The 115,343-nt window shown below is 47.7% G+C and carries 105 protein-coding genes and 3 tRNA genes (2 of these 108 running past the window's edge); 77 read left to right on the plus strand and 31 right to left on the minus strand.

Annotation, left to right across the window (positions count from 1 at the left end; translation table 11 throughout):
* The 6 genes from H7F15_RS03670 to H7F15_RS03695 form a co-directional block, all read left to right on the plus strand.
* On the plus strand, positions 1-238 hold the final stretch of the coding sequence (locus H7F15_RS03670; protein WP_185195607.1) for a tetratricopeptide repeat protein. The gene continues 875 nt to the left of window position 1, outside the view; the window shows 238 of its 1,113 coding nt (coding positions 876-1,113); its start codon lies off the left edge, out of view; its stop codon occupies positions 236-238.
* 31 nt (positions 239-269) lie between these two features.
* Positions 270-2,207, plus strand: coding sequence for a threonine--tRNA ligase (thrS, locus tag H7F15_RS03675; RefSeq protein WP_185195608.1), 1,938 nt, complete (start codon positions 270-272; stop codon positions 2,205-2,207).
* A gap of 116 nt (positions 2,208-2,323) precedes the next feature.
* Positions 2,324-2,848 (plus strand): translation initiation factor IF-3, encoded by a 525-nt coding sequence (infC, locus tag H7F15_RS03680; RefSeq protein WP_185195609.1) that lies wholly within the window; start codon positions 2,324-2,326, stop codon positions 2,846-2,848.
* A 23-nt stretch (positions 2,849-2,871) separates the two neighbouring features.
* The gene (rpmI, locus tag H7F15_RS03685; RefSeq protein WP_076666337.1) at positions 2,872-3,066 is read left to right on the plus strand and encodes a 50S ribosomal protein L35; all 195 of its coding nucleotides are present in this window, start codon (positions 2,872-2,874) and stop codon (positions 3,064-3,066) included.
* 95 nt (positions 3,067-3,161) lie between these two features.
* A complete protein-coding gene (gene rplT, locus H7F15_RS03690) occupies positions 3,162-3,506 on the plus strand; it encodes a 50S ribosomal protein L20 (RefSeq protein ID WP_185195610.1) in 345 nt (114 codons plus the stop codon).
* 209 nt (positions 3,507-3,715) lie between these two features.
* On the plus strand, positions 3,716-4,234 hold the full coding sequence (locus H7F15_RS03695) for a hypothetical protein (protein ID WP_185195611.1): 519 nt from the start codon (positions 3,716-3,718) through the stop codon (positions 4,232-4,234).
* Between the two features lie 81 nt (positions 4,235-4,315).
* On the opposite strand, the gene H7F15_RS03700 is transcribed toward H7F15_RS03695, so the two are convergent.
* Both H7F15_RS03700 and H7F15_RS03705 read right to left on the minus strand, forming a co-directional pair.
* The gene (locus tag H7F15_RS03700; protein ID WP_185195612.1) at positions 4,316-4,834 is read right to left on the minus strand and encodes a GreA/GreB family elongation factor; all 519 of its coding nucleotides are present in this window, start codon (positions 4,832-4,834) and stop codon (positions 4,316-4,318) included.
* 54 nt (positions 4,835-4,888) lie between these two features.
* Positions 4,889-6,031 carry a putative sensor domain DACNV-containing protein gene (locus tag H7F15_RS03705; RefSeq protein WP_185195613.1) on the minus strand — a complete coding sequence of 381 codons (1,143 nt, stop codon included), beginning with the start codon at positions 6,029-6,031 and terminating at the stop codon, positions 4,889-4,891.
* 290 nt (positions 6,032-6,321) lie between these two features.
* Between H7F15_RS03705 and H7F15_RS03710 the strand changes: the two genes are divergently transcribed.
* A complete protein-coding gene (locus tag H7F15_RS03710) occupies positions 6,322-6,780 on the plus strand; it encodes a glycine zipper domain-containing protein (protein WP_255481068.1) in 459 nt (152 codons plus the stop codon).
* A gap of 107 nt (positions 6,781-6,887) precedes the next feature.
* Positions 6,888-7,343 carry a DUF4440 domain-containing protein gene (locus H7F15_RS03715; protein ID WP_185195615.1) on the plus strand — a complete coding sequence of 152 codons (456 nt, stop codon included), beginning with the start codon at positions 6,888-6,890 and terminating at the stop codon, positions 7,341-7,343.
* A 193-nt stretch (positions 7,344-7,536) separates the two neighbouring features.
* On the opposite strand, the gene H7F15_RS03720 is transcribed toward H7F15_RS03715, so the two are convergent.
* Positions 7,537-7,610, minus strand: a tRNA-Met gene (locus H7F15_RS03720).
* A gap of 136 nt (positions 7,611-7,746) precedes the next feature.
* Here H7F15_RS03720 and H7F15_RS03725 point away from each other — a divergent pair.
* From H7F15_RS03725 to bshB1, 8 genes are all read left to right on the plus strand, one after another.
* A complete protein-coding gene (locus H7F15_RS03725) occupies positions 7,747-8,151 on the plus strand; it encodes an START-like domain-containing protein (protein WP_221626983.1) in 405 nt (134 codons plus the stop codon).
* 103 nt (positions 8,152-8,254) lie between these two features.
* Positions 8,255-9,670 carry an LptF/LptG family permease gene (locus tag H7F15_RS03730; RefSeq protein ID WP_185195616.1) on the plus strand — a complete coding sequence of 472 codons (1,416 nt, stop codon included), beginning with the start codon at positions 8,255-8,257 and terminating at the stop codon, positions 9,668-9,670.
* A gap of 111 nt (positions 9,671-9,781) precedes the next feature.
* On the plus strand, positions 9,782-10,057 hold the full coding sequence (rpsO, locus tag H7F15_RS03735) for a 30S ribosomal protein S15 (protein ID WP_185195617.1): 276 nt from the start codon (positions 9,782-9,784) through the stop codon (positions 10,055-10,057).
* Positions 10,058-10,194: 137 nt separating this feature from the next.
* Positions 10,195-12,336 carry a polyribonucleotide nucleotidyltransferase gene (gene pnp, locus H7F15_RS03740; RefSeq protein WP_185195618.1) on the plus strand — a complete coding sequence of 714 codons (2,142 nt, stop codon included), beginning with the start codon at positions 10,195-10,197 and terminating at the stop codon, positions 12,334-12,336.
* A gap of 186 nt (positions 12,337-12,522) precedes the next feature.
* Positions 12,523-13,386 carry an RNA polymerase sigma factor RpoD/SigA gene (locus tag H7F15_RS03745; RefSeq protein WP_025605096.1) on the plus strand — a complete coding sequence of 288 codons (864 nt, stop codon included), beginning with the start codon at positions 12,523-12,525 and terminating at the stop codon, positions 13,384-13,386.
* A gap of 150 nt (positions 13,387-13,536) precedes the next feature.
* On the plus strand, positions 13,537-14,475 hold the full coding sequence (gene trxB / locus H7F15_RS03750) for a thioredoxin-disulfide reductase (protein WP_185195619.1): 939 nt from the start codon (positions 13,537-13,539) through the stop codon (positions 14,473-14,475).
* Positions 14,476-14,612: 137 nt separating this feature from the next.
* Positions 14,613-15,659, plus strand: coding sequence for a M23 family metallopeptidase (locus H7F15_RS03755; RefSeq protein ID WP_185195620.1), 1,047 nt, complete (start codon positions 14,613-14,615; stop codon positions 15,657-15,659).
* 12 nt (positions 15,660-15,671) lie between these two features.
* The gene (gene bshB1, locus H7F15_RS03760; protein WP_185195621.1) at positions 15,672-16,391 is read left to right on the plus strand and encodes a bacillithiol biosynthesis deacetylase BshB1; all 720 of its coding nucleotides are present in this window, start codon (positions 15,672-15,674) and stop codon (positions 16,389-16,391) included.
* A 122-nt stretch (positions 16,392-16,513) separates the two neighbouring features.
* On the opposite strand, the gene accC is transcribed toward bshB1, so the two are convergent.
* Positions 16,514-18,013 carry an acetyl-CoA carboxylase biotin carboxylase subunit gene (gene accC / locus H7F15_RS03765; protein ID WP_185195622.1) on the minus strand — a complete coding sequence of 500 codons (1,500 nt, stop codon included), beginning with the start codon at positions 18,011-18,013 and terminating at the stop codon, positions 16,514-16,516.
* Between the two features lie 209 nt (positions 18,014-18,222).
* Between accC and H7F15_RS03770 the strand changes: the two genes are divergently transcribed.
* Both H7F15_RS03770 and H7F15_RS03775 read left to right on the plus strand, forming a co-directional pair.
* Complete coding sequence (locus tag H7F15_RS03770; RefSeq protein WP_185195623.1) at positions 18,223-19,461, plus strand: aminotransferase class I/II-fold pyridoxal phosphate-dependent enzyme; 1,239 nt, start codon at positions 18,223-18,225, stop codon at positions 19,459-19,461.
* Positions 19,462-19,567: 106 nt separating this feature from the next.
* A complete protein-coding gene (locus H7F15_RS03775; protein ID WP_185195624.1) occupies positions 19,568-19,759 on the plus strand; it encodes a histone H1 in 192 nt (63 codons plus the stop codon).
* Positions 19,760-19,836: 77 nt separating this feature from the next.
* Here H7F15_RS03775 and tyrS read toward each other — a convergent pair whose 3' ends face one another.
* Positions 19,837-21,141: a tyrosine--tRNA ligase gene (tyrS, locus tag H7F15_RS03780; RefSeq protein ID WP_185195625.1), complete on the minus strand. Its 1,305-nt coding sequence runs from the start codon at positions 21,139-21,141 to the stop codon at positions 19,837-19,839.
* 225 nt (positions 21,142-21,366) lie between these two features.
* Here tyrS and H7F15_RS03785 point away from each other — a divergent pair, with 225 nt between their 5' ends.
* The 10 genes from H7F15_RS03785 (at position 21,367) to trmB (ending at position 34,383) form a co-directional block, all read left to right on the plus strand.
* Positions 21,367-23,064 carry a hypothetical protein gene (locus H7F15_RS03785; protein ID WP_185195626.1) on the plus strand — a complete coding sequence of 566 codons (1,698 nt, stop codon included), beginning with the start codon at positions 21,367-21,369 and terminating at the stop codon, positions 23,062-23,064.
* A 177-nt stretch (positions 23,065-23,241) separates the two neighbouring features.
* Positions 23,242-24,288, plus strand: coding sequence for a DNA polymerase III subunit delta (gene holA, locus H7F15_RS03790; protein WP_185195627.1), 1,047 nt, complete (start codon positions 23,242-23,244; stop codon positions 24,286-24,288).
* Positions 24,289-24,504: 216 nt separating this feature from the next.
* The gene (locus H7F15_RS03795; RefSeq protein ID WP_185195628.1) at positions 24,505-27,552 is read left to right on the plus strand and encodes a tetratricopeptide repeat protein; all 3,048 of its coding nucleotides are present in this window, start codon (positions 24,505-24,507) and stop codon (positions 27,550-27,552) included.
* A 30-nt stretch (positions 27,553-27,582) separates the two neighbouring features.
* Entirely contained in the window at positions 27,583-29,271 is a 1,689-nt protein-coding gene (locus tag H7F15_RS03800; protein ID WP_185195629.1) for a hypothetical protein, read from the plus strand.
* 7 nt (positions 29,272-29,278) lie between these two features.
* On the plus strand, positions 29,279-30,409 hold the full coding sequence (locus tag H7F15_RS03805; protein ID WP_185195630.1) for an SPOR domain-containing protein: 1,131 nt from the start codon (positions 29,279-29,281) through the stop codon (positions 30,407-30,409).
* A 1-nt stretch (position 30,410) separates the two neighbouring features.
* Positions 30,411-31,121, plus strand: coding sequence for a MotA/TolQ/ExbB proton channel family protein (locus H7F15_RS03810; RefSeq protein ID WP_255481070.1), 711 nt, complete (start codon positions 30,411-30,413; stop codon positions 31,119-31,121).
* 2 nt (positions 31,122-31,123) lie between these two features.
* Positions 31,124-31,522 carry a biopolymer transporter ExbD gene (locus tag H7F15_RS03815; RefSeq protein WP_185195631.1) on the plus strand — a complete coding sequence of 133 codons (399 nt, stop codon included), beginning with the start codon at positions 31,124-31,126 and terminating at the stop codon, positions 31,520-31,522.
* A gap of 15 nt (positions 31,523-31,537) precedes the next feature.
* Positions 31,538-32,413, plus strand: a complete 876-nt coding sequence (locus H7F15_RS03820; protein ID WP_185195632.1) for a hypothetical protein — start codon at positions 31,538-31,540, stop codon at positions 32,411-32,413.
* A gap of 53 nt (positions 32,414-32,466) precedes the next feature.
* Positions 32,467-33,714 carry a folylpolyglutamate synthase/dihydrofolate synthase family protein gene (locus H7F15_RS03825; protein WP_255481072.1) on the plus strand — a complete coding sequence of 416 codons (1,248 nt, stop codon included), beginning with the start codon at positions 32,467-32,469 and terminating at the stop codon, positions 33,712-33,714.
* Between the two features lie 3 nt (positions 33,715-33,717).
* A complete protein-coding gene (trmB, locus tag H7F15_RS03830) occupies positions 33,718-34,383 on the plus strand; it encodes a tRNA (guanosine(46)-N7)-methyltransferase TrmB (protein WP_185195634.1) in 666 nt (221 codons plus the stop codon).
* A gap of 204 nt (positions 34,384-34,587) precedes the next feature.
* Here trmB and H7F15_RS03835 read toward each other — a convergent pair whose 3' ends face one another.
* Positions 34,588-35,208, minus strand: coding sequence for a hypothetical protein (locus H7F15_RS03835; protein WP_185195635.1), 621 nt, complete (start codon positions 35,206-35,208; stop codon positions 34,588-34,590).
* Between the two features lie 230 nt (positions 35,209-35,438).
* On the opposite strand from H7F15_RS03835, the gene mnmA reads away from it, so the two are divergent.
* From mnmA to H7F15_RS03860, 5 genes are all read left to right on the plus strand, one after another.
* Positions 35,439-36,569, plus strand: a complete 1,131-nt coding sequence (gene mnmA, locus H7F15_RS03840; protein ID WP_185195636.1) for a tRNA 2-thiouridine(34) synthase MnmA — start codon at positions 35,439-35,441, stop codon at positions 36,567-36,569.
* Entirely contained in the window at positions 36,566-37,288 is a 723-nt protein-coding gene (locus H7F15_RS03845) for a hypothetical protein (protein WP_185195637.1), read from the plus strand. Before mnmA ends, H7F15_RS03845 begins: the two co-directional genes overlap by 4 nt.
* Positions 37,289-37,294: 6 nt before the next feature.
* Positions 37,295-38,941: a S8 family serine peptidase gene (locus H7F15_RS03850; protein ID WP_185195638.1), complete on the plus strand. Its 1,647-nt coding sequence runs from the start codon at positions 37,295-37,297 to the stop codon at positions 38,939-38,941.
* A gap of 67 nt (positions 38,942-39,008) precedes the next feature.
* Positions 39,009-39,665 (plus strand): ribulose-phosphate 3-epimerase, encoded by a 657-nt coding sequence (gene rpe / locus H7F15_RS03855; RefSeq protein ID WP_185195639.1) that lies wholly within the window; start codon positions 39,009-39,011, stop codon positions 39,663-39,665.
* A 14-nt stretch (positions 39,666-39,679) separates the two neighbouring features.
* The gene (locus H7F15_RS03860) at positions 39,680-42,112 is read left to right on the plus strand and encodes a TonB-dependent receptor (RefSeq protein WP_185195640.1); all 2,433 of its coding nucleotides are present in this window, start codon (positions 39,680-39,682) and stop codon (positions 42,110-42,112) included.
* A gap of 60 nt (positions 42,113-42,172) precedes the next feature.
* On the opposite strand, the gene H7F15_RS03865 is transcribed toward H7F15_RS03860, so the two are convergent.
* On the minus strand, positions 42,173-43,042 hold the full coding sequence (locus H7F15_RS03865; RefSeq protein ID WP_185195641.1) for a DUF2911 domain-containing protein: 870 nt from the start codon (positions 43,040-43,042) through the stop codon (positions 42,173-42,175).
* A 560-nt stretch (positions 43,043-43,602) separates the two neighbouring features.
* Positions 43,603-43,863, minus strand: a complete 261-nt coding sequence (locus H7F15_RS03870) for a hypothetical protein (RefSeq protein ID WP_185195642.1) — start codon at positions 43,861-43,863, stop codon at positions 43,603-43,605.
* Positions 43,864-44,325: 462 nt separating this feature from the next.
* On the opposite strand from H7F15_RS03870, the gene H7F15_RS03875 reads away from it, so the two are divergent.
* The 13 genes from H7F15_RS03875 (at position 44,326) to H7F15_RS03935 (ending at position 62,078) form a co-directional block, all read left to right on the plus strand.
* The gene (locus H7F15_RS03875) at positions 44,326-49,368 is read left to right on the plus strand and encodes an MBG domain-containing protein (protein WP_185195643.1); all 5,043 of its coding nucleotides are present in this window, start codon (positions 44,326-44,328) and stop codon (positions 49,366-49,368) included.
* 344 nt (positions 49,369-49,712) lie between these two features.
* Entirely contained in the window at positions 49,713-50,564 is an 852-nt protein-coding gene (gene hisG, locus H7F15_RS03880) for an ATP phosphoribosyltransferase (protein ID WP_185195644.1), read from the plus strand.
* A complete protein-coding gene (hisD, locus tag H7F15_RS03885) occupies positions 50,564-51,844 on the plus strand; it encodes a histidinol dehydrogenase (RefSeq protein ID WP_185195645.1) in 1,281 nt (426 codons plus the stop codon). Before hisG ends, hisD begins: the two co-directional genes overlap by 1 nt.
* The gene (gene hisC / locus H7F15_RS03890) at positions 51,845-52,894 is read left to right on the plus strand and encodes a histidinol-phosphate transaminase (RefSeq protein ID WP_185195646.1); all 1,050 of its coding nucleotides are present in this window, start codon (positions 51,845-51,847) and stop codon (positions 52,892-52,894) included.
* A gap of 88 nt (positions 52,895-52,982) precedes the next feature.
* Positions 52,983-54,077 (plus strand): bifunctional histidinol-phosphatase/imidazoleglycerol-phosphate dehydratase HisB, encoded by a 1,095-nt coding sequence (hisB, locus tag H7F15_RS03895; RefSeq protein WP_185195647.1) that lies wholly within the window; start codon positions 52,983-52,985, stop codon positions 54,075-54,077.
* A gap of 322 nt (positions 54,078-54,399) precedes the next feature.
* Positions 54,400-55,806 (plus strand): anthranilate synthase component I family protein, encoded by a 1,407-nt coding sequence (locus H7F15_RS03900; RefSeq protein ID WP_185195648.1) that lies wholly within the window; start codon positions 54,400-54,402, stop codon positions 55,804-55,806.
* Between the two features lies 1 nt (position 55,807).
* Positions 55,808-56,371: an aminodeoxychorismate/anthranilate synthase component II gene (locus tag H7F15_RS03905; RefSeq protein ID WP_185195649.1), complete on the plus strand. Its 564-nt coding sequence runs from the start codon at positions 55,808-55,810 to the stop codon at positions 56,369-56,371.
* A 94-nt stretch (positions 56,372-56,465) separates the two neighbouring features.
* Entirely contained in the window at positions 56,466-57,476 is a 1,011-nt protein-coding gene (trpD, locus tag H7F15_RS03910; RefSeq protein ID WP_185195650.1) for an anthranilate phosphoribosyltransferase, read from the plus strand.
* A gap of 44 nt (positions 57,477-57,520) precedes the next feature.
* Positions 57,521-58,336, plus strand: coding sequence for an indole-3-glycerol phosphate synthase TrpC (gene trpC, locus H7F15_RS03915; RefSeq protein WP_185195651.1), 816 nt, complete (start codon positions 57,521-57,523; stop codon positions 58,334-58,336).
* A complete protein-coding gene (locus H7F15_RS03920; protein WP_221626984.1) occupies positions 58,333-58,959 on the plus strand; it encodes a phosphoribosylanthranilate isomerase in 627 nt (208 codons plus the stop codon). The genes trpC and H7F15_RS03920 overlap by 4 nt, the downstream gene beginning before the upstream one ends.
* A gap of 149 nt (positions 58,960-59,108) precedes the next feature.
* Positions 59,109-60,299 carry a tryptophan synthase subunit beta gene (gene trpB, locus H7F15_RS03925; protein ID WP_185195652.1) on the plus strand — a complete coding sequence of 397 codons (1,191 nt, stop codon included), beginning with the start codon at positions 59,109-59,111 and terminating at the stop codon, positions 60,297-60,299.
* The gene (trpA, locus tag H7F15_RS03930; RefSeq protein WP_185195653.1) at positions 60,289-61,071 is read left to right on the plus strand and encodes a tryptophan synthase subunit alpha; all 783 of its coding nucleotides are present in this window, start codon (positions 60,289-60,291) and stop codon (positions 61,069-61,071) included. The genes trpB and trpA overlap by 11 nt, the downstream gene beginning before the upstream one ends.
* Positions 61,068-62,078, plus strand: coding sequence for a bifunctional 3-deoxy-7-phosphoheptulonate synthase/chorismate mutase (locus H7F15_RS03935; RefSeq protein WP_185195654.1), 1,011 nt, complete (start codon positions 61,068-61,070; stop codon positions 62,076-62,078). Before trpA ends, H7F15_RS03935 begins: the two co-directional genes overlap by 4 nt.
* Positions 62,079-62,297: 219 nt before the next feature.
* Here the strand turns inward: H7F15_RS03935 and H7F15_RS03940 are convergent, their stop codons facing one another.
* Positions 62,298-64,343: a S9 family peptidase gene (locus H7F15_RS03940; RefSeq protein WP_185195655.1), complete on the minus strand. Its 2,046-nt coding sequence runs from the start codon at positions 64,341-64,343 to the stop codon at positions 62,298-62,300.
* A gap of 324 nt (positions 64,344-64,667) precedes the next feature.
* Here H7F15_RS03940 and hisH point away from each other — a divergent pair, with 324 nt between their 5' ends.
* The 4 genes from hisH to hisIE all read left to right on the plus strand — a co-directional run bounded on the left by hisH (position 64,668) and on the right by hisIE (position 67,469).
* Positions 64,668-65,249: an imidazole glycerol phosphate synthase subunit HisH gene (gene hisH / locus H7F15_RS03945; RefSeq protein ID WP_185195656.1), complete on the plus strand. Its 582-nt coding sequence runs from the start codon at positions 64,668-64,670 to the stop codon at positions 65,247-65,249.
* On the plus strand, positions 65,246-65,968 hold the full coding sequence (hisA, locus tag H7F15_RS03950) for a 1-(5-phosphoribosyl)-5-[(5-phosphoribosylamino)methylideneamino]imidazole-4-carboxamide isomerase (protein WP_185195657.1): 723 nt from the start codon (positions 65,246-65,248) through the stop codon (positions 65,966-65,968). Before hisH ends, hisA begins: the two co-directional genes overlap by 4 nt.
* A complete protein-coding gene (hisF, locus tag H7F15_RS03955; RefSeq protein ID WP_185195658.1) occupies positions 65,962-66,720 on the plus strand; it encodes an imidazole glycerol phosphate synthase subunit HisF in 759 nt (252 codons plus the stop codon). Before hisA ends, hisF begins: the two co-directional genes overlap by 7 nt.
* Before the next feature lie 140 nt (positions 66,721-66,860).
* Entirely contained in the window at positions 66,861-67,469 is a 609-nt protein-coding gene (gene hisIE / locus H7F15_RS03960; protein WP_185195659.1) for a bifunctional phosphoribosyl-AMP cyclohydrolase/phosphoribosyl-ATP diphosphatase HisIE, read from the plus strand.
* A 114-nt stretch (positions 67,470-67,583) separates the two neighbouring features.
* Here hisIE and H7F15_RS03965 read toward each other — a convergent pair whose 3' ends face one another.
* Both H7F15_RS03965 and H7F15_RS03970 read right to left on the minus strand, forming a co-directional pair.
* A complete protein-coding gene (locus H7F15_RS03965) occupies positions 67,584-68,111 on the minus strand; it encodes a hypothetical protein (RefSeq protein ID WP_185195660.1) in 528 nt (175 codons plus the stop codon).
* A 48-nt stretch (positions 68,112-68,159) separates the two neighbouring features.
* Entirely contained in the window at positions 68,160-69,026 is an 867-nt protein-coding gene (locus H7F15_RS03970) for an alpha/beta fold hydrolase (protein WP_185195661.1), read from the minus strand.
* Between the two features lie 120 nt (positions 69,027-69,146).
* Between H7F15_RS03970 and H7F15_RS03975 the strand changes: the two genes are divergently transcribed.
* Complete coding sequence (locus tag H7F15_RS03975; RefSeq protein WP_185195662.1) at positions 69,147-70,811, plus strand: hypothetical protein; 1,665 nt, start codon at positions 69,147-69,149, stop codon at positions 70,809-70,811.
* A 1-nt stretch (position 70,812) separates the two neighbouring features.
* On the opposite strand, the gene alr is transcribed toward H7F15_RS03975, so the two are convergent.
* The 3 genes from alr to H7F15_RS03990 form a co-directional block, all read right to left on the minus strand.
* Entirely contained in the window at positions 70,813-71,964 is a 1,152-nt protein-coding gene (gene alr / locus H7F15_RS03980; protein WP_185195663.1) for an alanine racemase, read from the minus strand.
* Positions 71,965-71,970: 6 nt separating this feature from the next.
* On the minus strand, positions 71,971-73,134 hold the full coding sequence (locus tag H7F15_RS03985) for an amidohydrolase (protein WP_185195664.1): 1,164 nt from the start codon (positions 73,132-73,134) through the stop codon (positions 71,971-71,973).
* A 107-nt stretch (positions 73,135-73,241) separates the two neighbouring features.
* The gene (locus tag H7F15_RS03990; RefSeq protein WP_185195665.1) at positions 73,242-75,020 is read right to left on the minus strand and encodes a chloride channel protein; all 1,779 of its coding nucleotides are present in this window, start codon (positions 75,018-75,020) and stop codon (positions 73,242-73,244) included.
* 160 nt (positions 75,021-75,180) lie between these two features.
* Between H7F15_RS03990 and H7F15_RS03995 the strand changes: the two genes are divergently transcribed.
* Complete coding sequence (locus tag H7F15_RS03995) at positions 75,181-75,990, plus strand: metallophosphoesterase (RefSeq protein WP_185195666.1); 810 nt, start codon at positions 75,181-75,183, stop codon at positions 75,988-75,990.
* 18 nt (positions 75,991-76,008) lie between these two features.
* Here the strand turns inward: H7F15_RS03995 and H7F15_RS04000 are convergent, their stop codons facing one another.
* The 3 genes from H7F15_RS04000 to H7F15_RS04010 all read right to left on the minus strand — a co-directional run bounded on the left by H7F15_RS04000 (position 76,009) and on the right by H7F15_RS04010 (position 78,248).
* Positions 76,009-76,635, minus strand: a complete 627-nt coding sequence (locus H7F15_RS04000) for a carbonic anhydrase (protein WP_185195667.1) — start codon at positions 76,633-76,635, stop codon at positions 76,009-76,011.
* 90 nt (positions 76,636-76,725) lie between these two features.
* A complete protein-coding gene (locus H7F15_RS04005) occupies positions 76,726-77,793 on the minus strand; it encodes an alanine racemase (RefSeq protein ID WP_185195668.1) in 1,068 nt (355 codons plus the stop codon).
* A gap of 2 nt (positions 77,794-77,795) precedes the next feature.
* Positions 77,796-78,248, minus strand: coding sequence for a GNAT family N-acetyltransferase (locus tag H7F15_RS04010; RefSeq protein ID WP_185195669.1), 453 nt, complete (start codon positions 78,246-78,248; stop codon positions 77,796-77,798).
* Between the two features lie 634 nt (positions 78,249-78,882).
* Here H7F15_RS04010 and H7F15_RS04015 point away from each other — a divergent pair.
* Positions 78,883-80,082: an aspartyl protease family protein gene (locus tag H7F15_RS04015; protein ID WP_255481074.1), complete on the plus strand. Its 1,200-nt coding sequence runs from the start codon at positions 78,883-78,885 to the stop codon at positions 80,080-80,082.
* Between the two features lie 2 nt (positions 80,083-80,084).
* Here H7F15_RS04015 and H7F15_RS04020 read toward each other — a convergent pair whose 3' ends face one another.
* Positions 80,085-80,366 (minus strand): hypothetical protein, encoded by a 282-nt coding sequence (locus tag H7F15_RS04020; protein ID WP_185195671.1) that lies wholly within the window; start codon positions 80,364-80,366, stop codon positions 80,085-80,087.
* Positions 80,367-80,880: 514 nt separating this feature from the next.
* Here H7F15_RS04020 and H7F15_RS04025 point away from each other — a divergent pair.
* The 15 genes from H7F15_RS04025 to H7F15_RS04095 all read left to right on the plus strand — a co-directional run bounded on the left by H7F15_RS04025 (position 80,881) and on the right by H7F15_RS04095 (position 96,273).
* Entirely contained in the window at positions 80,881-81,579 is a 699-nt protein-coding gene (locus H7F15_RS04025) for a GNAT family N-acetyltransferase (protein WP_185195672.1), read from the plus strand.
* 24 nt (positions 81,580-81,603) lie between these two features.
* Positions 81,604-82,815: an argininosuccinate synthase gene (gene argG / locus H7F15_RS04030; protein WP_185195673.1), complete on the plus strand. Its 1,212-nt coding sequence runs from the start codon at positions 81,604-81,606 to the stop codon at positions 82,813-82,815.
* Positions 82,797-83,807: an N-acetyl-gamma-glutamyl-phosphate reductase gene (gene argC / locus H7F15_RS04035; protein WP_185195674.1), complete on the plus strand. Its 1,011-nt coding sequence runs from the start codon at positions 82,797-82,799 to the stop codon at positions 83,805-83,807. Before argG ends, argC begins: the two co-directional genes overlap by 19 nt.
* Before the next feature lie 229 nt (positions 83,808-84,036).
* Complete coding sequence (locus H7F15_RS04040) at positions 84,037-85,185, plus strand: aspartate aminotransferase family protein (RefSeq protein ID WP_185195675.1); 1,149 nt, start codon at positions 84,037-84,039, stop codon at positions 85,183-85,185.
* Positions 85,186-85,187: 2 nt separating this feature from the next.
* Entirely contained in the window at positions 85,188-86,138 is a 951-nt protein-coding gene (locus H7F15_RS04045) for an acetylornithine carbamoyltransferase (RefSeq protein WP_185195676.1), read from the plus strand.
* 98 nt (positions 86,139-86,236) lie between these two features.
* Complete coding sequence (argB, locus tag H7F15_RS04050) at positions 86,237-87,031, plus strand: acetylglutamate kinase (protein WP_185195677.1); 795 nt, start codon at positions 86,237-86,239, stop codon at positions 87,029-87,031.
* Position 87,032: 1 nt separating this feature from the next.
* Entirely contained in the window at positions 87,033-88,097 is a 1,065-nt protein-coding gene (locus H7F15_RS04055) for a M20 family metallo-hydrolase (RefSeq protein WP_185195678.1), read from the plus strand.
* Positions 88,098-88,179: 82 nt separating this feature from the next.
* Positions 88,180-89,511: an argininosuccinate lyase gene (argH, locus tag H7F15_RS04060; RefSeq protein WP_185195679.1), complete on the plus strand. Its 1,332-nt coding sequence runs from the start codon at positions 88,180-88,182 to the stop codon at positions 89,509-89,511.
* 143 nt (positions 89,512-89,654) lie between these two features.
* The gene (locus tag H7F15_RS04065; protein WP_221626985.1) at positions 89,655-90,428 is read left to right on the plus strand and encodes a C39 family peptidase; all 774 of its coding nucleotides are present in this window, start codon (positions 89,655-89,657) and stop codon (positions 90,426-90,428) included.
* Between the two features lie 8 nt (positions 90,429-90,436).
* Complete coding sequence (locus tag H7F15_RS04070; RefSeq protein WP_185195680.1) at positions 90,437-91,909, plus strand: RimK family protein; 1,473 nt, start codon at positions 90,437-90,439, stop codon at positions 91,907-91,909.
* Positions 91,902-93,161 carry a glutamate-cysteine ligase family protein gene (locus H7F15_RS04075; protein WP_185195681.1) on the plus strand — a complete coding sequence of 420 codons (1,260 nt, stop codon included), beginning with the start codon at positions 91,902-91,904 and terminating at the stop codon, positions 93,159-93,161. Before H7F15_RS04070 ends, H7F15_RS04075 begins: the two co-directional genes overlap by 8 nt.
* On the plus strand, positions 93,155-93,883 hold the full coding sequence (locus tag H7F15_RS04080; protein ID WP_185195682.1) for an N-formylglutamate amidohydrolase: 729 nt from the start codon (positions 93,155-93,157) through the stop codon (positions 93,881-93,883). The genes H7F15_RS04075 and H7F15_RS04080 overlap by 7 nt, the downstream gene beginning before the upstream one ends.
* A gap of 267 nt (positions 93,884-94,150) precedes the next feature.
* Positions 94,151-94,744, plus strand: coding sequence for a YqaE/Pmp3 family membrane protein (locus H7F15_RS19440; protein ID WP_255481075.1), 594 nt, complete (start codon positions 94,151-94,153; stop codon positions 94,742-94,744).
* Between the two features lie 186 nt (positions 94,745-94,930).
* On the plus strand, positions 94,931-95,887 hold the full coding sequence (locus H7F15_RS04090) for a DnaJ C-terminal domain-containing protein (protein WP_185195683.1): 957 nt from the start codon (positions 94,931-94,933) through the stop codon (positions 95,885-95,887).
* 29 nt (positions 95,888-95,916) lie between these two features.
* A complete protein-coding gene (locus H7F15_RS04095; protein WP_185195684.1) occupies positions 95,917-96,273 on the plus strand; it encodes a hypothetical protein in 357 nt (118 codons plus the stop codon).
* On the opposite strand, the gene H7F15_RS04100 is transcribed toward H7F15_RS04095, so the two are convergent.
* Positions 96,248-97,018 (minus strand): pseudouridine synthase, encoded by a 771-nt coding sequence (locus tag H7F15_RS04100; RefSeq protein ID WP_185195685.1) that lies wholly within the window; start codon positions 97,016-97,018, stop codon positions 96,248-96,250. The genes H7F15_RS04095 and H7F15_RS04100 overlap by 26 nt on opposite strands.
* Before the next feature lie 149 nt (positions 97,019-97,167).
* Here H7F15_RS04100 and H7F15_RS04105 point away from each other — a divergent pair, with 149 nt between their 5' ends.
* Positions 97,168-97,368, plus strand: coding sequence for a hypothetical protein (locus H7F15_RS04105; RefSeq protein WP_185195686.1), 201 nt, complete (start codon positions 97,168-97,170; stop codon positions 97,366-97,368).
* A gap of 4 nt (positions 97,369-97,372) precedes the next feature.
* On the opposite strand, the gene H7F15_RS04110 is transcribed toward H7F15_RS04105, so the two are convergent.
* Positions 97,373-97,633, minus strand: coding sequence for a hypothetical protein (locus H7F15_RS04110; RefSeq protein ID WP_185195687.1), 261 nt, complete (start codon positions 97,631-97,633; stop codon positions 97,373-97,375).
* A gap of 162 nt (positions 97,634-97,795) precedes the next feature.
* Between H7F15_RS04110 and H7F15_RS04115 the strand changes: the two genes are divergently transcribed.
* The 4 genes from H7F15_RS04115 (at position 97,796) to H7F15_RS04130 (ending at position 100,531) form a co-directional block, all read left to right on the plus strand.
* Positions 97,796-98,077, plus strand: coding sequence for an excinuclease ABC subunit C (locus tag H7F15_RS04115; protein WP_185195688.1), 282 nt, complete (start codon positions 97,796-97,798; stop codon positions 98,075-98,077).
* 108 nt (positions 98,078-98,185) lie between these two features.
* Positions 98,186-99,181, plus strand: a complete 996-nt coding sequence (locus H7F15_RS04120; RefSeq protein WP_185195689.1) for a cation diffusion facilitator family transporter — start codon at positions 98,186-98,188, stop codon at positions 99,179-99,181.
* A 200-nt stretch (positions 99,182-99,381) separates the two neighbouring features.
* Positions 99,382-100,053: a peptide-methionine (S)-S-oxide reductase MsrA gene (msrA, locus tag H7F15_RS04125; protein ID WP_185195690.1), complete on the plus strand. Its 672-nt coding sequence runs from the start codon at positions 99,382-99,384 to the stop codon at positions 100,051-100,053.
* A gap of 73 nt (positions 100,054-100,126) precedes the next feature.
* Positions 100,127-100,531, plus strand: coding sequence for a phage holin family protein (locus H7F15_RS04130; protein ID WP_185195691.1), 405 nt, complete (start codon positions 100,127-100,129; stop codon positions 100,529-100,531).
* A 69-nt stretch (positions 100,532-100,600) separates the two neighbouring features.
* Here H7F15_RS04130 and H7F15_RS04135 read toward each other — a convergent pair whose 3' ends face one another.
* From H7F15_RS04135 to H7F15_RS04185, 11 genes are all read right to left on the minus strand, one after another.
* A complete protein-coding gene (locus tag H7F15_RS04135; protein ID WP_185195692.1) occupies positions 100,601-100,861 on the minus strand; it encodes a zf-TFIIB domain-containing protein in 261 nt (86 codons plus the stop codon).
* A 380-nt stretch (positions 100,862-101,241) separates the two neighbouring features.
* Entirely contained in the window at positions 101,242-102,372 is a 1,131-nt protein-coding gene (locus H7F15_RS04140; RefSeq protein ID WP_185195693.1) for a lipopolysaccharide assembly protein LapB, read from the minus strand.
* A gap of 51 nt (positions 102,373-102,423) precedes the next feature.
* Positions 102,424-104,973, minus strand: coding sequence for a DNA gyrase subunit A (gene gyrA / locus H7F15_RS04145; protein WP_185195694.1), 2,550 nt, complete (start codon positions 104,971-104,973; stop codon positions 102,424-102,426).
* 81 nt (positions 104,974-105,054) lie between these two features.
* Positions 105,055-105,297 (minus strand): hypothetical protein, encoded by a 243-nt coding sequence (locus H7F15_RS04150; RefSeq protein ID WP_185195695.1) that lies wholly within the window; start codon positions 105,295-105,297, stop codon positions 105,055-105,057.
* A gap of 133 nt (positions 105,298-105,430) precedes the next feature.
* Complete coding sequence (locus H7F15_RS04155) at positions 105,431-106,204, minus strand: SDR family oxidoreductase (RefSeq protein WP_185195696.1); 774 nt, start codon at positions 106,202-106,204, stop codon at positions 105,431-105,433.
* 13 nt (positions 106,205-106,217) lie between these two features.
* Positions 106,218-107,231, minus strand: coding sequence for a metal-dependent hydrolase (locus tag H7F15_RS04160; protein ID WP_185195697.1), 1,014 nt, complete (start codon positions 107,229-107,231; stop codon positions 106,218-106,220).
* A gap of 300 nt (positions 107,232-107,531) precedes the next feature.
* Positions 107,532-108,716: a hypothetical protein gene (locus tag H7F15_RS04165; RefSeq protein ID WP_185195698.1), complete on the minus strand. Its 1,185-nt coding sequence runs from the start codon at positions 108,714-108,716 to the stop codon at positions 107,532-107,534.
* 122 nt (positions 108,717-108,838) lie between these two features.
* Positions 108,839-108,911, minus strand: a tRNA-Thr gene (locus H7F15_RS04170).
* A gap of 58 nt (positions 108,912-108,969) precedes the next feature.
* A tRNA-Thr gene (locus H7F15_RS04175) sits at positions 108,970-109,042 on the minus strand.
* A 125-nt stretch (positions 109,043-109,167) separates the two neighbouring features.
* Positions 109,168-111,297: a DUF349 domain-containing protein gene (locus H7F15_RS04180; protein WP_185195699.1), complete on the minus strand. Its 2,130-nt coding sequence runs from the start codon at positions 111,295-111,297 to the stop codon at positions 109,168-109,170.
* Positions 111,298-111,326: 29 nt separating this feature from the next.
* Positions 111,327-111,896, minus strand: coding sequence for a YqgE/AlgH family protein (locus tag H7F15_RS04185; protein ID WP_185195700.1), 570 nt, complete (start codon positions 111,894-111,896; stop codon positions 111,327-111,329).
* Positions 111,897-112,096: 200 nt separating this feature from the next.
* On the opposite strand from H7F15_RS04185, the gene pdxH reads away from it, so the two are divergent.
* The 4 genes from pdxH to H7F15_RS04205 form a co-directional block, all read left to right on the plus strand.
* The gene (pdxH, locus tag H7F15_RS04190; RefSeq protein WP_185195701.1) at positions 112,097-112,747 is read left to right on the plus strand and encodes a pyridoxamine 5'-phosphate oxidase; all 651 of its coding nucleotides are present in this window, start codon (positions 112,097-112,099) and stop codon (positions 112,745-112,747) included.
* Between the two features lie 50 nt (positions 112,748-112,797).
* Positions 112,798-114,096, plus strand: a complete 1,299-nt coding sequence (locus H7F15_RS04195) for a DUF1015 domain-containing protein (RefSeq protein WP_185195702.1) — start codon at positions 112,798-112,800, stop codon at positions 114,094-114,096.
* Positions 114,062-114,649, plus strand: a complete 588-nt coding sequence (locus H7F15_RS04200; protein ID WP_185195703.1) for a Maf family nucleotide pyrophosphatase — start codon at positions 114,062-114,064, stop codon at positions 114,647-114,649. The genes H7F15_RS04195 and H7F15_RS04200 overlap by 35 nt, the downstream gene beginning before the upstream one ends.
* 127 nt (positions 114,650-114,776) lie before the next feature.
* Positions 114,777-115,343, plus strand: partial view of a class I SAM-dependent rRNA methyltransferase gene (locus H7F15_RS04205; protein WP_185195704.1) — the 5' portion only. It continues 618 nt past the right edge of the window; the window shows 567 of its 1,185 coding nt (coding positions 1-567); the start codon lies at positions 114,777-114,779; its stop codon lies beyond the right edge, outside the window.

Below are 115,343 nucleotides of genomic sequence, written 5' to 3' on the forward strand. Positions count from 1 at the left end.
TCTGCATTTTGAGAAAGCAGCACGGGACAACAACCATAATATTAAGTATATTTCGGCGCTGGCAAATGCCTATGAACGAACTGGCCAGAACATTAATGCGTTAGAGCAATATCAGCGGCTGGCAGCTTTGCAGCCGGGTTATGGCGTAGCCAACTATAGCATTGCAAGGCTGAAGGCAAAGCTTACCAGACCAGCGCCTGTTGTTTCGCAACCCGATACAACAACTATAACTGAGTAAAGAATTACAACACGAGTCAATAAAACGATACATGATCAACATCACACTACCAGATGGCTCTGTTCGCCAATATCCGAAAGGGGTGACGAGCTACGAGATTGCACTAAGCATTAGCGAAGGTCTGGCGCGCAACGTGCTGGCCGCAAAAGTTAACGACACCGTTTGGGATGCCACGCGTCCGATAACGGAGGATGCTACCGTGCAACTGCTCACCTGGAACGATGACTTAGGTAAGAATGCTTTCTGGCACTCGTCGGCACACTTGCTGGCCGAGGCCCTGGAAGAACTATATCCGGGTGTTAAATTCGGAATAGGACCTCCTGTAGAGAACGGCTTCTATTACGATGTGGATCTTGGGGAGCGTACCTTTTCACAGGATGATTTTGCCAAAGTAGAGCAGAAAATGCTGGAGCTGGCGCGCAACAAAGAAGAATTCAAACGTCGTGAAGTTTCTAAGGCAGAAGCTATAGAATACTTTACCCGGAAAGGCGATGAGTATAAACTGGACCTGATCAAAGACCTGGAAGACGGAACGATCACGTTTTACGAGCAGGGGAACTTCACAGACCTTTGCCGCGGACCACACATCCCGAACACAGGTTTTATAAAGGCTGCCAAGCTGATGAACGTGGCCGGTGCCTACTGGCGCGGCGACGAAAGCAAAAAGCAGCTGACCCGTATCTATGGTATCACCTTCCCGAAACAAAAGGAACTGACTGAGTACCTGGAGCGACTGGAAGAAGCCAAAAAACGCGACCACCGCAAACTGGGCAAAGAACTGGAACTGTTCGCTTTCTCCGAGAAAGTAGGTATGGGCTTACCATTGTGGTTGCCGAAAGGTACACTGCTGCGTGAGCGCTTGGAACAATTCATGCGCAAGGCGCAGGTGAAAGCCGGTTACCAGCCCGTAGTTACGCCGCATATAGGCAGCAAGGAACTATACGTTACCTCAGGCCACTACGAGAAATATGGTGCTGACTCTTTCCAGCCGATCAGAACGCCGAATGAAGGAGAGGAGTTCTTCCTGAAGCCGATGAACTGTCCGCATCACTGCGAGATCTATAAAACCCGTCCGCGTTCTTACAAGGAGCTGCCGGTGCGCCTGGCTGAGTTTGGTACCGTTTACCGTTACGAACAAAGTGGCGAGCTGCATGGCCTTACAAGGGTGCGTGGCTTTACACAGGACGATGCGCACATCTTCTGCCGACCGGACCAGGTGAAAGAGGAATTCATGAAAGTGATCGACCTGGTGCTTTACGTGTTCAGCGCGCTTGGTTTCGAAGACTATACTGCCCAGATCTCATTGCGAGATCCGGAGAATAAAGCTAAATATATTGGTTCCGATGAACTATGGGAGAAAGCAGAGAGCGCTATTATAGAGGCTGCTGCCGAGAAAGGCCTGCGCACTGTAACCGAACTGGGCGAGGCTGCGTTTTACGGACCTAAGCTCGACTTTATGGTGCGTGATGCCCTGGGCCGTAAGTGGCAGTTGGGAACTATTCAGGTAGATTATAACTTACCAGAAAGATTCCAGCTGGAGTACATTGGTGCTGATAACCAGAAGCATCGCCCGGTGATGATCCACCGTGCACCGTTTGGGTCGCTGGAGCGTTTCGTGGCTGTTCTGATAGAGCACTGTGGCGGTAATTTCCCGCTTTGGTTAAGCCCGGAGCAGTTTGCCATACTTCCGATTTCGGAGAAATACCAGGATTTTGCTCAGCAGGTGTATGACCGCCTGGCAGAGCAGGACATCCGTGGTTTTGTAGATAACCGCGACGAGAAGATAGGTCGTAAGATACGTGACGCGGAAGTGCGCAAAGTGCCTTACATGCTGATAGTGGGAGAGAAAGAGCAGGAAGAAAATGCAGTTTCTGTGCGCAGACACGGCGAAGGCGACCTGGGCTCGATGAATGTAGACGACTTCGTGACCTTGTTTCAGAGCAAAATAGCCGAAATGGTTAACAATTAAGAAAAGAATTTTCTTTTTGATAGATTAATTGCGATATTCGCACCCTGATTATTAAAATAAATTAAGGAGGTAAAACTATAGCTACGCAAAACAAGCGCTTTATCCCACGCGGAAAGGTGGAAGAGCCATACAAAGTCAATGATAAGATTACTGCCCGAGAGGTAAGACTCGTTGGAGACAATGTAGAGCAGGGGGTATACCAGACAAGGGATGCCCAGAAAATTGCAAATGAGCAGAATCTTGATCTGGTTGAGATTTCTCCTACTGCCAACCCACCCGTATGCCGTATCATCGACTACTCGAAATTTAAGTACGAGCAGAAGAAGAAAACCCGTGAGATGAAGGCGAAGGCGCAGAAGGTAGTGGTGAAGGAGATCCGTTTCGGTCCTAACACAGACGACCACGATTTTGAGTTCAAGCTGAAGCATGCCCGGTCATTCCTGGAAAGCGGATTTAAGATCAAGTCTTATGTACACTTCGTTGGTAGAACCATCGTATTTAAGGAACGTGGCGAGATTCTGTTACTGAAGTTTGCGCAGGCGCTGGAGGATGTAGCTAAAGTAGAGCAACTGCCTAAACTGGAAGGAAAGAGAATGTTCCTGATGCTGGCGCCGAAAGTTGCAGCTCCTGCTAAAAAGTAATTTGTTTAATCAATTATATACCCATGCCAAAAGTTAAAACTAAATCTGGTGCAAAGAAGCGTTTTTCTTTGACAGGTACTGGCAAAATTAAGCGTAAGCACGCTTATAAGAGCCACATCCTGACCAAGAAAACGACAAAGCAGAAGCGTAATTTAACACATACTGGCCTTGTTAGCACTGCTGATATGGACAGAGTGAAGTTAATGCTTCAAATCTAATTCAAGGAATTAGAAGGTTAATTAATTAGTATAAACCCAGTGTCTGGTTTTTTGAAGATTAAAGTTTAATCACCAGCCGCTAAAACTGTAAAAAAATGCCTAGATCGGTAAACGTCGTTGCAGCACGACACAGAAGAAAGAAAATGATGAAAATGGCCAAAGGTTACTTTGGCCGTCGTAAGAACGTTTGGACAGTAGCGAAAAACGCTGTTGAAAAAGGTTTAACTTACGCATACCGCGACAGAAAGCAGAAGAAAAGAGATTTCCGCGCCCTTTGGATCCAGCGTATCAACGCAGGTGCACGTGAGCACGGTCTTTCTTACTCAGCTTTAATGGGTGCCCTTAAAAAGGCAAACATCGACCTGAACCGCAAAGTACTTGCTGACCTGGCGATGAACCACCCGGAAGCTTTCAAGAGCATTGTTGATAAAGTAAAGTAATTTACTTCGTTATATAGTATTTAAAAGGCTTGGCTTCGGCTGAGCCTTTTTTATTTGGCTATAGTTTCTTGTCATCACTTTAAGGTATAGCCGGCAGTGCCTTTCAAACTATAGTTTAACAGACCTACGTCTTAAACAATAATTCTTTAATTTTGCCCGTTGCTTTTGGCAATATTGCTCCCAATATCTTTTACAACAAAATAAAACCAATGAAAAACCTGATTCTTACCCTGGCACTGCTATGTGCTGTCTTCAGTGCGCGCGCCCAGCAGTCTGCACCGCAAAAACCATCCAAAGAGTTAGTCCAGTTCTTTTCCGGGAAGTGGACCGGCGAAGGCAAATTTGCCAGCGGCAAAGTTATAGCAGCTACCCTGAATTTTAGCACAGCGCTCGATGGCGGCTGGCTCACCCACGACCACACAGATATTGCGCCCAATACCTATAAAGCAACCTCGTGGTGGGGCACCGATCCGCAATCGGGCAGGTTTGTAGCGTATATCTTCGATAACAATAGTGGCCATCGCCTGTTCGAGAGTGAGGGCTGGCAGGATGGAAGACTGGTGCTTACCACGCAGCAGGCACATCCGAAAGGCGGCATCATGTGGCAACACTTTATTTATGAGAAGCTATCCGATACATCCTTTAAAATGACCTTTGAGGTTAGTAAGGACGGTGCGGAATGGCGAATGATAGATTACCTGGTATTTAATAAAGCACCTGAACTATAGTTGAGTTATAGTTTAAATAATAAGCCCTGACCGTTTTGTTCTGAGAACTTTAACGGTCAGGGCTTATTGCTGTTGGGATGGTCAGTTATACGAAATTTCGGTAACTTTTACTGTTTCTTCTTCGCGGCCAAGTTTTAAAACCAGTTCCTGATTCTTTTTAGCACCTGTCACGGTACGGGCAATGGGGGCAACAAACGCAATTCTGCCTTCCTCTACAGAAGCCTCGTCCACACCCACAATTGTAAAGGTCCTTTCAAGACCCGGCTTTTTACCTTTTATAGTTTTGAGTGTAACCGTTGCACCAAATCTTACCTGGTCTGCAGGCTGGTCTTTGGCGTCGATCACTCTTGCTGATGCTATTCTGCCATTGAGGGCTGCAATTCGCCCGTTCAGTATAGTTAACTGGCGGGTGCGTTCGGCTTCGTTTTCCCGGTTGGCTTCGGCCTGACTGCGTTCTGCCTCCAGTTCCGTCAGTTCCTGGCGTAGCAGTTCCAGTCCACGCGGGGTTACATAGTTGGTTACACCCGCTGGCAAGGCGGCACGCGGCGGAATAATGGGTGCTTCGCCGGAGTCGTCTTCTTTTACAAATGCTCTGCTCATGTGTGTCCTTAACGGTATCTGGTGGCAGGTGTTACAGGGCCTATAGTTGTTTTGTTACAGTAGTAGCGCATCTATAAGGTGGGCGTTCACCATCTGGTGTTCCTGCGACCAGGAGAAGACTGTGAATTTTCCATCCTGCGAGGCCACAAGGCCTAACGTATCCGGTTGGTCGTAAATGAACTGGGCAACCGATAAATGCCTGGTGCCGCCATTCTGGGCCGGGTGCATCTCTTTGGCTGTGCTACCTATAATAGGCTCGGTTACTATAAGTTTTTCTACGGGCACACTATTTACTGGACGGCCCAGTTTTGTTCCGAAGGCCAATAGTTCGTAGTTGTTGTTCATGATAGTGGCGCCATCTATAGCCGTCAGGCCGGCAATGGCATCAATTTCCCGGCGTATTTCATCCTGTTTCAGTTGGTTGTCGGCAAGGGGCTCTTCAGTTTGCAGCAGGAGGGTAGCTAAACCCGTAAAAGATGGCTGTAAACTATAGAGCACCGGTTTCACCAGTGAGTTTTGCCAGTTGGTCGTGTCAGCAGGTACAATGAGGAGCGAACCGCCGCGTTTGTGTGCCCGCATCGAAACAGCTATTAAAACCAATATGGTAGCCTCCAATTGAGCCAGTGCCGGTATCTTCTCTATAATAGTGCTCAGGTAGCCCAGCTGGTTACCGGTTCCGTTGCTTTTTTCTTCTACCAACTGCACCTGGTCACCTTTAAGTACGGCCACGTTCGCAAATTTTCCAAATCCATCCAGTCTTCGTGTTTTAACCACCAGCAGCCCCGGCTCCGAAACATCCACCACAAAGCACAAGCTCGGAATTACGCGTGTGCTTCCCCAGATGTATAATCCGTTCTCGTCTACCCAAACGCCTACATGTATGCCGGGGCGGTCTACGCCGGGTGCCAGTTTGGTAAGTACGGCAGGGGTGAGGGGCAATAACTGCGAGAAAAGAATAGGCTGCCCTGCCTGTTCCGGCGAAACAAAAGCAAGCGATATTTTAACAGACCGCCCTTCTTCGTGTCGTAAGCTTGCCCAGAAGGCGGTATCAACTATAGCTTCTACCTGTTGTGCGGTTGGCGGAGTTGCCAGCGGCGTATAACTGTTCTGACGGGCAGCTGTTATCTGGTGTAAAAAGTGCTGCTCTATAGTTGGTGCTACAGCGGTTGCGGCCTGGTAGGTGCTGTTCCTGCTCATGTAGGTAGTGCGTTTATAGTTGTTGTAACTGTTCCGGGCGGGTAAAGTTTTATGGTTGCGCGTAGTTGCTACTTATCAGGCTTAAAAAAAATGCTGCTTAATTAGCTTTAAAAAAGAAACTATAGCTATTACTAAAGAAAATCAGAAACCTGAACATAAAAGTGGCACGGCAATTGTAACTACCCTTATCAGTTGCGTATAACGTTTTAACTTAAAAAATTGAAGTTATGAAAAAGGTAATCAGTTTAGCTCTAAGCCTTGTATTGATAGTGGCTGTTGCATTTAGCTCAATGGCTCAGACCAACGAAAGAAAAGGATGGAGCCCACAGGCAAAAGGTGCTGTAATTGGTGGTGCTACAGGTGCTGCCGCAGGTGCCATTATTCATAAGCGTAACCGCGTGGTTGGTGGTGCTGTAGGTGCCGTAGTTGGCGCAGGTGCCGGTTACGGTGTTGGTAAGATCATCGATAACAAGCAGAAGAAAAAAGAAGCCGAGCGTATTGCAGCCGCTAACAGAGCTGCAGCTGCCAACCGTGCAGCCAACGCACGTTTAGCTTCTTCCAGCAGAAAAGCAACAGCTCCTGCTGCAGCCAAAGCTCCTGCTACTGCACTGGTAGCCGCACAGCCGGAAATGGCTTACAATGCTAATTCTATGGCCTACCTGGCAAGCAACGGTTTCCTGCCAAACCCTGACTTTGGCGATACCGACAAACCATATCACACTTCTGAGTACAGAAGAAAAAGCTGGTAATTAAACCTAAACTATAAAAAAGACCAGGCTGTATTGTCTGGTTTTTTTTATATCCGTATAAGCCGGAAAAACTATATGTATGTATAACTATACTAAAGACTGAACCTATGAGATCCTTGATAGCAATGCTGGCTATGGCGCTTTTGTTCGTATCCTGCAAACAGACCGAAGATGTTAAAGTGGTAGAAGACCTGAATAAACAATTTATAGATGCCTGGAACGATGACGACGAAAATAAGCTGGAAGGAATGATGGCTGACGACGTTGATTTTGTGCAGGGCGAAATTCACTTCAGCGGTAAATCCGAAGTTATGGATAAATGGGTGAACGAAACGATCGAAACAATTGATGACCTGCGCCTGCGAAAAATAAGCTCCGGTATTTCGGGCGATATTGCCTACGAAGCCGGCACCTTTACAGTAGATGTGCTGCCGGATGCACCAGGCCAGCCGGGCGGTGAGGGCGAAGGAAACTACATGCTGCTCTGGAAGAAAATGGAAGACGGCACCTGGAAATTAAGCTACGCCCAGCTGGAAGACCTGCCCGTTGAAGCAAAACTATAGTCCTTTAAACGATGATTTATAAAACAAGGGCCGCCGGATCAGTACCGGCGGCTCTTGTTTTATATAATACCTTGGACCTGATTAACTATAGTATGCTATTAGTACTGAGCTATTTAGTGCTATTATGTGCCCCTGTAACTATAGTCTGGTAAAACAAAAAAGCCTGCTGGAGTTAACCAGCAGGCTTTTGTTGTAGCGGGGAGCAGAATCGAACTGCCGACCTCAGGGTTATGAATCCTGCGCTCTAACCATCTGAGCTACCCCGCCGAATTGTGATGCAAAAGTAGGCAAAAGATTTTATTCTGCACAATACCTTTGCCAGAAAAAAAATATTTTATTTTCGGTATATTAAAAGAATCAAAAAATAACACTATACTTACTCAATCACTTACTATTGTTCACGATGATTAAGTCTACCAAAACAAAATTTGTTGCAGAATACCCGATCAATGCTTCCGCCAGATTACTTTATCCGTACCTGAGCACTGCCAGCGGACTGGCACAGTGGTTTTGCGACGATGTAAAAGTAGAAGAGAATAAAGTATACAATTTTGTATGGGATGGTGCCAGCCATTACGCAGAACTTACCGGCTATCGTCCTAACCGCTCTGTCCGTTTCCTTTTCCTTGATGACAGCCGCAGCCATGTGCAGGACCCGTCCTATATCGATTTCTCTATCGAATCCAGCGAGCTTACCCAGGAGCAGTTCCTGAAAGTGGTGGACTACTCAGACGAAGACGACCAGGAAGAACTGGCCGAACTATGGGATAACCTGATGCAAAACCTGAGAGAAATAGTAGGAGGGTAGCGCGCCGTCTTGTTCCACTGCGTATCTTTGCACGTTTTTTGGGGTGTATGCGTTACACTATAGGCCATAGCCCCGGCAAAGCCGTCGTGGTTTAATCGCTCGCATGAAGAAATTAGATAAGCTTATTATAAGGTCGTTCATCGGCCCGTTCATATTAACTTTTGCTGTCGTTGAGTTTATCCTGCTGACGCAGTATATGCTCAAGTACCTCGACGAACTGGTTGGGAAAGACCTGGGTGCTGGGGTGTTCGGTGAGTTGTTGTTTTACTTCAGCCTGAACATGGCACCTGTAGCTCTGCCGCTGGCCGTACTGCTTTCGTCCCTCATGACCTTTGGTACGCTTGGCGAACACCACGAACTTACCGCTATTAAAACTTCCGGCATCGCGCTGCCGCGCATCTTACGGCCGGTGTTCATTTTTGCCACCGTCCTATCCATCAGCGCTTTTTTCTTTAACAACAACGTGGTGCCGCGGGCTAACCTGAAAGCCTATAGTTTGCTCTGGGATATCAGGCAGACCAAGCCGACCATGAACTTTAAGGAAGGCGCATTTTATAACGGGCTGCCCGGCTATAGTATCAAGATTAATGAAAAACTGGGCGATGGTGGCATAGTGCGCGATGTTATGATTTACGATCATACACAGGGCGGCAATAACACCCGCGTGATACTTGCCGACTCGGGCCGGATGTATACCGAGCACAACGACTCGTACCTGGTACTGGAGCTGTTTAAAGGGAATATTTATGTGAACCAGAACAGTTCTGCTTTCCAGGGATCTAACGAGCAGTTTGTGCGGCAGAAGTTCGATGAAAGCAAGATCATGTTCAGCCTTTCGTCTTTTGATCTGAACCGTACCCGCGAAGAGTATTTTGCGGATAACAAAATGATGAAGAACATTGCGGAACTTGATGTGGTAACCGACTCGTTGCACCGACAGGCGAACAAAGAGTACAAGACCTTTAAAGCAAACGTGGATCCTTTTTACATGTACCTGAGCGTAGATACGACCAAGGCCAAGTACAGCGGCAGGGCACGGATTAACGAAGAGTTAGATAAGGAACTGCCTGACCCAAATGCAACCATGCTGGTAATGGCGAAGAACAAAGCCCGTAATATCAAAAACTTTACCTCCGGCTACATCGAGCGCATGAACAGCACTATCCGAGAGGCAAATAACTTCGAGATCGAGATCTGGAAGAAATACACGCAGTCGGCCAGTATCCTGATCATGTTCCTGATCGGCGCGCCACTGGGCGCCATTATTAAAAAGGGGGGGCTTGGCGTACCGGTGATCATATCCATCATTTTCTTTATTGTGATGTATGTGCTCTCTATATTGGGCGAGAAGTGGGCGCGCGAGGGGCTTGTGCCGGTGCCAGTTGGTATGTGGGCTTCCAACGCTATTCTGCTTCCGATCGGCTTGTTCTTTTTGTACCAGGCGCGGAACGACTCGAGCTTGCTGGAGTTTGATTTCTGGCGGAAAATTATGGCAAGACTGCGCCGCAGCAAAATATAGCACTGCTGCAAATAAGAGCAGTAAAATAGTTTTTATTAAATTAAATTTTTATATCTTTGCGGCTTATACGGCAATCTATATAAGATAAAAACAGATTGATATTTTATACAAATGAAATTAACTACTGAAGCGAAACAAGAAATTTTCGAAAAACACGGCATAGCAAAGTCTAAGACCGATACTGGTTCAGCTGAGTCTCAGATCGCGCTTTTCACAGCTCGTATCACCGACCTGACTGAGCACCTGAAAACGCATAAAAAGGATTTCAGCACTCGTCTGGGCCTTCTGAAACTGGTAGGTAAAAGAAGAAGATTGCTTAACTACCTTCAGAAAAACGATATCGAAAGATACAGAGCTATCATCAGCGAGCTGGGTATCCGTAAATAAAAAATATTTTTTTGATCAGGGAATTCACGCAAGGGATTCCCTAATCTTTTTTATAACACCCCCTTCCTTCTTACCAGTACCCTTAACAGCGGCCGCAAACGGCAGCCCTGTTTTTTTGATGCTAAAAATTATTGAAGATGTCTGTAAACGCGATTAACAAAACAATCATTCTTCCGGATGGCCGGGAGATCCAAATTGAAACTGGTAAATTAGCCAAACAAGCCGATGGCTCTGTTGTGGTAAAGATGGGAAACACTATGCTGCTTGCTGCAGTAGTTTCCAACAAAGACGCCCGCGAAGGCGTAGATTTCCTGCCACTTTCTGTAGACTATCAGGAGAAGTTCGCTTCGTCTGGTAAAATTCCTGGCGGTTTCCTGAAAAGAGAAGCCCGCCTTTCTGACTACGAGATCCTGGTTTCGCGCCTGGTTGACCGTGTACTGCGCCCGCTGTTCCCGGATGATTACCATGCCGAAACACAAATGACGATACATATGATCTCTGCTGATACGGAGATTATGCCGGATGCCCTGGCTGCTTTAGCTGCCTCTGCTGCACTTGCTGTATCGGATATTCCTTTTAACGGTCCTATCTCTGAAGTGCGCGTAGCACGTATTGATGGCCAGTTAGTAATCAACCCTACTGTTTCTGACCTGCAGCGTGCCGACATCGATATGATGGTAGGTGCCTCTATGGACAGTGTTGTGATGGTAGAAGGGGAGATGAACGAGGTTTCTGAAGCAGAAATGCTGGAAGCTATCAAATTTGCACACGAAGCTATTAAAGTGCAGTGCCAGGCCCAGCTTGACCTTGCCGAAATGGTAGGTAAACTACAGAAGCGTGAGTACTCGCACGAGACGCACGACGAGGAACTGCGTCAGAAAGTATACGATGCAACGTATGCCAAAGCATATGAAGTAGCAAAACGTGGCAGAGCTAACAAATCGGAGCGCAAAGAAGGCTTCGCGGCTGTGCTGGAAGAGTTCATGGCATCGCTTGGTGAAGAGCATGGCTACGATACAACGCTTATCAAAACTTACTACCACGATGTAGAGAAGGAAGCGGTTCGTAACATGATCCTGGATGAGCGCGTTCGGCTGGATGGCCGTAGACTGGATGAGATCCGTCCGATCTGGTCTGAAGTGAACTACCTGCCGGCTACACACGGTTCTGCGATCTTTACGCGTGGCGAAACGCAGTCTCTGACAACTGTAACACTTGGTACCAAACTGGACGAGCAGATGATCGACAGCGCGATGGTATCTGGTTATAATAAATTCTTACTGCACTATAACTTCCCGGCATTCTCTACCGGCGAAGTGAAGCCAAACAGAGGTCCTGGCCGTCGTGAGATTGGTCACGGTAACTTAGCGCTGCGTGCGCTGAAAAAAGTGTTGCCACCGGATGCTGAAAACCCATACACTATCCGTGTTGTTTCTGATATTCTGGAATCCAACGGATCGTCTTCTATGGCTACCGTTTGTGCGGGCTCGCTTGCACTGATGGATGCTGGTGTACCGGTTAAAGGCGGTGTTTCTGGTATTGCCATGGGACTTATCACAGATGAGAAGACCGGTAAATTTGCTGTTCTTTCTGACATTCTTGGTGATGAAGACCACTTGGGTGATATGGACTTTAAAGTAGCTGGTACCAAAGATGGTATTACTGCTTGCCAGATGGACATCAAAGTTCAGGGCTTATCATACGATGTACTTGGCCAGGCGCTGGAGCAGGCAAGAGGCGGTCGTCTGCATATCCTAGGCGAGATGAACAAGACCATTGCTTCTGCTAACCCGGATTACAAACCACACACTCCTCGTTCATTCAACATGGTGATCGATAAAGAATTTATCGGTGCGGTGATCGGACCAGGTGGTAAAGTGATCCAGCAGATTCAGAAAGATACCGGGGCTACGATCATCATCGAAGAGAAGAACGAGAAAGGCCACGTTAACATCTTCGCCAGCGATCAGGATTCTATGAGCAGTGCAGTTAGCAAGATCAAAGCTATAGTTGCTCAGCCGGAGATAGGTGAAGTATACATTGGTAAAGTGAAGTCTATTCAGCCTTACGGCGCATTTGTTGAATTCATGCCGGGCAAAGATGGTCTGCTTCATATTTCTGAGATCAAACACGAGCGCGTTGAAACAATGGATGGCGTGCTGGAAGTTGGTGAAGAAGTGAAAGTGAAACTGATCGATGTAGATAAGAAGACAGGTAAATTTAAACTGTCTCGTAAGGCTATCCTTCCAAAACCGGAAGCTCCTAAACAAAATCAGTAATATATTGTAAGGCTCCTGATGCTGCCTGGTAAAGCCATGGTTGCATCGGGAGTTTTTATTTTTTGGGTTTCGCGTACAGGTTCTTGATTTTATTCGTAATATGTAAGAACTTTGCGCGATTTTCTGATGTTACCACTCCGAGCCCGAATTGAAAATTTCACATTTTTGCATTAATAATATACTCTGATGAGACAACTCAAGATAAGCAAACAGATCACGAACCGCGAAAGCCAGTCGCTTGATAAGTATTTACAGGAGATTGGTAAAGTCGATTTGCTTACACCGGATGAGGAAGTGTCGTTAGCACAGAGAATCAAAGAGGGAGATCAGTTTGCACTTGAGAAGCTGACAAAAGCCAACCTTCGTTTCGTGGTGTCTGTTGCCAAACAGTACCAGAACCAGGGCTTGTCTTTGGGCGACCTTATTAACGAAGGTAACCTTGGCCTGATTAAAGCTGCAAAGCGTTTCGACGAAACAAGAGGTTTTAAATTTATCTCTTACGCCGTTTGGTGGATCCGTCAGTCTATTCTGCAGGCTTTGGCCGAGCAGTCAAGAATTGTTCGTTTGCCACTGAACCGTGTTGGTTCGTTGAACAAGATCTCAAAGTCGTTCTCAGAACTGGAGCAGAAATTCGAACGTGAGCCATCACCGGAAGAGATTGCCGAAGTACTGGAACTGACCACTGCTGAAGTAGTAGATACTCTTAAAATTTCAGGACGCCACGTATCTGTGGATGCTCCGTTTGTGCAGGGCGAAGAAAACCGTCTGCTGGACGTACTGGAAAACGAAGATGAAGAATCACCGGACATGGGTCTGATGAACGACTCGCTTCGTAAGGAAGTACAGCGTGCGCTTTCTACGCTAACTAAACGCGAAGCCGATGTAATTACCCTTTACTTTGGCCTGAATGGTGAGCACTCGCTGACGCTGGAAGAAATAGGGGAGAAATTTAACCTGACCCGTGAGCGTGTACGCCAGATCAAAGAAAAAGCGATCCGTAGACTACGCCATACATCCAGAAGCAAGGCACTGAAGCCTTATTTAGGATAAGCATTAAGATTTATGTTGCAAAAGCCTTGGTTAAAAGCCAGGGCTTTTGTCGTTTTTAACCGGCTGTCTGCCTATTTCAGTTTGCTCAATGCGGGCAAAGGAGCAGAATTTTTAGTATACTTGCATCCAAAATAAATTGCACCCGATTTCATGGAAATAGAACGAGTAAAATGCCTTATCATCGGTTCCGGCCCTGCTGGTTATACCGCAGCTATATATGCTTCCAGAGCCGGACTTAAACCTGTACTGTACCAGGGCCTGCAGCCGGGCGGTCAGCTGACTATAACAAATGATGTAGAGAATTACCCAGGCTACCCGGACGGAGTGAAAGGTCCGGAAATGATGGAAGACTTTAAGAAGCAGGCCGAGCGCTTTGGTACCGATGTACGTTATGGTATCGCCACAGCTGTAGATTTTTCCGGCCAGCCGCATAAAGTAACGATTGACGACCAGAAAGTAATTGAAGCTGATACAGTGATCATTTCGACCGGCGCCTCCGCAAAATGGCTGGGTCTGGAGTCGGAAGCGAAACTGAATGGTAACGGTGTGAGCGCCTGCGCCGTGTGCGATGGCTTTTTCTACCGTGGGCAGGATGTGGCTATAGTTGGTGCCGGCGATACGGCTGCCGAGGAAGCAACTTACCTGGCAAACCTGTGCAAAAAAGTATACATGATCGTACGCCGCGAGGAAATGCGTGCCTCTATTATTATGCAGGAGCGGGTAAAGAAGACTCCGAACATCGAGATACTATGGAACTCTGTAACTGATGAGATCCTGGGTGATGATGTGGTGAACGGTGTGCGCGTAAAGAATGTGCTGACAAACGAAACAAGAGAGATTCCGGTAAGCGGTTTCTTCGTAGCGATCGGGCACAAGCCAAACTCCGACATCTTTGCTGATTACCTGAACTTAGATGAGAACGGTTATATCCGTACCATTCCGGGTACATCCAAAACAAATATAGATGGCGTGTTTGCCTGCGGCGACGTGCAGGATTATACCTATCGACAGGCTGTTACGGCAGCAGGTTCAGGGTGTATGGCAGCGCTGGATGCAGAGCGTTACCTGGCAGCCAACAATTTGCATTAATTTCTGACCTGTAGCACCGGCGCTTTGCACTTTATTTTAAGTAGTAGTGTTGAGGTGTTTACAATAAAATTGACTTTGCTATAGTTAGAGTAAGCGGAATACGCCCTTACAAACAATACAAAGCCTACGTTTAAACGATGCCAAAGTTAAAAAGCCCCTTAGCAGTTGTGCTTTTCTTTTTATGTTACTTGTGTTTTTCGCAGGGAGCAATTGCACAAAAGAAAGGTAAAGACCTGTTTAAGGTAAAGTCGCCCAAAATACAGTACGTTCGCCCTGACACCACCATACTTATCCAGTACGATGAGTTTGATGACGAAAATTCGGATGCTGGTAAGTCTATCAATTTCAGCCCGAAAAAGGAACTGTCTATCGTTAGCGAAGACACAACAGAGCTGGACCTGGGCGAGCAGCATATTGTGGAAGTATCAGATGAGGTACTGATCGATTCTTCGTGGATCAAAATAGCAGGGTATTATGCCATCTGGGATACGCGTAATATAAATCCGTACCGCATGGATGGGCGTCAACTGAAAGATTCGGTGAATGTGCAGTTGTACGACCCGAAAGCTGACCGCAACTATAAGATGCCCCTGGAGAAAACTCCTGTAACCAGCCGCTTTGGCGGAAGATGGGGAAGACTGCATGCCGGTACTGATATTGACCTGGATACCGGCGATAGTATTTACGCTGCTTTTGATGGGGTGGTGCGTATTAATAAATGGGACGGCAGTGGGTATGGTAACTACATTGTATTGCGCCACTATAACGGACTCGAAACCCTTTATGGCCACATGAGCAAAGCCATCGCACCGGTCGGTAAGTTTGTGAAAGCGGGCGAAGTAATTGGTTTAGGAGGAAGCACAGGCCGTAGCTCCGGGCCACACCTGCATTACGAGGTTCGTTACCAGGGCAACCCGCTTAACCCTGAACATTTTTATGACTTTCCGGATTACCTGTTGAAAGGCCAGAACTTCGTCATTACCTCAGCGCTCTTTAATTATTATAATAACTATAAGTCCAGCTCGTCCCGCGGACGCAGCTCTTATTACCATACTGTTCGTAAGGGCGACACACTTTCAGGCATTGCCAAAAGATATGGCGTAACTGCCACCCAGATTGCAAAGCTGAATGGGATGAGCACCCGAACCACACTTAGAGTTGGACGTAAGTTACGAGTTAAATAACCTGATCAACCTATGAAATTAGATATACTTGCTTTTGCTTCGCACCCCGATGATGCTGAACTTGGCTGTGCCGGAACTATAGTTGCGCACATTGCCGCCGGTAAAAAAGCAGGTATAGTTGACCTGACAAGAGGCGAACTTGGCACCCGCGGAACACCGGAAACACGCGCTGCCGAAGCAGCAGCCGCATCCGAAATTCTGGGTTTAAGTATTCGTGAGAACCTTGGTTTTGCTGATGGCTTTTTTGTGAACGATAAAGCACATCAACTAAAAGTAGTAGAGAAGATCCGACAGTATAAGCCTGAACTGGTGCTGATGAACGCGATCCATGACCGCCATCCGGACCATGGCAAAGGGTCGCAGCTGGTGTCGGAAGCCTGCTTTCTGGCTGGCCTTAAGATGATCGAAACCTTTGGCCCGGAAGGAGAGCAGCAGGAAGCCTGGCGACCAAAGGCCGTTTACCATTTTATTCAGGACCGTTACATAAAGCCGGATGTGGTTGTAGATATTACGCCGTACTGGGAGAAGAAACTGGAAAGCATACGCGCTTTTAAATCGCAGTTCTACAACCCCGAGGATACATCACAAAATACTTACATCTCCTCGCCCGAATTTATGGAGTTTATTGAAGCCCGCGCCAAAGAATATGGCCATGCCATTGGGGTAACGTACGGCGAAGGTTTTACAGTGGAACGCCTGATCGGTGTAAAGAATCTTTTTGATCTCCTATAGTTTGCAGGATAATTATTAAAGTATAAAGGCCAAACTATAGCAATAGGGCATAATACATACTTAACTATAAAAAAGAAGGGCGCCACAACTGTAGCGCCCTTCTTTTTTCAGTTTCTTTATAGTTAGGTTCTGTTCTTTCGCCAGTTAGATTGCGGTACAGTTGCAGTAGCAGTTCCGGCTTCAGCTATAGTTGGTTTTTGCTTCTGCAGCAGCATGGCAGCCAAGGCTACAGCTATAGTTTCTTCTGCTTCCGATGATGCTGGCTTCAGAGCTTCCGGGGTGAAGTAACGCTCGATGAATTTGGTATCGAAGTTACCGCTCACAAACGCTTCGTGTTGCAGCACGTAGGCACCGAAAGGCAGTGTTGTCTCGATTCCGGTTATCTGGTATTCAGCTATGGCGCGCAGCATCTTTTCAATGGCTTCCTGTCGGTCTTTGCCAAAGGTAACCAGTTTGGCAATCATCGGGTCGTAATAGATCGGAATGTCCATGCCCTGCTCAAAACCATCGTCTACCCGTACACCCAATCCCTGCGGACGCTTGTAAGTTTCCAGTTTTCCGATGTCTGGCAGGAAATTGTTGGCCGGGTCTTCGGCATACACGCGTAGTTCCAGGGCATGCCCGTTTATAGTTAAGTCCTCCTGACGGAAACTTAATGCCTTACCTTCTGCAATCTGTATCTGCTCGCGTACCAGGTCCAGGCCTGTGATCTGTTCTGTTACCGGGTGCTCTACCTGCAGACGGGTGTTCATTTCCAGGAAGTAAAAGTTCAGGTTCTCATCCACCAGAAATTCTACCGTACCAGCCCCAACGTAATCACAGGCTTTGGCTACATTTACGGCGCAACGTCCCATTTCTTCACGCAGTCCGGGCGTAAGCACTGCCGATGGCGCTTCTTCGATCACTTTCTGATGACGGCGCTGGATAGAGCACTCCCTTTCAAATAAGTGAACAATGTTGCCATGCGTATCACCTAATACCTGTATCTCGATGTGGCGTGGTGAGCCAATGTATTTCTCAATAAAAACGGAGCCATCGCCAAAAGCTGATGTAGCCTCGCTTACAGCTAACTGCATCTGCTCTTCGAAAACCTCCACGCTATCCACTACACGCATACCCTTACCGCCGCCGCCAGCGCTGGCCTTGATCAGGATAGGGAAACCGATGTTCTGGGCAATCTTTTTCGCTTCTTCTACATCGGTAATGGCGTACTCGGTGCCGGGCACCATCGGGATGTTATAGTTGGCAACTGCTGCTTTGGCGGCCAGTTTGCTTCCCATCAGTTCAATGGCTGCCGGGGATGGGCCGATAAAAATAATTCCAGCCTCTTCCACCGCTTTGGCAAAACCGGCATTCTCAGACAGGAAACCATAACCCGGGTGTATCGCATCTACATTCAGTTTTTTGCAGACATCAATAATTACATCGCCGCGCAAGTACGATTCGTTAGATTTTGGCCCGCCTACGCAAACAGCTTCGTCGGCAAAACGTACATGCAGTGCGTTTCGGTCTGCTTCGCTGTAAACAGCTACGGTTTTAATGCCCATTTCTTTAGCTGTCCGCATTACGCGCAGGGCAATTTCGCCACGGTTGGCAACTAATAGCTTATTTATTTTTCTCATGCCGGAGCTTTACTTTTTCAGAGTTCAAAGAAACGGCTTTGGCACCAAACATAAAAGCTGAATATAGAAAAAAGACTTTGCCAGCAAAGGATTAGATTGTAATTGACAGCTTAAAAAGTTAAATTTGCGCAACTTTATGCAAGAATTCGTATGAATGCATATTAAGTGCTTTAAGACAGAAATATCCCGATAACTTAATTATTACGAAAGTGGATTTATTTGAAAAACTGAAGACCAACAGAGGTCCGTTAGGTAGCCACTCACATTATGCGCATGGTTACTTTACTTTTCCTAAACTGGAAGGGGAGATTGCTCCACGCATGAAGTTCAGGGGCAAAGAGGTACTTACCTGGAGCCTGAATAACTACCTGGGCCTGGCAAACCACCCGGAAGTTCGCAAAGCTGATGCTGAGGCGGCTGCAGAGTGGGGCATGGCTTACCCGATGGGTGCCCGTATTATGTCGGGTAACTCCAACTACCACGAGAAACTGGAAGCAGAACTGGCTGAGTTTGTTCAGAAGCCGGATGCCCTGCTTTTAAACTTCGGTTATCAGGGTGTTGTGTCTATTATTGATGCACTGGTCGACCGCCACGACGTTATCGTTTATGATGCTGAGTCGCATGCCTGCATTATTGATGGCCTGCGTCTGCACCAGGGCAAGCGCTTTGTGTATGCCCACAACGACATGGTTAGCCTGGAGAAACAGTTAGAGCGTGCCACACGCTGGGCTGAGAACACAGGCGGCGCTATCCTGGTGATCACGGAAGGTGTATTCGGGATGTCTGGTAACCTGGGTAGCCTGGATAAAGTGGTAGCCCTGAAAGAGAAATTCAACTTCCGCCTGTTTGTAGACGATGCACATGGCTTCGGAACAATGGGTAAAACAGGTGCCGGTACAGGCGAGCATTTAGGCTGCCAGGATGGTATTGATGTTTACTTCTCTACGTTTGCCAAATCTATGGCCAGCATTGGTGCGTTTGTAGCCGCCGATGAGCAGGTGGTAGAATACCTGCGCTACAACATGCGTTCACAGATCTTCGCCAAATCGTTGCCAATGCCACTGGTAATTGGTGCCCTGAAGCGTTTGGAATTGCTGCGCACAAAGCCAGAACTGAAAGAGCAACTATGGACAGTAGTAGATGCCCTGCAGGCTGGTCTGCGTGAAAAAGGCTTCAACATCGGTACAACTACGTCGCCGGTAACGCCTGTATTCCTGAACGGGCAGATTCCGGATGCGACACAGCTTACACTGGACCTGCGCGAGAACTATAACATCTTCTGCTCTATAGTTGTGTATCCGGTAGTACCGAAAGATGTGATCATGTTACGTCTTATCCCTACTGCTGCGCACACGCTGGAGGATGTGAAAGAGACGATCGACGCGTTTGAGAAAATTGCACAAAAATTGGACAAAGGCTTGTACTCCAAGTCTCCGGTTACTGCGTAGTTTGCTCTAAAGGCATATATTAAATTTCTCTAATTTTTGCATCTTATTACTAAATGTGTATATTAGAGCTATCAAACCAAATGTTTCACTATAACAAATAGCTCTAATGAACAACAACTTTAGCAAACTGAGAGACCTGGTTATGTCGCTGGAAGCTGACTTCGAGAAGTTCTACGACAAAAACAACGCAGCTGCAGGTACACGTGTACGTAAAGGCATGCAGGATCTTAAAAACATGGCGCAGGACATCCGTAAGGAAGTTCAGGACATGAAAAACAGCACTGCTGATAAAAAATAGTAATCAGACAGCAACTGAAAATAAAAAAGGTGACCTGAAAAGGTCACCTTTTTTATTTGTAACTACTTAAACTATAGTTACTTAACTATAACCAGGTAGTAGTTCTTTTTGCCTTTCTGCACAACCAGGTATTTATCCTGCAACAGGTCATAGTTCAGCGCCTCATCAGGGTTCTGTACCTTCTGGCGGTTTATGCTTACGCCACCGTTCTTGATCATACGCTTCGCCTCACCCTTCGACTCGAATACCTGGCCACCTGTCAGGTCGGAGAGCAGCTCGCTTACGCTGGCAGCTTCTGCGTAGGCAGCGCTGCTAACTTCTATCTGCGGCACACCTTCGAACACAGACAGCAATATTTGCTCTTTCAGGCCTTTCAGGGTCTCTAAATCACCTTTCCCAAATAAAATTTCTGAGGCATCTACAGCAGCAATATAGTCTTCTTCGGAATGCACACGAATTGTAACATCCTTAGCTAAGGCTTTCTGTAAAACGCGCAGGTGCGGAGCCTGTTTGTGCTCTTCTGTCAATCGTTCAATTTCATCTTGAGGGAGCAATGTATACACCTTTATCAGCTTCTCCGCTTCTTCATCCGACAGGTTAAGCCAGAACTGGTAGAACTTGTATGGCGATGTAAAGTTAGGATCCAGCCAGATGTTGCCACCTTCGGATTTGCCGAATTTAGTACCATCGGATTTGGTAACCAGCTTGCCAACCAGTGCAAAGGCTTTGCCACCATCCATACGGCGGATCAGCTCAGTACCGGTCGTGATGTTACCCCACTGATCGGAAGCACCCATCTGCAGCTTTACACCTTTGTTTTTATATAAATGATAGAAGTCGTAGCCCTGGATCAGCTGGTAGGCAAACTCGGTGTAGGAGAGACCTTCGGCGCGGTCGCCTTCTTCATCGGCGCTGATACGCTTCTTCACCGAATCCTTGCTCATCATGTAGTTTACCGTCAGGTGTTTGCCTACTTCACGCAGAAAACCCAGGAAGCTGAACTCCTTGAACCAGTCGTAGTTGTTAACGATCTCGGCAGAGTTGACACCACTGTTAAAGTCAAGGAATTTTTCTAACTGTTTCCGGATGCCCTCCTGGTTGGCGCGCAGGGTTGCTTCGTCCAGCAGGTTTCGCTCCGCTGATTTTCCGGATGGGTCGCCGATCATGCCGGTGGCGCCACCAACAAGCGCTACAGGTTTGTGGCCTGCACGCTGCAGGTGCACCAGCAACATAATAGTGGCCAGGTTACCAATGTGCAGCGAGGAAGCGGTCGGGTCGAAGCCAATATAGCCGGTGGTCATGCCGCTGGCCAGTTGTTCTTCGGTACCGGGCATGAAATCGTGGAGCATGCCTCTCCATCTCAGTTCTTCTATCAGATTCATCTATATCGTCATCTTCAGTTTGCGGCAAATATAAAAAAGAGTTGGCAGTAAATTGCCTGTATAGTTGCCATAGTTGCAGCCCGGCACCTGGCCCGCTGTAAAATACACAGTTTCGGGTATGGGTTCTGAATAGGGTAAATACTATATTTGTATCATCTAATATTCTGAGTAGTAATTAGTAGAGGCTGGCTTTGGCCGCATCATTCATTCTTTAATCTATAGTTTATGGCATTTAACATGAAAACAGTGCTGGCCCCGGCAGTAGCCCTGCTGCTGTGCGCACAGGTCAGCTTCGCCCAGACAGAGGATCTGCGCAAAGTAAGCACCGACCTGAAAGGGAAAATTACCGAAGTACAGACGGCAAAGATCAAGTATCAGCAGCAGCTCAATTTTAAGGAGCCTTACCTGCTGCAGTACGAGTTTACCCAGACCGATGAAAAAGGCAAAGCGGTAACTTATATGTATGAGTTTAACATGGCTGACCTGGATCCTTATGCCGTGACAGAAGTGACGCAGAAAGATAAATTACTGGTAAAAGCCACGGTGCGTAATAATCAGAAGCTCATTAAAGTATACAAAGACCGCGAAGTGCAGCCATACGTGTCAAGTGTGGAACTGATAAGCAAGGATATTGACAATGCCCGCGCCCTGAAAGAGCTACTGAAAGCCGGTATACCAATGGCTGAAAAGCTGATGGAAAAGAAGCTGAAACTAACCACTTACGACGCGCAGGTAGACTGGCTGACGCAGAACGTGAAGCCGGTTGAGCTGGGCGATAAAATTTACAAGCAGGCCTTTGCCAAAGGCGATCATGTCGGTACGATCCGTTTCCAGAACACGGAAGTAGACAAGCAGAAATCCGAAGACCATGTGTATACCTTTAACCTGGCCGATATCAACCCGAATTCCATCAAGTTCAAGATATCTGGTAACCAGTTTATAGTTGGCTTTGAGACCGTTCGCGATCAGAAAGTAGTGAAGTATACCAAAAACAGCGCACCCGGCAATTTTACAAACCAGGTAAGCGTGGTTGTAAACAACGTAGAGGATGCCCGCGACCTGAAAACAGTACTGAACCTTGTAATTCCGCAAGCACAGGAGAAAGTAAAAGCGGCTATGCCGGCTGTTGCCAATCAGCAGGAAGCCCTGAAACTGTTAAGCTCCTTCATAAAACCGGTAAAATATGGTGAACTTACAATTGAGCAAACTATAAATGCCGGCTGTGTTGCCACTTTGCAGCAGGTGAGCCAGACTGCAGGCAAAACAGAAAAGGAAGTGTACGAACTGAACCTGATGGACCTGAACGAAAACCTGCTGGATTACAGCATAAGTGGTCAGAAAATGAGCATCGAAGTAAAAGTGAAGGACAAAGCCAAACTGGTAAAATATAGCAAAGATGATGTCCTTAAATCATACAACGACGATGTAAAGATCTATACCGAAGATGTGGAAGTGGCCCGACGCCTGGCGCACGTGCTGGGCAAAGCTATAGTTGGCTGCCGCGATAACTATAAGATGCAGTTCAGTGGCAAAGCCCCGGACAAGGTAAAGTGGCTGATCAGCAACATTGGTGAACTGAGCCTGGATGGCAAAACCGTTACGCAGAAGTTTGCTTTGGTTGATGCTGCCGATATCAATAAACTGAAGTATACGACTGTGGAGTCTGACAGCAAAAAGACTGTTGAAGAGATCTACGAATTTAACCTGACAGACATTAACCCGAAAAGTGTAAACTATAGTGTAAAAGGCACGTGGCTTTCGGTAACGATGGAAACCAACTTCAAGGATAAGATCATAAAGTATTACAAAGACGGTAAGATACAGGCCTACACCAACACGGTGGAGATAAAACTGAACGATACCGAGAAAGCCCGTAACGTGATAGCTGCCCTGTCGGAGTCTATTACAGAGCTGAAGAAGTAAAACGATAGTTTATAGTTGTAAAGCCCGGGAAATCCCGGGCTTTTTGTTTTGAAGGCTATAACTATAGTTTGCGCTAATTTTTCGAGTCGGATCAGAAATAGCGGCCGAAGAGGCTGGTTTATACTTCCACTTTCGGGCTTTAGTCTTAAATTTGTGTAGTTAACGATTCCCTACGTAATGGCCCACACCCCCGAAGGCATATTAGAACAGCTTCAGAAACGCAACTTTGCTCCTGTGTATTTTTTGCAGGGCGAGGAACCATACTATATTGATCTGATCTCGGATTATATAGAACAGCACGCCCTGCAGGAGCATGAAAAAGGCTTTAACCAGGTAGTGATTTATGGAAAGGATGTGGATGTGGCAACGGTACTGCTGCAGGCAAAGCGTTTCCCAATGATGGCTGAACGCTCGGTGGTGATCGTAAAGGAAGCCCAAAGCATACAAGACATTGACAAGGAAGATGGTGCAAAGCAGCTCGAAGCCTACCTGAGCAATCCGCTGCCGTCCACCATACTGGTGTTTGCCTACAAACATAAAACGCTGGATGGCCGCAAGTCGCTCTCTAAAGCCTTCGCACAGCATGCGGTCATGCTGACTACTAAAAAGCTTTGGGAAAACCAGGTGCCGGCCTGGGTAACAAATTACCTCAAGAGCAAAGGTATAAAAGCCACACCACAGGCAGTACAGCAGCTAAGCGAGTTTATCGGTTCCGACCTGAGCCGCCTTGCCAACGAAATAGACAAGCTGTTGCTTAACCTAAAGCCCGGGCAAACGATAGATGAGCGTGTGGTGCTGGAGAATGTAGGCATCAGTAAGGAGTATAATATTTTTGAACTGCAGGCTGCCCTTATTGCCCAGGATGCCCTGAAAGCGAACCGGATCATTAACTACTTTGAGGCAAATCCGAAAAATAACCCGGTTATCCCTAACATTGGAATGTTGTTTTCGTTCTTTTCGAAGCTTTTGAGCCTGCATGGTGCCGCTGATAAATCGGATGCCGGGCTGAAGAAGTTATTGGGGCAACAGGCCTGGAAACTGAAAGAATACCAGCATGCCATGCGCCTTTACCCGATAAACCGCGTAGCAGACATTGTGCATTACATCCGTGAAGCTGACCTACAGTCGAAAGGCATAACCGGAGGCGACATGAGTGAGGCGGATATTATGCGGGAACTGGTGTTTAAAATACTGCACCCGGTGCCGCGAAACCTGGTGGTTTAAATTTAAAAACCGGTACAATATTTTTGTCCCTATCGCATTATATATAGGTGTAACTATGTTTTGCCGGGCAAATGGCGGCGCAAAAGGTTAAAACCGGGGACGCTTGTCAAAAATTATTAACTTTGAATGAAGTGGCTGATGCAGAAAGGCCATTTATATATCAGGAATAAAGAAACGAATAAGCCTGGCGCTGCCGGGCCGGTTTAGGAACATACTATGAAGATAGCGTACAAAATTGCATTGGCGTCGGTACTGGCGGGTGGCTCACATGTGGTAGCAGCCCAGCATACACAGATATTTACTGCCAAAGACAAGTACTTTCATGAAGGGCTTGAACTTTTTGACCGTGCCAAGTATGGCGCCGCCCAGGAAGCCTTCCGAAAATATATTGAGCTGATTGGCGACAATGCCAAAACGGCTGATGCGCAGTATTATTACGCCCTGAGCGGACTGTACCTGCTGCACCCCGATGCCGAACAGCTGATCCTTAACTTTGCCAAAAACTACCCGGCGCACCCTAAAACGGCACTCGCCAACTATGAGTTGGGATTATACTACTTCGATCAGAAGGACTATAAGAAATCTGTAGAGTACCTGAAGCTGGCGCCAGCGCACCTGTTAAGCATAAAGCAGAACAAAGAGCTGGAATTTAAGTTAGGCTATTCTTATTTCGCTACCAAAGATTTTGCTAACGCCAAAACCTATTTTGATAAGAACAAGACCAACGGCTTCCGCGAAGATGCCCACCGTTTTGCCTATGCCTCTAACTACTACGCAGGTTATATATCGTACCGCAACGGCGACTATGCTGCCGCCAAAGCAGATCTTAAAATAGCTGAGCAGAACGAGGCGTATGCCCAGATCGTGCCTTACATGATCACGGAGATTCTGTACAAGGAAAATGATGTGTATGAAGTGATCCGTTATGGTGAAGCTTCGCTGGCACGTACACCTAAAGTACAGCAGGCAGATGAGATTGCCTTACTGGTAGGTGACGCTTATTACCAGCGCGGCGATTATAAAACGGCGGATAAATACTTTACCCAGTATGCGCAGGGCAAGAAAACGCTGGAGCCCGTGGTACAATACAAGATCGGCTACACCAACTATAAGAACGGCAACTATAAGGACGCTATCTCGAACCTGAAAGCGGTAGCGCTTAAGAAAGATGCCCTGGGCCAGAGCGCGGCGTACTATTTAGGTTTAAGCTACCTGCGCGAGAACAACAAGCAGTTTGCCCTTACAGCTTTTGATCAGGCACGCAAAAACAACCACGACAAGGATATAACGGAAGCATCTACCCTGAAATACGCACAGGTAAACTATGAGCTTGGAAATTTCCGGGAAGTGATCAATTCCCTGTCAACGTTTGCCAACGATTACCCGAATTCTGACCAGCTTACCGTTGCCGATGACCTGCTGAGCGAAGCTTATTTCAGTTCAAACAACTACCCGGAAGCGATCCGCCACATTGAGAGCATGCCGAAGAAGAGCTGGAAGATTTTACAGACCTACCAGCGTGTAACTTACCTGCATGGGGTTAACCTGTTTAATGAGGCCAAGTTTCCGGCAGCCGTTGCCATGCTCGATAAGTCGTTGCAGTACCCGTATGACAAGGAAGTAACAGCAGCCAGCCATTTTGTGAAAGGAGAGGCGTATTCGGTGGGACAGCGCTACCAGGATGCTATTAACTCCTATGCCGCTGTTTTCCGCAATACATCTGCCGGCAAGTCTGATTATTACCTGAAGTCGCGCTACGGTATTGGCTATGCCTATTACAACACCAAGCAGTACGACAAAGCACTGCCGCATTTTAAAGCATTTGTAGACGGCACCAACACCAGCAACCCGAACCACTACGACGCTATGCTGCGCCTGGCTGACCTGTATTATGTAAGCAAGAACTATAGCCAGGCCCAGCAACTATACAACAAGGTAATTGCCTCTAACTCACCGGATAAAGATTATGCTTACTTCCAGCGTGGAGTAATTGCAGGTATCACGGGTAATAAGGAGCAGGCCGAGCAAAGTCTGAAGTCAGTTATAAACGAGTTCCCAAGCTCGCGCTATGCCGATGATGCCCTGTACCAGGCCGCTATTCTTGACTTTGAAGCAGGTAACTATGCACCGGCCGTACAAGGCTTTACCACACTCATCAATGCAAACACCAACAGCAAGCTGATCCCGAATGCCCTGCACAAGCGTGGCCAGGCTTATGCCAACCAGGGGCGCCACAACGAGGCTATTCAGGATTACAAGCGTGTGCTGGATGAGTACCCAACTTCAAAAATAGCCAGTGGTGCACTCTATAGTTTGCAGGAGTCGCTGGCAGCCCAGAACCGCAGCGAGGAGTTTGATGCGTACCTGGCCAAATACAAAACCAACAACCCGGAAAGCAACGCCCTCGAAAGTATAGAATTTGAAGCTGCTAAAACGCTTTACTTCAATGAAAAATACCAGCAGGCTGCGGTTAAACTGGAGGCTTATTTAACAGCATATCCGAAGAGCCCGTTTGTGTTCGATGCCCGCTACTTCCTGGCTGATTCGTACCTGCGCAACGGCGAAACCCAGCGGGGCCTGCAGCGCATGAAAGAGGTGGTGGCCGAGAACAAATCGGAGTACCTGAACCGTGCCATACAACGCATCGCTGACCTTGAGTTTGAAACTAAGAACTATAGCGAAGCCATTAAATACTATAGCCGCCTGCGCGATGTGGCCGCCAACCGAAAAGAGCAGCAAAATGCCCTTACCGGTCTGATGATGAGCTACTATAACACCAACGACTATGCCGGTAGCAAGCGCATTGCAGCCGAGTTGATCAGCCAGGGAAATGCTGCCCTGAATGCGTATAACACAGCTATGCTGTACCGCGGCAAGTCAACTTATGCGCAGGGCGACATGGCGCAGGCCCTGAAAGAACTGCGCGAAGCATCTGCCGCCGCTGCCGACGTACATGGTGCCGAAGCACAGTATTTAGTTGCCGAGATCCTGTACAAGCAGAAGAAGTACAAAGAGTCGCTCGACGAGGCATTTGCCTTTAATAACAAGTTCTCGAACCACGATTACTGGCTGGGCAAGACCTTCCTGTTGATTGCAGACAACTATGTGGCGCAGAACGAACTGTTCCAGGCCAAGGCAACCCTGAACTCAATTATCGAGGGCTCGCCGGTGGAGGAAATTGTAGCGGAAGCGAAGCAGAAACTGGAGAAACTGAACGGTGGAAGCGGAACAGGAGCAGACAGCACCCGCCAGGAACAGAAGTAACATACAGTATAACAGCAGAGAAGCATCAAGATGAAAAAGAATATAAGAAAAGCATCGCTGGCCATTGTGTTGTGTGTTGGCTACGCATTTATGAACCCAACGCTGGCGCAGAACAACGGCTGGGGCGAAGGAGCCAAGCTGGAAGATGCCGAAGTAGTAGTTGAGAAGAACCGTGTGATAGAATTGCCGAACGCTGCCCGTAACTTCGAAAAGTTCAGGGTGGAGCCGCCAGCAGTGGCTGACCGCAATGTGCGTTACCGGTTCGAGGATTACCGCTTGCCATCGCAGGACATTGAGCTGCAGATGCGCGTGTTAACTATAAAACAGGACGAGCTGACCAAACTATATGGTAACTACCTGAAAGCCGGCTTTGGTAACTATGGCACTGCCTACTTGAAAGGCTATTTCCATAACAAGCGCTCCGAAACAGCATCTTATGGCGCCAACGTGAGCCATGTAAGTTCAGCGCGCGGTCCGGAAGTGAAAGGGCAGTCGGCGGTAGCAAACAGCAGCATCAGCGCCCATGCCGAGCGTTACCTGCCCGGTTTTACCATTGGCGGCCGTCTGGGCTATGAGCGTGATAAGTATCATTTCTATGGGTATGCGCCGAGCCTGATGGATGAAGTGGATAAGGACACAACCAAGCAGATCTTCAACCGCATCCATGCCAACGGGTACATTCATAACCAGACATCCAACTCGCCGCTGCTGTATAAGGCAGGCGTTAAGCTGAACTACCTGAACGACCGCTACAACCTGAGCGAAGCCAACATTGCCTTAAACCTGAACTCGGAATATACCATTGATGAGATCTCTGGCTTTAAAGTTGATGCCGACCTGTCGTTTGTGCAGCACAAGGACTCAAGCAGCGTGTCGCGTACCTTCTTTAAACTGAACCCAAGCTACGAGCGCCAGTTTGGTGCTGCGCGGGTAACTATAGGCGCTAACGTGGCCTATACCGGCGACGAAGTGAACGATGCCCGCCAGTTCAATATCTATCCGCAGTTCAGAGTTGGAGTAGAGCCGATAAAAGATAACCTGCTGTTATACGCTGGTTTAGGTGGCGATCTGCAAAGAGTTACTTTATATGAACTGACCAAAGAGAACCCCTGGATAAATGAGAAGGTTGAGGTGGCCGATATCAACAAAGGGCTGGAGATTTACGGTGGTTTTTCGGCTAACCTGTCTAACTACGTGCACCTGACAGGCCGTGTGGCGTACCAGAATTTCCGCAACCTGTACTTCTATAACAACGCCGCCTCCGACTCCACTAAATTCGACCTGGTGTATGACGATGGCGTAACAAATGTTTTAAATATTTATGGTGAGGCTGTTTTTGATTACATCGATGAAGTTCGCCTTGGTTTAAAGCTTGATTATAACTCGTATAACACAGCCAGTTTAGACCATCCCTTTCATCGTCCGGAGCTGATGGCGAGTGTTTTTGGTACCTACAACTTCTACGACAAGATTCTCTTTAATTCAGAACTTTACTATATTGGGAGTTCTTTCGGACGCATTTACAGACCAGATGGTACGTTTGTGACCAGGGAGACCGATAACATTATAGACCTGAATTTAAAAGCGGACTATAAGTTTACAAGTACCTTTACTGTTTTCCTGATGGCTAATAATTTACTTGGGAAGAAATACGAAAGGTTTGTAAATTACCCCGTGAAAAGTATAAACCTGATAGGTGGAGTTACCTATTCATTTTAAGTAGCCTATGGTTGCAAAGCACATCAAGAACCTGCTCTATGACCACGACTGTGTCATTATTCCCGGCTTTGGCGGCCTGATAACCCGCTATGTGCCGGCAGTAGTGCACCCGGTTAAACACACCATTGCCCCGCCATCCAAACGAATAGCTTTCAACGAAAAGCTAATCCTGACGGACGGGTTGCTGATTAACACGATTGCATACCACAACGGAATTACAGCAGCCGAAGCGCAGCAGATGGTAGTTGCTTTTGTAACCCAGGCCAACGACAAACTGAAAACCGATAATCGCTTTGAGCTGAGCGATATTGGCGTTTTCCGGTACAATGCTGAGCAGCGACTGGAATTTGAATACAAAGCAGGCGAGAACCTGTTGGAGGCAAGCTTTGGCCTGCCCGAGATCACGGCAAGACCTGTAAGGCATGAGGAGCCGGCTGTGCTGCGCACCCTGCAGAAGAACCGTGAACAGGAGAAACTACAACAGGGCAGCAAATTTAAGCGCCGTATGCGCCGGGTTTACAGCACGGCTGCCGGCCTGGTAATTGCAGGTCTTACCGGTTCCGCGCTTTACCTGTTATCCATACAGACAGACTATAACCTGAGCAGCCTGAACCCGATTGCGCAGTTTGCCAATACAGAAAAGCAGGTTACTGCAGGGCAACAAACGTTTAACTATACGCCGGTTTCGGAAGCAGAGCGCCTTGCCGCTTACCAGCAATTACTGCCGGCAGCAGGTATGGTAGTTGCATCAGAAGAAGCACCTATAGTTGTAGTATCCGAAATAAACACACCTGCCGAAGAAACAGTTGTTGAAAGTGTTGCTTCTGATAGTGATATGGAAGTTTCAGTAGATCAGGAAACTATAGTTGAAGAACCAGCTGAGCCAGTACTGACAATTACTGAAAGAACCGGCCGCTTTTATATCATAAACGGGGGCTATTCGCGTTTAGCCAATGCTGAAACCAGCCGTGATGCTGTCAGAGAAAAAGGCCACGATGGAAAAGTACTGACGCCTCTGAAAGGCAGCCGTCTTTTCCGCGTTTCGGTTGCTGATTTTGCTACTGCCGAGGAAGCACAGGCAGCCATAAACACTTACAGAAAAACATACGGAGATTCAATCTGGGTACTTAACAATTAATATGACATCACTCTTTTTACAAATTACGACGGGTGCACCTGCCGATACGGCAATTGCTATGGCAGATGGTGCCAATGCAGCAGCCGATACCTCTGTTTCATTAATTGACCTGGCACTGGCCGGTGGCTGGGCTATGTATCCGCTGGCATTACTGTCGCTGGCAGCAGTTTATATTTTTGTGGAGCGCTACCTGACCATTAAGAAAGCCGCCAAAAACCCGGAAGGTTTTAACGACCGCATCAAAAGCATGGTATTGGCAGGTGATATAAACGGTGCTAAAATGCTGTGCGCCCAGACAAATACGCCGGTATCCAGAATGCTTTCCAAAGGTATCAGCCGCATCGGTAACCCATTGAAGAACATCGAGACATCTATTGAGAACGTAGGTAAGATCGAGATCAGTCGCCTGGAGCGTAACCTGGCTGGTTTGGCAACTATAGCAGGTGCTGCCCCAATGCTTGGCTTCCTTGGTACCGTAACCGGTATGATCCAGGCTTTTATTGCTATTGCACAGGCCGAAGGCTCTATCAGCCCGCAATTACTTTCTGGTGGTATTTACCAGGCTATGGTTACCACAGCTGCCGGTCTTATAATTGGCTTGCCTGCTTATGTAGGCTATAACTACCTGGTGGGCCGTATCGATAACATTGTACACTCCATGGAATATTCGTCTATTGAATTCCTTGATCTGTTACAGGAACCACAACTATAAGCATGAATTTACGATCTAAAAACAGGATAAGCGCGGAGTTCAGCATGTCGTCTATGACGGACATCATCTTCCTGCTGCTCATCTTTTTTATGCTTACTTCTAACTTTGTTACACCTTCTGGTTTGCCTGTTAGTTTACCATCAAGCAAAACGTCCAGCATCGTGATGGAGAAGATCAACATCACGATCACTGAAGATCTGAAGTATTACCTGAATGACAAAGAAGTAACAACAGAACAGCTGGAATCAGATCTGGCAGCACTTTTGCAGGGGAACCAGCAGGGCGAAGGTGTCGTTGTAATGCGTGTAGACAAGTCGGTGCCGGTAGAGCACCTGGCCCGTGTGGCGGGTATTGCCGCCAACCTGAATGCAAAAGTAACGCTGGCAACCTTGCCGGAATAAGAATAGAACAGAACTATGTCAGTAGCATTATCAAGAGAAGAAGAAAAGAATAAACGCATTGCCGCCGGTGTAAGTGTGGTGGTGCATGCTATTCTTCTGTTGCTCCTGATCTATATTTTAGCCTGGCGCGCGCCGGATCCGCCTGCTGCAGAAATGGGCATTGAGCTTAATTTCGGGATGGATAATGTTGGTAGCGGAGACGTACAGACGACGGCAACACCAAACGAATCGAAGAACGTAGAGGACAGCAAGCCGGCACCTACGCAGCCGGATGTGCAGCCAGAACCTGAACCAGCAGTACAACCTACGCCACCGCGCCCAACCCAGGCACCAAAAGTGCAGACCACTACTGCGGATGCTCCTGTTAGTGTTAAAGAAGTAGAGAAACCGCAGCCCAAGCCGCAACCAAAGGAGGAACCGGTTAAGGAACCTGAAAAGCCGAAAGCGCTGTATCCTGGTAAAACATCTGCCACAGCAGGTACCGGTAAAAGTGGTACTTCCAGCGAGGCTACCGGCAACAATAACGGCGATAACCCGGGTACTGTAGGCGACAAAGGTAATCCGGATGGTAAGTTAGATGCTAAGGCCCTATATGGTAAGGCTGGAGGTGGCGCAGGCGGTGCCCTTAATATGGCCGGATGGGGATGGGGAGATATTCCTAAGCCCCGCGATACATCCAGCGAAACCGGTAAAGTTGTGATCAGGATCAAGATCAGCCCGGACGGTATAGTAGAGAACGCAGTTGTTGTTGAGTCTACAGTATCATCGCAGGTGGCAGAGATTTACCGTATGGAGGTATTCAAGAAAGCTACTTTCGTACGACTGGGGGGCAACACCGAATACTCTAAGGGAGCCACAGGATATATAACTTACACAATCAAAGAAAGATAGTCTGGTTAATGACCTATCACGAAGTTTTAGAATATCTATACGAGCAATTGCCGATGTTTCAACGCATCGGCAATGCTGCTTTTAAGAAGAGCCTGGACAACATTATCGCGCTCTGCGATGCCACGGGCAACCCCCAGCATACCTATAAAACCATACACGTAGCCGGCACCAATGGCAAGGGAAGCAGCTCGCACATGCTGGCTGCGGTACTACAGGAAGCAGGCTACAAAACCGGGCTATACACCTCGCCGCACCTTAAATCTTTCACCGAACGCGTGCGCATTAATGGAGTTGAATTGCCGCAGCAGTACCTGATCGATTTTGTAGAGAACTGTAAGCCTTTGTTTGAGCAGGTTCAGCCTTCTTTTTTTGAGATGACCGTGGCACTGGCATTTAAGTACTTTGCCGACGAGCAGGTGGATATTGCTGTAATTGAAGTTGGCCTGGGAGGCAGGCTCGATTCTACCAATATCATCACACCGGAAGCTTCTCTTATTACCAACATTGGGTTTGATCATCAGAACCTGCTCGGAGATACGTTGCAGGCCATTGCCGGCGAAAAGGCAGGCATTATCAAACCTGGTGTTCCGGCCATCATCAGCACCCGCCAGCTTGAAGTGGCAGCTGTTTTTGAGCACAAAGCAGCAGAAGTGATCGCCCCGATATATTTTGCCCCTGACAACTATAGCCTGGAACTGAAGAACTATAGTTTAGAGCAACAGGTATTTGATGTATACCATCACGGCGAACTATATTTACCAGATCTGCAGCTGGACCTGACAGGCATTTACCAGCAATATAACCTGCCCGGCGTACTGCAAACTATAGCAGTGCTGCAGCAGCTCGACTTTACAATAACTGAGAAAGCTATCAGAAACGGACTTGCCAGCACCAAAAGGCTGACCGGCCTGAAAGGGAGGTGGCAGGTACTGAACCAAAGTCCGTTAACTATCTGTGATACCGGCCATAATGTGGATGGAATTAAACAGATACTTTCGCAGTTACAAAGCCTGCAGGCAAAGCAGGTGCATTTTGTTTTCGGGGCTGTGAACGATAAAGATGTGACCACCATCCTACAAATGCTGCCAAAGAACTATAAGTATTACTTTTGCCAGGCAACTATACCCAGAGCATTACCTGTGGGTGAATTACAACAGAAGGCCGATGCAGTGGGTTTAACAGGTGATAGCTATAGTTCGGTGAATGCGGCCATACAGGCGGCCAAAGAAAATGCTGCCCCGGATGACGTTATTTTTATTGGTGGCAGTACCTTTGTGGTGGCAGAGATTGAAGAACTATAAATAATGGGAAGATCTAAATTAGCGAAATTCGCGACGATAGCCGAGCGCGACAATGTGGTGCAGGATGGGGACGAGAAGTATGGGCAGCTTAAAGGCAAGTGGCGTTCCGAACATTTTGGCAACAACAACCCGATTGTGCTGGAGATAGGCTGCGGACGTGGCGAATACACGGTGGGCATGGCCCGTTTGCACCCGGAAAAGAACTTTATAGGCATCGATATCAAAGGCAACCGCATCTGGAAAGGCAGCTCACTGGCTTTAGAGGAAGGGCTGGAGAACGTAGTTTTTCTGCGCACCTTTATCGAAACAGTATCCGACCACTTTGCTGAAGGCGAAGTAGATGAGATCTGGATCACTTTCCCGGACCCACGCCCGAAAGACCGCGACATCAAGCGCCGCCTTACGTCGCCCCGTTTCCAGGAGATGTATCAGTACATGCTCAAGCGCGATGGCATCATTCACCTGAAAACAGATAACCAGCCACTGTTCGATTACACGCTGGAAGTACTGCAGGACAGAAAAATAAAACACCTGGTATCTACCACCGATCTCTATAGTTCAGACCTGCAGGAGCACACTATGGGCATCTATACCACCTACGAAAAACGCTACCTCGGCGAAGGAATTCCCATTAAATACCTGCAGTACAAGCCGGTGAAGGAAGTTTAGGAGTTAAAGAGGTAAGAGTTTAAGATGTAAGAATTAAGAAGTGGTCTTAAATTTTTAACTTGAACATAAACAAAAAACCGAAACGCCCACTGATTTATACTTCAGTGGGCGTTTGGGTTTGATAAAGTAGTTTTATCTGCGGCGGGAGAAAAGATCAGAAAATTGCGTCTCTCTAACTCTTAAACTCTCTAACTCCTAAACTCTTTAACTCTCAAGCTCTTCAAATATGTCCTGGAATTCGTCGAAGTTTTTGTAGCCGGGGCGGATTTCTTCGCCGCCTTGCAGGCCGATGCCGGTTGGTTTTACCTTTGTCAGGATGTGATTTACGTTCTCTTTGTGCAGGCCAAAACCTAAGTACACCTGGTGCTTTTTGGCTACTTCTTTCAGCAGTTTTTCGTTGGTATCGTCTATGGTTGTAAAGTCTGTGGAGTAGATGATGAAACTGTCTACGTAGGGGCTGTAGAGGTCCATCATTTCCAGCAGCTCGCTCACCACGGTATCCTTATTTATGAACACTTTCTGAATTACCGGTCGGTTGATTTCTTCTATCTCATCGATCAGGTAAGGCGTGTCCAGCTGAATCATGTCCAGGTTAAACTCGTCGGCCAGCTCGTTTATGATTTCCGGCTTAGCTCTTTCAAACTCACCGGCCAGTTTTACGCCTGATACCCAGCCTGTAATTTCTTTTAAGGTTTGTGGCTGCACACGGTTCGGGTCATCCAGTTTCAGGTTAAAACCGATCACATCCACGCCCATGCCCGCGCAGTAACGCGCATCGCTCAGGTTATTTACTCCGTTTACAATTACTGAGGTACGTAAGCCCATTTTATTTTATACTTAAACTATAAATACAATTCTCTGTTATACTTTCAACTGCCAAAGTAAGCCCGATTCAGGATGTAATGCCACATTTTTTTCACTTTTTTAAATGTTTGTGTAACAAGCTATAGTTGCACAAGGCTAATATTCACTTTACTGAAATCTTTATTACTGCTTGGTTGTTGCTATATTTGTATCAAATTTTTCTGAACACAGCATTTTAGTAACTTACATACATGAGTAAATTAGGAAGGGTTCTGGTTGCCATGAGCGGCGGTATCGATAGTTCGGTGGCAGCAGTGTTGCTGCACGAGCAGGGATACGAAGTAGTGGGCATGACCATGAAAACCTGGGATTATGCCTCCAGCGGTGGTAGCAAAAAGGAGACCGGCTGCTGCTCACTTGACTCCATAAACGATGCCCGTAACATAGCTGTACAGCTGGGCTTTCCGCATTATATCATCGATATCCGCGAAGAGTTCGGTGATTTTGTGATCAACCACTTTACAGATGAGTACATGGCCGGCCGCACGCCAAACCCGTGTGTGCTGTGCAATACACATATTAAATGGGATGCCCTGTTACGTCGTGCCGACCAGCTGGGCTGCGATTTTATTGCCACCGGCCACTATGCGCAGGTGCGCGAAGAGAATGGCCGCTACGTGATCTCGAAAGGGCTGGATGAGAACAAAGACCAGTCGTATGCCCTTTGGGGAATTTCGCAGAAGAGCCTGGCCCGCACTATTTTCCCGCTGGGTAATTTGCGAAAAACCGAGATACGTGAGATGGCGCTGGAGCGTGGCTTTACTGAACTGGTGAATAAACCGGAGTCTTACGAGATCTGCTTTATACCGGACAACGATTACCGTGGCTTCCTGAAGCGCCGCATTGATGGCCTGGAAGAGCAGGTAGCCGGTGGTGAGTTTGTGCTGGAAGACGGAACTATAGTTGGCACCCACGAAGGTTATCCGTTCTATACGATTGGTCAGCGCAAAGGCCTGGGCGTAGCGTTAGGCTTCCCGGCTTATGTTACCCGCATCGAGAAAGAAAATAACCGCGTGGTGCTTGGTAACTTCGAGGACCTTGCCAAAAATGCCATGACTGTAGGTAAACTGAACATGGTGAAGTACGACAACCTGATCGACAGGCCGATACCAACTATAACCAAGGTGCGGTACAATGATTCGGGTACCGAGGCTATAGTAGAGCAGGAAGGCGATAAAATGAAAGTACATTTCCTGCGTGGCGTGCATGCTATTGCGCCAGGCCAGGCTGCTGTTTTTTACGAAGGCAACGACGTAGTAGGCGGCGGCTGGATAGAAACCAACTATAACCTGGACTATACTTTAGACGTTCTGCCATCATGATAAAAAAACTGTTGTGCTGGTGTGTACTGGCTTTCCTGGCAGTAAGCTGCGAGGAAAGCTTTGTTACACCTGATCCGGAAGCCCGCGGCCTGAATTACTATCCTCTGGAAGTAGGCCAGTACCGAATCTATGATGTAACCGACATACACTACCAGAACGACGTGGCTACCGAAACACATTTCCAGATGCGGGAGTGGGTAGCCGATTCTTTTCTGGACCAGACCAACGCTTTAACTTATAAGATCATCCGGTCCGTTCGCCCGAATGCACAGGCAGAATGGCTGGATGATTCTGTTATGACCGTTACCAAAGATCATAACCGCGTTATCCTTACCAAAGACAATACCCGGTATGTGATAATGGTATTCCCGGTACAGGAAGGTAAAACATGGCAGGCTGATGTGCTGAATAACAGATATAACCGGGACTCCACTGCGAAAGAGAATTCAGTCTATTTTACGGTTGACAAACCATATACTTTACAGAACAGTGCAGTTTACGATAAAACAGCTACTGTTTTTATTGGAGAGGTTTCTACGGATTCAACTATAATTGATAAGCGTAGAGAAGTATATGCCCGTAATATTGGTAAAATTTATCGGGTTTTTGACCGCAAAAATCTTGGATCTTGTCAGTCGACAGACTGTGAAGACTATGTGTCGCCGATACTTGACGGCCACGAGCGCTATGAAGTACTGATTGAACACGGTAAACTATAACTGCTTATGCACAGGCTTTTACTGTTCTTTTTTCTGGTTTTAGGAGTTGGCACTGCTTTCGGTCAGCAGGCCGAAACGCCTAAAAAATACCTGGTTTACCTGACAGATAAGACCGGTACGCCTTACACTACTGAAAACCCTGAACAGTTCCTGAGCGCTAAAGCTATTGCCCGCCGCCAACGCCAGCAAATACCTGTTACTTCCCGCGATCTTCCTGTTAATCCTGCCTACGTACAGCGCATAAAAGAAACGGGTGCCGAAGTATGGTACACCTCGCGCTGGTTCAATGCGGTAGTGATCAGAGCTACACAGACACAGCTTACGCAGGTTAACAGTCTGGATATAGTTCGCCAGGCGCAGGCCCTGAACCGGGTGGCTGCACCCGCTGCAGAACTTTCACTGAAAACAGCCTATACCACAACTATAGCCAACGCGGCAGCCGCATCACCGGAGGCAACCGATTACGGCCGGGCCTTTCACCAGGCCGAAATGCTGGGGGCAACAGAGCTGCATGCCGCTGGTTTCCGGGGCGAAGACATGACAATTGCCGTGCTGGATGCCGGTTTCCCGAATGTAAACACCATTTCTGCTTTCACGCACCTTTTCCAGAATAACCAGATAAGTGGCACTTTCGATTTTGTTACCCGTAGCAAGAATGCTTACGTTTCGAGCTCGCATGGCACGGCTGTGTTGTCAACGATGGCTGCTTATGAGCCTGGTAAAATGATCGGGACGGCTTACAAAGCGAATTACCTGCTGCTGCGCACCGAAGATGCCGCCAGCGAGCATAACATTGAAGAAGTGAACTGGCTGATAGCTGCCGAGTATGCTGACAGCGCCGGCGCCGATGTACTGAACTCGTCGCTGGGTTATTATGCGTTTGATGCGCCCTCGGTAAGCTATAGTTACCAGCAAATGGATGGGAACACCACCATTGTTACCAAAGCCGCTGATTTTGCGGCCGCTACCGGTATGCTCATAGTTACCAGTGCCGGCAACGAAGGCAACAAAGCCTGGCGCTACATTACAGCTCCTGCCGATGGCGATTCGGTCCTTGCTGTGGGCGCCGTGGATTCACTTACAACTATAGCTTCGTTCAGCTCCCGCGGACCAGCTGCGGATGGCCGTGTTAAACCGGATGTGGTAGCGCTGGGATTGAATGCCTATGTACTCAACACGGCTGGCAATGTGGTGAAGAACAACGGAACATCCTTTTCCGGACCAATAATGGCTGGCTTCGCTGCAGTACTGTGGCAGGCGCATAATTCCAAAACTAATTACGAGATCATTCAGTTGATACGACAGTTGGGCAACCAGGCAGCCAACCCGGATAACAACTATGGCTATGGCGTACCAAACTATAGCCGCATTGTAACAGGTTTGCCTATGCCGGCAGGTGAGGAAGGCGCGCTTGTCGTTAATCCGGTTGCAGGAAATGATCTGGTGCTGCTCTTAGATGAATCCTGGCAGGGGCAGCGGCTTGAAGTACAATTACTTAATGCAACTGGCAAAATAGTGCACACCTATAGTTTACCTGCTGCCCAGGAAAGGCAAACTATAAACCTGCAGCCATTGGCGTTGCAGCAAGGTGTGTACCTGTGCCGTGTACGCTCGGGCCGCCAGGTGGCTACCATCCGATTCGTAAAACTATAGTACTATACTTTAAGCCAGCCTTTAAGTATAGTTTACAACTTCTATATAAATCAATACCTTTGCCGGCATGAGACCACTAATTGCCCCTTCCGTACTTGCTTCCGATTTCGCTAACCTGCAATCCGAAGTAGAAATGCTGAACAAAAGCCATGCCGACTGGCTGCACATCGACATCATGGATGGTCGTTTCGTGCCCAATATTTCATTCGGTTTTCCGGTGATGGAATCTATTAAAAAGCACGCTCAGAAGCCGATGGATGTGCACCTGATGATTGTGGAGCCGGAGCTTTACATTGAGCGTTTCCGGGCTGCCGGTGCCGATGTGATCTCGGTACATATAGAGGCCAGTAATCACCTGCACCGTACCATACAACAGATAAAAGCGACTGGCGCCAAAGCCGGTGTGGCTGTTAACCCGCATACGTCAGTTAGCCTGCTGGATGATATCATCGCTGACCTCGATCTTGTTTGCATCATGTCTGTAAACCCGGGTTTTGGAGGGCAAAAATTTATCGAGAACACTTACCGCAAGACCGAAGCCTTAAAAAATCTGATCATTCAGCGTAATTCTGAGGCACTTATAGAAATTGATGGCGGTGTAAACCAACAGAATGCGCCAAAACTCGTTGAAAGCGGTGCTGATGTACTGGTAGCCGGTAGCTTTGTTTTCTCTGCCGCTGACCCGATCGCAACTATAGCAGACCTCAAGAATTCATCGAAATAAACATTTAATCCCTGATGCTGAAATATCTGTCGGTATGGTGCATGCTACTTTTGCCGCTGGGTGTTTTGGCACAGCAGGGAACTATAAAAGGCACTGTACGCACACCAGATAAGCAGCCGCTGGAACTGGCAAGTGTAGGAGTTAAAGGTACCAGCATCGGTACCCAGACCAATGCTGCCGGAGAGTTTACCTTACAGGCTCCTGCCGGAAAACAGCTGGAAGTGGTGGTGCGCTACCTGGGTTATAAAGAGCTCGTTACCAACGTAAATGTAGCAGCGGGGCAAACGATAACCCTGCAGCTGACTATACAGCCTGATCCAACACAACTACAGACCGTGCAGGTGCATGGCAAACGCGATGGCGATACACGCAGCCAGGCAAGCACCACCAAATTAGACCCGAGTCTGACCAAAAACCTGCCCTCAGCCTACGGCGATTTTAACAAGATACTGGTTACTCTGCCCGGCGTCAGCAGTAACAACGAGCTGTCCAGCACTTATGCTGTGCGCGGGGGCAACTACGACGAAAACCTGGTCTACGTGAATGGCATTGAGATCTACCGCCCGTTTCTGATCAGTAATGCGCAGCAGGAAGGTCTCAGCTTTGTAAATCCGGACCTGGTTGATAACATCGAGTTTTCGTCGGGGGGCTGGCAGCCCAAATATGGCGACAAACTATCGTCGGTGCTGAGCATTGCCTATAAGCGTCCTACTGAATTTGCAGCATCGGTTACCGGCGGTCTTACCGGCGGTTCTGTGCATCTCGAGAACGCATCCAAAAACAAACGAATCTCTTACCTGGTAGGCGTGCGGCACAAGAACGGCCAGTACATGCTTAAAAGCCTGCAGACCGATGGCGACTATAAACCCCGTTTCAGTGATGCGCAGGCGTATGTCAGTTTCGATCTGAGCAAAGGAGCGGAGCCAACCGGCAAAACGGTTTTAGGCATCCTCACCAGCTATGCCAACAACGATTACCTTGTTATTCCGGAGTCGCGGGTTACTACCTTTGGTACACGACAGGTGCCTTTGCGGTTGTATGTAGGTTTTGATGGCCGTGAGAAGATGACCTATAACACGTACCAGGCTGGCGTAAACCTGGCGCATCAGTTCACTTCAAACTATAGTTCAGAGCTTATTCTGTCGGGTGTGGATTCGCGGGAGCGGGAGTTCCGGGATCTGGAAGCAGGTTACCGCATCTGCGAAATGGATAACACCGGCAACTTTGAGGAATGCCAGATGGTGCTGGGCGTGGGCAGCGAATTTAACCATGCCCGAAATGCCCTGCTGGCCCGCATCCTTACCGCCGAAAGCCGCAACACCTGGCAGATAGACCAGCAGAACCAGTTGCAGTTTGGTGTAAAAGTGGGATGGGAGAAAATAGAAGACAAGCTGGAAGAATACGGTTTTACTGACTCTGCCGATTATGTGTCGCAGACCTATTACCTGGATGCCGGCCTGGACCTGAACACCATCCGCTACAACGCTTATCTGCAGCATACCATTGAGCTGGACACACTGAAAACCTTAACTTACGGCCTGCGCGCCAGTTACTGGGATCTGAACAAAGAGTGGCTGATCTCACCCAGAATACAGTATTCCTTTATCACGCGCCGTAACCCGGACCTATCGTTTAAAGCTGCGCTGGGCATTTATTACCAGCCACCGTTCTACCGGGAACTCCGCGACTTCGACGGCAACCTGAACCTGGACCTGGAAGCCCAGCGATCCATACACGCTATAGTTGGCAGCGATTATCTGTTTAAGGCTTGGGAGCGTGATTTTAAACTCACCACTGAGCTATACTATAAGCACCTGACCAATGTAGTACCTTATGATATAGATAACGTACGCCTGCGCTATTATGCTCAGAACAATGCCAAAGCCTACGCGGCCGGCCTGGATGTGCGCGTGAACGGAGAATTTATAAAAGGAGCTGAGTCGTGGCTGAGTCTGGGGCTGATGACTACCCGCGAAGATGTAACAGGCGACTCGCTGACCGTATACAATGCGGCAGGAGAGCAGACAGGCCGCGTGGAGCAAGGCTATATCCGCAGGCCATCCGATCAGTTAGTGAACGTAGGCGTTTTTTTCCAGGACCACCTGCCTGACAACCCAACTATACGCATGTACCTGAACCTGGTGTATGGCAGCGGCCTGCCGTTTGGTCCACCACGTCAACCGGAGTACCGCAATTCTTTTTCCGGCAAATCCTACAAGCGCATCGACATTGGTTTTTCAAAGGTGCTTGTGCTGGAGAGCGACCTGGTGCAGCGGAGCAAATTTGGCCTGGAGAGCTTATGGATCGGGCTGGAAGTGCTGAACATTATTGACGCCAACAACAGGGTGTCGTACACCTACGTGAAAGATCTGAATAACATCACCTACGCTGTACCCAATTACCTGACCGGCCGCCGGCTTAACCTGCGTTTTGTAGCCAAATTCTGATAATACCAAAGCTGAGCTGCAAAAAAAAGCGCTGTTTCCAGCGCTCTCAAACTATAGTTATTACATTTTACGTTTTTTCCAGGCGTTGTAGGCATTCTCAATATCGCGCGCATAGGTCTGGTACGATGCAGGTTCTTCTTTACCCAGTTTTATAGCCTTCTCCGAGAGGTTAGCTGCCATTTCGTATTCGCGGTTAAGGGCGTATAGTTTGGCTTTTACCCAGTTATTAAAAAATGTCTCCTTTATAGCGATGGATTTGTTAATGATCTCCAGTGCACGTTGGTGAAGCTCCTTTTTCGCTACCATGTAATCGGCGCATTGTGCCCAGATATACCAGTCATCCGGAGCGGCCTTGGCCAGTGCTTCTTCAATATTAGCCAGTGCTTTCTTTTCAATTTCGGTTTCGATGCGAAGGGAGATCTGTGAATTTTCCCAGGTCAGGTTCAGGTAGCCGGTATTAGTACCTATTTCGGAAAAGCTGAACTGCATGGTTTCGTGGAACGGTACTTTTTTAGGTGTAACACGCAGGTACGCCACATCTTGCAACTCATCATATCCTTCCAGTCCCCACAAAGTGGTATCGCGGTTAAGCACAATATTCCAGACGCTATCACTTTCAGGCAGAATAAAAAAAGAATAGCTACCGGCGGGCACACGCTCATGGTTCAGGAAGAGCTCATCGGTAAAAGTGATCACAGTGGCCTCGTTAGCACCGGCGCGCCATAGTTTTCCATAAGGTACCAGTCCGCCAAATATTTTACGGCCTTTAACACCGGGCGCATGGTAATGAACGGTAACATCGGTTAAACCTATCGTTTGTTTTATGAAAGACTCCGGACTTGGCTGTGGCAACTTTACCTGTGCAGTAGCAGGGATGCTAATAGAAAATGTGAACAGAAGAAACAGTAGGCTTAGCAGGTACTTTTTCATGGAATAACTTCGGTTTTAATTATAGTTACAGGTCCTGAGGAGACCGAAAAAACCTTGCCAGTTCTTGCTTAACTATAACAAATGCAAAGATATAAAATATTAATCTAAACCCGGACAAGCTATCAGGCAATTAATGCTCTCCAGTTAGTAGTTTAACTATAGTCTGAACAGGCTCTGCCCGAAATAAATTGCCGTTCACATCGCATAACATTCTGTCTACATTATTTTATGTTATTTATAGAACTAATACAACTTTTTATTCATTATTTTGTATAAATCCTAAAATAAAGATAAAATAATCTAATAAACATCTAATATAATTGATTTATAAGCTGCAGCTGGTGGCTATAAAGCAATACTACACCTGATAAAGCCCAACAGCCTTGGGACTTAACAGGAAAAGTACGCCCTCTTGTTGCGCCACAGATTGCTGTTGCGAGTCATTTCCAGGTCAGTTTAAAAGAATTTTAACCCTATATGTTATGCATGTGAAAAATTTACTAACACTCAGACTTCCATTTTTGAGTTGGTACCGGCACCTGTTATTGTTGCCAAGCCTGTTAATGCTTGTCACTATTAGTGTGCAGGCACAGAATGCTTACCTTGATGCGGGTAAGTCTGTTCCGACAGTAACTTCGGATAAGGCCGACTATGCTCCTGGAGAAATAGCCATCATCTCCGGCACTGGCTGGACGCTGGATAGTCTTGTGGATGTGCACCTGGAAGAAGATCCAGCGCATGAACATCACCATGGCTACCATGATACCAAAGTAAACCCGGACGGTACATGGCGAATCGAATATCCTATTGAAGATAGGCACCTCGGTGTTAAATTTACAGTTAAAGTTGATGGTAAACAGACAGGATATCAGGGGTTGGCTTATTTTACTGATGGACAATTATCAGAATTAGTAATTGGGGTTCAATCTGTCATCCCTAAACAAGGAGCAAGTGCTCTTGTTGAATATCAAAGCTCGATTAAAATAACTGCTAATAATAATAATACAGCTACAATTAATTTATCTGTTACTGGATTACCTCCTGGAGTTTCTTTCAGTCCTCAAAGTATAACAGCTACAAATAACATAACTAAAAGCTTTTCCATATTTTTAACTACTAGTACAAATACTCCTATTATTTTAGCTCCTGGTCAGGCTTTTACTGTAACTGCTTCAACTACTCATAATAGTGGAAATAGTATTACCACAGGTACAGGTAGATTAATAGTGAGCGAACCTGCCTGCGTAAGCCCAGCATTATCAACAAATCCCAGTAATGTAACTTTGACCTACGGCGATTCTAACCCAACTTTTTCAGTTGCTGCTTCAGGTGATGTAACTGGTTATCAGTGGGAGGTAAGTAGTGATAATGGCGGTAATTGGGCTCCTGTAAATGGTGCAACATCAACAACATATACTGTAATCAACCCTACTGTTGCCATGAACGGGTATCAGTTTAGAGCAGCAGTAACGGGATGCAATACGACCATATACAGCAATGCCGCAACACTAATAGTTAATCAGAGACCGCTCACCATCACTGTAAATCCAAAAACGAAAGTATACGGCGATCCATTACCTACTTTTGATGGAACGTTTACAGGCTTACTTTCGAGCGATAATATTTCGGTCAGCTATAGTTCTGCAGCTACAGCTACAGATGATGTAGCAACTTACCCAATAATAGCAACAATTTCAGATCCGAATAAAAGATTAGGAAACTATAAAGTTGATAACACACCTGCATTACTTACCATTACACCAGCTCCTGCAACTATAACTTTAGCCGATTTAGCTAAAACCTATAACGGTTCATCTCAAGGAGCAACAGTTACAACAACTCCTGCTAATTTAACTGGGGTAGCAGTAACTTACGATGGTTCTACTACAGCACCTACTGCCGCAGGTACATACCAGGTAGTAGCTTCTCTCTCAAATGCAAATTATACCGCCCAGTCTGTAAGTGGTACGTTGGTAATAAGTAAAGCAAGCGCAACTGTAACGTTATCCAACCTGGAACATACCTACGATGGCATTGGAAAGGCGGCTACCGCAACTACTTCTGCCAAAGGATCAAGTACATTTACAATAACCTATGATGGCTCAACAGATTTGCCTGTAAACTATAAGGAAGGCGGATATGCTGTAGTGGCCACATTGGAAAACGCTAATTATAGCGGCAGTGCAACCGGGACGCTTGAAATCAAGAAGGCAGACCAGGTAATTAGCTGGGCAAATCCGGCAGGTATAACCTATGGCACAGCTTTGTCAGCAACACAACTGAATGCTTCTGTAACTACAGGTAATGGCACACTTACCTATACACCGGCTGCAGGAGCCGTACTTGGCGCTGGGGCCCATAACCTGACCGTATCAGCGGCAGAAACAAACAACTATAAACCTGCACAAAAAACCGTCCAGATGAATGTAGCCAAGGCAACGCCAACTATAATTTTAACAGTAGGCGGGCCTTATACTTATGATGGTTCTGGGAAAGCAGTTAACAACGCAACGGTAAGCGGAGTCGGGGGTGAAGACCTTGGCGCGGCGACTGTTACTTATGAGTTGGAAAATAAGACTGTAACTTCGCCTGTAAATGCGGGTAACTATAATGTCTTGGCCACTTTTGCAGGAAACGACAACTATACAACTGCACAGGCAACAGGTACGCTGGTTATTGGTAAAGCTGCTTTAGCCATAAGTGCTGCCGATGCTACCAAAGTTTACGGCGATGCAAATCCGGCTTTCGCTGGTTTGGTAGTTAGTGGTGGTGCCGGAGGCGAAAGTTTTACTGTAACAGCTTCATCTGACGCAACAACTACATCACCGATAGGAAACTATAGCATTGTGCCAGCGGTAAACGGTTCAACTATCCAGAACTATACAGTTACAGCTACCAATGGTACACTTACTATAAGCCCGAGACCAATAACTATAGCTGCAAACACTGGCCAGACCAAAGTATACGGCGACAATGATCCGGCGGCATTTACATATCAGATTTCAGCAGGTAGCCTGGTAGATCCATCGCATTTAACGGGGGCTTTAACCAGAAACAGCGGGAATAATGTAGGCACTTACGCTATTACGCAGGGTACGCTGGCTGTTACTTCAAACTATACACTTACTTATACTGGTGCAGATTTCACGATCACGCGCAGAGCGGTTTCTGTAACAGCTGATGCACTCAGCAAAGTATACGGCGAAACCGATCCGGCACTTACCTATACTGTAACATCTGGTTCTGTCGTTAGCGGGGATAATTTTACAGGCAAGCTGGCCCGTGACAAAGGTGAGGATGTGGGCGACTATGCAGTTAAACTGGGCGATTTAAGCCTGGGGAATAACTATAGTTTAAGCCTGGTACCTGGTACTACTTTTGGAATCACGCCTAAAGCCATTACCGTAACTCCGGTTGCCAATCAAAGCAAAATTTATGGCAGCCAGGACCCTGTATTTGCTTACACCAATACCGCGCTGGTCGGCTCCGATGCCTTCTCAGGAGCGCTTGCAAGAGCATCCGGCGAAGACGCAGGAACTTATGCTATCTTACAAGGTTCGCTGGCGCTCAACAGCAACTATACACTTAATTTTACACCAGGATTAATGTTCCGCATTAACCCGAAAGAGGTTACTGCCTCCATTACAGCTTCTGATAAAGTGTACGATGGCACAACCCTTGCCATGGCTGTGGGGGCTATACCTAATGAACTTGTTGGAAGTGATAAGGTAGAAGTATCGGTTACCAATGCCCGTTTTTCGGACAAAAACGCGGGCACAGGCAAAACGGTAACTGCGGATGTAGCCATTAGCAACGGAAACTATAGTTTAAGCAGCACAACGGCTAGTACTAAAGCTGCTATCACTGCCAAACCAATTACAGGTTCGTTTGTAGCTGCCAGCAGATTGTATGACGGTACTGTAAATGCTTCGGCGTCAAACCTTAGCCTTGTTGGTGTTATAACTGGTGATGATGTGCAGTTAACCGGTGGTGCAGCCACATTTGCCAATAAACATGTGGGTAACGGCAAAACTGTTTCGTTAGCAGGAGCATCATTAACCGGGGATGATAAAGACAACTATAGTCTCACAACTATAGCTACCGCTTCAGCTAATATTACACCAAAACCGGCTTCTGTTACTTCGGATGCAAATACAAAAGTGTACGGCGCTTCGGACCCAACGTTAACCGGATCCATGTCAGGGTTTATAGCAGGAGATGGCATTACAGCCGCCTTTAGCCGTTCGTCCGGCGAAACAGTTGGCAACTATAGCATTACCGCCACTTTAAGCCCTGAAGCGGCGCTATCTAACTATAGCATCTCCTACACCCCGGCAAATTTTGAGATTACGAAAGCACAACTAACTGTTACAGCTGATAACAAAAGCAGAGTATACGGCGATCCTAACCCGCAACTGACGATAAGCTACAGTGGTTTTGTAAGAAGCGAATCAGAAAGTGTACTGACGCATAAACCTGAAATTTCCACTTCTGCAACTATAACCAGCAATGTAGGCAATTATCCGATTACAGTTTCCGGTGGTGAGGCAACAAACTATAGTTTTGTTTATGAGGCTGGTGTGCTCATTATAAATAAGGCAGATATAGCGGTAACAGCCTCCGACAAGAGCAGAATCTATGGTGATGAAAACCCAGCGTTTACTGGAAACATTACAGGCATTAAAAACGAGGACAATATTACAGCAAATTATAGCAGCGTTGCTGTAGCTTCCAGCCCGGTAGGTACTTATGCAATTGTTCCGTCGTTGTCTGGTGGTGCTTTAAGTAATTATAACACTCCTGCCATTACAAATGGTAAACTTACTATCAACAAAGCTAACCTGACTGTAAAAGCTGATGATGCCACTAAGGTTTACGGAGATGCAAATCCTACATTTAGCGGAGAACTGACTGGTATCAAAAACAATGATGCCATAACTGCCAGTTACACTACTACTGCAGGGCTCACAACCGGAGTTGGCAATCATACGATTACAGCAGGGGTTTCGGCAACACAGGCAATACTCAACAACTATAATCTAACTGCTACCGATGGTGTCCTGACAATTACGGCGCGGCCGGTTACAGTTACTGCAGTTGCAAAAGAAAAGTATTGCGGCCAGGCTGACCCGACTTTAACTTATACCATAAGTAATGGTTCGCTTGTAGGTAGTGATGCCTTTACTGGCGCGCTGAGCAGAATTAGCGGTGATGGTATCGGTACATATACTATACAACAAGGCAGCTTAGCGCTAAGCAATAACTACACCTTAAGTTTTCAGCCTGCCAACCTGACTATAAAAGGCGTAACACTGGATGCGAACAATGCCAGTACCCCAAGAAGTTATACATCAACTATAACCATAACTGTTACTGTTAAAGACGGAACAACTAACCTGTCGGGAGTGCCGGTTAGCCTTAAAGTTGATAATACAACCTACGGACCGGTGAACTCTATAGACGGGGTGGCTACGTTTACCATAAATCCATTAGCTGTAAATGTTTACCAGGTAAAAGCGATAACTGTAAGCGGATGTTCTGAATCTACAGTGGCGTATATGCCAGTCTACGATCCGGACGGAAACTTTGTAACTGGTGGCGGTTGGATAGATTCGCCTGCCGGAGCTTTGGCTTCTGATGCAGCAGCCACTGGCAAAGCAAACTTCGGTTTTGTCTCCAAATACAAAAAGGGCAGTAACCAGGTAGACGGCAACACCGAGTTCCAGTTCAGTGCTGGTAGTATTAACTTCAAGAGTACGTTCCATGAAGCCGGTACCTTAGTCATAGCCGGTGCAAAGGCAATGTATCGCGGAGAAGGTACTGTAAATGGCGTATCAGGCTATAAATTCTCGATCACAGCTATAGATGGAAACTGGAACAATGGAAGTGGTCCTGATAAATTCCGTATCAAAATTACAAAGAACGGAGTTACAGTTTACGATAACGGCTTGGGTGCTGACGAAAACTCAGATGCATCAACAGCTTTAGGCGGCGGCTCTATCGTGATTCATGAAGTGAAAACAGCCAGTAAAGGTTCTAAACTCGAAATCGCTGAAAAACCGCAGACAAGTCAGTTCTACAACTATCCAAATTCGTTCTCTGACAATACAACCATCGCATTCAGCTTAGATAAGGAAGAAAGCTACCTGCTTGAAGTGTTTGACATGCGCGGCGTGTTGATCAGAAAAGTGGACATGGGCGTGGCGATAGCAGGTAAACTATACGAACTCGGCTTTGATGGAAGTAACCTGTCTGATGGCCTGTACATTGCCAGACTACGTACCTCATCCGGTACCAGATCAATTAAAATGATTCTAAAAAAGTAATACACAAACCTTTCAACTGATTTATAAAGTGCCGGTTCCGTAAGGGGCCGGCACTTTATAGTTTATTTTATCTGGATGTCTCAAAACTTTTTACACAAACTATAGTTTCCTTTAAAATCCTGCTTTACTTTTGCAGTACATAATGCGCAACACTACGTTACATAGCATCCTTTCTGCCCCGGCACTTTCTGTTGCCTGCGGTACTGCTGCGCACGTACATCATTTCCATCATTCCTCGTAAGAGGAATCCAATAAACATATAGCCCCCTTGGGTGTATACCCATTTATACGTTGCCGGATGCAAGGTATGAACGCGCTATTTTATACTTTCCAATTTTTAATTTATGCTTCGTATAGCCATACAGAAATCAGGCAGACTCAGTGATGATTCGCTTAAACTTATCCGTGAATGCGGTATCTCATTTATCAGCAGCAGCCTGAAACTCAAAACAGAATCAACCAATTTTCCGCTGGAAATCCTTTTTCTCCGCGACGATGATATTCCCGGGTATGTAGCCGACGGAGTGGCCGATATTGGTATAGTTGGCCAGAACGTGCTGGTAGAAGAAGGCATGCAACACCTGACCGTTGAAGAACTTGGTTTCTCGAAATGCCGTCTGTCGCTGGCGGTACCCAAAGGTGACAACTATAGTTCTATTCAGGACCTGAACGGAAAAAACATCGCCACATCGTACCCAAATTTACTGCAATCTTACTTGGCAGAGCGTGGTGTGCAGGCAAACATTCATACCATCAGCGGGTCTGTAGAAATTGCGCCAAGCATTGGTTTGGCTGATGCTATTTGCGATATCGTTAGCTCGGGCAGCACGCTTATCAGTAATGGTCTGAAGGAAGTGGAGCGTGTGTTTAAGTCTCAGGCGGTACTGATTGCTAACAAGCAACTGAACGATGAGAAACAGGAGATACTGGAGAAACTTTTATTCCGGATTCATGCTGTACAACGTGCCCAGCGTGCCAAGTACATTCTGTTAAATGCCCCGAACGATAAAGTAGCGGAGATATCGAAATTACTTCCGGGAGTTAAGTCTCCGACTGTGCTGCCATTGCTGGAAGAAGGCTGGAGCTCGCTGCACTCTGTGGTGAACGAAGACGATTTCTGGGATAAGATTGAGAAACTGAAAGCCGCTGGTGCGCAGGGTATCCTGGTTGTACCGATAGAGAAAATGATCATCTGATGAAGAAGCTACTTTACCCCGAAACTATAGTTTGGCCCGAACTGGCAAAGCGACCAGTAAAAGACCTGCAGGAACTGGAGCCAACTATACGCGGCATCTTTAAGCTGGTGCAGGAGCAGGGCGACGAAGCCTTGTACCAACTGGCCGAAAAGTATGATGGTAAACGCCCGGATGCTTTACTGGCAACACCCGAAGAACTGGCTACCGCTGAAAATGAGATAAGCGCCGAACTGAAAGAAGCGATTTTACAGGCGTACAGCAACATACAGCTGTTCCATTTGCAGCAGGCCGAACAGATGCCTATAGTTGAAACGATGCCGGGCGTGAACTGCTGGCGTAAAAGTGTGGCTATTGAGAAGGTAGGACTTTACATTCCTGGTGGCACGGCGCCGCTTTTTTCTACGCTGTTGATGCTGGGAATTCCGGCAAAACTGGCTGGCTGTAAACAAATTGTGCTTTGCACGCCGCCGTCTAAACAAGGTACTATACACCCGGCTATACGCTACACGGCATCGCTGCTGGGCATACAAACTATAGTGAAAGCAGGTGGTGCTCAGGCCGTGGCTGCTATGGCATTTGGTACCGAAAGTGTGCCGGCTGTAAGCAAGATCTTCGGACCCGGAAACCAGTATGTAACTATGGCCAAGCAACTGGTAACGCAACTGGGCGTGGCTATCGATATGCCGGCTGGCCCGTCTGAAGTGCTGGTGATGGCCGATGAAACTGCCGACCCTGCTTTTGTAGCTGCCGACTTACTGTCTCAGGCTGAGCACGGACCAGACTCGCAGGTGGTATTGCTGAGCACATCCGAAACTATAGTTGATCAGGTGATCTTAGAAATTGAGAAGCAACTACAGGAACTGCCGCGCGAAGCCGTAGCCGCTCAGGCGCTGGGAAACAGCATGGCTATAGTTATGCAAAATGCCCAGCAGATGCTCGATTTCTCTAATTTATATGCACCCGAGCACCTGATTCTCGCTATAAAAGATTTGCAAACTATAGCTGATGGTGTGGTTAATGCTGGCTCTGTTTTCCTGGGCAACTATACACCCGAAGCCGCCGGCGATTATGCTTCCGGAACCAACCACACCTTGCCGACTAATGGTTATGCCCGTGCCTATAGTGGCGTTTCTTTGGATAGTTTTGTCCGGAAGATCACGTTCCAGCACATCACACCGGAAGGCCTGCAGAACATTGGCAGAACCATAGAAGTAATGGCCGAAGCCGAAGGTTTGCAGGCACACAAAAATGCAGTAAGTATCCGATTAAAGAAACTATAAATGTTTGACTTACAAAGTATAGTTAGGCCAAATGTATGGCGCATGAAACCCTACGCATCGGCCCGCGACGAGTTTAAAGGCACGGCCAGCGTGTACCTGGATGCCAACGAAAATAACCTGGGCAGCCTGGCCGGCAACAACTATAACCGCTACCCCGATCCGCATCAGAAAGCCCTGAAAAATAAGATTTCGTCTATAAAAGGAGTAAAGCCGTCTCAGATATTCCTGGGCAACGGTTCCGACGAAGCGATTGATCTGCTGTTCCGTATGGTTTGCCGTCCGGGCCAGGACCGCGCGCTGTTTTTACCGCCAACCTATGGCATGTACGAAGTATCGGCTAACCTGAACGATGTGCAGCTGGATACGGTGCAACTGACTGCAGATTTCCAGATCCCGGTGGCCGAAGTGCTGCGAAACGTGAAGCCCGAAACAAAGCTGATCTTTATCTGCTCGCCCAACAACCCGACTGGCAACAATATCAACCCCGAAGACATTGAAGCGATACTCGACAATTTTGACGGACTGGTTATAGTTGACGAAGCATACATTGATTTTTCGGAAGAGCCAAGCTGGACTGCGCGCCTGCAGGATTTTCCGAATTTGGTGGTGCTGCAGACCTTCTCCAAAGCATGGGGAATGGCCGGTTTGCGTTTAGGTATGGCCTTCGCTTCCGAAGAGATCATTGCGCTGCTCGACAAAATAAAACCGCCGTACAATATAAACGAAGCAACCCAGGAACTGGCGCTAAAAGCACTGGATCAGGATGAGCAGTTGAAGTACATGATCGAAGAGATCATTCAGGAACGGCAAATGCTGGAATCGGCTTTGCCAACCCTGGCTATAGTTGAGAAAGTGTACCCGACAGATGCCAACTTTATACTGGTAAAGGTGAAAGATGCCAACAAGCTTTATAGTTACCTGCTGGATAAAGGAATTGTAACCCGTAACCGCTCCAGCGTGCCCGGTTGCGAAAACTGCCTGCGCATATCAGTCGGCACCACCGACGAGAACCAGCAACTATACCAGGCGATTTCAGAGTTTAACATTTAGAAATTAGAAGTTAGATTTAAGACTATAGATTTTATTAAAACTTCGAAAGTCTATTGTCTAATATCTAGTATCTAGCATCTCACTTAAAATGAAAAAAGCATTATTTATAGATCGTGACGGCACCATTTTGGTTGAACCGAAAACGGATTTCCAGGTTGATTCTTTCGAGAAATTTGAGTTTATCCCGAAAGTGATCCGCAACCTGCATAGGATCTTCACCGAGTTGGATTATGAGTTTGTGATGGTCACGAACCAGGATGGCCTGGGCACCGACTCTTATCCTGAACACACTTTCTGGCCTTACCAGAACAAGATGCTGGACATTTTGCGCAGCGAAGGCGTAGAGTTTTCTGATATCCTGATTGACCGCAGCTTTGAGCATGAAGGCCTGGAAACCCGCAAGCCCGGCATCGGCATGATGAAAAACTATTTGTCCGGAGAGTATGACCTGGCGAACAGTTACGTGATTGGCGACCGCTTAACGGATGTGCAGTTGGCAAATAATCTGGGCGCAAAAGCCATCCTGCTGGCCGATTTCCAGAGCGAAGAAGCAGCGTTAAACACCAACGACTGGGACGAAATTTATAGTTTCCTGAAGCTACCGCAACGCAAATCAACTATATGCCGCCAAACCTCTGAAACCGATATCCGGATCGACCTGAACTTGGATGGAACCGGGAAGTCAAATATCAAAACCGGGCTTGGCTTTTTCGACCACATGCTGGAACAACTGGCCCGCCATGGCAACGTGGATCTGACTATAGCAGTAAAAGGAGACCTGCACATTGACGAACACCATACCATAGAAGATACAGGCATTGCCCTTGGCGAAGCATTTCTGGCTGCTTTAGGTGATAAGAAAGGCATTACCCGCTACGGATTTTTATTGCCTATGGACGATGTGCTGGCGCAGGTGGCGATAGACTTTGGAGGCAGGCCCTGGATCGTGTGGGATGCTGAATTTAAACGCGAAAAAGTAGGGGATATGCCGGCCGAGATGTTCTTCCACTTTTTTAAATCCTTCTCTGACGCGTCCAAGAGTAATCTAAACATCAAAGCCGAAGGTCAGAACGAGCACCACAAAATCGAGGCGATCTTTAAAGGGTTTGCACGAGCTATTCGTATGGCAGTGCAGCGAGACCCAAACGATACTTCTTTGCCATCCACAAAAGGAGTTTTGTAATTGTTTAAATTTCAGTGAGTTGTATTTGCTTGATCACACATCCTTCAAACTATAGTTTAAAATAAAGTTTAAGTATAGTTTGCTTTTGATAAATCAGGGCTTACATTTGTGGAATCGCAAACTATAAAAGCGAACTATAAACAAGACATGATTCAGAATCTTCATCTTACTGCATGGTGGTGGCACGTTACAAAAAGTATCGTGAACAGCCTTGCTATGTATAAGATGAGATAAATGATATAGCATACAACCAAAGGTATTAAAAGCCTGCTGTTCACTGGACAGCAGGCTTTTTTGTTTTCTATCAGATTCTAAACCGACCATGAACTATAAAATCACCACCAACTATAAGCGCCTTCTGGCTGATACGCTGACTCCGGTTAGCGTATACCTGAAGCTGCGTGACCGTTTTCCAAATAGTATTCTGCTAGAGAGTTCAGATTACCACGGCGCCGAAAACAGCTTTTCCTACATCTGCTGCAGCCCGATGGCAAGCATCAAAGCCGAGAACGAGGTGCTGACAGAAGCTTTCCCGGACGGAACTATAAAGCAGACGCCGATCACAAAAGAAATGAATGTTCCGGCGCAACTGGCAGCCTTTGCACAAAGCTTTGAAGTGGAGTCGAATGCATTCAATTTCATTAACAACGGGCTGTTCGGGTACATGAACTACGATGCCGTGCGCTACTACGAAGATATTGAACTTACCCAGCGACCTGACCGCCAGCAACTACCGGAGCTGTACTATGCCGTGTATCGTTACATCATCGCCATCAACCACTTCACTAATGAGGCTTACATCTTCTCGCACAACTATAACCAGGACGATGACAACGGCATTGCGCAACTGGAAGCGCTGCTGAACAGCAGAAATATTCCGAGCTATAGTTTTAAAACTACTGCAGCAGAAGCTTACAACATCAGCAGCGAGGGTTTTCTAAAAAATATTCAGAAGGCGAAGGAGCATTGCTTCCGTGGCGATGTGTTTCAGCTGGTGCTGTCCCGCCGCTTTGAGCAGGCTTTCCAGGGAGATGAATTTAACGTGTACCGTGCGCTGCGCTCCATTAACCCTTCGCCGTATCTATTTTACTTTGACTATGGCAGCTTCAAGATCTTCGGTTCTTCGCCGGAAGCACAACTGGTCATTAAAAATGGCAAAGCCAGCATTTTCCCGATTGCAGGTACTTTCAGGAGAACCGGTGATGATGCTGCTGATGCTGCTTTGGCTGAAAAATTGTTAGTCGACCCGAAAGAAAATGCTGAGCATGTGATGCTGGTTGACCTGGCACGCAACGACCTGAGCCGCAACGGCCATAGCGTGGAAGTAGAAACCTTCCGCGAGATTCAGTATTACTCGCACGTCATTCACCTGGTTTCTAAAGTGTCAGGGCAACTGCACAGACAGGAAGATTCGCTGCAAATGGTAGCCAGTACTTTTCCGGCCGGCACGCTTTCCGGTGCACCCAAGCACAAAGCCATGCAGCTTATTGATACTTACGAAACAACGAACCGCGCTTTTTACGGTGGCTGCATCGGCTTCCTGGATTTTAACGGCAACTTCAACAGCGCCATCATGATCCGTTCTTTCCTGAGCAAAGATTATAAACTATACTACCAGGCAGGAGCCGGTATTGTGGCCGCTTCTAATCCGCAAAGCGAATTACAGGAGGTAGACAATAAATTGATGGCTTTACGAAAAGCTTTAACCTTAGCCCAGGAAATAAACTAACATGCAAGTTCTGGTAATCGATAATTACGACTCTTTCACTTATAACCTGGTGCACCTGCTGCAGGAACTGGGTGCGGAAGTTACCGTGCGTCGCAACGACAAAACGACGTTGGAAGAGGTTGGCAACTATAGAAAGATCATGCTTTCACCAGGTCCTGGTATTCCGGACGAAGCCGGTATGCTGAAAGAGATCATTCAAACTTTTGGCCCAACAAAGAGCCTGTTCGGGGTGTGTCTCGGGTATCAGGCAATAGGTGAGGTATATGGTGGTAAGTTGTTTAACAGCAACGAGGTATGGCATGGCGTGGCAATACAGGTAACTATAGTTTGCGAGCAGGAAATACTCTTTTCTGATCTACCTAAGCAGTTCAATACAGGCCGTTACCACTCGTGGCTGGTTAAAAAGGATCTACCTGATTGCCTGGTACAAACAGCAGTAGACGAAAAAGGTAACATCATGGCGCTGCGTCATAAAGCATATGATGTACGAGGCGTACAGTTCCACCCGGAATCAGTGCTGACGGAACATGGAAAGGAGATAATTAAAAACTGGTTAGCTAATTAGTCATCCCGAGCGAAGCCGAGGGATCTTAAGTGTCCACTATGCAGCTGTATAAGATTTCTCGACTACGCTCGAAATGACAATAAGAATATCAACAATGAAAGAGATACTGAACCATTTATTCGAACATAAAACGCTTACCAAAGAGCAGGCGCGGGAAGTGCTGCTAAATATTACTGGTGGCAAATACAACCAGAGCCAGATTTCTAGTTTCCTGACAGTGTATATGATGCGCAGCATTACGGTGGATGAACTGGAAGGCTTCCGGGATGCGCTGCTCGATCAGTGCCTGCGCGTAGACCTGGATGCTTATATTCCAATCGATCTTTGCGGCACTGGTGGCGATGGCAAGGATACGTTCAACATTTCCACGTTGTCATCTTTTGTGGTGGCGGCTAATGGTATTCCGGTTGCCAAACATGGCAACTATGGTGTGTCGTCTTCCTGCGGTTCCTCTAATGTGCTCGAAGCGCTGGGAGTTAAATTTACTACGGAAACCGAAGCTCTGGAACGCTCTATCGCAAACTATAACATTTGTTTTCTGCATGCCCCACTCTTTCACCCAGCCATGAAAAGTGTAGGTGCTATCAGAAAAGACCTGGCGGTGAAAACGTTCTTCAACATGCTGGGTCCGATGGTAAATCCTGCTTTCCCGAAGCTGCAGATGGTAGGGGTTTATAGTCTGGAACTGGCCCGCATGTATAGTTACCTGTATCAACAGCAGCCGGAAGTAAACTATAGCATCATTCATACCCTGGATGGCTTCGACGAGATTTCCCTGACAAGCCCCTTTAAAGTAATCTCTGATAAAGAAGAAGTACTGTTAGATGCCCAATCGCTTGGTTTGCCACGACTGCAGCAAGAGCAGATCAAAGGCGGTGGTACCATTGAGAGCGCAGCTAAAATATTTATAGAAGTATTAAAAGGAGAGGGCACTGCTGCACAAACGGCTGTTGTGGCCGCCAACGCCGGCATGGCTATTCAGTGCGCAAGACCAGAAATCAGCATACCGGATGCTGTTGGCATAGCTAAAGAAACACTTGAATCAGGTAAAGCTTATAGATTATTCAACAGCCTGATACAGGATCAAAAGTTAGCAGTAGCTTGAGCATCCTCAAATCTCCAAATTTCCAAATCTTCAAATCTGAAATTATGAACATACTCGACGAAATCATCGCTCATAAACACAAAGAAGTAACCGAACGCAGAGAACTTTACCCGGTGAAATTGCTGGAAAAAAGCCTCTACTTCGATACCCCCTGCCTCTCGCTGGAGCGTTACTTGTTGCGCCCGGACAAAAGCGGGGTCATTGCCGAGATCAAGCGTAAATCTCCCTCCAAAGGCGACATCAATCCTTATGTTTCTGTAGAGCGCACTTCTATTGGCTATATGCAGGCGGGTGCTTCGGCCTTGTCTATCCTGACCGATACGAACTACTTCGGTGGTAAAAACGAAGACCTAGTAACGGCCCGCAAGTATAATTTCTGCCCGATCCTGCGAAAGGACTTTATAGTGGATGAGTACCAGATCGTAGAAGCAAAATCGATTGGTGCTGATGCCATACTGCTGATTGCGGCTGCACTGGAGCCTGCACGACTGAAAGAACTTGCTTCCTTTGCCCGCTCGCTTGGTCTGGAGGTTCTGCTGGAGGTGCACAACAAGCAGGAGCTTGACGAAAAGCTGAATGAATTTGTAACTATAGTTGGCGTGAACAACCGCAACCTGAAGACCTTCAAAACAGACGTGAACTTATCTTTTGAGCTGGCGCATTACATTCCGGCTGGCATTACCAAAATATCGGAAAGCGGCCTGAGTAAGGTAGAAACATTGGTTGAGTTGCAGCAGGCAGGCTATAATGGCTTCCTGATCGGGGAGACTTTTATGAACGATAGCCGGCCTGAGCGCGCTGCTGCTGCCTTTATAAAAGAACTTCGCCAGTTGCAGGAGCTTAAAGAACAAACAGCATGAAAGTAAAAGTATGTGGCATGCGCGATCCGGAGAATTTAAAGCAGATCGCAGCCCTGCAGCCCGATTATTTGGGTTTTATTTTCTACAAAGGTTCGAAGCGCTTTTGCAAGGAAACTATAGCTCCTGAGCAACTGGCAGAGCTGCCAGCAACAATAAAAAAGGTTGGCGTTTTTGTAGATGAAACTACGGAAACTATAGTTAATACTGCCCGAAACTATAATCTGGATGTGATACAACTGCACGGACACGAGTCGCCCCGGCAATGCCAGGAGATTAAAGATGCAGGGCTTGACGTGATTAAAGCTTTTTCGGTGGATGACCGCTTTGTGTTTGAGAACACGCTGCTATACGAAAGAAGCTGTGATTATTACCTTTTCGATACCAAAGGCGAAGCACACGGCGGCAACGGCATCCCATTCGATTGGGAACTCATGAAAAATTACCTGTCACCGAAACCTTACTTCCTGAGTGGTGGCCTGAACCTGGAAAACATCAAGCATCTGGATAAGGTGCGACCAAAACCCTTTGCCATCGACGTTAACAGCGGCTTTGAACTAGAACCCGGGCTGAAGGATGTAGAGAAAGTGAAGCTCCTGTTGGAGCAATTAAAAATTCAAAATTAGAAATTAAAAATTAGGGATTAACAGTTTTAGAATGGCGAGTGTGAGAGGCAACTGCATCAGGCTTTTCATTGCAAAGAATATCAGCTCTTGATGTTATGCAAAACCACTCATTTCTAATTTTTAATTTCTAATTCATAATTAAATGAAATATGAAATATACAGTTGACGAAAACGGGTTTTATGGCAGATTTGGCGGGGCGTATATCCCGGAAATGCTGTACCCGAATGTAGAGGAACTGCGCCTGAATTACCTGAAGATCATGCAGGAACCGGACTTCCAGGAAGAGCTGCAGTCCTTGCTGAAAGACTATGTGGGCCGGCCAACGCCGCTTTACTTTGCCAAGCGTCTCTCCGAAAAATATAATACCAACATCTACCTGAAGCGCGAAGACCTGAACCACACCGGTGCGCATAAGATCAACAATACGGTTGGTCAGGTGCTGGTGGCAAAACGACTGGGCAAGAAGCGCATTATTGCTGAGACAGGTGCTGGTCAACATGGTGTGGCTACGGCTACAGTGTGTGCTTTGATGGGACTGGAATGCATTGTATACATGGGTGAAGTAGACATTGAGCGACAAGCACCTAATGTAGCCAGAATGAAAATGTTAGGCGCTACGGTAGTGCCGGCAACCAGCGGCAGCAAAACACTGAAAGATGCTACCAACGAAGCCATCCGCGACTGGATCAATAACCCCGAAGACACCTATTACATCATCGGTTCTGTAGTTGGCCCGCACCCGTACCCGGATATGGTGGCGCGCTTCCAAGCGGTTATTTCTGAAGAGATAAAGGCGCAGCTGAAAGAGAAAACCGGCAGCGAAAACCCGGATTTTGTGGTGGCTTGTGTGGGTGGTGGCAGCAACGCAGCTGGTGCTTTCTATCATTACCTAGATACGCTGGACGTAAAATTAGTAGCCGTTGAAGCAGCCGGTTTAGGCGTTGATTCCGGTGAGTCGGCCGCTACGTCGGTGCTTGGTCGTGAAGGCATTATACATGGCAGCCGCACTTTACTGATGCAGACCGAAGATGGTCAGGTTACAGAACCCTATTCCATTTCAGCTGGCTTGGATTACCCGGGTGTTGGGCCTTTGCATGCGCATCTGCATCAATCCGGCAGAGCGATTTTTGAAAGTATAACAGACGATGAAGCGCTACAGGCAGTGCTGGAACTGACCAGGCTGGAAGGTATCATTCCGGCACTGGAAAGCGCGCATGCCCTGGCTGTACTTGGCAGAATTGGAGCTAAGCCAAACGAAACTATAGTTGTGAACCTTTCCGGTCGCGGCGATAAAGATTTAACTACCTACTTAGACAGATTTGAGCTTCATGGAAAATAGAATCAAAACCCTTTTCGAGCAAAAGCCACAGGGCCTGCTATCGGTTTACTTTACAGCTGGTTACCCGAATTTAGAAGACACTGTTCCAATCATACTAGAGCTTGAAAAGAACGGCGTAGACCTGATCGAAATTGGAATGCCATTTTCTGACCCTCTGGCAGACGGACCAACTATACAACAAAGCAGCACGATTGCCTTGCGCAATGGCATGACCATCCCAAAGCTGTTTGAGCAACTGAAATATATCCGGAAATACACGCAGATTCCGCTGGTACTAATGGGGTACCTGAACCCGGTAATGCAGTATGGCGTGGAGCGGTTCTGCCAGGAAGCCAGCGAAATTGGTATTGATGGCATCATTCTGCCCGACCTGCCACTCTCAGATTATGTGCGGGAATATAAAAGTCTGTTTGAACAGCATAACCTGAGCAAGATCTTCCTGATTTCACCACAGACAACAGAGCAGCGTATCCGGGAGATCGACAGTCACACCAATGGGTTTATTTACATGGTTTCGTCGGCATCGGTAACAGGTGGCACGAATGGAAACGCTTTAGCAAATACTGATTATTTTCAACGTGTGCGGCATATGGAGCTTCAAAATCCGGGCATCATTGGCTTCGGCATACATAACCGTGCAACTTTTACTGAAGCCTGCAACCATGCAAGCGGCGCCATTATTGGCAGTGCCTTTATTAAAGCACTAGCTCGGGAAGGCAGCCTGCAGCAAAATATCCAGACATTCATCCAAAGCATTAAACAAGAAGCATGATCATACAATTGCAGCAAGGTATACCTGCTGAACTGAAAGAAAATATCCTGCAGCAGGTAAAGGCTGTCGGTTTTAAAGGCAACGAAGTTCTGACGCAGGAAGGCCATTACATCGTTGGTATCGGCAAGAAAGATTTCGATATTCGAACTATAGGCCAGTTGCCGGGTGTAGCTGACATTCACCGGGTGTCGGATGAGTACAAGCTGATCTCGCGCAAATGGAAAGTTGAGCCAACACGTATTGACCTGGGTGATGATGTGGTGATCGGGGAAGGGCAGTTCAGCATTATGGCTGGTCCGTGCTCCATCGAAAGTGATAAGCAGATCGAGCTGGTAGTACAGCACCTGGTTGAGAATGACGTGAAGATCATGCGTGGTGGTGTTTTCAAACCGCGAAGTTCACCTTATGCTTTCCGGGGCCTGGGGCTGGAAGGGTTGCAATTGTTTCATCGTATTTGTCGAGAGAACGGGATAAAGATCATCACCGAAGTGATGCAAGTCTCGCAGATCGAGGACATGATAGACTATGTAGATGTGTTCCAGGTGGGAGCCCGTAATAGCCAGAACTTTAATTTGCTGGATGCTTTAGGTGCAGCACAAAAGCCGGTTTTGTTAAAACGTGGTATTTCCGGAACTATAGAAGAACTGTTGCAGGCCGCGGAATACATCTTCTCGAATGGCAATGAAAAGATCATGCTGTGTGAAAGGGGCATCCGCTCTTATGAAAATGCCTACCGCAATGTGCTGGACCTGAATGCTGTGCCCGTACTGAAAGCTAAAACACATTTACCAGTTATAGTTGATCCGTCGCATGGTATTGGTCTGCGTGATTATGTAGAAGAAATGTCGTTGGCGGCGGTTATGGCCGGTGCGGATGGCGTAATTTATGAAACACATCAGAAACCAGAAGAAGCGTTTTCGGATGGACAGCAGACGTTGAACTTTAAGGAATCTGAGCGGATGATACGACGTTTGCGACAAGCTTATAGTTTGCGGGAGAATTTTTGATTTTATTTTCCGCTATCTGAAAATTATAAATGGCGCGAGCGTCTTCGCTCGTGACTTTTTATAGTGGGGCCTCTGGCCATTTATATACATTAACTCTACTATGTTAATGGGCCAGAGGCCCAGGCTATAGTTCGTCACGAGCGAAGACGCTCGCGCCATAGTAACGCAAACTATAGCAACAAAAAAGCCCGGTACTTAACTGAACCGGGCTTTTTTACATTAGTTGTTGGCTGGTTTCAGCGTTTCGTCTAACCATTTAAAAAACTCGCTCTGCCAAACAATGGCATTCTGCGGTTGCAGTACCCAGTGGTTCTCATCTGGCAAGTACAACAGGCGGCTCTTGATGCCTTTCAGTTGTGCCAACTGGAAAGCCTGTAAGCCCTGCTCAATACCTACGCGGAAGTCCTGACCACCCTGTACGATCAGGATCGGGGTATTCCATTTGCTGGCATATTCGCTTGGGTTAAACTCTTTGTAGCTCTGCGGCGATTTGGTATCCCAGTAAGGACCTTTCAGCTCGTTGTTAGCAAAAAACATTTCTTCGGTTGTACCATACCAGCTTCGCATATCAAACAGACCGTCGTGCGCGATGAATGTTTTGAAACGCCCTTCGTGCAGGCCTGCCAGCATAAACACCGAGTAACCGCCGTAGCTGGCGCCAACTGCACCCAGTCTGTCTTTATCTACATAAGCTTCTTTGGCTACATCATCAATGGCAGCAAGGTAATCACGGATTGGCTGGCCACCCCAGTCACCGCTGATCTGGCGGTTCCATTCTTCGCCATGACCTGGCATACCTCTACGGTTAGGAGCTACCACAATGTAGCCTTGTGCCGCAATCAGTTGCAGGTTCCAGCGGTAAGAGTAAAACTGGGTTAAAGCCGACTGCGGACCGCCCTGGCAGTAAAGTAGCGTTGGGTATTTCTTATTCGGGTCAAAATCCGGTGGATACACTACCCACGAGAACAGGTCTTTGCCATCGCTGGCTTTGGTAACACGCGGCTCCACTTTGCTCAGCGCCAGTTTGCTGTAAACCTCGTTGTTAACTGTCGTCAGCTGCGTTAGCTTTCCAGACTTGGTGTCTAAGCGGTATAGTTCCGGCGCATGGTTCATGTCGGTACGCGATACCACCAGGTTGTTTCCTGACTGCCCTACGATACCGTTCACATCGAACTGGCCTTTGGTTACCTGTCTGATACTTTTAGCAGAGAACTTGTCCAGGTTTTTAGGAAGGGCGATCTCGTATAGTTGTATGGTTCCTTTGGTAGGCGCTACAAACCAGATCTTGCTGCCATCCTTGCTCCACGTAAAAGAGTTTATCGTTTCGTCCCAGTCTTTGGTCAGGTTATACTTTTTACCTGACTTTGTATCCTGCACCATCAGCTCGTTCTGATCCGCTTCATTTCCATCTTCATCCATCGCCAGCCACGCCAGTTTCGAGGCATCACCCGAGAAAGCAGGATTTGTATCGTAGCCCTTGTTACCATCCGTAAAGTTGGTTGTCTTGCCAGATGCGATGTCGTAACGGTAGATATCGGTGTTGGTGCTTACCGCGTACTCTTTACCGAATTTCTTCTTGCTTACATATAGTATTGCTTTGCTGTCCGGACTCCAGATGATGTCTTCTGATCCACCGAAAGGCATCTGTGGCGCATCAAAAGGCTCACCTTTCATGATATCAGTAGGCGTTCCGATCTTGCCATCGTTGTAAGTAGCAAAGAATACGTGCTGAAACTTACCGTCTTCCCAGGTGTCCCAGTGGCGGTAGTTCAGGTCATCGTACACATAAGCGTTGGATTTCTGAAGCTTCGGATAAATGTCGGTGCTGTGCATTTTCTTTACTTCCACCTCGCGGGAGAATAGCAGATGCTTGCCATCCGGAGAGAAACGTACATTGCTCAAGCCACCTTCAAAGTTTGTCAGTTGTTGTGGTTCGCCCTTGCCACCGGTTAACTGCCATAGTTGGCCCTTGTGCAGGTAAACTATAGTTCCGGCTTTATCGATATGCACAACACTTTCGCCACCTTTGGTAGACGTAATCTGTGTAGCCTGGCCACCAGTTACCGGAATAGAGTAGAGGTTACGTTCGCCGCTGTTCTCCTCCATGTTTATATTGGTCACGCCGTATATTACCGACTTACCGTCTGGCGTTATAGTTTCTGCCGACACCCGACCCAGTTTCCAGAGCAGTTCAGGCGTCATACGCTGTTGTGCCTGCGCCATACTCACAGCAAACACACCAGCCAGTATCATTATCTTTTTCATATTTCAAATTTAAACGAATTGCCGACAATCTGAAACTATAGTTTTTAGCAAAGAGAAATCAGGAATTTGTAGCAACTAAACTATAGTTCACCTATATTTGCAGCAATGAAAGGCACAATGGCTCATATGCACCATCATCATGCACGAAGCAACAGTTTCGGAGCCGTATGCCTGTGGATTAGATAGAACTATAATCGTATATATCCAGAAAGCCTGACTCCGTAAAAGAGTCAGGCTTTTTTGTTTTCAGGATGTAATGATAAAAGGGACTGATCTAATGCACATTCATAATTCATAATTTCTAATTCATAATTAAAAATAGAAATGAATCTGGTTATAGTTGATTACAAAGCGGGTAATGTGCAGTCGGTGCAGTTTGCGCTGGAGCGACTGGGCGTGCAGGCTACATTGAGCGCAGATGCCGAAACTATAAAAGCAGCCGATAAGGTGATTTTCCCGGGCGTTGGGCAAGCAGCCTCGGCAATGGCACAACTGAAAGCCCGCAACCTGGATAAGATCCTGCCAACACTGGAGCAGCCTTTTTTTGGTGTTTGCCTGGGCATGCAGCTCCTATGTCAGCACTCCGAAGAAGGTGATACCGACCTGCTAGGTATTATTCCGCTGCCGGTGAAGCATTTCGAAACCGACCTTAAAGTGCCGCACATGGGCTGGAACCAGTTAGAGAACCTGCAGTCGCCGTTGTTTGATGGGTTGCAAGAGCAGGAGTATGCCTACTATGTGCACAGCTATTATGTGCCGCTAAGCGAGTACACCATCGCCCAGACTTCTTACCCGGAGCCGTTCTCAGCGGCCCTGAATTATAAAAACTTTTATGCCGCGCAGTTCCACCCCGAAAAAAGCGGAGCTGCCGGTTCACAAATCCTGAAAAACTTCCTTGCCTTATGATGGAGATCATCCCAGCTATAGACCTGATCGGGGGCCAGTGTGTGCGTCTGACCGAAGGTGATTTTGCCCAACAAACAACTTATGACAGCAACCCGTTGGAGGTAGCCAAACGTTTCGAAGCAAGCGGCATTAAGCGCCTGCACTTAGTTGACTTGGATGGCGCCCGAGCCCGCAAACCTGTGAACCTGGCCGTGCTGGAAACTATAGCAAACAACACGGGCTTAACAATTGATTTCGGAGGCGGATTACAGTCTGATGAGGCGTTACGTCAGGCTTTTGATGCAGGCGCTGCGCAGATTACGGCCGGAAGTATAGCCGTACGTGAGCCGGAAACGGTTAAAAGCTGGCTCCTAAAATATAGTCCGGAAAAGATTATTATCGGAGCCGATTTTAAAGGTACTAACATCGCCATTTCTGCCTGGACCGAAGAAAGTAAATACCCGCTGCAGGACTTTATTTCTGGTTATGTGCAAACGGGAGCGAAACTGTTCATCTGCACCGATGTAAGCAAAGACGGTAAACTGCAGGGGCCATCAACCAACACCTACCGTCACCTGAAACTTACTTTGCCAGAAGCCGACATTATTGCGAGTGGTGGCGTGACAACTATAGCCGACCTGGAAGAACTGCGGGAAATCGGCGTAAAAGGAGCCATCATCGGAAAAGCTATCTACGTAGGCACCATTTCATTAAAAGATTTAGCGCGATTTATATGTTAACCAAACGCATTATTCCCTGCCTTGATATAAAGGATGGCCGCTGTGTAAAAGGCGTGCAGTTTGAGAACATCCGTGATGCCGGCGACCCGGTAGAGCTGGCGAAATGGTATGCCCAGAAGGGAGCCGATGAGCTAGTTTTTCTGGATATTACCGCTACCAACGAAGGCCGCAAAACCTTTGCCGAACTGGTGCGCGACATTGCCCGCCACATCGATATTCCGTTTACGGTGGGTGGTGGTATTGGCGCTGTGGCAGATGTTGAAGTGTTATTGCAGAATGGGGCCGACAAAGTATCTATCAACTCATCAGCCATTAAAAATCCGCAGTTGGTGGAAGAACTGGCAAGGCATTTCGGGAGCCAGTGCGTTACCGTTGCCATTGATACCAAATATACCGAAGCTACCGGCTGGAAAGTGTACACCCGCGCCGGAACTATAGAAACCGAATACTCAACTATAGACTGGGCCAGAAAAGTTGTAGACCTAGGAGCAGGAGAGATTTTACTGACCAGCATGAACAACGACGGCACCAAAGCTGGCTTCGCGCTGGATATTACCAAAGCAGTTTCAGAAGCAGTATCTGTGCCTGTTATTGCTTCTGGTGGAGCCGGCACCATGCAGCACTTTGCCGATGCTTTCCAGGTGGCTAATGCAGACGCTGCTTTAGCTGCCAGCCTGTTTCACTTCCGCGAGCTTGAAATTCCAGATCTGAAGCAATACCTGAAAACTCAGGGAGTATACGTGAGAATTTAATGCTACTGGCGCGGAAGTTTCTTCCGTGTCGAATTATAAAAGCGAATCTGAGATTCGCGTCTATAGTAAGGCACGAAAATCATTTTCGCGCCAGGTTAGAGATTACCTTTCTAACTTTTTAACTTCTAAACTTTCTAACTATGTTAGATTTCGATAAAATGGGCGGATTGGTGCCCGCAATTATACAGGACGAACAGACCAGCCAGGTGCTGATGCTGGGCTACATGAACCAGGAAGCGCTGGAGAAAACGAAGCAAGAAGGACTGGTTACCTTCTTCTCCCGCTCCAAAAACCGTCTCTGGACCAAAGGTGAAACCTCGGGCAATACACTGCAGGTAGTAACTATAACAGAAGACTGCGATAACGATTCGCTGCTTATAAAAGTGAAACCGAACGGCCCGACCTGCCATACCGGAAGCACAAGCTGTTTCAGAGAAGATGCTACAGCAAAACGTGTAAAAGCTATTCAGTTTATTGCGCAGCTGGAAGAAGTAATTCAGCAACGTAAGGTAACGCCTGTGGAAGGTTCTTATACCAATTTCCTGTTTGATAAAGGCATCAACAAAATTGCCCAGAAAGTAGGAGAGGAAGCTGTAGAGACCGTGATTGATGCAGTCGCCGGAAAAACTGAAACCATGAAAGGCGAGGCAGCCGATTTAGTTTATCACCTACTCGTGTTACTGGCTGCAAGTGGTTTGGAATTAGCTGATGTAGTAGCTGTGCTGCAGGAGCGCCATCAGAAGAAATAAACTATAGTTTAACTATAAAAAAGAGCTGCAACTAATCATTATAGTTACAGCTGTTTTTTGGTTTATGGCATTGTGATAAGCACCGCGTTTTTAAAGGTGCCCGTTACAGTAACATCACATCTTCTTGGGTTTACTGGTAGGTGCTTTAAGCATCGGATCAGGTACATCTTCCATTGTTAAGGTATAGGTGCCGCTAATCAGGTTGTGTTGTTTGTTGTACTCCGTGATCTTTAGCTCACCACCTATAAAATTGCCCTGACTGAAGTAAGCGCTGCCTGAGCCATCATTATTATCATAGATGTAAGTTGTGTTTGCTTTACCGGTATCAGGGTTGGGAAGCGATTTTAAACTATAAATTCCTACATACCCATTCAGCAAATCTGCTTTATTAACCTCAAAATCAACTTCGTCGGGCTCGGCTGCTAAGTATATGGTTAGCTTATCGTTTTCCAGTTTAATGCCGGTATTGAAATCTGCAGTGGTATAGTTAGCTTTCTTCGTTTCATGAGTGTCGTGGTACACAAACGTGCGCTCCATGGTCAGTTCCATCTTTGGAACAGCAACCTCTTCCTTATCGCTGTCGCACGAAAAATTAAAGAAGGCCAGCGATGCTAACCCGAAATAAAGTAATGTCTTTTTCATAGTTTTATTTGTTTGGAAAAACTGTTAGCCAGGATTATGCCAAATATTCTATTTCCTTAATATAAAACTATGGATCGCATCGGCCACCTCACCACCACGCTCTTCCTGTACAAAATGGCCAGCCTTATATTTTATCGTTTTAGCTTCATGAAACGCCTGCTGCCAGCGATCTAAAAAGTGTACCGGCAACAGCTTGTCTTTCTCACCCCATAAAAACAGCTTATCTATAGTTCTAAGCTTTTCGCGTTGCTGCCACAGTTCATCAAAATAGGAAGCAGATTCGTACAAAGCTTTAGCAAATATCCAGGTACCCATGCGGTTCTCTGAAGTAGAAAGGGGCTTCTGGTAATGAAGCTTAATATCTTTGGTCAGGTGCTTGCCCTCGTGGTAGCCTTGCGGCAGTAGAAAATTAGCGGAAAAGCCCATTTGTAAATATAGAAATCTGCCCACGCCACCAGCCATAAACCGGCTGATCTTCATGATCTTTTTCTCTTCTTCGAGGCTCCACATCCAGGTATTCAGGATCACGAGGTTCTTAACATTCTCCGGATGTCTTAACGCATAACGCAAACCGATGGGGCCGCCAAAATCGTGCACCACCAGCGTTATGTTTTTTAACTGCAGGTGCTCTATCAGTTGCTCCAAGTTATCGGCGTGGGCCTCCGGGGTATATGCAAAACCGGCAGGCTTTTCAGACAACCCGAATCCTAAATGATCAACGGCAATGCAGCGGTAGTTCCGGCTCAGGGCTTTTATCTGCTGCCGCCACACAAATGACCAGGTTGGCGTGCCATGCACAAACACGATCGGCTCGCCCTTGCCTTCATCCACGTAATGCATTTTACCAGCTGGTAAATCCAGCGTATGGTGCGCAAAAGGGTAGAGGATTCGGTCGAGCCATTTTGGTGAGTTCATCGCGTTTTGCATGTATTGTCTTTGAGCAGCGGTAAAGCTGTTTTATTTACGGGTAGCGCCACAAATTGCTACCTCCGAAAGCTAAGATACACGTAAACGCCTTTAAACGTATGCAGCAAAATGACATCAGATAAAAATACCACTTCCAAGTGGCTTAAAATAGGCGCGTGGCTGATCGGAATCGCTTTAATATTATTTGTAGGATTTTTCTTTTTTTCGGGTTGGTTGCAGGGTAAAGTGGAACGGATGACCGAAAAGGAATCGAATGGGCTGTATAAATTAAAACTGCATGGTCTGGATGTTTCTCCGTTTCTGGGGCATCTGGAAGTAGACAGCCTGACGCTTGAACCAAACTATGAGCGTTGGCAACAGTTAAAGCAGGAAAAACAGCATGTGCCCCGTATGCTGTTCCGGATCAGGACAGCAGCATTCAGTGCGTCCGGCTTAAACCTGCTGGGTATCGCGTTCGGCAAACCCCTGGATGCTTCGGAACTAAACCTGCAGGAGCCGGACATCCTTTTAACCGAGATGCACCCGGATACTACCGAAAGGCATAAAGCCGCGTACCAGGTAGCCACCGGAATCCTCCGGAATATGCAGATCGGTCAGATCATAATAGCAGACGCTGACTTCCGGTACCGCGACTATTTCAGAGATTCAACTGTTCTGTTAGAGGTCAAAAAATTTACGCTGACGGCAGGTGATTTCAGGCTGGATAGTCTCTCTTTTGAAGCAACAGACAGGGCTTTTTATACCAGAAAAGCAGAGTTTAAAAGTGCTGGTATTACCTACCGGTTTCCGGACGGGCAGTACCATGTTACCACCGGCGCTCTTACCTTAAATTCTGCAGCACAAACTATAGCCATCCGTAACCTGCATCTTAAACCGCAACGCACCGCACGGCAGTTATCCAGGGCAAAAGGCAAAGCAGTTACGTCAAATGACCTGAAAATTAAAAAGGTTCAGTTGAAAGGGGTAGACTACCACACTTACTTCCGGAAAGAACAGTTTCTGGCTAATTACCTGCTGCTGGATAAGCCCGTTTTGAGATCCTATAAAACCAGGAAATCCGGTGAGCCGGAGGAACGCAAGCCCCTGCCGCATGACATGGTGCAGCACATAAAAACTCCATTTCTGATTGATACCTTAAAAGTGCGTAACGGTGATGTACGTTATACCGAGCTTGCTTTGGCAGCACAGGAACCCGGTTCAATTACACTTAACAGCCTTTATGCAACTATAACCAACCTCTCCAATATGCCTGCGCACATATCTGATAAAAAACCGGCACTGTTGCAAAGTAGTTTTTTAGTGATGAACAAGGCAAAAGTACGGGTCTGGGCCAGGTTACCACTCCTGAACAAAGCCGGTTACCATACCATAGCCGGCACATTTGGCAGTGCGCGTCCCGCTATCCTCAACCCGATCCTGATACCGACCGCTTCTATAAAAATTGAGGAAGGCTACATCCGGAAAGGAGAATTTAAAGCGGAATTAACAGCACGGAAAGCCACAGGCACGATGCTGGTGTATTATGATAACCTGGGCATAGAATTGCTTAAAAAAGGAGAGGGCAATGAGCAGGGGCTGGGCAAAAAGATTATCTCGAAGGTAGCAGACTGGGTAGCTATAAAAGATGCAAACCCCATGAAAGGCGAACAACCACGGACAGGCCATATTTCCGTTACCCGCGACCCTAACGCTTCGGTGCTAAGTTACTGGAAGACTTGCGTAGTAAGTGGTTTTCTGGATACTATAGGGCTGGAGAAAGCAGCTAAGAAATAGGCTAATCTACTACAAAACGCGGAATATTGAGGGGCAGTCGGGTGAGCAGCTCATAGTTCAGTTGGGTACTTAGCTCTGCAAACGAGGCGACGGTTATGCTTTCATCGTACTGGTGGCCGAGCAACACCACTTCATCGTCTTTCTTTACATCCGGGATTTCGGTCACATCCACCATCATTACATTCATATTCACAATTCCGGCTACAGAGGCGCGTTTCCCTCTGATCAGTACCTGTCCCTGGTTGCTGAGCGAGCGGCTGTAGCCCCAGGCATAGCCCACCGGAACTATAGCCAGTACCATATCCTGCGGGGCCTGAAACGAAGCACCATACCCAATGTATTCTCCTTTGTACACCTGTTTCAGGCTCATGATGCGGCTCTTCCACGAAATGATACGGCGGAGCGGGTTGCTGGGCTCAGGGTGTTGGCGCAGGTACTTTTCATAGATTTCGGGGCTGGGCCAAAGCCCGTATTGCATGATGCCCACGCGCACCAGGTTCATGTGTGTTTCCGGGAAAGTTACCATGGCCGCAGAGCAGGCCGTGTGCAGCATTTCCGGTACAAACCCGCGGGCCTTCAGCTGGGTTACTTTTTCCCGGAAAAGTTTTTGCTGGTTCAGTACGCGCTCGTGGTTCAGGTGGCTTTCGGCGCCGGCGTAATGCGTACAAATGCCGGCAAGGGTTAGGTAATCGCTGTTCTCTTGCAGGATTTTTTCGGCGGTGGGCAGGTTGCCTGCATCAAAGCCGGTGCGGTTCATGCCAGTTTCCAGTTCCAGGTGTATGCGGGCCGGCTTTCCGACTTTTTTTGCTGCTCTGGCGGCATGCGCTAAGCGGTCCGGCTCAAAAACAAAAAACTCGATGTCGTGCGCAACGGCCCATTCCAGTTCCGGCGTGTCAATATACCCCATAATGACGATGGTTGCCGGCCTGGGTAGCGCCTGTTGCAGACGCAGGGCTTCATCGGCACTGAAAACCGAAAAATGACTGATGCCGCAACTTTGTGCCAGTGGGGCAAACTGCTCTATGCCATGACCGTACGCGTTGCCTTTTATAACCGAGGAGAATGTAACATCAGGACCGATAAGGCTCTCTATAAAACGGATGTTGTGCTGCAGGGCAGATGTACTGAGTTCAATGTAAGAGCTTTGGAACATAAGGTGTCACTGGTTCAGGATCTCGTGGATAATGCCATAAAACAGGGCGGCACCTGTCGGTATGAGCTCATCCGGAAAATCGTAATCGGAGTGGTGGAGCTGGGCCTGGTTGATGCCGGCGCCAAGACAAAAAAATGCGCCATTATAACGTGCCGTAAAATGCCCGAAATCTTCTGACCACCTGAAAGGCTGTACGGCTACCTGTTGCTGTAGTTGCAGGTTGACGGCTGTCCGCTGTATGGCTTCCACTTCAGTCGGGTGGTTTATAGTTGCCGGAAATTCTTCTGTAAACCGGATGTTATACTTCAAACTATAGCTGGCTGCTATTTCCTCAACGCACTTGTGAGTCAGTTCTTTTAGTTTTTGAAGATCGTGTGGCTGGTAGGCGCGGAGGGTGGCCATTACCGTTGCAAAACCCGGGTTTGTCCCGAACGCAACTTCGCCCAGCCGCGCATGGATAATGGTTAGTAAAGTCAGGCTTTCGAACTGTGTTTTTTGTTGAATGATGCGGTTGAAGCCCAGCACGATCTCAGCCATTGCTTCTCCCGGATTGACCCCATTTTCCGGTTCTGCTGCATGCGAGGATTTTCCTTCCAGCTCCACGATCATGCCCGTGGAAGCCGAAGCAAAAACATCGTGCCGGACAACCACCTCGTGCATTGGGTAACCGGGCAGGTTGTGCAGGCCAAATACATAATCCGGTTTTATTTCTTCAGTAAAGCGTTCATCCTGCAGCACGGCCCAGGCGCCTGCTCCGGTTTCTTCGGCTGGCTGGTAAAGCAGCACCACTTTGCCACGGGCAGGTTTTTTATGATGCAGCATACTTCCCAAAGCAGTAAGAATGGCCATGTGTCCGTCGTGTCCGCATTTGTGGCCTGTTCCTTCATGTACCGAACTATAGCTCAGATCCTGGTTTGTTTCGGCAATGGGCAAGGCATCCAGCTCCGCCCGGAAAACTATAGTTGGCCCTTCCGGGTCTTCGCCCTGAAACACAGCGGCTACCCCGGTTCCGCCAAGGCCGGTGTAAATTTTATCAGGGCTATAGTTTTGCAGGTGCGTCACAATGCGTCTGGCCGTTTCGGTTTCGGAACCGGACAGTTCAGGATACTGATGAAGTTGCTGTCGCAGTTGAACAAGGTTTGCAAAGTCAGTCGGGCTGAGGTGGTGCATGGTAGCTATCAGATTTATAGGACTTCTGACAATATAAAGAAAATACTGTAAAGGGTAGACCAAACTATAGTTCTAACTATAGCCTGCGTAAATACAGGTAGCCGCGCTTATACGTTGGTTGTTTTGATCAGGAGCTTGCGGTACTTCGTAAAGATGCTTGACTTCGAAACAAAGCCGAGATACTTTTCGCCATCTACTACCGGCAGGTTCCAGGCCCCGGATTCGTCAAATTTCTTCATCACAGTGGCCATGCTGTCGTCGTGTTGCACCAGCGCCGGGGGCTTTACCATCAGTTCCTTGGTTTTCACCACATCATACTTATCGGTTTTAAACATGATCTCCCGGATGTCCTCCAGCAGGATGACGCCTTCCAGGGTACCTTTTGCGTTTACAACCGGGAAAAGATTTCGGCGGGAATGGGCAATCACATCCACTAATTCGCGCAAGGTCGCATCGGGGCTGACAGGCTGAAATTCTGTTTCGATCAGGTGGCGGATCTTCATGATGCGCAACACGGTGGTATCTTTGTTCTGCGTTAACAGCTGGCCTTGCTGGGCAAGTTTTTTTGCTTCCAGCGAGTAGGGTTCGTAGTATTTTACAACTGCATACGAGGTAGCCGAAACAACCATCAGCGGGATCATCAGGGTATAGCCACCGGTTATCTCAGCAATCAGGAAAATGCCCATCAGCGGGGCATGCATCACGCCGCTCAGTATGCCGGCCATGCCTACCATGGTAAAACTATGGATGGGCACATTCCCGATGGCAGTCAGGTTTATCAGTTTTGCAAAAAAGAAGCCGGCAAATGCACCCACAAACATAGAAGGGCCAAAGTTACCGCCTTTGCCACCAGAGGCTAAGGTTAACGTTGAAGCTATTACTTTCACCAGTGCCAGAGCGCCGGTAAAGCAAAGTACCAGCCACTCGTTGGTGCCAAAAAAGTTGAGCCAGCTGGCCTCCAGCAACTGGTCCGCCTGGTCGCGCTGCAGCAGTTTGATAGCCTCATACCCTTGCCCGAAGAGCGGTGGAAACAACATGATGAGCAAGCCCAGGCACAAGCCCCCAATTAAAGCGCGTTTGTATACATTGCCAGAAAGGGTTTCGAATATATTTTCGATCCAGTGCACTGTGCGGGTATAATACACCGAGATAAGGCCGGTAAGCGCACCCAGCAGCATGTAAAACGGCAGATTGCCGGCGTAAAAGCCTTCCACCGAAACCACATAAAAAAGTAGATCCTCGTCTAAGGTAAGCGTGGAGCAAAGCGTGCCTACTACAGCAGCGATCATCAACGGTATAAAAGCCGAAATACTGATTTCGGTAAGCAGGATCTCAACTGCAAAAAGCACCCCTGCAACTGGCGCATTAAATACGGCAGCCACACCGGCCGCAGCACCACAGGCAAGCAACAGCGTGCGCTCGCGGTAATTCAAATGATAGGAACGGCCAAAGTTGGAGCCGATTGCCGAGCCCGTGACCACAATAGGAGATTCCAGACCGGCAGAGCCGCCAAAGCCAGCCGTTATGCCACTGGTAATCACATACGAGTACATTTTGCTGCGCTCTACAATACTGGACTTCTGGGCTATGCTGTACAGGATTCCGGCTGTTCCACCTTTTACGTTGCCTTTAAAAAACACCTGCACTACTACTACAGTTATCAGAATGCCGATTATGGGAAGCACCACCAGTAATACCGGTCGGTCGAACAGGTGGCCGCCGTAAGCCAGCATGAGGTACAGGTAATGAACTATAGTTTTAAGAACAACCGCTGCCATGCCGGCAGCAAACCCCACCAATGCACTGGAGATGAGCATAAATTCGCGGCTGGAGGTATGGCGGCGCAACCAGAGCAGTGGTAATTTATACTTCCGGAGGTAGGGCATGTGCGGTAGGTGTCAGGCTATAGTATGGCAAAGTAACGGTTATACCGGTAAAGTTCAAGGCTTATAAAATAAAGCATGTTTCTGCTCAAATTTACCCCGTAAACATAAACCCGCCAGCCAGTTTTTAAGTTATAGTTTAGTTCGTAAAGCAAGCATACGGATGGCACAGATAAAAGACTTAAGCGGATACCTGATAAAAACTGCCGAGCGCGGTCCCTTTGATATTATTGGGGACGTGCATGGTTGTTTTGATGAGCTGTTGGAACTACTGAAAAAGCTGAACTATAGCGTTTCGTATGAGAAAACGGAGCAGGCATTTAACGTAACACATCCGCTGCAGCACAAAGCTGTTTTTGTGGGAGATTTGGTCGATCGTGGTCCCAAGTCGCCGGAGGTACTGCACCTGGTAATGGATATGGTAGCGGCCGGCATAGCCTTTTGTGTAAGCGGTAACCACGACGATAAACTATACCGCAAACTGATGGGCCGGAATGTGCAGGTGCGCCATGGCCTGGAACTCACCATGGAGCAGTTAGGGCATTGCAGTGCAGCGTTTGTAAGGCGTGTCCGGGATTTTCTGGAAACGCTGCCGCACCACATATTGCTGGACGACGGACGCCTGGTAGTTGCCCACGCCGGACTGGCCGAGCATTTGCATGGCCGGCACAGCCGCACCGTGCGCGACCTGTGCCTGTATGGCCCCACCACCGGCGAAGTAGATCAGCTGGGTTTACCTGTGCGCCTGGACTGGGCTGCCAACTATACCGGCCACGCTATAGTTGTTTACGGACACACACCGGTACACGAACCTGCATGGCGCAACAATACCATCAACATCGATACCGGCTGCGTGTTTGGCGGCAGGCTCACGGCGCTTACATACCCCGATCATATCCTTACAGCAGTACCGGCGCACCAGACCTACGCAACACCGGCCAGGCCATTTGTAGAGCACAAGGCCAGTGCCTGATTATGTAACTATAGTTTGCTATGGCAGAATGCCCTGTGCCTGCCACTCTTTTGTAGGCAGTTCCAGTTCTTTGATCAGGCCATTTTCGATATCCAGCACCCAGCCATGCACGGTAGGGTATTTTACTGTTTTATAGGCGCGGTGCATTACCGAAGTGGTACAGATGTTCTTTACCTGCGCGATCACATTCAGTTCAGAGAGGCGTTGCAGCCTTTCTTTTTCGGTTGGCAGGATGTCAATCTCCTGGCGGTGCTGCATGTAAATATCGCGGATGGGGCTTACCCAGTTCTCTACTACACCGGTGGCAGTACCTTTATAGGCCGCCTCGATACCGCCACAGCAATAATGGCCGCAAACTATAATGTGACGCACATCCAGGGCTTCTACGGCATACTCCAGCACAGCCAGCAGGTTCATGTCGGTCAGCGATACCTGGTTGGCAACGTTACGGTGAATGAAAAGCTCGCCCGGCTCGGTTCGGGTAAAGCTTGTGATAGGCATGCGGCTGTCGGAGCAACCAATGTAAAGGTAAGGCGGTTTCTGGCCTTTGGACAGTTGCTCAAAATATTCCGGCGTAGTTTCCAGTTTTTCAGAAACCCATTTGCGGTTGTTATTTATAAGTTCTTGATAGTCGTGGTAGTGCATAGGTTACAACTTACGATGATTGCAGAAACTGCATTTCAGGGAACAAATATAGGTACAAACCGTTGCCGGCACAGCGCACAGCCAAAAAAATTATACGATTACTTTATTAATGTAGCGCGAATTAAGGATACTTAGCGCACCCATATACCGCAAACTGAAATGCAGCACATCGCCTACTTTATAGTTGCGTTCGTTCTCGCCCAACTCTACTACCAGCATATCAGAACTGGCACCCACTATACTCAGGTCCTCTGCCGGTAGCAGAAACTTAGGGTTTACGTCCAGCAGGCCAACATCCAGTATGGCGCGGTGCGAGGTTTTGCCGTACAAACTTTCATCGATCTCAAAACTATCGCCACTCGGGTTTTCAGCCAATACGCCGCTTGGTATCATGGGCTTCTCTGTCAGCTCAATGATCTCGGCACTCAGCTCAAACACATCGTCGTACATGCCCTCAAAGGTCTCGCCGGTAAACAGGTTTAAGCCGAAAAACAGGGCTTCTCCGATCCGGAAATGGTTAATGCCTTTAGGCAACTGGTGCGTAAACAGCAGCGGTATAGTTACAGAAGTACCCCCCGATACCCAGGGAATCTTAATGTTAAAACGGGCCTCAATAATTTGTTTATACAGGCTGAGCTGAATGAGCTTATCGCGGGTGGGCATTACCCCGTGCAGGCAGTTAAAGTTTGCACCCAGGCCGATAACCGAAATACCAGGCAGCTCAAATACCTGCTCATAAAAATCAACCAGGTCGTCGCCCATCACACCCTCGCGCAGGTCACCCATTTCAATCATGATGATGATCTTGTGGAGTTTGCCTTGCTTCACAGCTTCTTCAGAGAGGAGCCTGATAATATCGAGCTCGGTCTGGAAACTGACGTCGGCGTACTGGATGATCTCGGGGATGCTTTTTTTAGGGGCAGGCTTTATGTAAACGGTCTGCACGTCCGGGGCTATATTCTTGATCGCTTTCAGGTTGGTAACCCGGGAGTCGTGGATCTCGCGTACGCCTAAGGCCAGCACTTCCCGCAGGAACTGTTCGTGGCCGCACAACAGCTTGGTCACAATGCCCCAGTCAATGCCATGTGCTTTAAATATGGTGTCCAGGTGGTCGTAGTTGTGCTTTAATTTGTCGCGGTACAGTTTTAAAACTGCCATAGTTATCGGTGTAGTCTATACTCTAAATATTTGTTTGTGAAGCCCATTTTCTCGTACAGGTAGCGGGCAGGATTCTGTGGCTCCACATGCAGGGCTATACTGCCGGATACGGTTTCGGTTGCCAGCTGTACTAATTTTTTACCCACCCCTTTGCCGCGCTGGTTGCCATGCACAGCCACATATACCAGTATGTTTTCGGGAATGTAGCCGCTCATGCCCGTGTTGTTCAGGATCAGGGCACCTACCACTTCGCCGTTCTCACGGGCTTCAATTACAGCGCCGCCTTTGCCTTCTGCCTCCGACAGGGCATAGTCCATGCATTTGGCAATGTCTTCGCGTTTGTCGCCATATTCATCCAGGTGATGGAATAGGAAATCAAGGATCTCATCGCGGCTTATGCCCGCATGGTTGGTCGGGGTGTAAATGTTATAGTGGAGACTGGTATTATCTGCCATTTTTTTGATATCTTTTATGGAAATATAATTATGTAAATGTGTTTCAGGTAACACCGGGTTCGTGTAGAAGCTGATGAATGCGGGTGATATGTGCTGTAAACTATAGCCGGCTACCTTTTTGATGTACTATGTTGCAGCTGCAGACTTGGTAAAAGTGGAGGGAGGTGGCACTGCCTGATGACAGGTAAATAAGCTACGGTCCAGAAAGTATTCATAGTTGATTTTATTGATAAAGTATAATTTAGAAGCATGTCTGTCTGGTAGGCTATAGTTCAGTATACCAAAATTTAAGGGCAAATCATAGAAATAAACCAGTTTTGTGGCTGTATACTGCTTTAACTATTGTTTAAGGCAGATTGTTTTTATGCTACTTCAAACTATAGTTGCCGGGGTGGAATACAGCAACAACATGCAAGCCGTTTACAGATTTTATTGGCAGGGTACCATTCTGTCAAATTTTTAAACATCGGTATTCTATCTCCAGAAATAGTAACTTATCTGTTATAGAATTAGATTATGTTTATAGTTTTTACGTAAGTAGTACTACGTCACGATCTTATCATCTAAAACTACCCTTATGTTGGCTAAAGCATTCCTTCTGTTGTTGCTTTGTCTCGCTGGCTGGCTGGTAGCTATGCCCCGGGCAATATCCCAGCCTGTAGTTTCCGATACGGCCTTTTTTACAGGCAACCAGAAAAAGATCAAGATTCCTTTCAAGCTGGCGCATAACCTTATCGTTATTCCGGTAAAAGTAAATGGTTCCCGCCCACTTAACTTCATCCTCGATTCCGGTGTCAATAGCACGCTCATCACGCAACTGGACTTCAGCGATACCCTCAGCCTGAATAATTCGTCCACGATCACGGTAAAAGGACTGGGGCAGGGCTATGAGCTCGAAGCCATTGTGTCGCGGGGTAATTCGTTGCAGCTCAGTGGTATTGAAGGCGTAAACCAGGAAGTGTATGTGCTGCTGGAAGACATCTTTAATCTCTCTACCCGTATGGGGATGCCTATACACGGAATCATCGGGTACGATATTTTCAAGAATTTTATTGTGAAGATAAACTATAACACCCGGATGCTGACCCTGTACCGGCCCGATACAAAGCTGAGGGTGAATAGTAAATGCGAGCAGTACCAACTGCACATCGAAGACAGCAAAGCCTATGTATACGCCAACGTGCAACAATACAACGGTGATTCGCTGCAGGTTAAACTGGTGGTTGATACCGGGGCGAGTCATTCCCTGTCGTTGTACCTGCCTACCAACCAGAAACTGAAACTGCCCCCTAAGGTAATGGAAGCATACCTGGGGCGTGGCCTGAGCGGGGATGTGCATGGCAAGATCGGCCGGCTTGACGGAATATCGCTGGGGCGCTACCAGTTTCAGGACCTGCCAGCCTCGTACCCCGACGAAGAAGCTATAAAAGTAGCATTGAATGTTGCCAACCGGAATGGCAACCTGGGCTCCGATATACTGAAGCGCTTTACTGTTATTTTCGATTACCCGCATAACAGAATGTACCTGATGCCTAACCGCAAATACCGGACTCCTTTTACCTACAATATTTCTGGCTTTGAGCTGAGCACCCCTATGCCAGGCGTAAATGTGTATGTGGTGGCCAATGTGGCTGATAACTCCGTAGCTGCGCAGGCAGGCATTAAAGCCGGAGATCAGCTGTTATCTGTAAACGGGCAGGATTGCAAGGACATGGACCTGAACAAGGTACTGCGTCTGCTGGACAGGCAGCCCGGCCAGATGCTACGCTTAACCCTGCGCCGCAACCTGGAAGAACCCTATAAAGTAACGCTCACGCTGGCCAGCCGCATTTAAACTCAGGCAGTCTGCTGGAAATCCTGGTAGATCTGTAACAGGAGTAACAATACGGCCAGCACGATCAGGAAAATACCTGTATAGACCCTCACTTTCGGTATTGGCTGTTTTTCCTGTTGCCCGTACTCATTCAGGCGGTTGAACTGCAGGTTAGACAACAGCAGGCCGTTCCCGAAACTCAGCCACACCGCAGCAGTTAAAGCCTGTCCCGTCAGGAACAGGGAAACAAGGCCAATGGTAGAAAACAGGATACCGATGATGACCGGCAAATTCAGGTTCTTCATGTGATAGCGCAATAAGGCTGCAAGTTACGGGGAAGCGCGCAAAATAGGTAATTTGCTATGTGATGGATAAAACATGTGTTAAAAACTATAGCAACTATAACTTTTATTTGAATTTTAGCAGCACAGTTGCAAAACTGATTTTTTTGTGAAAACATTTGCACCGCTTTAGCAGTAAAACAGCGCTAAAGCTTTTTTATACAGTTTCTTAAAAATGAAAAAAAAGGTCCTTTTATCTGGCGCAGAGCCAACGATAAAACACGCTGCAAAGCGTGCGACTTTTTCTGCCCGCGTGTGCAGGGTAGTTTTCAGGTACACCTTCGCTACATTCAGGTGCAGGCCCTAGGCCGGCATACTCTCTGATCGCCTACGTGGGGATCATACTTCCAATCAAATTTTAAGGGTCAATAGCATGTAAGCTCAGCTTTTCCGAAAGGCAGCTCAAGGCTTTTGTATTCACATTGTTTTAGCGCAACAGGCTGTGCGACAGCCATCTGTATTCTATTATAATACTTTAATGACCAGTTTACCGGATTTTATAGTTACTGTGGCTAACGAAAGCCATGTAGGTTATGCGCAAACTATCTGCGACGAAATGGAAGCATCGGCCAAGGCCCGTGGTACCGGTATTGCAAAGCGCAAGCCAGAATACGTAGCCCTGAAAATGCAGGAAGGCAAAGCGGTGATCGCACTGCACCCGGACGGCAAGTGGGCCGGTTTCTGCTACATAGAGACCTGGGGACATGGCAAATACGTGGCAAACTCAGGTCTTATAGTTTCGCCGGAACTTCGTAAAAGCGGCCTTGCCCGCCAGATCAAACAGAAGGTGTTTGAACTGTCGCGCACCAAGTACCCGGATGCCAAAATTTTTGGTTTGACTACAGCATTGGCTGTTATGAAGATCAACTCCGGCCTTGGCTACAAGCCAGTTACTTACTCTGAGCTGACCGATGATGAAGCTTTCTGGAAAGGCTGCGAGAGCTGCGTGAACTTCCCAATCCTGACAAGCAAGAACCGCAGCAACTGTTTGTGTACCGCCATGCTGTTTGACCCAGCTCAGGAGCAGAACTTTATGCCCTTACCTGTAGTGGAGCAAAAGCCAGCGGCTAAAGCAACCAGCCTGCAGGAGCGTTGGGTGCGTTACCGTCAGCGCCTGGCCGTACAGCCCATTACATTACCTGAACAAGAAAAAGACAAGAATAAAAAAGCCTCTTAGGCTATCAAAATATAAACTATAGTTATGAAGAAAGTTTTGTTAGCCTTTAGCGGCGGATTAGATACATCTTATTGCGCAATTTACCTGTCGCAGGAACTGGGGCTGGAAGTGTATGCAGCCTTAGTAGATACTGGTGGTTTTTCTGCTGAAGAAATTCAGGAAATTGAGCGCCGTGCTTATGCATTGGGTGTGAAGCAATTCACGCATCTCGATGAGAAAGAGAGCTACTACAAGAGCTGCATCAAGTATATGATTTTTGGCAATGTGCTGAAGAACAATACATATCCGCTGAGCGTTAGTGCGGAGCGTGTAACGCAGGCACTGAGCATTGCTAACTTTGCCAAAAACATCGGGGCAGATTATGTAGCCCACGGCAGCACCGGCGCTGGTAACGACCAGGTTCGTTTTGATATGGTTTTCCAGGCGATCATTCCGGATGTAGAGATCATCACGCCAATTCGTGACATGAAACTATCGCGCGAAGAAGAGATCGAATATCTGCGAAAGCATGGTGTGGAGATGGATTTTACGAAAGCGCAATATTCCATTAACAAAGGAATTTGGGGAACATCGGTTGGCGGCAAGGAAACCCTTACATCGCATCTGCCATTGCCTGAGTCGGCTTACCCGACACAGCTTAGCAAACACGAAGCCGAGCGCGTAACTATAGTTTTCAAAAACGGAGAACCGGTTGGGCTGAATGATGAAGTGTTTGAAACACCGATACAGGTAATTCAGCGCCTGCAGGAAATGGCTGGTCCGTTTGCGATTGGCCGCGACATCCACGTGGGTGATACTATTATCGGCATTAAAGGCCGTGTAGGTTTTGAAGCTGCAGCACCAATGGTGATCATCAAAGCACACCACACCCTGGAGAAGCACGCGCTAACCAAATGGCAACTATACTGGAAAGACCAATTGGCAACCTGGTATGGTAACTGGCTGCACGAAGGGCAGCTGCTAGACCCAACTATGCGCGACATTGAGGCTTTCCTGGAGAGCACGCAACAAACCGTAACCGGTAAAGTGCATGTGCTGCTAGCCCCATACCGTTTCCAGGTGGAAGGCATTGAGAGCGAGCACGACCTGATGAGCGACAAATTTGGTAGCTACGGCGAAATGAACCGCGCCTGGACCGCTGACGATGTGAAAGGCTTCACGAAGATTTTCGGTAACCAGACCAAACTATACCACAACGTAAATAACACCACTACAGCATGGGCAACGGAAAAGTAAAGGCTGGTATTATTGGCGGTGCCGGCTATACCGGTGGCGAGTTGCTACGCCTGTTGCTGAATCACCCGAATGTGGAACTGGTTTTTACGAACAGCAAAAGCCAGGCTGGTAAACCCGTTCATACAGCTCATGCCGACTTGTTAGGTGAAACCGAATTATCCTTTAGCGACTCATACGAGCAGGAAGTGGATGTGCTGTTTTTATGTGTAGGACATGGCGAAGCAAAGAAATTTTTAGCTGAGAACACATTTGCAGAAAGCATAAAGATCATCGATCTGAGCCAGGATTTCCGTTGGAACGGCGAAGCTGGGAATGCGCAAACTATAGATGCAACTGGCAGAGCCTTTACCTATGGTTTACCTGAATTGCTACGCGAATCAATAAAGCAGGCACAGCACATTGCAAACCCAGGATGTTTCGCTACAGCCATTCAACTGGCGTTGCTACCATTGGCTGCAAAAGGATTGATTTCGGATGAAGTGCATGTGAGTGGCATTACAGGTAGCACCGGAGCAGGACAGAGCCTGAGCCCTACATCGCACTATAGCTGGCGAAGCGGCAATATCTCAAACTATAAAGTGCTAAACCACCAACACCTGAACGAGATCCGCCGTACGCTGCACGAACTACAGCCAGAACAAGCACTGCCTGCTATCCATTTTGTGCCGTACCGCGGGCCGTTTACGCGTGGTATACTTTGCACAAGTTATTTGCCAAGCAGCTTAACTATAGCCGAAGCCCGCGAACTATACAGCAGCTATTACAGTACACATCCATTTGTTTGGATCAGCGACGTTACGCCGGACCTGAAACAGGTAGTGAATACAAACAAGTGTATTCTGTACTTAGAAAAGCAGGGCGAAATGCTCGTACTCACCAGCATGATCGATAACCTGCTGAAAGGCGCATCAGGCCAGGCGGTGCAGAATATGAACCTGCTTTTCGGGTTGGAAGAAACAGCAGGATTGAAACTGAAACCAACAGGGTTTTAACCCACCCCAGCCCTCCCCTAAAAACAGGGGAGGGAGCTTAAATAATCCTCGCTAGTTTTTAGAGAGCGAGAGCAAAATGAAATAAAAAGATTTCTCCTAAAAATTCCCCCTCCTGTTTTTAGGAGGGGGTTAGGGGGAGGTAACAATATAACCATCAACAATTAAAGCTATGTACGTTGAGTACTTCCTTTACTGTCTTACTTCCTACATCTAATTCAACGAATAAACCATGAATCTCTTCGATGTTTATCCTGTCTTTGATATAAATCCCGTACGCGGCCAGGGCTGCTACATCTGGGACGACAAAGGTACCCGCTACCTGGACCTGTATGGCGGCCACGCTGTAATATCAATTGGCCATAGCCACCCGCATTATGTAAAGCGCATTGCCCGCCAACTATACGATATCGGTTTTTACTCTAACTCGGTGCAGATGCCGATGCAGGAAGAACTTGCTGCGAAACTCGGAGAGCTCAGCGGATACCCAGACTATAGTTTGTTCCTGTGCAACTCCGGCGCCGAAGCCAACGAAAATGCTATCAAACTGGCTTCTTTTCAAACAGGCCGTAAGAAGATTATCGCGTTTAAAGGCGCTTTCCATGGCCGTACATCGGCTGCCGTAGCTGCTACTGATAATCCATCCATCATTGCACCGGTTAACGAGACAGATAACGTAGTTTTCCTACCCCTGAACAATCTGGATGCTTTTGCGCAAGCCCTTAATGAACATGGTTCTGAGCTGGCAGCTGTAATTGTGGAAGGTATACAGGGTGTAGGCGGCGTTCATATTCCGGAGCCAACTTTCCTGAAGGCTGTAGAAGCTGGCTGCAAAAAAGCTGGGGCTCTGCTGATCCTGGATGAAGTGCAGTCGGGTTACGGACGTTCGGGTAAATTCTTTGCGCACCAGCATGCCGGTGTTAAGCCAGACCTGATCACGGTTGCAAAAGGAATGGGCAATGGTTTCCCGATAGGTGGGGTGTTGATCAGCCCGAACATTGAAGCGAAACATGGGATGCTGGGTACTACGTTTGGAGGAAACTACCTGGCCTGCGCTGCAGGTATTGCTGTACTTGAAGTGATGGAGCAGGAGCAGTTGCTGGACAATGCCACCCGCATGGGCCAGCGCCTGATGCAGGAACTACAGGCGTTGCCGGGCGTGCGCGAAGTACGTGGACAAGGCCTGATGATAGGAGTAGAGCTGGAAGAATCCTGCGCGCCGATACGAAAAGAGCTGTTGGAGAAACATCGCATTTTCACAGGTTCATCATCCGACAAAAACACGCTGCGCTTATTGCCGCCACTAACTATAAGCGCCCGTGAAGTGGAAGCCTTTGTGTCGGCTTTTGAAGCAATTGTTTATACCCTACAGGAAAACTAAAAATGAAGAAATATACTTCTGTGCACGATGTGGCCGATGTGAATGAACTGGTTAAAGAAGCGCTGCATCTGAAAGAAAATCCATACAACTATAAATCGCTTGGTCAAAATAAAACCCTTGGCCTGATTTTCCTGAACCCAAGCCTGCGCACGCGCCTGAGCACCCAGAAAGCCGGGCAAAACCTGGGCATGAACGTGATGGTGATGAACCTGGACAAAGAAGGCTGGGCATTGGAAACGCAGGATGGCGCCATCATGAACGGCACAACGGTAGAGCACATAAAAGAAGCTGCAGCCGTGATGGGCGAGTATTGCGACATCATCGGTATCCGTTCGTTCCCGAAACTGCAGGACCGCGACGAAGACTATAGCGAAGACCTATTGAACAAGTTTATCAGCTATGCCAAGGTTCCGGTTGTAAGTCTGGAATCTGCCACACGACACCCGCTGCAAAGTTTGGCCGATCTGGTTACTATAACCGAGCAAAAACCAGCTGGTAAAAAGCCGAAAGTAGTGCTTACCTGGGCGCCGCATGTTAAGTCTATCCCGCAGTGTGTAGCCAACTCTTTTGCCGAATGGATGCAGCAGGCCGATGTGGAACTGGTGATCACCAACCCTGAAGGGTACGACCTGGCTGATGAATTTACAAAAGGCGCTACCGTACTGCACAACCAGGACGAAGCTTTGAAGGGTGCGGACTTTGTGTATGTAAAGAACTGGTCGAGCTACGAGCAATATGGTAAAGTGCTGAATGACGGAGAAGGTTGGATGCTGACCAATGAGAAACTGGCGCTGACCAACAATGCCAAAGTTATGCACTGTCTTCCGGTTCGCCGCAATGTAGAACTGAGCGATGAGATCCTGGACGGACCAAACTCACTGGTTCTGGAGCAGGCTAACAACCGCACCTACGCTGCGCAGGCTGTTCTGAAGCGCATGTTGGAAGCGCTTTAATTTGACAAAGGACTATCTGACAGAGGACAAAAGACTTTTTTCATCATTCTCAAAAGTCCTTTGTCTTTTGTCACACAGTCAAGAAACTCGATAAAACAATGCTGACTATAGTTAAGATCGGTGGTAATGTAATTGATAATCCCCGGTTGCTGCACCGCTTTCTGGTTGATTGGGCTGCAGTAACTGGTCCGAAGTTGTTGGTACATGGCGGCGGCAAAATAGCGTCGGCCATTGGCCAGCGGCTGGGCATCGAACCTAAACTGGTAGACGGTCGCCGTATTACAGATGACGAAACACTGGAAGTTGTAACGATGGTGTACGGTGGGTTAGTGAACAAGAATATTGTAGCGCAACTACAGGCTTTAGGCAACAACGCCATCGGTCTGACAGGTGCAGATGCCAACATCATTAAAGCAGAGAAACGTCCGGTTAAAACAATTGATTACGGTTTTGTAGGTGATGTTGCGGGTCCTGAAAGTGTAAACGTGCAGGCGCTGGATGCCATGTTGCAGGCCGGTTTTACACCTATAGTTGCTCCACTTACGCACGACGGAAACGGCTCGCTGCTTAACACAAATGCAGATACGGTAGCTTCGGTTCTGGCGGTGGCTATGGCTCAGAAATACAAGGTGCAACTGCTGTATTGTTTCGAAAAGAAAGGAGTGCTGGAAGATGCCGCAGACGATGATTCTGTAGTTGAGTTGCTGACACCCGAAAGCTATAGTTTAATGAAGGAAAAGGGACAGGTGTTTGCCGGTATGATACCGAAGTTGGATAACTCATTTGCGACGTTGCAAGGTGGGGTGAGTGTAGTTAAGATCGGTCAGTCGGAGGATGTGCTGGCGATGGCAGAAGGGAAACCGGCCGGTACAACTATAGCGCTGAAAGCATAATATGACAATAGAACAACTATACAACGAAGCACTTAAGCTGCTACAGCAACTGATCAGCATTCCATCCTTTAGCCGAGAAGAAGATAAGACCGCTGCTGCCATCTATAGTTTCCTGGAGCGCCACGGTATAAAAGCTGAGCGACAGAGAAATAATGTGTGGGCCTATAACCAGCACTTTAACCCGGATCTGCCAACTATACTGTTAAACTCGCACCACGATACGGTAAAACCCAACGCCGGCTATACGATAGATCCTTTCACGCCAACATTAAAAGACGGCAAACTATACGGGCTGGGCAGCAACGATGCTGGTGGTTGCCTGGTATCGCTGATCGCTGCGTTCCTGTATTTCTATCCGAAGCAGAACCTTAACTATAACTTCGTGCTTGCTGCTACCGCCGAAGAAGAAATTTCGGGAACAAACGGACTGGAATCCATACTTCCTTTGCTGGGTGAAATAGATTTTGCTATAGTTGGTGAGCCTACCCAAATGCACCTGGCTGTAGCCGAAAAAGGTCTGCTGGTACTGGATTGTATAGCGCATGGCAAAGCCGGTCACGCTGCCCGCGAAGAAGGTATAAATGCCATTTACGAAGCACTGCCCGACATCGAGTGGTTCCGCAACTATAAATTTGAGAAAGTATCGGAAACGCTTGGCCCGATAAAGATGAGCGTTACAGTAGTGCAGGCAGGTTCGCAACATAATGTGGTGCCGGATATCTGTAAGTTTACCGTAGATATTCGCGTGACCGATGCCTATAGTCTGGAAGAAGTGCTCGAGACAGTGAAGCAGCATGTAAAAGCAACTGTTACGCCACGCTCAGTTCGTCTGCAGCCATCCGGTATTCCCTTAGATCATCCTATAGTTCAGGCAGGAATAAGTTTGGGGCGCAGCACCTACGGGTCACCTACAACATCCGATCAGGCATTGCTCCGCGTACCATCCGTAAAACTCGGCCCCGGAGATTCCGCCCGTTCACACACCGCCGACGAATACATCGAACTACAGGAACTGGAAGAAGGCATTGCGCTTTATATCAAAATGCTTTCTTTAATTATAAATTAGAAATTAAAAATTAGAAATGGGCGGGTTCGTTTGAATACACCATTTCCAAATTTTCAAATCTCCAAATCTTCAAATTTAGAACATGAAACTCTGGCAGAAAGACATACAGGTACAGGCAGAAATAGAACGCTTTACGGTGGGTAACGACCGCGAAATGGACCTGGAGCTGGCACCGTTCGATATACTTGGCTCGCTGGCGCACACGCGTATGCTGGCGCAGGTTGGTCTGCTGGAACAGGATGATCTGGAAGCTGTACAACGCGAGCTAAAGCAACTACACAAAGAAGTAGCGCAGGGTAATTTTACGATTGAAGATGGCGTGGAAGATGTGCACTCACAGGTTGAATTGCTGCTTACCAAACGCATCGGAGAAGCCGGCAAAAAGATACACAGCGGTCGCTCACGCAACGACCAGGTGTTGGTAGACCTGAAACTATACATGCGCCACCAACTGCGCCAGGTAGTCGAAGCTACTGAGACCTTATTTCATACGCTGCAGCAGTTAAGCGAGCAGCATAAAAATAAGTTGCTTCCGGGCTACACACATCTGCAGGTAGCTATGCCTTCGTCGTTTGGTTTGTGGTTTGGTGCTTATGCCGAGAGTTTAATTGATGACCTGTTAGTTGTGCAAGCTGCTTACAGAATCAGTAACAAAAACCCATTGGGCTCTGCAGCTGGTTATGGTTCTTCGTTCCCGCTGAATCGTCAGTTGACTACCGATCTTTTGGGTTTCGAAGGTCTGAACTATAACGTGGTGTATGCGCAGATGGGGCGTGGTAAAACCGAGCGTGTGGTAGCAACGGCATTGGCAACTATAGCTGCAACCATTGGCCGCATGGCGATGGACCTGTGCCTGTACATGAGCCAGAATTTTGCTTTTGTAAGATTACCGGACGAGCTGACTACGGGTTCCAGCATTATGCCGCACAAAAAGAACCCGGATGTGTTCGAGCTGATTCGTGGTAAATGCAACAAACTACAAGGGCTGCCGAATGAAATAGCACTGCAAACCACAAACCTGCCATCCGGCTATCACCGCGACATGCAGTTGCTGAAAGAGAGCCTTTTCCCGGCTTTCGGTACATTGCTGGACTGCCTTCAGATGGCCAACTATATGCTGCCACAGCTTATTGTAAAAGACAATATCATGCAGGACGAGAAATACAAATATGCGTTCAGCGTAGAAGTGGTGAATAACGAAGTGCTGCAAGGAGTGCCATTTCGGGATGCCTATAAAAACATTGGCGCAACTATAGCTGCTGGTACTTTCGAAGCGCCAACACAGGTAAATCATACCCACGAAGGTAGCATCGGTAATCTCTGCACTAAGCAAATTGCCACGCAGATGCAACAGGTGCTACAAGGCTTTGATTTTGGAAAAGTAGATGCTGCTATTGACCAGTTGCTGGCGTGATATAGCGGCTTAACTTAAACGCTAAAGGCAGGCCTTGGTTTCCTTTTCCTGCCATCTTTTATACAGAGACACCCAATTGGTGTCTCTTTTTGTTTCTGCACCTTCCAACTATAATCTATAATCCCCGGAATTTACTAAAACTTATGCCAGCTGTCGCGTATAAGGTTCACACTGTTTTCAGTACAAAAAGGCACAGCATCGTGATTCCGATAAAGATACATACCCAACCCGACGATTCTACCTGCGGCCCTACCAGTCTGCACGCAGTTTACCGCTATTTTAATGATTCGATCCCGCTGAGCGAGGTCATTAAAGAAGTGCCGTACCTCGACGAAGGCGGTACCCTGGAAGTGTTACTGGCCTGCCATGCTTTAAAACGAGGCTATTCTGCTACCATTTTTACCTACAACCTGCATGTGTTCGATCCTACCTGGTTCCGCCTCAGCAACGAAGAAGTGATCAGGAAACTGGAAGAACAACTGGAAGTAAAAAAAGGTAAAAAACTGGAGCGTGCATCCCGTGCATACATCGAGTTTCTGAAGCTGGGTGGCAAGCTGCGCTGCGAGGACCTGACCGTTGACCTGATGCGTAGCTATTTCGATGAAGGAATCCCGATGCTGACCGGCTTAAGTGCTACGTATCTGTACCGCAGTGCCCGCGAATTTGCTGATGAAGCAGGTAACTCGGTGTATGATGATGTTCAGGGCTATCCGATGGGCCATTTTGTAGTGCTGTGCGGCTTTACCGATGACCTGCGCTATGTGGTGGTAGCCGATCCCTACCAGGAAAACCCCTATTTTAAAAACAACTATTACGAAGTGGGCCTCTCGCACCTGCTCAGCTCTATTATGTTGGGTATGTCCACGTTCGATGCAAACCTGCTGGCCATAGAGCCCAAAAAACCCTTAACAGATTAACCCAAAACATGCGTAAAATAGTAGTAGTCGATTACCCGAAAGACTGGGAGACGAAAATTGATGATGTGGAAGTGGTGGACGCCCAGGCTTACCTGACTGATGCTACTTATACCGATATAAGAAACGCCCGTATTTTTAACCTTTGCCGCAGCTACAAGTACCAGAGCGCCGGCTATTACGTGTCGCTGCTGGCCGAGGCGCGCGGGCATAAGCCCATCCCCAGCGTAACCACCATGCAGGACCTGAAAAGCCCGACTATAGTTCGTGCCATTACAGTAGAGATCAACGACCTTATCCAGAAAAGCCTGGCCAGTCTGCGCTCTAAGAGCTTTACCCTGAGCATTTATTTCGGGCAGAATGTGGCAGCCAAATACGACAAACTATGCAAGCAGCTGCACGACCTGTTTCAGGCGCCTTTGTTAAAAGCACAGTTCGTTTTTAAAGATGAATGGGTGCTGCAAAGTATCAGCCCGATACCGGTAAACGAAATTCCGGACCACCACCTGCGCTATGTGGTAAAATTTGCCAAAGCTTATTTTGCCCGCCACCGTTTTTCGGGTGCCCGCATTACCCGCAAAACATACGACCTGGCCATACTGGTAGATCCGAACGAGAAGGAGCCGCCATCAGATAAAAAAGCTATTCAGCATTTTGTGGAGGCGGCAGAGGCACAGGGCTTTTATGTGGAGCTGATCACCAAGGATGATTACCGCCGCCTGGCCGAATTTGATGCCCTTTTTATCCGGGAGACCACCTCTGTCAATCATCACACGTATAAGTTTGCCCGTAAAGCCTACGCCGACGGACTGGTGGTGATCGATGACCCGGTGTCGATACTGCGCTGCACCAACAAAGTGTATCTGGCCGAGCTGCTGACCAAAGCGAAAGTGCCGATACCAAAGTCAATGATCATCCACAAAGATAACCGCGACCTAGTGGAAGAGGAGCTTGGCTTGCCTTGTGTGCTGAAGAAGCCGGATAGTTCCTTCTCACAGGGTGTGGTGAAAGCCAAGGACCGGAGCAGTCTGCAAAAAGAGCTGGATAAAATGCTGGCAGATTCGGAACTGATCATAGGGCAGGAGTTTACGCCCACAGATTTTGACTGGCGTATCGGGATTCTGGATAAACAGCCCCTGTATGCCTGCCGCTATTACATGGCCAAAGGCCACTGGCAGATCTATAACTGGAATGGCAAAAAGCACCAGCAAACCGAAGGCGATTCCGATACGGTGCCCTTTGAGGAAGTGCCTTTCCAGGTACTGCATACGGCCATGAAAGCGGCTAACCTGATCGGCGATGGCCTGTACGGCGTAGACCTGAAAGAAATTGACGGAAAAGCGTACGTAATTGAAGTAAACGATAACCCAAATATAGATGCAGGTTGCGAAGACCTGATCCTAAAAAAAGAACTATATGCTGCTATCATCAAATCCATCAAACGACGTATTGACAACCATAAAAACATCCGAACCGATGGATAGTCAACCCAAACGCACCCTGCACCTCTTCGAAGGCTTCGGCGTGGAGCTGGAATACATGATCGTGAGCAGAAAAGACCTGCGCGTGCTGCCTATTACAGATAAGCTGATTTACGACGAAGTAGGGAAATACATTTCGGACGTGGAGTTTGGCGATATTGCCTGGAGCAACGAACTGGTGCTGCACGTGGTGGAGCTGAAAACACAGGGGCCGGTAAAATCGCTGGAAGGCTTGTGCAGCAAGTTTCAGAAGCATGTGCAGAAGATAAACCAGATGCTGGAAAAGTACGATGCCATGCTGCTGCCAACCGGTGCCCACCCGACCATGAACCCCGATACCGACACACAACTATGGCCGCACGAGCACAACGCCGTGTACGAAGCTTATAACCGCATTTTCGACTGCAAAGGGCATGGCTGGGCAAACCTGCAGAGCACGCACATTAACCTGCCATTTGCCAACGACGAGGAGTTTGCAAAGCTGCATGCGGCCATCCGGATGCTGCTTCCGGTACTCCCGGCACTCAGCGCCTCGTCGCCGGTACTGGATGGAAAAGTTACCGGCCTGTTTGATACACGACTGGAAGTTTACCGCAAGAACCAAAGCAAGATACCGAGCATTACAGGCAAAGTGATCCCGGAGCCAGTGTTCAGTAAGCAGGCCTACGAAGAGCAGATCCTGCAGAAAATGTACACCGATGTGGCGCCTTATGACCCTGAAGGAACGTTGCAGGAAGAGTTTCTGAATTCGCGCGGTGCTATTGCCCGTTTCGAGCGCAACACGATTGAGATCCGTTTGCTGGACATTCAGGAAAGCCCGGTAGCTGACCTGGCCATTGCACAGGCTACGGTATCTGTACTGCAGGCACTTATAGCGGAGCGCTGGGTAAAACTGGAGCAGCAGATGGCATTTGTTGAAGACCGCCTCGCTAAGATCTTACTTAGTGTGATCGAGCACGGGCAGCAGGCCATTATCACCGACCTGGAGTATCTGCGCTGCTTTGGCTTTGACTGTACCGATAATTGCACTGCCGGCGAACTATGGCGCCACCTCGCTGCCGAAACTATAGCATTGGAAGAACAGCCCGACGTGCAGCATGCCCTGAATGTGATCCTGTCGAGAGGGAACCTGGCCAAACGTATCTTAGAAGCGCTGCCACAAAACCCTGACGCTGCATCTATCGAAAAGGTGTACAGGCAACTCGCCGTTTGTTTACAAAAAGGAGGAGTGTACTTACCCGAAAAACCATGTTGAAACTATTACTTACCTGCGAACATGCTGGTAACCAGATTCCGGAAGCCTATAGTGCTCATTTCTCAGGGAAGGAGGAGTGGCTTGCCTCACATGAAGGATACGACATCGGGGCGCTGGAACTGTTCCGTAAGCTGGAGCCGCTCGCAGATAAAACATTCTATTCAGAAACTTCGCGGCTGCTGGTCGAGCTGAACAGGTCGTTGCACCACGCCAGGCTGTTTTCCGATGTTACCCGGGAGCTTCCGGACGAAAATAAATCTGTTATCCTGAAGGAGCATTATTTTACGTACCGCGACGATGTAGAGCAACTGGTGCATGATTTTGTATCTGCTGGCCGACAGGTACTGCATGTGGCTGTGCACACCTTTACACCTGAGCTGAATGGCGAGATACGGGAAGCGGATATCGGGCTGTTATATGACCCAAAGCGCAAACTGGAGCAGGCCTTCTGCCGCCGCTGGAAACAGGAATTCCAGATCAATGATAACAGTCTGCTGGTACGCTTTAACTACCCGTACCTGGGCATTTCCGACGGATTTCCGACCTACCTGCGCCGCAAGTTTACAGATGATCAGTATGTAGGCATTGAGCTTGAAGTGAACCAGAAGTTTCCGCTGGGCGATGCAGCCGCCTGGCAAAAAGTACAGCAGGCTGTTTACCGTTCCCTGGAAGCAACACTGCAACACTTCCGCCCCGAACTCTCCGACGAAGAAGAACTATAGCGGAGTTTCTGCGCTCAACTATAGTTCTATAGTTTTCCATGTAGCCATTGCTGCTATAGTTGTAACGGTAATGCTATAGTTAGTGGGTAGGCGGTGGTACGTTAAAAGTAGTGCTATACATCAGAAATTTACACGCAGACTATAGTTGTAGCGCCGTATTAGTAAAACAAATTAAACTCATATATAGTATGACACTACATGCAGCTATTATACTGTTAAAGTACCCTCAGTAACCTTAAACATCAATTACCTAAATCCAAATCAACTATGAAATTTAAAAATTTACTCCAATTAGTTTTTGTACTGATCGCCGGACAATTACTATTTGCATGTAGCTCAGCGAAGTACTATGAGTTTGCCGCACACAAACAGGCTCCTTATCAGATACAGAAAAAACAAACTCCGGCTGCAGAAGCAAAAGAGACACAGGACCTGACTGTAGTAGCGATGGTGGAAGCCGAAGAAACGAAGTCAACTGAAACTGCCCCGGCACCGCAGCCTGTTTTGGAAGCATCGGTAGCAGCTAAGCCAGCCGCGGGTCCGGTAAAAATTACGCCTGTAGCCCCGGCAACCGAAAAAGTTGTAACCGAAGCAGAAGCGGTAGAGCTGGTTAAAGAGCGCATGGCCAACATGACCAAAGCAGAGAAGAAAGAGCTTAAAAAAGAACTGAAAGAAGCGATCAGACAGGGTGGTTCCAGAACCTCAATCGTCGAGATTATTCTGGCTGTACTGCTGCCGCCACTGGCTGTATTCCTGCACGATGGCATTGGCACGTCTTTCTGGATCAGCATTATCCTGACACTGCTTTTCTGGTTACCAGGTGTGATCTATGCCTTACTGGTAGTTACAGATACAATCTGATACAGTACACAAACTATAGTAAAAGGAAAGCACTCGCCATGGGTGCTTTTTTTGTTATCTTGTATAGGGAGTAGCCTCATGCTATAGTTTATAGTTACACCCGTTAAACAGACTATAACCGACAGCTGTGGCTCTCGTTTTAATAAAAGGCTTTTGCACGAAACACCCTTTTCTATTTGTAAGACTATGGACTACAAGGACTACTATAAAATACTGGGAGTTACCAAAACAGCATCTCAGGCCGAGATAAAGAAGGCGTACCGGTCTCTTGCCAAAAAATATCACCCGGATAAAAATAAAGGCGACAAGGCGGCCGAAGATAAGTTTAAGGATATCAGCGAAGCTTACGAAGTGCTGGGCGACGAAGAAAAGCGCAAACAGTACGACCAGTTAGGGGCTAACTGGCGGCAGTACCAGAATGCTGGTGCGGGCGGCCCGGGAGGCCGGCGATACGAGTACTATGGCGGTGGCCAGCCGGGTGGTGGTTTCAGGGGTTTTGAAGCCGATGAAGATATGTTTGGGGGAGGTGGCTTCTCCGATTTTTTTCAGCAGTTTTTCGGGGGTGGCGGTTTTGGTCAGCAACAGAGTGGTGGCAGACGTAGCAGTCAGGCTCACAAAGCCCAGGACTATGAAGCCGAAATGGAAATTACGCTGCAGGAAGCCTACCATGGCACATCGCGGTTACTGAACCTGCACAACCAGCAGCTGCGCATTACTACCAAAGCGGGTGTGGCCGACGGGCAGGTACTGCGTATTAAAGGGAAAGGCGCGCCTGCAGTTGGTGGCGGTACACCCGGCGACTTGTACATTAAAGTTTCGGTTAAGCCTGATCCGAATTTTGAGCGCAAAGGCAACGACCTGTATACCAACCTGCCACTGGACATGTATACCGCCATCCTTGGGGGGGAAGCGCATGTGCAGACACTGACCGGACAGCTGAAGCTGAAAATCCCAGCCGGAACCCAGCCCGATAAAACCCTGCGCCTGCGCGGCAAAGGAATGCCCGTGTATGGTAAAACCGACCAGCACGGCGACCTTTACGTAAAGATTAGCATAACGCTGCCAACGCACCTGACAAGTGAAGAAAAGGAGTTGCTGCAGAAACTACGGGACCTGCAGCAAACCAGAACGGCAGCACATTAATCATGTAATACCATTAGCCAATGCCACTTATGTTAGCGACATTAGACCAGTTACAGGAACATGACCGGATAAGCAGTTTTCTGGACAGCCTGGCAGAACGTAATCTCACATATTACGCCTCCGACCTCTTAAGCCGCCATGCCTGCCAGAACCTTTCGGAATTGGATCAGGCTGTAAAACGTACTACCGAGGTTTGTACCTGCATGCGCCTGCCACTGCGCGAAAACATCAAGGCTGTCTATCGTTCGCGGGGCGGGCAGGTAATCAGGGACTGGCGCCTTTCTCCGATGGCTTACATGTTACTGCTGATCAATGCTGATACAAGTAATGAGGTTGTTGCCCAGTTACAGGCAGAGCTTATTAAACGGGCGCTTCACCAGGAATAGCAGTTGTGTCTAAACCAGCAGGCAGCTCAATCTGATGCGCTGATAGTGCCTGTTGCCAGTTGAATTGCAGGCAAAGCCGGGCCATGGTAGGTGAGAGTGGGGCTCTTAGTTGTACTTCCTGCTTTGTAAAGGGGTGCATGAAAGTTAACTCAGCCGCGTGGAGCAACATGTGTGGGCTACCCAGTTCATCCAGGAACATTTTGTTATGCCGCCAGTCGCCGTGTTTTTTATCGCCGATGATGTAATGCCTGCAATGAGCAAAGTGCTTTCTGATCTGATGCATACGGCCGGTCTCAGGCCTTACCTGTACCAAACTATAGCGGGCCGTGGCATACCGGCCGACTGGTATCGGTAATTCTATAGTTGCCAGCCGTGTATAATGTGTAATAGCATCCAGGGGCAGCTTGTGCAGGTGGTCCTTGTCAGGGCGAATAGGGGAGTCGATTGTTTCAGATTCAGGGGTATAGCCGCGCACAATGGCATAGTATACTTTACCGGTTTCCCGTTCTTCAAACTGCTGTACCAAAGGCCTTGCCGCCTCCGGCGACTTGGCAAATAGCAGCACACCAGACGTACCACGGTCCAGCCGGTGCAGCGGATAAACCTTTTGGCCTAATTGGTCGCGGAGTAGCTGCAGGGCAAATTCCTTTTTCTCCTCGGCAATGCGTGTACGGTGCACCAACAACCCGTGCGGCTTATTTATTGCCACGTAATCTGCATCCTCAAATAGTATTTCTAACACCATATCTCCCTCCTGAAGTTGCAAAAGTAGTTCAATCTGAATTATGAATTATGAATTATGAATACAGACTCCTAAATAACTATATACAATCAGCAATTAGCAATCAATAATCAACCACCAACATTTACTACCTTTGCAGGTAAACAGAACAAATGGCATTAGCATTTAACAACCTGCGTAAAGGCAGCAAATACAGGCTTCAGAATCACGGCGAAACTTTCGAATTTGTGGTGATGGAAATACAGGAAGGGGACAGGTTTATACTAAAAGACCTGCACACACTGGAACTATACCAGCTGCAGGACCTGCTGCGTTACGGGAAAGGCAAAGATTACGACCTTTCCGAACTATAGTTTCTCAGGACCTGGTTACTTTTCCTTTCAGGTCCCAGTGGCTTTTCTGTATCTGTAGGCTTCCGGGCTGGCGAACTATAGTGCGAACATATCTTTCACCGGTTATGGCGCCATCGGGGCGACGTTGCCCGATAAAGAGCGTTACCGGCTCTCCATGCTCATTGGTATAAAAGGTCAGGTCTTTACCCAGCAGCCGCAGCTCCATGCTGGTGTCCGGTTCAAATATTTTCTGCAGATACTGCTCTATTTTCTTGTTCAGGGCCATGGGTATACTATACGGTAATCTCTCATAATCTACATTTAACAGTCTGGTTTTTCTGAGTTTTGCGGGAGAATATAGCCTGCATAGTTACCCCTTTTGAGCTGCACCAGGGCTTCGTGAACGTAGCCTAAGCTGTTGCGTATAGCCATACATAAATGTACTGTTATGCAACAAGAGAACAATCATTACTTTGTATATATTTTCGGTGGAGAGCCGGGCAACAATAACCTGCAGATTGGCACCGCCGATAACCTGCAAAAACACCTGCAGCACACCCGCCAGCAGGCCAGCCACCTGCCCGATAAACTGGTGTATTACGAGCATTATGATTACGAGGCCATGGCGCTCGCCCGCGAAAAGCACATAAAAGAAAGCACTCCCAACGATACCAGGCGCCTGATAGAATCGATGAACCCGAACTGGCTGGACCTGAGCGACCTCCTGTAACTATAGCTACCGACTACTGATTATAAGATCGGAAACACCTGTTTTTTAGGGGCAGTTGGCAGGTTTTTTGTACCTTTGTAGTTCATACAATTTCTGCCCTTACTCCGGATGCTACCAGTTAAAAACCGCCTTAGCGACAACATCAACATACAGATTTTTGTGGTGCTGGTGGGCGTGTTGCTGCTGGTCGCTAAATTTGTTGCCTATTTTATTACCAATTCCAACGCCATCTTAACAGATGCCCTGGAGTCTATTATAAACGTAGTAGCCGGTGGTTTCTCTTTGTACAGCCTGGTATTGTCGGCGCGCCCGCGCGATGAGAACCATCCGTATGGACACGGTAAAATAGAGTTTATAGCAGCCACACTGGAGGGCTCACTTATATTGGTGGCCGGTGGCGCTATCATTTTCAAATCTATCTACAATATTTTTCAGCCGCATGCCCTCACGCAACTGGATGTGGGTATTGCCCTTGTTGCGATAAGTGGTGCCATAAATTTTGCCGTAGGATATTTTACCGAAAAACGTGGCGAAAAGATCAATTCGCTGGTGCTGATAGCAGGAGGGAAGCACCTGAAAACGGATGCCTATTCTACAGTTGGTATCCTGGTCGGGCTAATCCTTATCTATTTTACCGGGCTTATCTGGCTGGATAGTGTAGTTGCCATCCTGTTCGGTATCTTTATCGGGTATACCGGTTACCGGATATTACGTTCGTCGGTAGCGGGCATTATGGACGAGGCGGACTATGAACTGCTGCAGCGTATTGTAAAAGTACTCAACGAGAACCGTCGTGTTAACTGGATCGACGTGCACAACCTGCGTGTCATAAAATATGGCTCAACACTGCACATCGATTGTCACCTGACATTGCCCTGGTACCTGAACGTGCTGGAAGCGCACGATGAAGTGGAAGCTGTAGGGGCGCTCATCCGTGAAAAAATTGATCCTGCGATAGAACTATTCATCCATACCGATCCCTGTATTGAACCTTCCTGCCTCATCTGCAGCAAATCTGACTGCGAGGTGCGCCTGCACGCTTTTAAAGAGAGAGTAGAGTGGGATTTTGAAAAAGTAATTTCCGACCGCAAACACAGTCTTTAGACTTTAAAATTTCAGGAGTGCGAGGTGAAAACTATAGTTTTATAGTTGCCTCATTCTGCTATAGTTTCTATAGTACTCATTAAACAGGGATTTCTAAAACATCCGGTAAGTTTCGCCTGTTCCATAGTAGAACCGTAAAATAATAACAGCGCTACAATTCTAATACTCCTGAACTCCTAAACTTTTAAACTGTCAAGGTCATGTCTGTTTACCATTATATACTTTTACCGCTGGTATTTTTGCTAAGTAGCTGCTCGCAACCCGATAAGCCTACGGAAGGAGAGGCGCCGGAACAAAACAGAACTATAGCTCCGCCTGATACAGCCGGATTGGCTAAAGCTACGTTTGCCGGAGGTTGTTTCTGGTGTACCGAGGCATATTTTGAACGGCTGAAAGGAGTGGAGGCAGTTATTTCGGGATATGTGGGAGGGAAGGAGCAGAAACCAACTTACGAAAAGGTAAGCAGTGGCCTGACCGGGCATGCCGAGGGAGTGCAGGTGTATTACCATCCGGACCAAATAACTTACCCGGAACTGGTAGAGGTGTTTTTTACTACGCATAACCCGACAACGCTCAACCGCCAGGATCCGGATGTTGGGAAGCAGTATCGCTCAGCTGTCTTTTACCGCACACCATCCGAAAAAGAGACTATCAATTCCTATATCAGTAAACTAAATGCTTCGGGCAAATACAAAAATAAAGTAGTGACACAGGTACAGCCGTTCCGGAAATTCTGGCCCGCAGAAGCCTACCACCAGGATTATTATGCCCGTAATCCTGACGATCTGTATGTGATACAGGTAGCCCGGCCAAAAGTGCATAAATTTGAGAAAGCCTTTGCAGCTAAGTTAAAACCGCAATACAGGAAATAGTCCGTTCTCATCAAAAACAGTGTTTTATCCGTAATATGAACTTTAGAACATACAAACATAAACAGATAAAACTATGGACTTCATTATTAACCTGTTAGTAACAGCAGCCGTGATCCTGATCATGTCGTATGCCATGTCGAGCGTGCATGTCAAAAGTTTCTGGACGGCACTATGGGTGGCATTCCTGACTGCTATTTTCACGGCGACAATTGGCTGGCTGTTGGGCGGCCTGCTGAACCTGGTAACATTTTTCCTGCTGGAAGCTATTGTAGGCCTTATAGTTACGGCGCTGATGTTGAAACTGGTAGACGCGCTGGTAGGGAATTTTAAGCTTGACGGATTTTTACCAGCCTTGATTATTGCAATTGCTGTAGCCATTGCGCTGGCTATAGTTGGTTGGCTGCGTGGCGACGACAGAGAAGAATACGCGCTTGAAAAGCCAGTTACTAAAATAGAGCTGGTGCAACAAACCGCGTAAGCAAAGCATTTTAAACTATAGCAAAAGCGCCTGTATTATTTTATACAGGCGCTTTTTTGTATATGAAGTCTAAAAATCAAAGAAATCGCTCAGGAACGATTCTTTTTTCTTGTGTGGATGCTTTTTTTCGCGGCCATATTTGTCGTAGCCATAGCGTTTATAGTCGGCGTCGTAATTTTCGCGTTTGGAATAGTGTTCGCCGGAGCGTTCCATGATCTTTTCAAGTTCGCCACGGTCCAGCCAGATGCCGCGGCAGCTTGGGCAATAATCGATTTCTACGCCGTTTTTTTCGCTCATAAGCAGCGTTTCGTTGCAGTTAGGGCATTTCATTAGTTTGGGAGTTGATGTGTATTAAATATAATCACAAACTATGAAATAGATGCGCAGTATAAGACGTAAGCATTACAGCACACGACAAACAGTAGTTACAGTTACTTCAGACAAACTATAGTTACGATACGATGGAGATTGACAATGTATCTATTTAACATAAAGTATATTATCAGTGACACTTATTTAACTCGTATAAATCAGTCTTATAATTTATATTATGTTAAGTAATGTTTATACGAACCTCAGTAACTATAGCAATCTATACTCACCTGCTCAGTACAACTATAGTATTTGTTGCTTGCAAACTATAGCTGTTAAACTATAGCCATAAAAAAGGAAGCCGTTCAGCTTCCTTTTTCAACTATAGGTATTGTACCTTATTTCAGTTTCTTGTCCATACGCTCTGCATCAGCAGTACGCTTCAGTCTTGTATAAACTGACATCAGGTTTTTGATCGTAGACTGGTCATCAGGCTGCAGTTCGTGTGCTTTCTCAAAATATGGCAGCGATGCTTCGAAGTGTTTCTTAGCCTGTGCTTCCAGCGCTTTACCTTTCTTCTGGTAAGTAGCGTAGTCCATTTTGGCTGCTTTGTTGTTTATGTCTGTGCCTTTGTTGTACTCCAGTACAGCCAGGTTGTAGTAAGCATCAAAGTTGTTCGGATCTACTTCAATTGCTTTCTGGTAGCTCTTGTAAGCAGCATCCAGGTTGCCCTTTTTCTCCTGCAGGTTACCTAATACCGCGTAAAGGCTGGCATTTTTCGGATCAGCTGCAATTGCCTTCTCCAGTTTTGCCATGGCTTCATCAGCACGGTTATTTTTCAGGTAGTAACGCAGTTCTTCCTGCATCAGGTACACACTGCTTGGGTAAGCTTTCAGACCTTCCGTTAAAGCAGCCATCACCTGATCGTCAGATGCTTGTGACTCCTGCAGTAACTGTACTTTGGTTTTGTAAGCATCCTCGTCAGCTTTGCCGGTCGCGATCATTTTGTCATAAAAATTGATGGCTTTGGCGTAATCTTTCTGGTTGATGGCAGCATACGCACCATATTTCAGAGCCGTAGTATCACCTGGCTTAATTTTCAGGGCAAGCTCGTAGTTCTTGATGGCTTTATCCCACTCCTGTGCGTTGTGAGACTCTACTGCCTGGTTAAACACTTGTCCAAAAAGCATATCCAGACGATCTGGAACCTGCTTGCCATACTGGCCATCTTTGCCATCCAGCGCTACTGTTTTGTCATAAGATTCCAGTACAATTTCCGGTGCATTTTCAGGAGACATTTTGCCATAAACCGGGTGGCCGATCATGTCCTGGTAAATGGTACCACGGGTGAACCAGGTCTTTGCTTTGTCCTTGGTTTTATCGTGCGCTATGGCCTTGTCGATCTCAGTCTTTGCTTTATCCAGTGTACCATTTTTCTGGTTCAGGATGGCACTGTTTACAGCCGAATTCTGAGCGCTCGCTACTGAGATGGTAGCAGCAGCCAGGGCAGTTAAAAGTACTTTTTTCATGCTCGTTTATGAAAGGTTTGTTGTTAAAACTTACTAAAATTAAATGGTGTGTTACGCTTCATCTGTTGTTTCCGGATCGATCATCGTGTCTGGCTGTAACGCTTCTTCAGGGCTTAGCTCCGATTGCTGCATTACCACCTCCTCTATTTCTTCTTCGTTCTCCATCTCCACTTTCGCAACAGACGAGATCTGGTCCCCTTCGTTCAGCTTTATCAGCCTCACTCCTTGTGTGGCACGGCCAATTACTCTGATATCTGCTACATGCAGGCGTATCGTGATGCCGGAACGGTTAATGATCATCAGGTCATCCGTATCGATAACACCTTTAATGGCTACCAGTTTACCGGTTTTCTCCGTCACGTTCAGGGTCTTCACACCTTTACCGCCACGGTTTGTAATACGGTATTCCTCCAGCAGCGAGCGTTTGCCAAAACCGTTTTCCGATACAACCAGTAGCTCGGTCTCCGGGTTCTCTACACAAACCATACCAACTACTTTGTCCTCTGGTCCGGCAAGAGTTACTGCGCGTACACCGGCGGCATTACGGCCCATCGGGCGCACCTGCGTTTCGTTAAAGCGGATAGCTCTCCCCGACTCCAGCGCTATGATGATCTCGCTGTTTCCGGTTGTCAGCTGCACATCCAGCAGTCTGTCGCCTTCGTTTATAGTTATCGCGTTTATACCGTTTGTTCTTGGGCGCGAGTAAGCTTCCAGCACCGTCTTTTTGATCGTACCCTGCTCTGTGATAAATACCAGGTTGTGGTTCAGTACGTAATCCTGGTTTTTAAGGTCATGTACGTTCATTACGGCACGCACCTTATCTTCACGCTCGATCTGGATCAGGTTCTGGATGGCACGGCCTTTGGCAGTTTTGCTGCCTTCTGGTATTTCATACACTTTCAGCCAGAACACACGGCCAAACTCTGTAAAGAACAGCATGTGGTTGTGTGTGCTTGCCACGAACAGGTGCTCGGTAAAGTCACTTTCCTTAGAAGCAGCCACTCCTCTTGATCCGATACCACCGCGGCTCTGGCTACGGTATTCGCTCAGGGAAGTACGTTTAATGTATCCTTCATGCGAGATCGTGATCACCATGTTCTCTTCCGGGATCATATCCTCGTAAGAAATATCGCCGGTGCTGGCTTCAATGCTGGTACGGCGCACGTCTCCGTAACGCTCCTTTATCTCGGCAAGCTCGTCTTTGATGATCTGCATACGCAGGCCTTCGTCAGCCAATACGGATGTCAGGTAATCGATCAGTTTCATGATCTCCTGGTATTCTGCCTGAATCTTATCACGCTCCAGACCGGTAAGGCGCTGCAGACGCATGTCCAGTATAGCGCGTGCCTGTATCTCGGACAGCGCAAAACGCTCCATCAAACCGTTACGGGCAATTTCCGGATCACGGGATGAACGGATCAGGTTGATCACTTCATCCAGGTTATCCAGGGCAATCAGTAAGCCTTCCAGGATATGGGCACGCTTGCGGGCTTCATCCAGTTCGTACTGTGTTCTGCGAACCACCACTTCGTGACGATGCTCCACAAAGTACACGATAAGGTCTTTCAGGTTCAGCGTCATCGGGCGGCCTTTTACCAGGGCCACGTTGTTCACGCCAAACGATGATTGCAGCGCCGTATACTTGTACAGGTTATTCAGTACCACGTTCGGGATGGCGTCGCGCTTCAGATCGTACACAATGCGCAGACCATCACGGTCAGATTCATCTCTCAGGTCAGAGATTCCTTCAATTTTCTTTTCGTTTATCAGCGCCGCTGTTTTCTCTATGAGCGATGCCTTGTTTACCATGTAAGGAATCTCGGTAACAATGATCTGCTCTTTACCCGAAGGAGTTGTCTCGAACACCGCACGGCCACGCATCAGCACACGGCCACGGCCGGTCTCAAACGCAGATTTTACGCCATCGTAACCATAAATGATACCACCTGTCGGGAAGTCCGGGGCAGTGATGTACTGCATCAGCTCTGCTACCGTAATGTCGCGGTTATCGATGTAGGCGATGATACCATTGATCACCTCGGTAAGGTTATGCGGCGCCATGTTGGTAGCCATACCTACCGCAATACCCGATGCCCCGTTTACCAGCAGGTTCGGGAACTTGGCAGGCATTACGCTTGGCTCTTTCAGCGAGTCGTCGAAGTTCGGTACAAAATCAACGGTGTTCTTGTCCAGGTCGTTCAGCAGCTCGTCGGCAATACGCTTCAGGCGTGCTTCGGTATAACGCATGGCCGCCGGCGAGTCGCCGTCTATCGAGCCGTAGTTCCCCTGGCCATCTACCAGTGGGTAGCGCAACGACCATTCCTGGGCCATACGCACCATGGTGTCGTAAACAGAGGAGTCACCGTGCGGGTGGTACTTACCAAGCACCTCTCCTACAATTCTGGCAGATTTTTTATATGGTTTATTGTACGATACCCCCAGTTCTGACATACCATAAAGCACACGGCGGTGCACAGGCTTTAATCCGTCACGAACATCGGGTAAGGCTCTCGAAATGATAACAGACATTGAGTAGTCGATATACGCACCGCGCATTTCGTCTTCAATGTTTATTGGTATTATTCTTTCGCCTTCAGTCATGTTTCAGAGTATAAAATATTGGTTTCAGTTTAATTGTAATAGTCAGGCAATTTAGCAAAAATAGCGTTGAGGCTATATAAGCTAACTCTTATTTTTACTCCTGTCCTTCTCGTTCTTCTTATCCTTGTCCTTTTTAGGTTTTATTTTCTCGCCGTATTTCATGTTCTGTTTTTTCCAGATCGGAACACCACGGTACTCCCCTTCGCCATGCGGGTGCACCATGCGCACGTTGCACTGCATGATCGGGCAGGCAGGACGACAGGAATAAAAAGTCAGGGTAAAAAGGGTGAGAAATAAGAGAAGTAAGATTCGGTTCAATGCCATGTTGTTGGGTTTTAGAGAACAACGGACATACGCCGGTTCATCATATCCTTAACATACAAATTTACACTTTTTTGCTCAGAATAACCAGTATTTTACCTGTTAATTTACCTCGCTCAAACTATAGTTTTTGCCACTATTGCGGGTGAAAACCATTGATTGTAAAACCACCGTCCACGGCTATAGTCTGGCCTGTGATATACGCGGCTGCCGGCATACACAGAAAGGCTATAGTTGACGCCACATCGGCAGGCTCTCCTATCTTCCGGGCCGGCGTCCGGCTGATCACATTTTGGTAAAATTCCTCGTTCTGCAACACGGTTTCGGCAAGGGGTGTGCGTATGTACCAGGGAGCCACAGCATTCACCCGGATGCCGGCTGGAGCCCACTCTGCGGCAAGGTTACGGGTAAGTTGTGTAAGGGCGGCTTTTGTCATGCCATAGATGCTACCTGTGCGCACATGGGTTAAGCCGGCTACTGACGTTACATGCACTATATTTCCCTGTTCAGACTTGGCTAAAAGCGGGTACAGCAACCGGTTCAGCTCAAAAGCCGAGCGCAGGTTGGTGTTCATGATAAAATCATACTCTTCGGAACTATAGTCTGCCGTTGGTTTGCGGATGTTGGTGCCTACGTTATTGACAAGGATGTCCAGGGCATTCCAGTGCTCTGTTACCCAGCTGCTGAGTTGCTCGCGTCCGGCCGCAGTGCTCAGGTCGGCTGCAAGCGTATGCAGTTTTTCGCTGGCTATAGTTTGTGTAAGCTGCACCAGGGCTCCGGTGTTACGGGCAACGGCCACAACTTCGGCACCCAGGCTTAAAAGCTCTTTAACGGTTGCTTCGCCAATGCCTTTCGAGCCGCCGGTAACTATAGCTTTACGGCCTTCCAGGGTCCATCTGTTCGTATTCATGTCTTTCATTAACTTAATTTCCTTTTATGCGCTGCCAGTAATCCTGCAGGTATTCTTTATCTACTTTTGGCCGGTTGTTCACTTCTTTAAAACTTAAACTGCCATCCGGGTTGCGCCGAACGTGGTACACAAAAACATAGGCCCCGCCTTCTTCGCGCCAGTCGTCGAATTTACCGAAGCGCAGGTCGTTTATCAGGATGCCTTTTGCTGCCGGCTGTACTGTGTAATAGCCTTTTGTAATTTCCAGCAGACGCGCCAGCCTTTCGTTTCCTAAATAGGGCTGCAGCAAATGTTTGTTCTGTAGCTCAAAACTATAGTTTACTTTCTTGTCAGAGTCCAGCAGGGAGTAAAATCCGTTGTAAAAGCCATTCTCCGCTTTGGCCGTTACTGACCAGAAAATGGTGTTCATGGGAGTTGGCTTGCTGATGTAGGAACTACAGCTGATTTGCTGCTGCCCGAAGTTGTGCTCAAAAACACGATTAGCCTGTGCCTTGGCATAAAAAGAAAAGAGCAGGTAAGCAGAACTGATAGCCAGGCCTGCGTAATTCCAGTAGCGCCTTATAGGATTCCGGCGGTTGTAGAACAGCACTGCTACAGTACAGATCAGGAAAGGCACAGTGTACAGCGGATCAACGACAAAAATGTTGTAGAAGGCCACGCCATAGTTGCTGAATGGCCAGAAAAGCTGCGTGCCCCAGGTCGTGCAACTATCCAGCAAAGCATGGGTGGTAAAGCCCAGGAAGAACAGCAGTGTCCACTCCTTCCAGGTAGCCTGTTCCTTTGGGTATAGTTTTGTCAGCAGCCAGCCCAGCAACGGTGATACAACTATAGCAAAAAGGAACGAATGCGTGACAGACCGGTGAAAGCTGAGCTCCCCGACCATATCCAGTAGCGGGCTTGCCAGTACATCCAAGTCGGGAATGGTGCCTGCAATAGCGCCCCAGAGCAATGCTTTGTTCCCCAACTTCTTCCCGGCCACCGCTTCTCCTACCGAGGCACCTAAAACGATCTGCGTAAGTGAATCCATTCAAACTATAGTTTATTAACCAGCTGCAACCCGTAAAGGTATAACGAAAAACAATAAAGCCCTACCCCGGTCCTTTTAGGCAGGTATTCGGGATAATCGGTTAGAAACATGGGTAGGTGGTTGCTGCCTCTAAGACATCTTCACCTGTGGAGCCATAGAAACTATAGATATCAGAATAAAAGAGAAGTACCGGGAATTTAAAGGTTAGGAAGATCTCTCCACTGTTTCGGCGCTTATAAAAAACAAGGCTGGACCAGATAAATCCGGACCAGCCTGTATTTGGTTAAGACGTGAAATACGCTAAGCCTGTGTATTCTTGGCACCGATGATTGGCATGCGCTTGAACTCTTTAGTTCTGTCGAAGAGGTAACGGAACGTAGCATGTGTTTTATAAATACGTCCACCGATCTGCTCTACCAGGTGCATCATTTTAGGGTTGAAATCACCGATCCAGTTCATCTGCAAATCAACATAAGGCATGCTTGGGTTGCTTTGCACCACTTTGCCGGCTTCCACGATCATGGCAGCTTCTACGCCTTTGCTCTGGTGTTCCGGAGTAATTCCGAACACAATGCCATACATGGTAGTGCAGGCCCCGCGCCACTTATGGAAAAGGAATTTCAGCTTGCCTACCAAATCCATTTTACCGTTCACATACTTAAAGAGCATGTTCAGTTCCGGGATGGCGATAAAGAAACCCACCGGATCAGCGCCATAATAGGTAAACCACATCAGGCGCTCATCAATTACGGGCTTCAGGGTACGCATAATGGTAGCTGCCTGTGCTTCTGTCATGGGTTTAACACCTTCGTGCTTTGCCCAGCCTTTGTTATATACCGTCCGGAAATCTTCTGTATACTTTGCCAGGTCTTTGAGATTCAGGTGCTCGAACCTATAGTTGGGATCAGCCAGAATACGCTGGGCTTTTTCGAAGTATTTCTGCGGCAGCGGGTCATCTACCATGCGGTAGTAGGTGTACTGCTTAAAGTATAGTCCAAAGCCATAGTTCTCGAACAGGCGCTGGTAATACGGATAATTGTAATGCATGCCATAGTTAGGCGGATAAAAACCATCTATCAGCAAACCCCACCACTTGTCGCGGTCACCGAAGTTTATCGGACCATCCATGGCTTCCATGCCTCGCTCCTGCAGCCAGTTCTTGCAGGCATCAAACAACATATTGGCTGCTTGCTGGTCGTCAATGCAGTCAAAAAAGCCCATGCCGCCGGTTGGCTGGTCTCCTCCCCTGGAAGTTTTAGCATTAATGAAAGCAGCTACCCGACCGATCAGTTTTCCTTTATCATCTTTCAGTACCCACCGGATGGCTTCTCCGTCCCGCAGGAGCCTGTTTCTTTTAGGGTCAAAAACGCCAAGTACATCTTTATCTAAGGGTCGGATGTAATTTTTGTCTTTCTTATATAGATCGATCTGCACCTGCAGAAATGCATTTTCGAGCGCAGGAGTGTTTACTTCGATGAGTTGCATAGTGTGTTAAACCTTATCAGAAGCAAAATAAAGGATTATACCTGATAAATCATACCCTATAGTTAGGTCAGGTGCAGAAACAAAAAAGCCTTCAGGTGCAGTACCTAAAGGCTTTCGGAGTGAGCCCCCAGTCGGAATCGAACCAACGACCTACTGATTACAAGTCAGTTGCTCTACCAGCTGAGCTATGGAGGCTTGTACTTATGTTTGAATTAAAAAGCACATGCAGTACAAACATGTGCTTTTTTGAATGAGCCCCCAGTCGGAATCGAACCAACGACCTACTGATTACAAGTCAGTTGCTCTACCAGCTGAGCTATGGAGGCTTACTCTGGTGTGCCTTAGTGTTCTAAAGCGTTGCAAAGGTATGCCCTATTTTCAAATCTGCAAATACCGGTTGCAACTTTTTTTATACTTATACCTTAATGTTTTGAATGTCAGGTATAAAATTTTACCCCCTGAAGGCCTGTAACTGGCGATTCAGCTGCTCTATGCGGTGCTGGGCATCGGCAATTCTTCCCTCGTACTCTTCGCGCAGTTTGTCGGCGTTCTTGGATCGGGCAAAAAACTCGATGTTGGTGCGCAGGGTCTGGATGTCGTTCTGCAGCTGCGTAATCTCGCGGCGAACCGTCTGCTCTTTGTGATGCAGTTTCTGGGCGGCATCCGGGCTGCTTTTCAGGCGCTCTACCTGTAATTTCACGATCCGTTCGTTGCGCTCTTCTGGGCTCATGCCGGGTACACGCTCTATGTAGCTTTCCATCAAAGAAATGAACTTCTCCTCTACTTTCGGGCTGCTGCGCTGGTTCTGCTGATCAAGGGCACGCCACTCCGTGATATACTGTTCAAACTCCTCCAAAGACGCTGTAGCGGTTGGTTGTGCCAGGGTTTCAGAGATGCGGCTGGTCAGCTCCATTTTCTCAGAAGAAAGTTTCTCCTGCTCCGCGCTGCGCTGTTGTTCCTGTGCCTGTTTGCGGTCGAAGAACTCGTTGCAGGCACTTCTAAAGCGCTGCCAGATCTTATCGGAATACTTATCCGGTACACGACCTATCGTTTTCCATTTTTTCTGGAGCTGTATCAGTTTTTCTTTGGTCGTGTTCCAGTCGTTGCTGTCTTTCAGGGCCTCTGCCTGTTCGCACAGTTCGGTTTTCAGCTTCAGGTTCTGCAGTTTCTGCTCATCCAGGCCTTTAAAGAACTGGTTTTTATGCTGGAAGAAAGCCTTATAGTTGCCCCAGAAATTCTTGTTGATCTCTTCCGCAAACTCTTTCGGTACCAGGCCGGCGGCATCCCACTCTTCTTTCAGTTTCTGGATCTCATCGGTCTTATCGCGCCACTCGTTAATGCGGTCGGTGTTAAAGTTGTTGTAGGCTTGCAGGCGCTCCAGCAGGGCACGTTTCTTTTCCAGGTTCTGCATCTCAATACCGCGTCGCTCTTCCTGGTAGGTTTTGCGGCGGGTATGTACTTTTTCAGATGCCTGTATAAAGCGTTCCCAGATCGGGTCGCGCTGGTCGTTAGGAACCGGTCCGATGTTCTTCCATTCTTCGTGCAGGTGGCGCAGCTCTTCCAGTGCCTTGTTTATCGACTGCTCTTTTTCCAGCGCTTCGGCACGGTCTATCAGTTGCAGTTTGGCATCGAGATTGCGTTTGCGGTCCAGCTCTTTCAGCTCGAAAAAGATGCTGCGGTTGTTATAGAAAATATCAAGCAGGGCATGATACGAATCCCATAGTTGCTGGGCCTCCCCAGCTGGAACCGGTCCGATGCTTTTCCATTCCTGCTGTAGTTTTTTCAGTTCCTCGGAACTGCTTTTGGTTTCTGCCGATTCAACCAGCTCGCGCAGGCGGCCTAACAGTTCCTGTTTGCGCTCCAGGTTGCGGTGGCGCTGTTCTTCGGTTTGCTGGCGTTCCTGATGGCGGGCATCGCGGTAGGCGGTCAGCAGTTTTTCAAGTTCCTGGTGCTCCTGCGAACTATGGTACTCAAAGTCTTCATCGGTGCCACCTTCCAGTTTAAAGCGCTCCAGCGCTTCGGCTTTCTCTGCCTGAAAATGCTGGTCGTAATGCCGCTGCAGTTCGTTGATGGTACGGTGTTTTTTACGGGCATCTCCCCGCTTCAGGGTAGCAGTAAGCAGGTTGCGCAGCTCTTCCGTGGAGAGCTGGCTATAGTCTGTATGGTCTTCCTCCTCCAGTTCCTCTTCTTCATGGTGATCTGCAGCAGCGGCTACAGGTTGTACTTCTGTCGTTTCAGGAATCTGGCTGGTTGTTTCTTCCGGCTGGGCAGGTGTTTCGCCTTCGGGTGCATCCGATGTATGGATAATGGCTTCTGCCATCGCCTCGGTATGGGCTTCGGCTATAGTTGTTTCTTCGGTTGTTTTGAGGTCAGGCGCAATTTCGGGCTGCTGCTCTTTCGGCACTTCCGTTTCGGCAGTGGGCTCCGGCTGTTTTTCGGCATTTAGCTCTGCCAGTCGCTCTTCCAGTATGCGCTGTTGTTCTGATTGCAGCTGTTGGTTTTGTTCAGCTGCTGCATTTTCATTCTCAGGATTTTTGTCCTCAGCTCCGGTAGTGTCCAGATCCTTATTTTCTGTAGTCATGTGAAGGATAGTTTTACATCGTACTAACTTTAGTTCAGGCGAGGGTCTACCGGGTAATTGGATAGCACCTTATACTTGCCCCCCATCTGGCGCAGGATGCTTCGCCAGAGAGTATCAGCCTCTAAATTAAACAATTTATTCACAGCATTGTTATTTACGATCCAAACATTTTTATCAATTTCTTCCTGTAGTTGCCCCGGCGTCCAGCCCGAGTAGCCCAGAAAGAAGCGGATATCCGAAGAGGTAACCAGACCAGTACCGATCATGGTGCGCAGCATTTCAAAATCACCTCCCCAGTATAGTTCCTCGCCTAATTTTACGGCCTGAGGTAGGTTAGGCAAGCGGTGTATATAATGCAGGGTATTGTATTGCACCGGGCCACCAATACCCAGCGTTACGTCAAACCCATCGTTGTAAATATCCACTACATCCGAGAGCTTCATGTTCGATAAGCGGTTGAGCACCAGTCCAAAAGTTCCTTCGGCTTCGTTATGGTTACACAGCAGTATAACCGAGCGCTCAAAATTAGGATCTCCTAAGAACGGTTCTGATATAAGGATGCTGCCACTCTGGGGCTTTTCTACCTTCTCTTCCTCCATCGTTTATAGTTTGTTAGGGCTTTGCTGTTCTGTTGTTCTATACCGGATACTGATTTAAGGATGTTTTGTTATTACTTACGCAAACTATAGCCGGGGCTTATGCCTGCTAAAAGCTGTACGTTACCACACAGGGCAGGTATTCGTAAGAAAGTATAAAATAGCAGATATTTTTCTAATTTTGGCCAAAATCCTGATTTCCTATGTCACTACTGCCCCATATTGCTGCTATCCGTAAAAATTACGCCCTGCAGTCGCTCTCCGAATCTTCTGTAGCGCCGGAGCCAGTTGCACAGTTCAATGCCTGGATGGAAGAAGCCCTGGCCAGTGAAGTGGACGAACCAACGGCTATGGTGCTCTCTACGGTGAACGGTTCGGGCAGGCCGTCGGCACGGGTGGTACTGTTAAAGGCGGTTACTGCCGAAGGATTTGTTTTTTTTACGAACTATGAAAGCCGCAAAGGCCACGACCTGCAGGAAAATCCTTTTGCAGCGCTTACCTTTTTCTGGCCGGAGCTGGAGCGTCAGGTGCGTGTAGAAGGAACAGTACAGAAAGTAGATGCTGCAATTTCAGATGAATATTTCCATAGCCGGCCGGTTGGCAGCCAGATAGGTGCCTGGGCCTCGCCGCAGAGCAGGCCGATCAGCAGCCGCGAGGAACTAGAAAAAGCCGATAACGCTTATACCGAACAATTCGCTGACCTGGAAGTTATACCTCGGCCGGCGCATTGGGGCGGCTTTATAGTTGCTCCTGAAACGATAGAGTTCTGGCAGGGCCGGCCAAACCGCCTGCACGACCGCATTGTTTACGAAAAACAAGGCGCAACCTGGCACCTGAAACGTTTGGCTCCCTGATGCGTTAGGGGCTTACAGCAACAAAACATTACGCGACTCCAACCATTACCATGGCAGAAATATTACCCTTAAAAGCCTGGCGCTATAGCCATTTACTTGACCAGAACATCGAACAACTGACTTCCCCCCTGTTTGATGTGGTGTCGGCAAAGCAGCGAGAGGCTTTGTATCAGAATCCCTACAACAGCATTCACTTATCGGTGCCGCGCGGCGCACAGCCTGCCGACGAAGCAGCTTACCTGCTGGAACAATGGAAACAGAAAGGCGTGCTGCAGCAGGATCCGCTGCCTGGCATCTATGTGTATTACCAGTATTTTAAATTAGCCGGAAACGACCGCGAATATTGCCGCAAAGGGTTTATCTGCCATATAAAAGCCTACGACTGGAGCGAACGCGTTTTGCTTCGCCACGAGAACACCATTCCGAGTGCGGTAAACGACCGCATTGATCTGCTTGCTAAAACGGAACTCAACAGCAGCGCGACGCATGGTCTGTACACCGACCCGGATTTTTCGCTGGAGCAGTACATGGATGAAAGCATAAAGTCGCCCATCTATGAAACCGAAGATTACCAGGGGGTGCGCGATGTACTGGCTGTGATTCAGGACCATGAAGTGATCCAGAAATTTGTGGATGTGCTGCGCGAGAAACAAGTGCTGCTGGCAGATGGCCACCACCGCTACGAAGGCTCCCTGGAGTACCGCAAACACATGATGGCCCAAAACCCGTCGCATACTGGTTTTGAAGCGTACAACTACCATTTAATGTACTTGACCAATACCGAATCGGATGATTTGCGCATTTTACCTACCCATCGTGTGCTGCAACAGATCGATCTATCGGATGAGGAGTTTCTGCAGCGCCTGAGCGAGTATTTTATCATCACCCCGAAAGAAGACCCGGTAGAACTGAACGAAGTTATAGTTGGGAAACAATGGGCCTTTGGTCTGTACTTGTCTGGTAACGCTTACAAACTGCGTCTGAAACCGGAGATGCACCACCTCATAGATTGGCAAGTACCACAGGAAGTGAAAGACCTTGACCTGACTGTGATGCATTATTTCATCTTCCAGCGCGTGTTAGGAATAGACCCCGAAGTGCAACGTAACTATAGCAGCCTGAGCTATGAACGTAATTTCACGACGTGCATCCGCCAAGTAGATACCGGAGCCTCACGTCTTGCGCTTATCACCAACGAAGTGTCGATGGAACAGGTAAAAAGAGTTTGCTATAGTGGTGCCATTATGCCGCAAAAATCAACGTTCTTTTACCCGAAAGTAATCTGCGGATTTTTATTTAGCTCGATCAAAGAAGATGAATTTATCTCGGCCCCTGCTGCTTGCCTCTAATTCGCCGCGCCGTAAAGAACTGCTGACCGGACTGGGCTTAGCCTTTGAGGTGAAAGTAAAAGAAGTGCACGAAGATTTTCCGGCAGAACTGAAACGTGAAGAGATAGCTAAATATTTGGCCGGTCACAAAGCTGACCAGTATTTAGAAGACCTCGAGGACCAGATCCTGCTTACAGCCGATACAATTGTTTGCCTGGGCGACCAGGTGCTAAACAAACCCGCTGATTACCAGCAAGCCTACGACATGCTGCGTTCCCTCTCCGGAACCCACCACGAGGTTATTACAGGCGTTTGCATCCTTACAAGCGAAAGCAAGACCGTTTTTCATGATATCACCAAGGTGTATTTTAAAGCGCTGAGCCACGAGGAGATAGATTATTACATTACCAACTATAAACCTTACGACAAGGCCGGCGCTTACGGCATTCAGGAATGGATTGGTAAAATAGGCATTGAGTGCATTGAGGGTTCTTACTTTAACGTGGTAGGCCTGCCCGTTCAGAAACTATACCAGCAGCTGTCGGAGTTAGGTTTTTTGAAGATTAACTGTTAATTCCTTACTGCTTTTTTTCTTTGCTGGTACTGCTGTAAAAATTGAATTACCTACCTTTGCGCCTTGTTTGTAGTTTTTAGTATCTGAACTATAGACCTGTTACATTCAATAAACAGCAAGTATTTTCATGTCATTTATAAAATTATACCTGGCTCCGGGTAAGGAGAACTCGCTCAAACGTTTACATCCGTGGGTATTTTCGGGCGCAATCCGCAAAGCAGATGGCGAGCCGGAAGAAGGCGAAATTGTAGAGGTTTACTCCAGTAAGCGCGAGTTTTTAGGCATGGGTCATTATGCCCTGGGTTCTATTGCCGTTCGTATTTTCTCTTTCGAGCATGTAGAGCCGGACTATAGTTTCTGGAAAAGCAAAGTGCAGCAGGCCTATGATTACCGCAACCGTTTAGGCTTAATTGATAACCCCGAAACAGATGTTTACCGCCTGATCTATGCGGAAGGCGATGGGGTTCCGGGACTTATAGTTGATATGTACAAAGATACGGCTGTAGTGCAAACGCACTCGCTGGGTATGTACAATGTGCGCGAATTTGTTAGCCAGGCACTACAGGAAATCTATGGTTCTAAGCTGCGTGCCGTGTATGATAAAAGTGCCGAGTCTCTCCCGAAAACATCAGTACCGGATGCTGTGAACGGATACCTGTTCGGAAAATCGGAAGGTGGCGTAGTGGTCACCGAG

Origin of the sequence: Pontibacter sp. Tf4, from assembly GCF_014212495.1 — a bacterium.
Classification (GTDB): Bacteria; Bacteroidota; Bacteroidia; order Cytophagales; family Hymenobacteraceae; genus Pontibacter.

Excerpts from the sequence above, each read along its gene's own strand:
- thrS (WP_185195608.1), top strand. The coding sequence starts at position 270 with ATGATCAACATCACACTACCAGATGGCTCTGTTCGCCAATATCCGAAA.
- rpmI (WP_076666337.1), top strand. The coding sequence starts at position 2,872 with ATGCCAAAAGTTAAAACTAAATCTGGTGCAAAGAAGCGTTTTTCTTTG.
- rplT (WP_185195610.1), top strand. The coding sequence starts at position 3,162 with ATGCCTAGATCGGTAAACGTCGTTGCAGCACGACACAGAAGAAAGAAA.
- H7F15_RS03695 (WP_185195611.1), top strand. The coding sequence starts at position 3,716 with ATGAAAAACCTGATTCTTACCCTGGCACTGCTATGTGCTGTCTTCAGT.
- H7F15_RS03700 (WP_185195612.1), bottom strand. The coding sequence starts at position 4,834 with ATGAGCAGAGCATTTGTAAAAGAAGACGACTCCGGCGAAGCACCCATT.
- H7F15_RS03705 (WP_185195613.1), bottom strand. The coding sequence starts at position 6,031 with ATGAGCAGGAACAGCACCTACCAGGCCGCAACCGCTGTAGCACCAACT.
- H7F15_RS03710 (WP_255481068.1), top strand. The coding sequence starts at position 6,322 with ATGGCTCAGACCAACGAAAGAAAAGGATGGAGCCCACAGGCAAAAGGT.
- H7F15_RS03715 (WP_185195615.1), top strand. The coding sequence starts at position 6,888 with ATGAGATCCTTGATAGCAATGCTGGCTATGGCGCTTTTGTTCGTATCC.
- H7F15_RS03725 (WP_221626983.1), top strand. The coding sequence starts at position 7,747 with ATGATTAAGTCTACCAAAACAAAATTTGTTGCAGAATACCCGATCAAT.
- H7F15_RS03730 (WP_185195616.1), top strand. The coding sequence starts at position 8,255 with ATGAAGAAATTAGATAAGCTTATTATAAGGTCGTTCATCGGCCCGTTC.
- rpsO (WP_185195617.1), top strand. The coding sequence starts at position 9,782 with ATGAAATTAACTACTGAAGCGAAACAAGAAATTTTCGAAAAACACGGC.
- pnp (WP_185195618.1), top strand. The coding sequence starts at position 10,195 with ATGTCTGTAAACGCGATTAACAAAACAATCATTCTTCCGGATGGCCGG.
- H7F15_RS03745 (WP_025605096.1), top strand. The coding sequence starts at position 12,523 with ATGAGACAACTCAAGATAAGCAAACAGATCACGAACCGCGAAAGCCAG.
- trxB (WP_185195619.1), top strand. The coding sequence starts at position 13,537 with ATGGAAATAGAACGAGTAAAATGCCTTATCATCGGTTCCGGCCCTGCT.
- H7F15_RS03755 (WP_185195620.1), top strand. The coding sequence starts at position 14,613 with ATGCCAAAGTTAAAAAGCCCCTTAGCAGTTGTGCTTTTCTTTTTATGT.
- bshB1 (WP_185195621.1), top strand. The coding sequence starts at position 15,672 with ATGAAATTAGATATACTTGCTTTTGCTTCGCACCCCGATGATGCTGAA.
- accC (WP_185195622.1), bottom strand. The coding sequence starts at position 18,013 with ATGAGAAAAATAAATAAGCTATTAGTTGCCAACCGTGGCGAAATTGCC.
- H7F15_RS03775 (WP_185195624.1), top strand. The coding sequence starts at position 19,568 with ATGAACAACAACTTTAGCAAACTGAGAGACCTGGTTATGTCGCTGGAA.
- tyrS (WP_185195625.1), bottom strand. The coding sequence starts at position 21,141 with ATGAATCTGATAGAAGAACTGAGATGGAGAGGCATGCTCCACGATTTC.
- H7F15_RS03785 (WP_185195626.1), top strand. The coding sequence starts at position 21,367 with ATGGCATTTAACATGAAAACAGTGCTGGCCCCGGCAGTAGCCCTGCTG.
- holA (WP_185195627.1), top strand. The coding sequence starts at position 23,242 with ATGGCCCACACCCCCGAAGGCATATTAGAACAGCTTCAGAAACGCAAC.
- H7F15_RS03795 (WP_185195628.1), top strand. The coding sequence starts at position 24,505 with ATGAAGATAGCGTACAAAATTGCATTGGCGTCGGTACTGGCGGGTGGC.
- H7F15_RS03800 (WP_185195629.1), top strand. The coding sequence starts at position 27,583 with ATGAAAAAGAATATAAGAAAAGCATCGCTGGCCATTGTGTTGTGTGTT.
- H7F15_RS03805 (WP_185195630.1), top strand. The coding sequence starts at position 29,279 with ATGGTTGCAAAGCACATCAAGAACCTGCTCTATGACCACGACTGTGTC.
- H7F15_RS03810 (WP_255481070.1), top strand. The coding sequence starts at position 30,411 with ATGACATCACTCTTTTTACAAATTACGACGGGTGCACCTGCCGATACG.
- H7F15_RS03815 (WP_185195631.1), top strand. The coding sequence starts at position 31,124 with ATGAATTTACGATCTAAAAACAGGATAAGCGCGGAGTTCAGCATGTCG.
- H7F15_RS03820 (WP_185195632.1), top strand. The coding sequence starts at position 31,538 with ATGTCAGTAGCATTATCAAGAGAAGAAGAAAAGAATAAACGCATTGCC.
- H7F15_RS03825 (WP_255481072.1), top strand. The coding sequence starts at position 32,467 with ATGTTTCAACGCATCGGCAATGCTGCTTTTAAGAAGAGCCTGGACAAC.
- trmB (WP_185195634.1), top strand. The coding sequence starts at position 33,718 with ATGGGAAGATCTAAATTAGCGAAATTCGCGACGATAGCCGAGCGCGAC.
- H7F15_RS03835 (WP_185195635.1), bottom strand. The coding sequence starts at position 35,208 with ATGGGCTTACGTACCTCAGTAATTGTAAACGGAGTAAATAACCTGAGC.
- mnmA (WP_185195636.1), top strand. The coding sequence starts at position 35,439 with ATGAGTAAATTAGGAAGGGTTCTGGTTGCCATGAGCGGCGGTATCGAT.
- H7F15_RS03845 (WP_185195637.1), top strand. The coding sequence starts at position 36,566 with ATGATAAAAAAACTGTTGTGCTGGTGTGTACTGGCTTTCCTGGCAGTA.
- H7F15_RS03850 (WP_185195638.1), top strand. The coding sequence starts at position 37,295 with ATGCACAGGCTTTTACTGTTCTTTTTTCTGGTTTTAGGAGTTGGCACT.
- rpe (WP_185195639.1), top strand. The coding sequence starts at position 39,009 with ATGAGACCACTAATTGCCCCTTCCGTACTTGCTTCCGATTTCGCTAAC.
- H7F15_RS03860 (WP_185195640.1), top strand. The coding sequence starts at position 39,680 with ATGCTGAAATATCTGTCGGTATGGTGCATGCTACTTTTGCCGCTGGGT.
- H7F15_RS03865 (WP_185195641.1), bottom strand. The coding sequence starts at position 43,042 with ATGAAAAAGTACCTGCTAAGCCTACTGTTTCTTCTGTTCACATTTTCT.
- hisG (WP_185195644.1), top strand. The coding sequence starts at position 49,713 with ATGCTTCGTATAGCCATACAGAAATCAGGCAGACTCAGTGATGATTCG.
- hisD (WP_185195645.1), top strand. The coding sequence starts at position 50,564 with ATGAAGAAGCTACTTTACCCCGAAACTATAGTTTGGCCCGAACTGGCA.
- hisC (WP_185195646.1), top strand. The coding sequence starts at position 51,845 with ATGTTTGACTTACAAAGTATAGTTAGGCCAAATGTATGGCGCATGAAA.
- hisB (WP_185195647.1), top strand. The coding sequence starts at position 52,983 with ATGAAAAAAGCATTATTTATAGATCGTGACGGCACCATTTTGGTTGAA.
- H7F15_RS03900 (WP_185195648.1), top strand. The coding sequence starts at position 54,400 with ATGAACTATAAAATCACCACCAACTATAAGCGCCTTCTGGCTGATACG.
- H7F15_RS03905 (WP_185195649.1), top strand. The coding sequence starts at position 55,808 with ATGCAAGTTCTGGTAATCGATAATTACGACTCTTTCACTTATAACCTG.
- trpD (WP_185195650.1), top strand. The coding sequence starts at position 56,466 with ATGAAAGAGATACTGAACCATTTATTCGAACATAAAACGCTTACCAAA.
- trpC (WP_185195651.1), top strand. The coding sequence starts at position 57,521 with ATGAACATACTCGACGAAATCATCGCTCATAAACACAAAGAAGTAACC.
- H7F15_RS03920 (WP_221626984.1), top strand. The coding sequence starts at position 58,333 with ATGAAAGTAAAAGTATGTGGCATGCGCGATCCGGAGAATTTAAAGCAG.
- trpB (WP_185195652.1), top strand. The coding sequence starts at position 59,109 with ATGAAATATACAGTTGACGAAAACGGGTTTTATGGCAGATTTGGCGGG.
- trpA (WP_185195653.1), top strand. The coding sequence starts at position 60,289 with ATGGAAAATAGAATCAAAACCCTTTTCGAGCAAAAGCCACAGGGCCTG.
- H7F15_RS03935 (WP_185195654.1), top strand. The coding sequence starts at position 61,068 with ATGATCATACAATTGCAGCAAGGTATACCTGCTGAACTGAAAGAAAAT.
- H7F15_RS03940 (WP_185195655.1), bottom strand. The coding sequence starts at position 64,343 with ATGAAAAAGATAATGATACTGGCTGGTGTGTTTGCTGTGAGTATGGCG.
- hisH (WP_185195656.1), top strand. The coding sequence starts at position 64,668 with ATGAATCTGGTTATAGTTGATTACAAAGCGGGTAATGTGCAGTCGGTG.
- hisA (WP_185195657.1), top strand. The coding sequence starts at position 65,246 with ATGATGGAGATCATCCCAGCTATAGACCTGATCGGGGGCCAGTGTGTG.
- hisF (WP_185195658.1), top strand. The coding sequence starts at position 65,962 with ATGTTAACCAAACGCATTATTCCCTGCCTTGATATAAAGGATGGCCGC.
- hisIE (WP_185195659.1), top strand. The coding sequence starts at position 66,861 with ATGTTAGATTTCGATAAAATGGGCGGATTGGTGCCCGCAATTATACAG.
- H7F15_RS03965 (WP_185195660.1), bottom strand. The coding sequence starts at position 68,111 with ATGAAAAAGACATTACTTTATTTCGGGTTAGCATCGCTGGCCTTCTTT.
- H7F15_RS03970 (WP_185195661.1), bottom strand. The coding sequence starts at position 69,026 with ATGAACTCACCAAAATGGCTCGACCGAATCCTCTACCCTTTTGCGCAC.
- H7F15_RS03975 (WP_185195662.1), top strand. The coding sequence starts at position 69,147 with ATGACATCAGATAAAAATACCACTTCCAAGTGGCTTAAAATAGGCGCG.
- alr (WP_185195663.1), bottom strand. The coding sequence starts at position 71,964 with ATGTTCCAAAGCTCTTACATTGAACTCAGTACATCTGCCCTGCAGCAC.
- H7F15_RS03985 (WP_185195664.1), bottom strand. The coding sequence starts at position 73,134 with ATGCACCACCTCAGCCCGACTGACTTTGCAAACCTTGTTCAACTGCGA.
- H7F15_RS03990 (WP_185195665.1), bottom strand. The coding sequence starts at position 75,020 with ATGCCCTACCTCCGGAAGTATAAATTACCACTGCTCTGGTTGCGCCGC.
- H7F15_RS03995 (WP_185195666.1), top strand. The coding sequence starts at position 75,181 with ATGGCACAGATAAAAGACTTAAGCGGATACCTGATAAAAACTGCCGAG.
- H7F15_RS04000 (WP_185195667.1), bottom strand. The coding sequence starts at position 76,635 with ATGCACTACCACGACTATCAAGAACTTATAAATAACAACCGCAAATGG.
- H7F15_RS04005 (WP_185195668.1), bottom strand. The coding sequence starts at position 77,793 with ATGGCAGTTTTAAAACTGTACCGCGACAAATTAAAGCACAACTACGAC.
- H7F15_RS04010 (WP_185195669.1), bottom strand. The coding sequence starts at position 78,248 with ATGGCAGATAATACCAGTCTCCACTATAACATTTACACCCCGACCAAC.
- H7F15_RS04015 (WP_255481074.1), top strand. The coding sequence starts at position 78,883 with ATGCCCCGGGCAATATCCCAGCCTGTAGTTTCCGATACGGCCTTTTTT.
- H7F15_RS04020 (WP_185195671.1), bottom strand. The coding sequence starts at position 80,366 with ATGAAGAACCTGAATTTGCCGGTCATCATCGGTATCCTGTTTTCTACC.
- H7F15_RS04025 (WP_185195672.1), top strand. The coding sequence starts at position 80,881 with ATGACCAGTTTACCGGATTTTATAGTTACTGTGGCTAACGAAAGCCAT.
- argG (WP_185195673.1), top strand. The coding sequence starts at position 81,604 with ATGAAGAAAGTTTTGTTAGCCTTTAGCGGCGGATTAGATACATCTTAT.
- argC (WP_185195674.1), top strand. The coding sequence starts at position 82,797 with ATGGGCAACGGAAAAGTAAAGGCTGGTATTATTGGCGGTGCCGGCTAT.
- H7F15_RS04040 (WP_185195675.1), top strand. The coding sequence starts at position 84,037 with ATGAATCTCTTCGATGTTTATCCTGTCTTTGATATAAATCCCGTACGC.
- H7F15_RS04045 (WP_185195676.1), top strand. The coding sequence starts at position 85,188 with ATGAAGAAATATACTTCTGTGCACGATGTGGCCGATGTGAATGAACTG.
- argB (WP_185195677.1), top strand. The coding sequence starts at position 86,237 with ATGCTGACTATAGTTAAGATCGGTGGTAATGTAATTGATAATCCCCGG.
- H7F15_RS04055 (WP_185195678.1), top strand. The coding sequence starts at position 87,033 with ATGACAATAGAACAACTATACAACGAAGCACTTAAGCTGCTACAGCAA.
- argH (WP_185195679.1), top strand. The coding sequence starts at position 88,180 with ATGAAACTCTGGCAGAAAGACATACAGGTACAGGCAGAAATAGAACGC.
- H7F15_RS04065 (WP_221626985.1), top strand. The coding sequence starts at position 89,655 with ATGCCAGCTGTCGCGTATAAGGTTCACACTGTTTTCAGTACAAAAAGG.
- H7F15_RS04070 (WP_185195680.1), top strand. The coding sequence starts at position 90,437 with ATGCGTAAAATAGTAGTAGTCGATTACCCGAAAGACTGGGAGACGAAA.
- H7F15_RS04075 (WP_185195681.1), top strand. The coding sequence starts at position 91,902 with ATGGATAGTCAACCCAAACGCACCCTGCACCTCTTCGAAGGCTTCGGC.
- H7F15_RS04080 (WP_185195682.1), top strand. The coding sequence starts at position 93,155 with ATGTTGAAACTATTACTTACCTGCGAACATGCTGGTAACCAGATTCCG.
- H7F15_RS19440 (WP_255481075.1), top strand. The coding sequence starts at position 94,151 with ATGAAATTTAAAAATTTACTCCAATTAGTTTTTGTACTGATCGCCGGA.
- H7F15_RS04090 (WP_185195683.1), top strand. The coding sequence starts at position 94,931 with ATGGACTACAAGGACTACTATAAAATACTGGGAGTTACCAAAACAGCA.
- H7F15_RS04095 (WP_185195684.1), top strand. The coding sequence starts at position 95,917 with ATGTTAGCGACATTAGACCAGTTACAGGAACATGACCGGATAAGCAGT.
- H7F15_RS04100 (WP_185195685.1), bottom strand. The coding sequence starts at position 97,018 with ATGGTGTTAGAAATACTATTTGAGGATGCAGATTACGTGGCAATAAAT.
- H7F15_RS04105 (WP_185195686.1), top strand. The coding sequence starts at position 97,168 with ATGGCATTAGCATTTAACAACCTGCGTAAAGGCAGCAAATACAGGCTT.
- H7F15_RS04110 (WP_185195687.1), bottom strand. The coding sequence starts at position 97,633 with ATGGCCCTGAACAAGAAAATAGAGCAGTATCTGCAGAAAATATTTGAA.
- H7F15_RS04115 (WP_185195688.1), top strand. The coding sequence starts at position 97,796 with ATGCAACAAGAGAACAATCATTACTTTGTATATATTTTCGGTGGAGAG.
- H7F15_RS04120 (WP_185195689.1), top strand. The coding sequence starts at position 98,186 with ATGCTACCAGTTAAAAACCGCCTTAGCGACAACATCAACATACAGATT.
- msrA (WP_185195690.1), top strand. The coding sequence starts at position 99,382 with ATGTCTGTTTACCATTATATACTTTTACCGCTGGTATTTTTGCTAAGT.
- H7F15_RS04130 (WP_185195691.1), top strand. The coding sequence starts at position 100,127 with ATGGACTTCATTATTAACCTGTTAGTAACAGCAGCCGTGATCCTGATC.
- H7F15_RS04135 (WP_185195692.1), bottom strand. The coding sequence starts at position 100,861 with ATGAAATGCCCTAACTGCAACGAAACGCTGCTTATGAGCGAAAAAAAC.
- H7F15_RS04140 (WP_185195693.1), bottom strand. The coding sequence starts at position 102,372 with ATGAAAAAAGTACTTTTAACTGCCCTGGCTGCTGCTACCATCTCAGTA.
- gyrA (WP_185195694.1), bottom strand. The coding sequence starts at position 104,973 with ATGACTGAAGGCGAAAGAATAATACCAATAAACATTGAAGACGAAATG.
- H7F15_RS04150 (WP_185195695.1), bottom strand. The coding sequence starts at position 105,297 with ATGGCATTGAACCGAATCTTACTTCTCTTATTTCTCACCCTTTTTACC.
- H7F15_RS04155 (WP_185195696.1), bottom strand. The coding sequence starts at position 106,204 with ATGAATACGAACAGATGGACCCTGGAAGGCCGTAAAGCTATAGTTACC.
- H7F15_RS04160 (WP_185195697.1), bottom strand. The coding sequence starts at position 107,231 with ATGGATTCACTTACGCAGATCGTTTTAGGTGCCTCGGTAGGAGAAGCG.
- H7F15_RS04165 (WP_185195698.1), bottom strand. The coding sequence starts at position 108,716 with ATGCAACTCATCGAAGTAAACACTCCTGCGCTCGAAAATGCATTTCTG.
- H7F15_RS04180 (WP_185195699.1), bottom strand. The coding sequence starts at position 111,297 with ATGACTACAGAAAATAAGGATCTGGACACTACCGGAGCTGAGGACAAA.
- H7F15_RS04185 (WP_185195700.1), bottom strand. The coding sequence starts at position 111,896 with ATGGAGGAAGAGAAGGTAGAAAAGCCCCAGAGTGGCAGCATCCTTATA.
- pdxH (WP_185195701.1), top strand. The coding sequence starts at position 112,097 with ATGTCACTACTGCCCCATATTGCTGCTATCCGTAAAAATTACGCCCTG.
- H7F15_RS04195 (WP_185195702.1), top strand. The coding sequence starts at position 112,798 with ATGGCAGAAATATTACCCTTAAAAGCCTGGCGCTATAGCCATTTACTT.
- H7F15_RS04200 (WP_185195703.1), top strand. The coding sequence starts at position 114,062 with ATGAATTTATCTCGGCCCCTGCTGCTTGCCTCTAATTCGCCGCGCCGT.